102 protein-coding genes, 3 tRNA genes, 1 pseudogene and 1 riboswitch are annotated in these 108767 nt (G+C 50.3%); of the genes and pseudogenes, 3 read left to right on the top strand and 103 right to left on the bottom strand.

Annotated elements, in window-relative coordinates:
- Positions 1-117 precede the first annotated feature (117 nt).
- The 38 genes from BM181_RS03565 to lepA form a co-directional block, all read right to left on the bottom strand.
- Positions 118-933 (bottom strand): M15 family metallopeptidase, encoded by an 816-nt coding sequence (locus BM181_RS03565; protein ID WP_256211275.1) that lies wholly within the window; start codon positions 931-933, stop codon positions 118-120.
- A gap of 125 nt (positions 934-1058) precedes the next feature.
- On the bottom strand, positions 1059-2342 hold the full coding sequence (locus tag BM181_RS03560; RefSeq protein WP_075442442.1) for an ArsB/NhaD family transporter: 1284 nt from the start codon (positions 2340-2342) through the stop codon (positions 1059-1061).
- Positions 2343-2377: 35 nt separating this feature from the next.
- The gene (locus BM181_RS03555) at positions 2378-2689 is read right to left on the bottom strand and encodes a hypothetical protein (RefSeq protein ID WP_075442441.1); all 312 of its coding nucleotides are present in this window, start codon (positions 2687-2689) and stop codon (positions 2378-2380) included.
- A 1-nt stretch (position 2690) separates the two neighbouring features.
- Positions 2691-4367 (bottom strand): glutamine--tRNA ligase/YqeY domain fusion protein, encoded by a 1677-nt coding sequence (locus BM181_RS03550; protein ID WP_075442440.1) that lies wholly within the window; start codon positions 4365-4367, stop codon positions 2691-2693.
- A gap of 13 nt (positions 4368-4380) precedes the next feature.
- Positions 4381-5181, bottom strand: coding sequence for an HD domain-containing protein (locus BM181_RS03545; protein WP_075442439.1), 801 nt, complete (start codon positions 5179-5181; stop codon positions 4381-4383).
- A gap of 82 nt (positions 5182-5263) precedes the next feature.
- On the bottom strand, positions 5264-5797 hold the full coding sequence (locus BM181_RS03540; RefSeq protein WP_075442438.1) for a transcription repressor NadR: 534 nt from the start codon (positions 5795-5797) through the stop codon (positions 5264-5266).
- A gap of 72 nt (positions 5798-5869) precedes the next feature.
- Positions 5870-5945, bottom strand: a tRNA-Val gene (locus tag BM181_RS03535).
- Between the two features lie 5 nt (positions 5946-5950).
- Positions 5951-6025: transfer RNA gene (locus BM181_RS03530), tRNA-Glu, on the bottom strand.
- A gap of 3 nt (positions 6026-6028) precedes the next feature.
- A tRNA-Asn gene (locus tag BM181_RS03525) sits at positions 6029-6104 on the bottom strand.
- A gap of 94 nt (positions 6105-6198) precedes the next feature.
- Complete coding sequence (locus BM181_RS03520; protein WP_075442437.1) at positions 6199-6696, bottom strand: 2-thiouracil desulfurase family protein; 498 nt, start codon at positions 6694-6696, stop codon at positions 6199-6201.
- Entirely contained in the window at positions 6693-7268 is a 576-nt protein-coding gene (locus BM181_RS03515; RefSeq protein ID WP_075442436.1) for a 3'-5' exonuclease, read from the bottom strand. Before BM181_RS03515 ends, BM181_RS03520 begins: the two co-directional genes overlap by 4 nt.
- Before the next feature lie 101 nt (positions 7269-7369).
- Positions 7370-8776, bottom strand: a complete 1407-nt coding sequence (gene gltA / locus BM181_RS03510) for an NADPH-dependent glutamate synthase (RefSeq protein WP_075442435.1) — start codon at positions 8774-8776, stop codon at positions 7370-7372.
- A 3-nt stretch (positions 8777-8779) separates the two neighbouring features.
- Entirely contained in the window at positions 8780-9622 is an 843-nt protein-coding gene (locus tag BM181_RS03505) for a sulfide/dihydroorotate dehydrogenase-like FAD/NAD-binding protein (protein WP_075442434.1), read from the bottom strand.
- A gap of 71 nt (positions 9623-9693) precedes the next feature.
- A complete protein-coding gene (locus tag BM181_RS03500) occupies positions 9694-10437 on the bottom strand; it encodes a methylenetetrahydrofolate reductase (protein ID WP_075442433.1) in 744 nt (247 codons plus the stop codon).
- A 186-nt stretch (positions 10438-10623) separates the two neighbouring features.
- On the bottom strand, positions 10624-12291 hold the full coding sequence (locus tag BM181_RS03495) for a formate--tetrahydrofolate ligase (RefSeq protein ID WP_075442432.1): 1668 nt from the start codon (positions 12289-12291) through the stop codon (positions 10624-10626).
- A 45-nt stretch (positions 12292-12336) separates the two neighbouring features.
- A complete protein-coding gene (gene folD, locus BM181_RS03490; protein WP_075442431.1) occupies positions 12337-13200 on the bottom strand; it encodes a bifunctional methylenetetrahydrofolate dehydrogenase/methenyltetrahydrofolate cyclohydrolase FolD in 864 nt (287 codons plus the stop codon).
- Between the two features lie 23 nt (positions 13201-13223).
- Positions 13224-14072, bottom strand: a complete 849-nt coding sequence (locus BM181_RS03485) for a 4-hydroxybenzoate octaprenyltransferase (protein WP_082336143.1) — start codon at positions 14070-14072, stop codon at positions 13224-13226.
- Positions 14069-15529, bottom strand: coding sequence for a menaquinone biosynthesis decarboxylase (locus BM181_RS03480; RefSeq protein WP_075442429.1), 1461 nt, complete (start codon positions 15527-15529; stop codon positions 14069-14071). The genes BM181_RS03485 and BM181_RS03480 overlap by 4 nt, the downstream gene beginning before the upstream one ends.
- 25 nt (positions 15530-15554) lie before the next feature.
- Complete coding sequence (gene tatC / locus BM181_RS03475; protein WP_075442428.1) at positions 15555-16334, bottom strand: twin-arginine translocase subunit TatC; 780 nt, start codon at positions 16332-16334, stop codon at positions 15555-15557.
- A gap of 15 nt (positions 16335-16349) precedes the next feature.
- The gene (locus BM181_RS03470) at positions 16350-16568 is read right to left on the bottom strand and encodes a Sec-independent protein translocase subunit TatA/TatB (RefSeq protein WP_075442427.1); all 219 of its coding nucleotides are present in this window, start codon (positions 16566-16568) and stop codon (positions 16350-16352) included.
- A 184-nt stretch (positions 16569-16752) separates the two neighbouring features.
- Entirely contained in the window at positions 16753-17193 is a 441-nt protein-coding gene (gene tatA / locus BM181_RS03465; protein ID WP_075442426.1) for a twin-arginine translocase TatA/TatE family subunit, read from the bottom strand.
- 56 nt (positions 17194-17249) lie between these two features.
- Complete coding sequence (locus BM181_RS03460) at positions 17250-18209, bottom strand: polyprenyl synthetase family protein (protein ID WP_173371569.1); 960 nt, start codon at positions 18207-18209, stop codon at positions 17250-17252.
- 110 nt (positions 18210-18319) lie between these two features.
- Entirely contained in the window at positions 18320-18838 is a 519-nt protein-coding gene (locus BM181_RS03455; protein WP_075442425.1) for a hypothetical protein, read from the bottom strand.
- Positions 18839-18848: 10 nt separating this feature from the next.
- Positions 18849-19850 (bottom strand): flotillin-like protein FloA, encoded by a 1002-nt coding sequence (floA, locus tag BM181_RS03450; protein ID WP_075442424.1) that lies wholly within the window; start codon positions 19848-19850, stop codon positions 18849-18851.
- Between the two features lie 34 nt (positions 19851-19884).
- On the bottom strand, positions 19885-20514 hold the full coding sequence (locus tag BM181_RS03445; protein WP_075442423.1) for an NfeD family protein: 630 nt from the start codon (positions 20512-20514) through the stop codon (positions 19885-19887).
- Between the two features lie 116 nt (positions 20515-20630).
- Positions 20631-21077: a GatB/YqeY domain-containing protein gene (locus BM181_RS03440; protein WP_075442422.1), complete on the bottom strand. Its 447-nt coding sequence runs from the start codon at positions 21075-21077 to the stop codon at positions 20631-20633.
- A 75-nt stretch (positions 21078-21152) separates the two neighbouring features.
- Complete coding sequence (gene rpsU / locus BM181_RS03435; protein ID WP_033170151.1) at positions 21153-21335, bottom strand: 30S ribosomal protein S21; 183 nt, start codon at positions 21333-21335, stop codon at positions 21153-21155.
- A gap of 109 nt (positions 21336-21444) precedes the next feature.
- Positions 21445-21792, bottom strand: a complete 348-nt coding sequence (locus BM181_RS03430; RefSeq protein WP_075442421.1) for a histidine triad nucleotide-binding protein — start codon at positions 21790-21792, stop codon at positions 21445-21447.
- Between the two features lie 122 nt (positions 21793-21914).
- A complete protein-coding gene (gene mtaB, locus BM181_RS03425) occupies positions 21915-23219 on the bottom strand; it encodes a tRNA (N(6)-L-threonylcarbamoyladenosine(37)-C(2))-methylthiotransferase MtaB (RefSeq protein ID WP_075442420.1) in 1305 nt (434 codons plus the stop codon).
- Positions 23220-23238: 19 nt separating this feature from the next.
- Complete coding sequence (locus BM181_RS03420; protein ID WP_075442419.1) at positions 23239-23979, bottom strand: 16S rRNA (uracil(1498)-N(3))-methyltransferase; 741 nt, start codon at positions 23977-23979, stop codon at positions 23239-23241.
- Complete coding sequence (gene prmA, locus BM181_RS03415) at positions 23976-24926, bottom strand: 50S ribosomal protein L11 methyltransferase (RefSeq protein WP_075442418.1); 951 nt, start codon at positions 24924-24926, stop codon at positions 23976-23978. Before prmA ends, BM181_RS03420 begins: the two co-directional genes overlap by 4 nt.
- 72 nt (positions 24927-24998) lie before the next feature.
- Positions 24999-25697, bottom strand: coding sequence for an HI0074 family nucleotidyltransferase substrate-binding subunit (locus BM181_RS15385; protein ID WP_218150090.1), 699 nt, complete (start codon positions 25695-25697; stop codon positions 24999-25001).
- A gap of 211 nt (positions 25698-25908) precedes the next feature.
- On the bottom strand, positions 25909-27063 hold the full coding sequence (gene dnaJ, locus BM181_RS03400; RefSeq protein ID WP_075442417.1) for a molecular chaperone DnaJ: 1155 nt from the start codon (positions 27061-27063) through the stop codon (positions 25909-25911).
- Between the two features lie 71 nt (positions 27064-27134).
- The gene (dnaK, locus tag BM181_RS03395) at positions 27135-28991 is read right to left on the bottom strand and encodes a molecular chaperone DnaK (RefSeq protein WP_075430457.1); all 1857 of its coding nucleotides are present in this window, start codon (positions 28989-28991) and stop codon (positions 27135-27137) included.
- Positions 28992-29049: 58 nt separating this feature from the next.
- Positions 29050-29652 (bottom strand): nucleotide exchange factor GrpE, encoded by a 603-nt coding sequence (gene grpE, locus BM181_RS03390; protein ID WP_075442416.1) that lies wholly within the window; start codon positions 29650-29652, stop codon positions 29050-29052.
- A 65-nt stretch (positions 29653-29717) separates the two neighbouring features.
- Entirely contained in the window at positions 29718-30752 is a 1035-nt protein-coding gene (gene hrcA / locus BM181_RS03385; RefSeq protein ID WP_075442415.1) for a heat-inducible transcriptional repressor HrcA, read from the bottom strand.
- A gap of 140 nt (positions 30753-30892) precedes the next feature.
- Positions 30893-32056, bottom strand: coding sequence for a radical SAM family heme chaperone HemW (hemW, locus tag BM181_RS03380; RefSeq protein ID WP_075442414.1), 1164 nt, complete (start codon positions 32054-32056; stop codon positions 30893-30895).
- Between the two features lie 12 nt (positions 32057-32068).
- Entirely contained in the window at positions 32069-33865 is a 1797-nt protein-coding gene (gene lepA / locus BM181_RS03375; RefSeq protein ID WP_075442413.1) for a translation elongation factor 4, read from the bottom strand.
- Positions 33866-34027: 162 nt separating this feature from the next.
- Between lepA and rpsT the strand changes: the two genes are divergently transcribed.
- On the top strand, positions 34028-34294 hold the full coding sequence (rpsT, locus tag BM181_RS03370; RefSeq protein ID WP_075430466.1) for a 30S ribosomal protein S20: 267 nt from the start codon (positions 34028-34030) through the stop codon (positions 34292-34294).
- A 91-nt stretch (positions 34295-34385) separates the two neighbouring features.
- On the opposite strand, the gene BM181_RS03365 is transcribed toward rpsT, so the two are convergent.
- The 13 genes from BM181_RS03365 to BM181_RS03305 all read right to left on the bottom strand — a co-directional run bounded on the left by BM181_RS03365 (position 34386) and on the right by BM181_RS03305 (position 47618).
- On the bottom strand, positions 34386-35135 hold the full coding sequence (locus BM181_RS03365) for an energy transducer TonB (protein WP_143092094.1): 750 nt from the start codon (positions 35133-35135) through the stop codon (positions 34386-34388).
- A 1-nt stretch (position 35136) separates the two neighbouring features.
- Positions 35137-35553: an ExbD/TolR family protein gene (locus tag BM181_RS03360; protein ID WP_075442411.1), complete on the bottom strand. Its 417-nt coding sequence runs from the start codon at positions 35551-35553 to the stop codon at positions 35137-35139.
- Positions 35540-36181 carry a MotA/TolQ/ExbB proton channel family protein gene (locus BM181_RS03355; protein ID WP_075442450.1) on the bottom strand — a complete coding sequence of 214 codons (642 nt, stop codon included), beginning with the start codon at positions 36179-36181 and terminating at the stop codon, positions 35540-35542. Before BM181_RS03355 ends, BM181_RS03360 begins: the two co-directional genes overlap by 14 nt.
- Before the next feature lie 7 nt (positions 36182-36188).
- Complete coding sequence (locus BM181_RS03350) at positions 36189-37160, bottom strand: FecCD family ABC transporter permease (RefSeq protein WP_075442449.1); 972 nt, start codon at positions 37158-37160, stop codon at positions 36189-36191.
- A 53-nt stretch (positions 37161-37213) separates the two neighbouring features.
- Complete coding sequence (locus BM181_RS03345; protein WP_256211277.1) at positions 37214-38023, bottom strand: ABC transporter ATP-binding protein; 810 nt, start codon at positions 38021-38023, stop codon at positions 37214-37216.
- A gap of 17 nt (positions 38024-38040) precedes the next feature.
- The gene (locus BM181_RS03340; RefSeq protein WP_082336141.1) at positions 38041-39882 is read right to left on the bottom strand and encodes a TonB-dependent receptor plug domain-containing protein; all 1842 of its coding nucleotides are present in this window, start codon (positions 39880-39882) and stop codon (positions 38041-38043) included.
- A 16-nt stretch (positions 39883-39898) separates the two neighbouring features.
- The gene (locus BM181_RS03335; RefSeq protein WP_371263004.1) at positions 39899-40888 is read right to left on the bottom strand and encodes an ABC transporter substrate-binding protein; all 990 of its coding nucleotides are present in this window, start codon (positions 40886-40888) and stop codon (positions 39899-39901) included.
- 128 nt (positions 40889-41016) lie between these two features.
- A riboswitch (cobalamin riboswitch) is annotated at positions 41017-41195 on the bottom strand.
- Positions 41196-41270: 75 nt separating this feature from the next.
- Positions 41271-42614 carry an MATE family efflux transporter gene (locus BM181_RS03330; RefSeq protein ID WP_075442407.1) on the bottom strand — a complete coding sequence of 448 codons (1344 nt, stop codon included), beginning with the start codon at positions 42612-42614 and terminating at the stop codon, positions 41271-41273.
- Complete coding sequence (locus tag BM181_RS03325) at positions 42614-43813, bottom strand: YecA family protein (protein ID WP_075442406.1); 1200 nt, start codon at positions 43811-43813, stop codon at positions 42614-42616. Before BM181_RS03325 ends, BM181_RS03330 begins: the two co-directional genes overlap by 1 nt.
- Before the next feature lie 58 nt (positions 43814-43871).
- Entirely contained in the window at positions 43872-45065 is a 1194-nt protein-coding gene (locus BM181_RS03320; protein ID WP_075442448.1) for an N-acetylmuramoyl-L-alanine amidase, read from the bottom strand.
- A 222-nt stretch (positions 45066-45287) separates the two neighbouring features.
- Positions 45288-46070 carry an amino acid ABC transporter ATP-binding protein gene (locus BM181_RS03315; RefSeq protein WP_075442405.1) on the bottom strand — a complete coding sequence of 261 codons (783 nt, stop codon included), beginning with the start codon at positions 46068-46070 and terminating at the stop codon, positions 45288-45290.
- Positions 46051-46695, bottom strand: a complete 645-nt coding sequence (locus tag BM181_RS03310) for an amino acid ABC transporter permease (protein WP_075442404.1) — start codon at positions 46693-46695, stop codon at positions 46051-46053. Before BM181_RS03310 ends, BM181_RS03315 begins: the two co-directional genes overlap by 20 nt.
- A gap of 113 nt (positions 46696-46808) precedes the next feature.
- Entirely contained in the window at positions 46809-47618 is an 810-nt protein-coding gene (locus tag BM181_RS03305) for an amino acid ABC transporter substrate-binding protein (protein WP_075442403.1), read from the bottom strand.
- Between the two features lie 238 nt (positions 47619-47856).
- Between BM181_RS03305 and BM181_RS03300 the strand changes: the two are divergent.
- Positions 47857-48885 (top strand): annotated as a pseudogene (locus BM181_RS03300) (HD-GYP domain-containing protein).
- Between the two features lie 168 nt (positions 48886-49053).
- Here BM181_RS03300 and BM181_RS03295 read toward each other — a convergent pair.
- The 4 genes from BM181_RS03295 to BM181_RS03280 are packed head-to-tail and all read right to left on the bottom strand — an operon-like array spanning position 49054 to position 53582.
- Positions 49054-50271 carry an ABC transporter permease gene (locus BM181_RS03295; protein WP_075442402.1) on the bottom strand — a complete coding sequence of 406 codons (1218 nt, stop codon included), beginning with the start codon at positions 50269-50271 and terminating at the stop codon, positions 49054-49056.
- Positions 50261-50983, bottom strand: a complete 723-nt coding sequence (locus BM181_RS03290) for an ABC transporter ATP-binding protein (RefSeq protein ID WP_075442401.1) — start codon at positions 50981-50983, stop codon at positions 50261-50263. Before BM181_RS03290 ends, BM181_RS03295 begins: the two co-directional genes overlap by 11 nt.
- 23 nt (positions 50984-51006) lie before the next feature.
- Positions 51007-52137, bottom strand: a complete 1131-nt coding sequence (locus BM181_RS03285) for an efflux RND transporter periplasmic adaptor subunit (protein ID WP_075442400.1) — start codon at positions 52135-52137, stop codon at positions 51007-51009.
- Positions 52134-53582, bottom strand: coding sequence for a TolC family protein (locus tag BM181_RS03280; protein ID WP_082336140.1), 1449 nt, complete (start codon positions 53580-53582; stop codon positions 52134-52136). Before BM181_RS03280 ends, BM181_RS03285 begins: the two co-directional genes overlap by 4 nt.
- A 169-nt stretch (positions 53583-53751) precedes the next feature.
- Here BM181_RS03280 and recQ point away from each other — a divergent pair, with 169 nt between their 5' ends.
- Positions 53752-55533 (top strand): DNA helicase RecQ, encoded by a 1782-nt coding sequence (recQ, locus tag BM181_RS03275; protein WP_075442399.1) that lies wholly within the window; start codon positions 53752-53754, stop codon positions 55531-55533.
- A gap of 73 nt (positions 55534-55606) precedes the next feature.
- On the opposite strand, the gene BM181_RS03270 is transcribed toward recQ, so the two are convergent.
- The 48 genes from BM181_RS03270 to BM181_RS03030 form a co-directional block, all read right to left on the bottom strand.
- Positions 55607-57487 carry a clostripain-related cysteine peptidase gene (locus BM181_RS03270; protein ID WP_075442398.1) on the bottom strand — a complete coding sequence of 627 codons (1881 nt, stop codon included), beginning with the start codon at positions 57485-57487 and terminating at the stop codon, positions 55607-55609.
- A 174-nt stretch (positions 57488-57661) separates the two neighbouring features.
- Positions 57662-58807, bottom strand: coding sequence for a S41 family peptidase (locus BM181_RS03265; protein WP_177207153.1), 1146 nt, complete (start codon positions 58805-58807; stop codon positions 57662-57664).
- Between the two features lie 20 nt (positions 58808-58827).
- On the bottom strand, positions 58828-59949 hold the full coding sequence (locus BM181_RS03260) for a murein hydrolase activator EnvC family protein (RefSeq protein WP_075442396.1): 1122 nt from the start codon (positions 59947-59949) through the stop codon (positions 58828-58830).
- Positions 59950-59965: 16 nt separating this feature from the next.
- Positions 59966-60853, bottom strand: a complete 888-nt coding sequence (ftsX, locus tag BM181_RS03255; RefSeq protein WP_075442395.1) for a permease-like cell division protein FtsX — start codon at positions 60851-60853, stop codon at positions 59966-59968.
- Complete coding sequence (ftsE, locus tag BM181_RS03250) at positions 60843-61529, bottom strand: cell division ATP-binding protein FtsE (RefSeq protein ID WP_075442394.1); 687 nt, start codon at positions 61527-61529, stop codon at positions 60843-60845. Before ftsE ends, ftsX begins: the two co-directional genes overlap by 11 nt.
- A gap of 103 nt (positions 61530-61632) precedes the next feature.
- The gene (gene csaB / locus BM181_RS03245; protein ID WP_075442393.1) at positions 61633-62724 is read right to left on the bottom strand and encodes a polysaccharide pyruvyl transferase CsaB; all 1092 of its coding nucleotides are present in this window, start codon (positions 62722-62724) and stop codon (positions 61633-61635) included.
- Positions 62721-64781 carry a DUF5693 family protein gene (locus tag BM181_RS03240; RefSeq protein WP_075442392.1) on the bottom strand — a complete coding sequence of 687 codons (2061 nt, stop codon included), beginning with the start codon at positions 64779-64781 and terminating at the stop codon, positions 62721-62723. Before BM181_RS03240 ends, csaB begins: the two co-directional genes overlap by 4 nt.
- A 15-nt stretch (positions 64782-64796) precedes the next feature.
- Positions 64797-65444 carry an LmeA family phospholipid-binding protein gene (locus BM181_RS03235; RefSeq protein WP_218150089.1) on the bottom strand — a complete coding sequence of 216 codons (648 nt, stop codon included), beginning with the start codon at positions 65442-65444 and terminating at the stop codon, positions 64797-64799.
- A 111-nt stretch (positions 65445-65555) separates the two neighbouring features.
- The gene (gene prfB / locus BM181_RS03230; RefSeq protein WP_075442391.1) at positions 65556-66662 is read right to left on the bottom strand and encodes a peptide chain release factor 2; all 1107 of its coding nucleotides are present in this window, start codon (positions 66660-66662) and stop codon (positions 65556-65558) included.
- Between the two features lie 38 nt (positions 66663-66700).
- Entirely contained in the window at positions 66701-69319 is a 2619-nt protein-coding gene (gene secA / locus BM181_RS03225; RefSeq protein WP_075442390.1) for a preprotein translocase subunit SecA, read from the bottom strand.
- A 182-nt stretch (positions 69320-69501) separates the two neighbouring features.
- Positions 69502-70050, bottom strand: a complete 549-nt coding sequence (gene hpf, locus BM181_RS03220) for a ribosome hibernation-promoting factor, HPF/YfiA family (protein ID WP_075442389.1) — start codon at positions 70048-70050, stop codon at positions 69502-69504.
- Between the two features lie 214 nt (positions 70051-70264).
- Entirely contained in the window at positions 70265-70465 is a 201-nt protein-coding gene (locus BM181_RS03215) for a cold shock domain-containing protein (RefSeq protein WP_075428998.1), read from the bottom strand.
- Positions 70466-70596: 131 nt separating this feature from the next.
- Positions 70597-71316 (bottom strand): amino acid ABC transporter ATP-binding protein, encoded by a 720-nt coding sequence (locus BM181_RS03210; protein WP_075442388.1) that lies wholly within the window; start codon positions 71314-71316, stop codon positions 70597-70599.
- Positions 71303-71968 carry an amino acid ABC transporter permease gene (locus BM181_RS03205; RefSeq protein ID WP_075442387.1) on the bottom strand — a complete coding sequence of 222 codons (666 nt, stop codon included), beginning with the start codon at positions 71966-71968 and terminating at the stop codon, positions 71303-71305. Before BM181_RS03205 ends, BM181_RS03210 begins: the two co-directional genes overlap by 14 nt.
- Positions 71969-72147: 179 nt before the next feature.
- Positions 72148-72933 (bottom strand): basic amino acid ABC transporter substrate-binding protein, encoded by a 786-nt coding sequence (locus BM181_RS03200; RefSeq protein ID WP_075442386.1) that lies wholly within the window; start codon positions 72931-72933, stop codon positions 72148-72150.
- A gap of 129 nt (positions 72934-73062) precedes the next feature.
- A complete protein-coding gene (locus BM181_RS03195; protein ID WP_075442385.1) occupies positions 73063-73353 on the bottom strand; it encodes a zinc-ribbon domain containing protein in 291 nt (96 codons plus the stop codon).
- Positions 73354-73494: 141 nt separating this feature from the next.
- Positions 73495-75213 carry an O-linked N-acetylglucosamine transferase, SPINDLY family protein gene (locus BM181_RS03190; protein ID WP_075442384.1) on the bottom strand — a complete coding sequence of 573 codons (1719 nt, stop codon included), beginning with the start codon at positions 75211-75213 and terminating at the stop codon, positions 73495-73497.
- Positions 75214-75313: 100 nt separating this feature from the next.
- Positions 75314-76018: a glycosyltransferase family protein gene (locus BM181_RS03185; RefSeq protein WP_075442383.1), complete on the bottom strand. Its 705-nt coding sequence runs from the start codon at positions 76016-76018 to the stop codon at positions 75314-75316.
- Positions 76019-76028: 10 nt separating this feature from the next.
- Entirely contained in the window at positions 76029-76973 is a 945-nt protein-coding gene (locus BM181_RS03180; protein WP_075442382.1) for a class I SAM-dependent methyltransferase, read from the bottom strand.
- Between the two features lie 29 nt (positions 76974-77002).
- Entirely contained in the window at positions 77003-77272 is a 270-nt protein-coding gene (locus BM181_RS03175) for a type II toxin-antitoxin system RelE family toxin (RefSeq protein WP_075442381.1), read from the bottom strand.
- Positions 77269-77490: a type II toxin-antitoxin system RelB family antitoxin gene (gene relB, locus BM181_RS03170; protein WP_075442380.1), complete on the bottom strand. Its 222-nt coding sequence runs from the start codon at positions 77488-77490 to the stop codon at positions 77269-77271. The genes BM181_RS03175 and relB overlap by 4 nt, the downstream gene beginning before the upstream one ends.
- A 61-nt stretch (positions 77491-77551) precedes the next feature.
- A complete protein-coding gene (glf, locus tag BM181_RS03165; RefSeq protein WP_256211270.1) occupies positions 77552-78673 on the bottom strand; it encodes a UDP-galactopyranose mutase in 1122 nt (373 codons plus the stop codon).
- Between the two features lie 32 nt (positions 78674-78705).
- Positions 78706-80283: an O-linked N-acetylglucosamine transferase, SPINDLY family protein gene (locus BM181_RS03160; protein ID WP_075442378.1), complete on the bottom strand. Its 1578-nt coding sequence runs from the start codon at positions 80281-80283 to the stop codon at positions 78706-78708.
- Between the two features lie 16 nt (positions 80284-80299).
- Positions 80300-81169: a nucleotidyl transferase AbiEii/AbiGii toxin family protein gene (locus tag BM181_RS03155; protein WP_218150088.1), complete on the bottom strand. Its 870-nt coding sequence runs from the start codon at positions 81167-81169 to the stop codon at positions 80300-80302.
- A gap of 4 nt (positions 81170-81173) precedes the next feature.
- The gene (locus BM181_RS03150) at positions 81174-81758 is read right to left on the bottom strand and encodes a type IV toxin-antitoxin system AbiEi family antitoxin domain-containing protein (protein WP_075442377.1); all 585 of its coding nucleotides are present in this window, start codon (positions 81756-81758) and stop codon (positions 81174-81176) included.
- Positions 81759-81885: 127 nt separating this feature from the next.
- The gene (locus BM181_RS03145) at positions 81886-82914 is read right to left on the bottom strand and encodes a galactitol-1-phosphate 5-dehydrogenase (RefSeq protein WP_075442376.1); all 1029 of its coding nucleotides are present in this window, start codon (positions 82912-82914) and stop codon (positions 81886-81888) included.
- Positions 82911-83615 (bottom strand): IspD/TarI family cytidylyltransferase, encoded by a 705-nt coding sequence (locus tag BM181_RS03140; protein WP_075442375.1) that lies wholly within the window; start codon positions 83613-83615, stop codon positions 82911-82913. Before BM181_RS03140 ends, BM181_RS03145 begins: the two co-directional genes overlap by 4 nt.
- Positions 83615-84277 (bottom strand): ribulose-phosphate 3-epimerase, encoded by a 663-nt coding sequence (locus BM181_RS03135; protein ID WP_075442374.1) that lies wholly within the window; start codon positions 84275-84277, stop codon positions 83615-83617. The genes BM181_RS03140 and BM181_RS03135 overlap by 1 nt, the downstream gene beginning before the upstream one ends.
- Positions 84278-84363: 86 nt before the next feature.
- Positions 84364-86403 (bottom strand): hypothetical protein, encoded by a 2040-nt coding sequence (locus BM181_RS03130; protein WP_075442373.1) that lies wholly within the window; start codon positions 86401-86403, stop codon positions 84364-84366.
- Between the two features lie 19 nt (positions 86404-86422).
- A complete protein-coding gene (locus tag BM181_RS03125; protein WP_075442372.1) occupies positions 86423-87826 on the bottom strand; it encodes a glycosyltransferase family 4 protein in 1404 nt (467 codons plus the stop codon).
- Between the two features lie 3 nt (positions 87827-87829).
- On the bottom strand, positions 87830-89455 hold the full coding sequence (locus tag BM181_RS03120; RefSeq protein WP_075442371.1) for an adenylyltransferase/cytidyltransferase family protein: 1626 nt from the start codon (positions 89453-89455) through the stop codon (positions 87830-87832).
- Between the two features lie 14 nt (positions 89456-89469).
- On the bottom strand, positions 89470-91005 hold the full coding sequence (locus BM181_RS03115; RefSeq protein ID WP_075442370.1) for a CDP-glycerol glycerophosphotransferase family protein: 1536 nt from the start codon (positions 91003-91005) through the stop codon (positions 89470-89472).
- A gap of 25 nt (positions 91006-91030) precedes the next feature.
- Positions 91031-92089, bottom strand: coding sequence for an NAD-dependent epimerase/dehydratase family protein (locus BM181_RS03110; RefSeq protein WP_075442369.1), 1059 nt, complete (start codon positions 92087-92089; stop codon positions 91031-91033).
- A 1-nt stretch (position 92090) separates the two neighbouring features.
- A complete protein-coding gene (locus tag BM181_RS03105) occupies positions 92091-92807 on the bottom strand; it encodes an IspD/TarI family cytidylyltransferase (protein ID WP_075442368.1) in 717 nt (238 codons plus the stop codon).
- 33 nt (positions 92808-92840) lie between these two features.
- Positions 92841-94418 carry a glycosyltransferase family 9 protein gene (locus BM181_RS03100; protein ID WP_075442367.1) on the bottom strand — a complete coding sequence of 526 codons (1578 nt, stop codon included), beginning with the start codon at positions 94416-94418 and terminating at the stop codon, positions 92841-92843.
- Between the two features lie 178 nt (positions 94419-94596).
- Positions 94597-95907 carry a lipopolysaccharide biosynthesis protein RfbH gene (gene rfbH / locus BM181_RS03095; RefSeq protein ID WP_075442366.1) on the bottom strand — a complete coding sequence of 437 codons (1311 nt, stop codon included), beginning with the start codon at positions 95905-95907 and terminating at the stop codon, positions 94597-94599.
- Between the two features lie 17 nt (positions 95908-95924).
- Complete coding sequence (locus BM181_RS03090) at positions 95925-97166, bottom strand: UDP-glucose dehydrogenase family protein (RefSeq protein WP_075442365.1); 1242 nt, start codon at positions 97164-97166, stop codon at positions 95925-95927.
- Positions 97160-98254 carry an NAD-dependent epimerase/dehydratase family protein gene (locus tag BM181_RS03085; protein WP_075442364.1) on the bottom strand — a complete coding sequence of 365 codons (1095 nt, stop codon included), beginning with the start codon at positions 98252-98254 and terminating at the stop codon, positions 97160-97162. Before BM181_RS03085 ends, BM181_RS03090 begins: the two co-directional genes overlap by 7 nt.
- Positions 98255-98334: 80 nt before the next feature.
- On the bottom strand, positions 98335-99525 hold the full coding sequence (locus BM181_RS03080; protein WP_075442363.1) for a glycosyltransferase family A protein: 1191 nt from the start codon (positions 99523-99525) through the stop codon (positions 98335-98337).
- Positions 99518-100747 carry a glycosyltransferase gene (locus BM181_RS03075; RefSeq protein ID WP_075442362.1) on the bottom strand — a complete coding sequence of 410 codons (1230 nt, stop codon included), beginning with the start codon at positions 100745-100747 and terminating at the stop codon, positions 99518-99520. Before BM181_RS03075 ends, BM181_RS03080 begins: the two co-directional genes overlap by 8 nt.
- 12 nt (positions 100748-100759) lie before the next feature.
- Positions 100760-101656, bottom strand: coding sequence for an NAD-dependent epimerase/dehydratase family protein (locus BM181_RS03070; protein WP_075442361.1), 897 nt, complete (start codon positions 101654-101656; stop codon positions 100760-100762).
- Positions 101657-101715: 59 nt separating this feature from the next.
- Entirely contained in the window at positions 101716-102369 is a 654-nt protein-coding gene (locus BM181_RS14915; RefSeq protein WP_082336135.1) for an LbetaH domain-containing protein, read from the bottom strand.
- A gap of 108 nt (positions 102370-102477) precedes the next feature.
- On the bottom strand, positions 102478-103530 hold the full coding sequence (locus BM181_RS03055; protein WP_075442358.1) for a nucleotidyltransferase family protein: 1053 nt from the start codon (positions 103528-103530) through the stop codon (positions 102478-102480).
- Positions 103531-103545: 15 nt separating this feature from the next.
- A complete protein-coding gene (gene neuB / locus BM181_RS03050; RefSeq protein WP_075442357.1) occupies positions 103546-104631 on the bottom strand; it encodes an N-acetylneuraminate synthase in 1086 nt (361 codons plus the stop codon).
- Positions 104628-105806, bottom strand: coding sequence for a UDP-N-acetylglucosamine 2-epimerase (neuC, locus tag BM181_RS03045; protein ID WP_082336134.1), 1179 nt, complete (start codon positions 105804-105806; stop codon positions 104628-104630). Before neuC ends, neuB begins: the two co-directional genes overlap by 4 nt.
- 38 nt (positions 105807-105844) lie before the next feature.
- Positions 105845-106474, bottom strand: coding sequence for an acetyltransferase (locus BM181_RS03040; RefSeq protein WP_075442355.1), 630 nt, complete (start codon positions 106472-106474; stop codon positions 105845-105847).
- A gap of 4 nt (positions 106475-106478) precedes the next feature.
- Complete coding sequence (locus BM181_RS03035; RefSeq protein ID WP_075442354.1) at positions 106479-107651, bottom strand: LegC family aminotransferase; 1173 nt, start codon at positions 107649-107651, stop codon at positions 106479-106481.
- A gap of 18 nt (positions 107652-107669) precedes the next feature.
- A complete protein-coding gene (locus tag BM181_RS03030) occupies positions 107670-108746 on the bottom strand; it encodes a radical SAM/SPASM domain-containing protein (RefSeq protein ID WP_075442353.1) in 1077 nt (358 codons plus the stop codon).
- Positions 108747-108767 lie beyond the last annotated feature (21 nt).

The following is a 108767-nucleotide window of genomic DNA, read 5'->3' as shown; positions in this document are numbered from 1 at the left end:
CGGTAGCAGCAAATAATTGCTACTACCGGTAAGGTCTAACTTTATGGGGTCACTACATATAAGCGCCGGACGGATTTTTTTTACGATATTTTCAGCAGCGATCCACTGGAATCCTATTTACTTCATATGCGGCTTGAAGTTGAAATACGTATCTGGATACGGTTCATTTTTCAGCGTGAAATGCCACCATTCCGTAGCCAGCGGCTTGAACCCGTGACGAAGCATCGCCTGGCGCAGGAGCATGCGGTTCTTGAACTGGACCTCATTGATCTTTCCATCTTTAGGCTGCATGTTCCCTTTGTATTGGCCCGTATATTTGCCGGTCTCTGCATCTCCGCACCAATCGGGATGGCTCTCGATACCAAAGTGGTCAAAAACACCGCCCATATCGACATCTTTGCCAGTGTTCATATCAAACAAAGTCAAATCGAGCGTCGAGCCGCGGCTATGCCCGGACTTGGCATCGATGTAACCATCAGCGAACAACCGCGTCTTATCCACCTGCGGATAAAAATAAGGCTTCATACGCGTATCATCCAGTTTCTCAGCCCAAGCTACGAAATTATCGACAGCCATCTGCGGGCGGTACGCATCATAGATTTTCAAGCGATAGCCCTGTTTCTTCATATCTGCCGCCACTTCTTTGAGGGCTGCTGCCGCTTCTTTCGTCAGCATGACACAAGGCTGCTCATAACCAGCGATGCGGTCACCGACAAAATTATAAGTCGAGTAATAACGCACCTCAAGGATCACATCAGGCACAGCCTCGGATAATACCACAAAGTCACGGGAATCCTCTGGCGATACCTTTCCCGCCTGCTGCACAGCTGCAGTTTCTGCTGCTGCCATCTCTGCCTGCGCCGGAAACAGCGAACATCCTGCCAGCAGCATACCACCTAATATTCCCAGCCATTTTTTTCTCATCATTTTCATCCACTTTCCTCCTGTTGACTTGAAAAATTTCATACAAGTTAGGATTCAACAAGAATAGAAAAAATCCTGCTTCAAAAAAATGTCCTCCCGTTAATCCGGAAGGACATGACACGTCTGCAACGCTATCAGAGATAACGCAGCCATACATATATATTTGCCATGATAATCGTCAGCACCATGACCGGGAATGCCACTTTCATAAAGCCCAGGAATGAAATCTGGCGGCCACGCTGTGTAGCCATCGAAGCCACGACAACGTTAGCGCTCGCACCGATCAATGTACCATTGCCGCCGAGGCAGGCACCAAGTGCCAGCGACCACCAGAGCGGATCAAGGTTCGTAAGTCCCATCTGGCCCATATCCTGGATCAGCGGAATCAGCGTTGCCACAAACGGGATGTTGTCGATGAAAGCCGAAGCGATAGCGCTCATCCAGAGAATCAGCACTGCCGTGGCCGTGACATCGCCATGGGTGAGTTTGATGGCCTCAGCAGCCAGCATCTCGATGACGCCCGTCTCCACTAAAGCGCCAACGAGCACGAACAGGCCCGCGAAGAAGAAGATGGCCAGCCACTCGACTTTCGAGAGCACCTTGGCAATCATGGGCTCATTGCGCGTGAACGTGATGAGCAGCAGGAGGCCTGCGCCCGTGAGCGCTGCCGTTGCCGTCTCCAGCCCCAAGGCACCGTGCATGACAAACAGCGAGATCGTGACGAAAATGACAAACAAGCATTTCTTGAGCAGCTTGACGTCGGAAATCTGGCTCTTCGCGTTGAGGCGCATGACCTTCTCCTGCAGCTCCGGCTGAGTCTTGAGCTCCTTGCCATAAAGCAGGATCAAGAGTGCCTGGACGACCAAGAAAATCACGATGGACACGCCGGTTAGGTTGGCGATAAAATCCATGAAGTTCAGGCCGACGGCACTGCCGATCATGATGTTCGGCGGGTCACCGATCAGCGTCGCCGTGCCGCCGATGTTCGACGACAGGATCTGAGCGATAAGATACGGCTTCACATCCACCTTGAGCTGCGCTGTGATGCTGAAAGTAATTGGAACCGTCAGCAGTACCGTCGTAACGTTATCGAGCAGCGCCGAGCAAATCATCGTAAGCGCTGACAATGCCACGAGCAGCGCAATCGGACGTGCCTTTACCTTCTTAGCCGCCCAAATAGCCAGGAAGTTGAACAGGCCAGTCTCACTTGTGATGTTAACGATAATCATCATGCCCATCAACAGGCCCAACGTATTGAAATCAATATGATGAATAGCAGTTTCCTGACTGATGATACCACAGAGAATCATCAGCATAGCACCGAAAATTCCCACGATGGTGCGATGCACCTTCTCCGAAATAATCAGCGCATAGGCAGCCACAAAGATGATGACCGCCAGGGTTGTGCTGCTTAACAATGCAATCCACTTCTTTCCATAGTCTTTGAATTCGCTTATTTCTCTTTTTTATACTTCGGGGTCAGCACGATATTTTCACCATCGCGCTTGATCTTGAACGTATAATGCTGGATACCCTCGCGGAAAAGTTCCATCTTGAGCACCATCAGAGCCTTGCCAAGATCCTCAGTAAGCGCCGGTGTAAACCCAGCCCGGCTAAGCTCAGCGGGCGGCTCTGCTGCCGCCTGCTCCCGGCGTTTTTTGTCCGCGAGCTTCTCAGCCTTGACAAAGGCATCCTCAAGGGATTCCTCCTCCACGTAATTCTGGAACATATCCTTATCAGTAAGTCCCTTTGGAATCTTGCTCATGTTATCCCTTCTTTACTTTAGCCCAGCTGTCACGCAGGCCAACCACACGGTTGAAGACCAGCTTATCCGGCGTCGTGTCCGGATCGACAACGAAATAGCCCTCGCGCAGGAACTGGTAGTGCGTACCAGCAGCCGTGAGCTTGACGCTCGGCTCGATCCAGGCGTTCTCGATGACTTCCAGCGACGTCTTGTTGAGCGCAGCGATGAAGTCATCCGGCAGGTTGCCGTTCTCATCGGTTTCGAGCAGGTAGTCATAGAGGCGTACCTCGGCCGGCAGTGCTGTCTTGGCAGCTACCCAGTGGATCGTGCCCTTGATCTTGCGGCCAGCCGTAGCACCGCCCGTCTTGGATTCAAGATCCGCGGTGCAGCGAAGCTCGACAACATTGCCGTCTGCATCCTTCACGACTTCCTCGCACTTGATGATGTACGCATGCTTGAGGCGGACCTCCCCGCCCGGCTTGAGGCGGAAATACTTCTTCGGCGGCTCCTCCATGAAGTCTTCCTGCTCGATATAGATCTCGCGGGAGAACGGCACGAAGCGGCTGCCACCATGCATCGGATTGTTGTCAGCCAGCAGGTACTCCTCTTTATCCTCCGGATAGTTCGTGATGACGACCTTCAGCGGACGCAGCACTGCCATGACGCGGTCCGCATGCTCATTGAGGTCATCGCGTACGCAGTGCTCAAGCATGCTGACATCGACCAGGCTGTTGCCCTTGGCGACGCCGATCTCCTCACAGAAGTTGCGCAGCGATGCCGGCGTATAACCGCGGCGGCGCAGGCCCGAAATGGTCGGCATGCGCGGATCGTCCCAGCCGCGTACATAGCCCTCTTCGACAAGCTGGCGCAGCTTGCGCTTGCTCGTGACCGTGTTCGTGAGATTGAGACGTGCAAACTCAATCTGACGCGGGCGCGTATTGACGTCAAAGCCCAGTGACTCCAGGAGCCAGTCGTAGAACGGACGGTGCTCCTCAAACTCGAGCGTGCAGACCGAATGCGTGATGCCCTCGATGGCATCCGACAGCGGATGGGCAAAGTCGTACATCGGATAGATGCACCAGGCATCTCCCGTACGATGATGATGGGCGTGGGCGATGCGGTAGATGACCGTATCGCGCATGACCATATTCGGCGAAGCCATGTCGATCTTCGCGCGCAGTACCTTCTCTCCATCGGCGAATTCGCCAGCCTTCATACGGGCAAACAAGTCAAGGTTCTCCTCGACGCTGCGGTTGCGGTACGGACTTTCCTTGCCCGGCTCCGTCAGCGTGCCGCGGTACTGCTTGATCTCCTCAGCCGTGAGGTCATCCACATAAGCCAGGCCCTTCTTGATGAGCTCGACCGCATAGTCATAGAGCTTATCGAAGTAGTCCGAGGCATAATACATGCGGTTCTGCCACGAGAAGCCGAGCCAATGGATGTCCTCCTGGATGGAGTCGACGTACTCCGTATCCTCCTTCGTCGGATTCGTATCGTCGAAGCGCAGGTTGCAAAGGCCATGATTGTACTCAGCCAGGCCGAAGTTCAGGCAAATGGACTTTGCGTGACCAATATGGAGATAGCCATTCGGCTCAGGTGGGAAGCGCGTATGAATGCCCTCCGTATATTTGCCATTTTTCAGGTCATCCTCAATCGCATTCTGAACAAAATTCGTAGCGATTGTCGTATTCTCTGCCATGTGATTCTCTCCTTTATACATCCACACGGTCTTTGACCGCGCATTTTTCTTCTATATATTGGCGCAAGCGGCGGATGCCGACATCAAGCCCCTCCTGCTCAGGAAGATACTTGATGATGAGGTCGATATAGCCGCGCTCGACCATCTTGCGCAGCGTCCAGCTGAAGTTGACATCGTAGACCCACATGAGCCGCACCAGCTTGCGGTCGCCATGGGTGCGCAGACGATGATAGTCGGCCTGCTTGCCCTCGGCAAAGTCGCGGACAAAGTCCGGACTCACGAGCTGGCTCGCATCAGCCTTGATGAATTTCGGCGCCTTATCGACACCATCCGGTGTCAGATAGGGCGAGAGCACGCGGTAGATATCGAGCTTGTCTGCATCGCGCAGGAGACGGGCAAACAGCAGCTTGCGCTTGTCTTCCGTCGGCTCGATTTCCTTCTTGTTGTGATTGCGGATGGCAAAGCGCACCAGCTCTGCCTCCTCTGCCGCCAACGCCTCAAGATACGGCATCTCTTCGGCCAGCACCTTTAGCCCGAGATCGGCATGATCCTCTGACTGCGCATCGTTGAAGGTCTTGTAGATGCTGTACTGGCGGAACCGTCCCACATCATGGAACAGCCCCATGATCTCAGCCAGCTGTACGTCATGCTGGCAAAGCGCCAATTCCTGCGCCAGCTCACGGGCAATGGCCGTGACATAGCCGGTATGGATCATCTTGATGCGTATGCCCTGCATGACTTCTTCGTCATCGGTGACAAAACGCTTCATATAGGCGTCCATCCATGTGTGCATTTTCTTCAGTAATTCTTCCACGAATCGTCTTCCTTACTATAAATACCTTTGTCACTGCATGAAAACATTATAATTATACTACGAAGGGAATTGCCACGCAATATCAGCCCCGGGCCACGCCATCCTCCACGAGGATGTGCAGGCCCCGCAGATCTGCACGGATAGCCTGCAGGGTTTCCTCATCGGGAACCCGCACCGTATGCATATGGATGCCCCCCGTCACGACGAGCAAGGGATTGGCCTGGCATTTCTGCATCTTGGACAGGAAGGCGCGGACATCCCGGCGGTTCTCCAGCAGCAGGTCGCCGCGGATGGGGCCATAGAGCGGATGCTCAACGATGACATCGAGCACCGCCCCGCCATTGTCGACGATGGCCAAGAGCTCCTGCTCCATGCCAGCTGCGTCGTGCTGGCAGACCAGCGTCACCATGCGGCTGGCCTCAGGCTGCTCCTGCGGCAGGATATACCCGCGGGGCGTTGCAAAGATCTGCACGCCCTGAGCCCGCAGGATGCTGATATCGCCGACGATGATCTGCCGGCTCACGGCAAATTCCCGCGACAGCTTGGTTCCCGTGAGCGGCTGCTCTGCCTCACGCAGGCGTTTGAGTAAATGTTCCCGGCGTTCTTCCGTATTCATGCACAAACCTCCTGTTCCTCTGACACTGCCGATAACAAAAAAGGCCGCCCTTCGGCAGCCTATATTTTTGAATGGTGGGCGATAACAGGATCGAACTGCTGACATCTTGCTTGTAAGGCAAGCGCTCTCCCAGCTGAGCTAATCGCCCGGAAATGGTGACGCGTATGGGATTCGAACCCATGAAGCCGCCGTGAAAGGGCGGTGTCTTAACCACTTGACCAACGCGCCATATGGCTCCTCGAGCAGGATTCGAACCTGCGACAGCCTGATTAACAGTCAGGTGCTCTACCGGCTGAGCTATCGAGGAATAACTCTTGTGACACTCTCGTGTCAACAAAAGATATTATACGGGATTTCTTCGCATAATGCAACCCCTTTTTTTCATATCATGAAAAAATTTTTCAGATGCGGTCGCGGCGCATATCCTCAGCGATGAGTTCCTCCAAGCGGCCCACCGTCATATCCTTGTCCGAATAGACCGTGATGCCATGCTTCTGCAGCAGGGCCGTCGTCACGCCCTGACCCTTGATCTTCTTGTCTTCGAAATTGCCATTGTAGATTTTCTTGACGCCGCAGGATGGGCTGCCTTCCTTGAGGATCGCCACCTTCGCATGATAGGCTTCGGCTATCTTGAGCACCTTGTCGGCACCGGTCAGGAAATACTGCGTCATATCCCGCCCATTCTCATCCATGGCCTTAGCCTTGCCCGACAAAACCTTCTTGCCTGTACCGCCCTGGAGCTCTACGCAAGGACGCGGCACGGGCAGCATCGCAAAGCATTCGGGACAGACCGCGATGAACCGGCCCCGCTCGTTATACTTGAGCAGCAGTTCGTGAGTATTGGCCCCGCCACTGTATTTCACCTTATGTCCCAGCAGACATGCACTTACTAAAATCATCGTCTACTCCCCTTTCTCACACCAAATGGCTGCACCCGTATCCCCAGCTGAGCCGTCAGTCCCTGCAGGCTGTCCACTGCCATCTCCTTGGCAGCCGCCACGGGGATATACGCGCAGGTGCGCGCATCATCCAATGCATTGTGATGATTGAACTCGATATGCAGGAAACTGCCCACCGTATCAAGCTTATGATTGGCAAGCTCCGGCCAGGCCTTGCGCGAAATAGCGACCGTGTCGCAGTATGCAAAGTCCGGCGTTGCCAGGCCTTCCCTCGCTAGGCAGGCTCCCAGCACGCCCATATCGAAGCGGGCATTGTGTGCCACGACGATCCGCCCCTCGAGATGCTGCCGCAGTTCCGGCCATATAGCTGCAAAGCACGGCGCCGCAGCCGTATCCTCACGCGTGATGCCATGGATGCGCGTATTGAACCAGTTATAACGGTTCCCCGGCGGCTGGATCAGCGTGTAATACGAATCATAAAGTTTTCCTTCCTTGACCTCGACGACAGCTACGCTGCAGGCAGAATCCCTGGCCGACGTTGCCGTCTCGAAGTCAATGGCAGCAAAATTCATTTCCTGTTTCCCTCTCCCTTGAACCAACGATAAATCCGCCCCAGCTTCTGATACTGCCGGGACGGACTACCTGCGGTCACCCTTGACCGAATATGGTTCTATCAGTTGTTCTTCTTTTTCTGCAAATACTCGTCAATAGCAGCTGCTGCCTTGCGGCCTGCCCCCATGGCGAGGATTACCGTGGCAGCACCCGTTACGATATCGCCACCAGCGAATACGCCCGGCTTGGACGTGGCGCAGGACTCTTCATCGGCCTCGATGTTGCCGCGTTTGGTCGTCGCAAGGCCCGGTGTCGTATGCGCGATGATCGGATTCGGCCCCGTACCGATGGAGACAATGACCGTATCGACAGCCAGCTCAAACTCTGAGCCCGCAACAGCCACCGGCCGGCGGCGCCCCGACTCATCGGGTTCACCGAGTTCCATGCGGATGCAGGTCATGCCCTTGACCCAGCCATTCTCATCACCAAGAATCTCGACCGGATTATTGAGCAGCTTGAAGTCGATGCCCTCTTCTTTGGCATGCTCGACTTCCTCCTTGCGGGCCGGCAGCTCAGCCTCGCTGCGGCGATAGACGATATAGACATGCTCCGCGCCCAGGCGCAGGGCCGTGCGGGCTGCATCCATAGCAACATTGCCGCCGCCGATGATAGCGACATTCTTGCCGACCTTGATTGGCGTCGCATATTCAGGGAACTTATAGGCCTTCATCAGATTGCAGCGCGTCAGGAACTCATTGGCCGAGTAAACACCGTTGAGCCCCTCGCCCGGGATGCCCTGGAAACGCGGCAGGCCAGCCCCCGTACCGATGAATACAGCATCAAAGCCCTCTTCTTCCATAAGCTCATCCACTGTGAACAGACGGCCAGCCACCGAATCAAGCTCGAATCGGACACCGAGCTTCTCGATGTTCTCGATTTCCTTCTTGACGACTTTATCCTTCGGCAGGCGGAATTCCGGGATGCCGTAGGACAGGACGCCGCCAGCCTTATGCAGCGCCTCGAAGACCGTGACCTTGTAGCCCTTCTTGGCCAGGTCACCAGCACAGGAAAGGCCGGAGGGGCCAGAGCCCAGTACGGCTACCTTCTGCGCATCTTCGGCAAAGGCGATCGGTTTCACTTCCTCATTCTTGGCCATATGGCGGTCAGCAACAAAACGCTCGAGACGGCCGATGCCAACCGACTCGCCCTTCTTGGCCAGCACGCAGTATTTCTCGCACTGGTTCTCCTGGGGGCAGACACGGCCGCAGACAGCTGGCAGCGCATTGGCTTCCTTGATTTTCTCGATAGCGCCGTCAAAATCGCGCTCTTTGATCTTGCCGATGAACTCCGGGATGTCGACCGACACCGGGCAGCCCTTGCGGCACTGCGGGATCTTGCAGTGCAGGCAGCGCTCAGCCTCAGCGACAGCCGTTTCTTCATCGTAGCCCAAGGCTACTTCGTCAAAATTATGGGCACGGACTTTCGGGTCCTGTACCGGCATTTCGTGTTTCTTCAAAGACAGAGCCATTGCTTACTTCCTCCCCAGTCCGATGTTGCAGATATGGTCTTTTTCCTCGGCCTCGAGGTCGCGGTACATACGCTGGCGGCTCATGAGGGCGTTGAAATCGACAAGGTGTCCATCGAACTCCGGGCCATCAACGCAGGCGAACTTCGTCTCCTCGCCGACCTGGACGCGGCAGCCGCCGCACATGCCCGTACCGTCAACCATGATCGGATTGAGGCTGACCACCGTCGGGATGCCGAGCTCGCGCGTGCAGTCAGCAACGCTCTTCATCATGATGACCGGGCCGATAGCCGTGATCTGCGCGATCTTCTCCCCGCGCTGGGCCAGCTCCTGTACGGCATAGGTAACGAAGCCCTTGATGCCGCGTGAACCATCATCGGTCGTGATGAGGATCTCATCGGTCACTGCCTTCATCTCATCTTCCATGATCAGGATGTCCTTCGTCTTGGCACCCATGATGGCGATGACCTTGTTGCCAGCCTCTTTCATGGCACGGGCAATCGGGAACGTCGGTGCGACACCGATACCACCACCGACGACGACAACCGTACCATCAAATTTCTTGATTTCCGACGGCTGCCCCAGCGGACCGACAAAATCGATGATCGACTCGCCCGGCTCCACAGCTGCCAGCGCCATCGTCGAAGCGCCGATGACCTGGAAGACGATATTGACGACACCCGTCTCACGGTTGAAGTTGGCAATCGTCAGCGGGATGCGCTCGCCTTTCTCATCCACGCGCAGGACGATGAACTGTCCTGCCTGGGCCTTTTTAGCCACGCGCGGCGCATCGATATCCATCGAGAAGACATTCGGGGAAAGCTCCTCTTTCTTCAGGATCTTAAACATGGTTCACTCTCCTAATACATATACAACAGTATCCGCAATTGCCTGCGGTCTCATTTGCTCACTTGCCGTTGTCAGCGGAATACCCCGGCCAGATATTCCTCGAGATTCGTGCGGATCGGCATCAGATAGAGGCTCGCATCCATCTTGTCAGCCAGCTCCATGACCTCGCGCGAGAACTGTACGCTCCACTCCAGGCTAGGCTCGAAAGCCTGCGGGAAGACGACATTGTTCTTGCGCTCCCAGTAACTCTGCGAACCGGCATTCATGACCGGCGATACGCCCCAGTATACCTCAAGGCCAGACAGCATATCAGCATATATCTCGAGCAGCCGCCTGTCATAGAACGGCTGGGTGAAAAAGCCCTTGGCACCAGCCTGGACCTTGCGGTGGATGCGGTAAAGCTCATGGCGCATCGAGCTGCGGTACTGGTCAATACCCGCATAGACCGTGACCTCTGGCATCTCCTCGCGGAACTTGCGGATGACATCGGTGCTCTCCGTCGGATAGACCGCATGGGTCATGCGCTGGGGAGGATCACCCTCGATGACGAGTACCTCGCGGATATCATGCGCACGCAGATAGTCCTTCATCGGCAGTTCTTCCTCAAGATTGATGTCCATCGCGCGGATATGCGGCATGGCATCGGGGAAATACTCCTTAGCCATCGCCGCCCCCTGCCAGCTGCGCGTCTCAAAGCGCAGCAGGTCGGGGATATTGATGACGTCGATCTTGTCCTGATACTGCTGCAAGAGCGCGAGTTCAGCGCGCAGCGTTTCTTCGTCACGCGGCACGAGCTCAACGGATACACGTTTCATAGGCTGCCCTCCGACTTTTTCTCATGGTTATGAATTACATAAATCATATTGTAAGGGTTTTTTATGTATTTTGCAAGTAGCTGGAAAATCACACAGATAAATACCGCTAATGATAAAATAAAGCGCATGAGGAGGTCTCTCCCCATGCGCTTTAACGCAGATAAACCAGCAGATCCGGCCTTCCTGTCAGAAAAGCCCCGTGATCTTGCCGCTTTCATCGATATCCATATTTTCAGCCGCCGGTTTCTTCGGCAGGCCTGGCATCGTAAGGATGTTGCCCGTCAAGGCGACGATGAAGCCGGCACCAGCAGCTACGCGCAGCTCGCGCACCGTGATGCGGAACCCTTCCGGGCGTCCGAGCTTGGCCGCATCATCCGACAGGGAATACTGCGTCTTGGCCATGCAGACCGGCATCTTGTCAAAGCCCAGCGCCTCGATTTCCTGCAGCTGCTTTTTCGCTGCTGCCGTGAAATCAACACCATCCGCACCATAGATCTCACGCGCGATGGCCGTGATCTTTTCTGGAATGGACTGCTCCGTCTCATACAGGAAATGGAAGTCGTTCTTCTTGGCAAAAGCTTCTTCAACTTTCTCCGCCAGTTTCAGGCCGCCCGCACCGCCTTTGGCCCATACCTCTGACAAAGCGACTTCTGCACCGAGCTCGTTGCATTTCTTCTCCACAAAGCTGAGTTCTTCCTTCGTATCCGTCGGGAAGGCATTGATGGCCACAACGGCTGGCAAGCCAAACTTCTGGATGTTCTCGATATGCTTCGTGAGATTGGCCAAGCCCTTTTCAAGCGCTGCCATATCGACATGGTCAAGCTCCTTCTTATCAAGGCCGCCATGCATCTTGAGCGCACGTACCGTGGCCACGATGACGACAGCATCGGGATGGATACCGGCGAAACGGCACTTGATGTCAAGGAATTTCTCAGCCCCGAGGTCAGCACCGAAGCCGGCCTCCGTGACGACATAGTCCGCAAACTTCAGCGCGAACTTCGTGGCCATGACGCTGTTGCAGCCATGGGCGATATTGGCGAAGGGGCCGCCGTGGATAAAGGCCGGCGTCCCCTCCAGCGTCTGCACGAGGTTCGGCTTGATGGCATCCTTGAACAGCAGCGTCAATGCCCCCGTGACATTGAGTTCCTTGGCACGGACCGCACGGCCATCCCGGGTATAAGCGACCACGATTTCGCCGAGACGCTTTTTCATATCCTCAAGGCCCGACGCCAGACACAGGATAGCCATCATCTCCGAGGCCACTGTGATATCAAAACCGGTCTCCCGCGGCACGCCGTGAGCCTTGCCCCCCATGCCGATGACGACATGGCGCAGCGCGCGGTCATTGAGATCCAGCACGCGTTTCCAGACGACACGGCGCACATCGATATCCAATGCATTCCCCTGCTGGATATGGTTATCAAGGACAGCGGCCAGCAGATTATGGGCCGTCGTGATTGCATGGAAGTCACCGGTGAAATGCAGGTTGATATCCTCCATCGGCACTACCTGGGCATAGCCGCCACCAGCAGCGCCGCCCTTGAGACCAAAGCACGGCCCCAGCGACGGTTCGCGCAAAGCCACAGCTACCTTCTTGCCCTGCTTATGGAAGGCATCGGCAAGCCCTACACTTGTCGTTGTCTTGCCTTCGCCAGCCGGCGTCGGGTTGATGGCCGTCACGAGAACGAGCTTGCCGTTCGGACGATCCTTGACCTGCTGCCAGGCATCCAGGGTAACCTTGGCCTTATACTTACCATAGAGTTCCAGTTCATCTTCCGAGATTTCCAGTTTCTCGGCGATTTTCCGGATGTCCTGCATCTCTGCTTCCTGAGCAATCTCCACATCAGTTTTCATTAGGCTTTCTTCTCCTCTGTTTGTTTCCGTGAAAGATATTCGGTTTTATTTGCAGGCTGCCGTTTCGGCGGCCTTGACAACATTCTGCATGAGCATGGCCACCGTCAGGAGTCCTACACCTCCCGGCACTGGCGTGATTGCCCCGGCCACTTCCTTGACGGCCGCAAAATCCACATCGCCCACAAGCTTCTTCGGGGCAATGCGGTTGATGCCGACATCGATGACCGTTGCTCCCGGCTTGACCATATCCGCCGTGACAAAGTTCGGCTTGCCGATGGCAGCCACGAGGACATCAGCCTCACGCGTGATCTCAGCAAGATTTTCCGTATGCGAATGGCAGATAGTCACGGTCGCATTCTTGCCCAGCAGCAGATGAAGCATCGGCTTGCCGACGATATTGCTGCGGCCGATGACAACGGCCCGTTTCCCATCCAGGGGAATGTCCGCCAGCTCCAGCATGCGGATGCAGCCTGCCGGCGTACACGGGACGAGCCCATCCTCACCGGTCACGAGCCGCCCCACATTGACCGGATGGAAGCCATCCACGTCCTTGGCCGGGTCGATGCGGTTGAGGATCTCAGCCTCATCCTTGGCTATCTGTGCCGGCAGCGGCAGCTGTACAAGGATGCCGTGGATGCGCCTATCGAGATTGAGTTCATCGATCTTGGCGATAAGCTCCTGCTTCGTTGTCGTCTCCGGCATCTCCACGACCTCTGAATAAATCCCGAGCTCTTCACAAGCTTTGTTCTTATTGCAGACATAGACCTGCGATGCCGGATTGCTGCCGACGATGATGACGGCCAGTCCCGGATCCACACCGTATTTCTCCCGCAGGGCTTCCGCCCTGCGGCCTGCATCCTCCTTGAACTGCTGTGCAAAGACTTTTCCTTCCAAAATTCTTGCTGACATAAAGTCCCCCCTAGGTATACGGCTCAGAACAGAAAGCTGAGCCAGGTGCATACGCAGATGGCTACCGATACGATGCCATTGCGCATGAAATAGCGTTGGGTCACCCGCGAAAAATCCGTCGGGCTGACGATTTTATGCTGATATACCAGCGTTCCGGCAGCAATGCCGACGCCGATATAGTAAAGCCAATGCAATTGCAGCATCACGCCGACAGCAAAGAAGCATGCAACACAGACGATATGCAGGGCCACAGCAATCTTGAAGGCCCCTTCAGCACCGTACTCGGTCGCCAGCGAATGCAAGCCCTGGCTCTTGTCGAAGGCTTCGTCCTGCGCCCCGTACATGGCATCGAATGCGCCGATCCAGAGCGCCACGGCGATGCACAGTAGCACCATCGGTGCCGTTATCTGGCCGCTGACACCTACCCAGCCGCCAGCCGGCGCCATGCCGATGGCAAGGCCCAGGAACAGATGGCACCAACCCGTGAAACGCTTCGTGAACGGATAGATCATGAACGGGATCGCGGCAATCGGCAGCAGGTAGATGCAGATGGGATGCAGCTGCGTGACCGAAGCCACCATCAATCCCAGGCATATGACAATGAAGATCTTTGCCTCCCGCTTGGAAATATCGCCCTTCACCATGGCGCGGTACTGCATGCGCGGCTGCTGGCTGTCGTATTTGACATCGGCCAGATTATCCATCGCCAGCGCCGCAGCCCGGCCTGTCGTGATGGCCAGCGCAATCCAGAAAAGATCATGCAGGGATGGCTGGCCGCCAGCGGCCAGCAGCGCCGCCATGAACGCAAAGGGCAGGTCGAAGATCGTATGATGCAGCGCAACGTTATTGATATGTGCTTTGATATTAATCAATCGAGACCAAGCTCCTTCCACTTGGCATCGACCTTCTGGCGGATTTCCTCAGACATGCTGATCTCTTCCGGCCACTCACGGGTATGCCCCTCTTCCGGCCAGGTCTTCGTGGCATCAATGCCGAGCTTGGCGCCCCACTTCGCCATCGGCGAGGAGTGATCAAGCACATCGAGCGGCCCCTCGACGATCTCGAGGTCATGCTTGGCATCGATGTTATTGTAGACGCGCCACCAGACCTCCTTCAGATCCTGGACATTGACATGGGCATCGACGACGATGATCATCTTAACGTTCATCATCTGGCCCATGCCCCAGAGTGCATGCATGACCTTACGGGCCTGCATCGGATAGGACTTCTTGATGGATACGATGCAGCAGTCATGGAACACGCCCTCCAGCGGCATGTTGATATCGAGGATCTCCGGCTGCATCTGCTGCAAAAGCGGCAGGAAGATGCGCTCCGTGGCCTTGGCCAGATAGCAGTCCTCCATCGGCGGCTTGCCGACCACCGTAGACGAGTAGATGGCGTCCTTGCGGTGGGTGATGGCCGTGATATGGAATACCGGATAATCGTCAGCCAGCGAATAATAGCCCGTATGATCGCCAAAAGGGCCCTCGCGGCGGACTTCATCCGTCATGACATAGCCCTCGAGGATGATTTCCGCATTGGCCGGCACTTCGATATCGACCGTCTTGCATTTGACCATCTCGACGGATTTATGACGCAGGAAACCAGCGAAGACCATCTCGTCGATATCCCGCGGCAGCGGTGCCGTCGCCGCGTAGGTCACCACCGGATCGGTACCGATAGCCACAGCCGCCTCGATGCGGTCACCGCCCTGTGCCTTCGTGTCGCGGAAGTTCTCGGCGCCGTTCTTGTGGATATGCCAATGCATGCCCGTCGTGCGGCTGTCGTACTTCTGCAAGCGGTACATGCCCACATTGCGCTTGCCCGTCTTGGGGTTCTTCGTGAACACCAGCGGCAGCGTGACGAACGGGCCGCCATCATCCGGCCAGCACTTGAGGATAGGAATCTCGTCAAGGTTCGGATTCTCCGTCTCCACCACTTCCTGGCACGGTGCATTCTTCACATATTTCGGGAAATTGATGGCGCGCTTGATCATCGGGATCATCGTGACCACGCTCATCTTGTTCTGCAATGAAACATACGGCAGCTTCATCATCTCACGCAGTTCATCGGCGACATCGTCGAGCTTCTCTACCCCCAGTGCCAGTGCCATGCGTTCATAGCTGCCGAAGGCATTCATGAGTACCGGCATCTTGGACCCCTTGACATTCTCAAACAGCAGGGCCACATTCTTGTCGCCTTCCATCTTGGACACACGGTCCGTGATTTCCGTGATTTCCAGCTCAGGGTCTACCTCCGTCTGGATACGCTTGAGCAGGCCGCGTTTCTCGAGCTCCGCGATGAATTCCCGTAAATCCTTAAAAGCCAAATTATTTCCTCCCTAAAGCCCTGCTTCAGCGTCGCAGGACATAACGAACGATAAAATAGCCGACCTCGTAAAGCACAATGATCGGCAGCGCAATCATCGACTGCGTGAACACATCCGGCGTCGGCGTGATCAGGGCTCCGGCCACGAACGACAGGAAAATGATGATGCGCTGGTACTTCTTCAGAAATTCCGAAGTTATGATGCCCATCTTGCCCATGATCGTGATGACGAGCGGCAGCTCAAAGATGAAGCCAAAGGGCATCACGAACATGATGACAAAATCGAAGTACTTGTTGACCGAAAACATCGCCTCGAGCTCAGCACTGTTGAAGCCCATGAAGAAGCGGATGCCAGCCGGCAGTACCAGGAAAAACGAAAAGGCCAAGCCTGCAAAGAACAGGATGACCGAAGTCGGCACGACAATGCCGAGGACTGCCCGCTCCTTATGGGTAAGAGCCGGCAGGAAAAAGCGCCAGATATGCCAGAATACGATTGGCAAAGCCAGCAGGAATCCCGCCACACAGGCAACCTTCAGATACGTGAAAAATGCCTCGGATGGCTGCATATAGTAGAGCTTGCCGGCTGGCAGGGTGATGTAATGCATGATTTCTTCGATGAAATAATACCCTACACAGCTGCCAAGCGCTACTGCCACCAGGCATTTGATCAGCCGGCTGCGGAGTTCGGTCAGGTGCGCGACCAGCGACATGCTGCCATCATCCTGGACATACTCCACCGAGCCCGGCTCTATGACTCCCCGTGGTTTGGGAGCCGCTATCTCTTCATATTGTTTCTCTTCTGCCATGTAACTCCACCTGGCTTACTGCTTCGTCGTATCCGATTTCGGCGGCAGTTCCTTCGGCTGCTCCGTTACATTGGTCATCAGCTTCTCTTCCGGCTTCGCTTCTTCGCCAGTAGCACTCGATTTGAACTCACGGATGCCCTTTCCAAGAGCCTTGCCGATTTCCGGCAGACGGCTGGGTCCAAAGATAACGAGCGCAATCAATACTACAATTCCGGCTTGCCATGGACTAAACATAGAAATATCCTCCTAAAAACAATTCATTAACGCGACGGTATTTATTCGTTTCTATTATAACGAAAAACCATAAAAATCTCAATGAATCTTGTTACAGGCTGCATATGAAATCCTTATGATGCATATAACAAAAACCATCACTGCCGCTGGCAGTGATGGCCTTCCTTCCCGCTTGCGGGATACTTTATTCTGCTTTCTTGGCCTGCTCCTGGATCTGCTGGCGTACCGAATCCTGCGTCGGGGCCTGATAGGACGGAGCAACGGGAGCGGCAGGCGCCGGCTGGGATGCCGCAGCCTGCGGAGCTGTCGGTGCCTGCTCATTCGCCGGATACGGCTGTGCAGCTACGGGATTCACCGGCGCAGAGGGCTGCGTTTCCGCTGGTGCAGCAGCAGGTGTTGGCTGTTGCTGTGCCTGCACCGGCTGCTGCGGCTGTGCGGCAGCCTGCTGCTGGACAGGTGCCTGCTCCGGTGCGTTGATAGCCTGCGACAGCACATTCGTCGCTTTCTTGAACTCCCGGATGCCTTTGCCTAACGAGCGCGCAACCTCAGGCAGCTTGCCAGGGCCAAAAACAATCAAGCCAACCACTAAAATCAGGATAAGCTCGGGAACACCGATTCCAAACATAACTAATTCCTCCACGCTTCATGCTCAACGAGCACTGAATCTTTCTAACGATATCATCAAAAATCACGATCACCGATAAAGTCAGCCACCATGACAAAGGCCTCACGGATCTCCGGTGCCAGGCTATCCGGCAGCACACTGCGTGCCCGGTCAAGATATTCGTCGACCTTGGCCATAGCCACATCGACGCCGTCGGTCGCCTTGACGATAGCCAGCGCCCGCGCAACCATCTCATCCGTCATAGCCGAATCGGTCACGATGCCCTCGAGCTCGGCAGCATCCGGGCTGACACTGAGCGCATGGATGACCGGCAGCGTCACGATACCCTGGCGGATATCGTTGCCAGCCGGCTTGCCGATCTTCTCCGACGTCTGCTGGATGTCCAGCAGGTCATCGGTGATCTGGAAAGCCATGCCGATGCAATGACCGTATTCTGCCAGCTTCTGGACATCTTCCTTGCTCATGCCGCCGACAAAGGCACCGAGCTCACAGCAGATTTCCAGGAAATCCGCCGTCTTCTTCTGGATGCGGTTGTAGTAGTTGTCGAGATCCTTGACCGCTTGATAGACCGTATGATCCTGGATGATCTCACCGACACTCAGATTGCAGACCAGCTCGGCCAGACGCTTCGATACATAGTTGCCATAATCGCCCTCGGCAATGAGGCCAAACGCCCGGGCAAAGATATAATCGCCACTGAGGATCGCTATCTGGTTGTCCCATTTCGCATTGGCGGTGATGCAGCCACGGCGCGTATCGGCCTCATCGATGACATCATCGTGGACCAGCGATGCCGTGTGGATAAGCTCCAAGGCCTCCGCCAAAGGCAAAAGGCGTTCCAAGCTGTATGCAGGGCCGCCATGGGCTGCCAACAGGCAAAGTGCCGGACGGATGCGCTTGCCGCCCGCCGTCACCAAATGTGTTCCTATTTCCGTCACGAGATCTACCGGAGAGGTAACTGCCCCGATCAGTCCCTCATTGAGCTCCTTCAGATCCGCTTCGATTACATCAAACATGGGGTTTGACACATTCATCACCTACAAAATCTCTCGTTCTTGTTTTGTCACATATATTATAGTATTGTACTACATTTCGCGATTTTTGTCATCGTCATACTAGATAAAATTTATCGTCGTGGCCGGTTGCGATAAGCCTTGGGCCGCCCTAGTATCTCCGCCAGGATGACGGCCTGCTGTGCCTTCGCTGGCGTCAGCGCCGGGATACGCAGTCTGCGGCGCGCCGGGTCTGGTGACGGCAGCTTCACCTTGGCCTGCTGTTCATACGCAGCGAGTTCAGCCGCGCGTATGCGGGCCTCTTCCTCTGCCCGCTGGCGCTCATAGGCCAGCGCACGCTGCCGGTCAGCCTCTCTTGCCCGCGCTTCCTGCTCCTGCTGCCAGACCGTATCCGGAGCAGCCGTTTCCGTCTCGCGTGGCGCCGACGGATCATTGCGCAGTTCGGGGATCTCGAAGCCGAGCCTGCCCGTCTGCTTCGGTGCCGGTGCCTTGCGCGGCCAGGGCGCAGGGGCCGGCGGTGGCAGCTGGCTGCCTTCCTCCCGCGGCCGTCTTGGCACCTTGGGCTTCTGCCCGATCTTGTCCGACAATACGGCAAACAAAGCAAACAAGACAATCATCAGGATAGTATCCATGATGTCCTCCTTATTTTACCGGTGCAATCGGTGCCTGATTCTTCACCTGTCCATCGGCATTGCTTATCGCGTTGCGCATATCGGTATCAGCCTGGACATTGTTGAGGTTGTAGTAATCCATGACCCCGAGCTTGCCCTCGCGCAGAGCCTGCGCCATGGCATGAGGGACTTCGGCCTGTGCCTCGACGACCTTAGCCTCCATCTCCTGCGTATAAGCCTTCATCTCCTGCTCTTTCGCCACAGCCATAGCCCGGCGCTCCTCAGCCTTCGCCTGGGCGATGCGCTTGTCGGCCTCAGCCTGGTCCGTCTGGAGCTCGGCACCGATGTTGCGTCCGACATCGACATCGGCGATATCGATGGACAGGATCTCAAAAGCCGTACCAGCATCAAGGCCCTTGCCCAGGACCGTCTTCGAGATATCATCCGGATTGGCCAGTACGTCGTTATGGCTGTCGGAGGAGCCGACCGTCGTGACGATGCCCTCGCCAACACGCGCGATGATTGTCGGCTCGCCAGCACCACCGACCAGACGGTCGATATTGGCACGTACCGTGACCCGCGCCTTGATCTTGAGCTCAATGCCATTCTTGGCCACTGCCGAAACCACCGGCGTCTCGATGACCTTCGGATTTACGCTCATCTGCACAGCTTCCAGCACATCGCGGCCAGCCAGGTCGATAGCTGCCGAGCGTTCGAATGGCAGAGGGATCTGCGCCCGATGTGCCGCGATAAGGGCATCCACGACCTTATCGACATTACCGCCAGCCAGATAATGCGCCTCCAGCTGGTTGACTACCACATCCAGCCCCGCCTTATTGGCCTTTATGAGCGGCAGGATGATCTTTGCCGGCGGCACGCGGCGCATGCGCATACCAACCAGCGTGATGATACCGACCCGCACATCAGCTGCCAATGCCGAGATCCAAAGGCCCAGCGGCACAAAATGCAGGAAGATCATGATAAACGCAATCAGCAATACCAAAAAGAATCCAGAACCAATCAATCCAACCATACGAACCTCCTATAAAACCTTGTTACCTGAAAACTCACGACTTGCGCACGACCACCCGGCTGCCTTCAACAGCAACGACGCGGACAGCCGTACCTTTCGCTACGAATACGCCCTCAGACACCACATCCACCGGCACACCATCGATGAGTGCCGAGCCAGCTGGCCGCAGCTCGCTGAGCACCTCGCCGGTCTTGCCGAGCAGATTGTCTTTCGGCGTTGAGCTCACATAGCCGCGATTCGTCCGCGACTGATCCTTGAGCACCACATGGGACCACAGCCTGCTCGATGGCAGCCGCTTCACGATAAGGGCAAAGAGCACGATAGCAGCTGTGAATGCGATCAGCATGGCATAGAGCGCATTGATGTCGCCCCCCAATGCCAGCACGACACTATAGAGCATCGCCGCCACACCTACACCAGCCAGCAGGCCTACCGTCGGCAGCAGCATCTCCACGATGATGCAGAGTATCCCCGCGAGAAAGATGGCTATCTGATAAAGATCCACGAGCCCTTTGACGTACTGGCTGCCCCAGAATACGCCAGCAGCAACCAGCCCCAGCAGTATGCCTGCACCCATCCCGCCCGTCTTTATCTCCACAAAGACGGCCAGGAACATGATCGCCAGCAACAACGTCTGCAGCACTGGAATACTCACGAAATCCATGATATATCACCTCCATCATCTATTATATTCGCTAATCATTAAAAATAACCTTCTTTGCTGCCTGCAAACAAAAAAGCCTCCCCCGTTCGCAAACGGAAGAAGCTTCCTGAAGGCTATCAGCCCTGCAGCATGCTGCGGACAAGCGTATTGACGAGCTTGCCATCGGCACGGCCCTTGACCTTCGGCATCAGTGCCCCCATGACCTTGCCCATATCCTTCGGCGTCGCCGCGCCGGTCTCGGCGACAGCTGCCTTGACGAGCTCACGTACCTCGTCCTCAGAGAGCTGCGCCGGCATATACGGCATCAGCACATCGATCTCTGCCTGCGTCTTGGCGATGAGATCCTCACGTCCACCCTTCTTGAACTCTTCGATGGAATCCTTGCGCATCTTGATTTCCTTGCTCATGACGGCAATGACATCTTCATCGCTGAGTTCCTTCTGCCCATCGATTTCCTGCTGGCGGATGGCGCCACGGACCATGCGGATAACGGCCAGACGATCCTTGTCATGGGATTTCATGGCCTCTTTCATATCAGTCGTCAGCTGTTCTTTCAGTGACATATTGCTTCCTTCTTTCTATAAGTAAATGAGGCGCCTGCCACCAAGGGCAGGCGCCTCACGCAAATCATCCAAGGATTAACCGCGGAACTTGCGTTTACGAGCTGCCTCAGATTTCTTCTTGCGGCGAACGCTCGGTTTCTCGTAATGTTCACGTTTTCTCACTTCAGCCAGCGTACCAGCTTTCTGGGACATACGCTTGAAGCGGCGGAGAGCACTATCGATCGATTCGTTTTTACCAACTTTGATTTCGTTTGCCATCTATCATTTCCCCCCCTCCACTTAACTTGGGAGTTTGTGTTTTCATAACTACACCACACAATTATACATCAGCCAAGCAAGTCATGTCAACACATAATCGCAAGACTTATCAGCCCGGCGGCCACTGCATGGAACGGCCGCCCAAGAGGTGGAAATGCAGATGCTTGACGCTCTGGCCACCTTCTGCCCCCGTATTCGTGACGACACGGAAGCCTTTCTCGTCTACACCGAGTTCACGGGCCAGCTGCGGCACGACATCCACCAGGATATGCGACACCATCGCTTTATCCTCAGCCGTGAGTGCCAGAACACTTTCCACATGCTTCTTCGGAATGACCAGCACATGGACCGGAGCCTGCGGCTCAAGGTCTTTGAATGCTACAACCTGCTCATCCTCATAGACAAGACTGGAAGGGATCTCCTTCTGCGCAATCTTGCAAAAAATACAATCTGCCATCGATAACACCTCCTTTGCTGGATTTGCTCTTTGCGTGAGTGCCTGCCAGAAAAATGGCCGCAAACACGATACTTTTATAGTAATTCGCTAAGAATCGCGAATTCCCTGCTAAACCGTGAAAATTATTTTACCTTCTCTGTGACCTTGCCCCAGACGCCATCGCGGTAAAGGCGTTCGAGCTCGACCTCATAAAGATCGCCACAGACGACGGCATCATCGGTGTAGACGCGGATATAATTGTCCGTCAGGCCGTCCGTGATACCGTCCGTATCCGTCTCAAACAATACGCGCAGCGTCTTGCCGAGGAACTGCTGATGGAATTCCTGCGTCTTACGTACAGCCAGTTCCTGCATGCGATGGGCCCGCTCCTTCTTGACCGGGTCGGGGATCTGGTCCTTGCGCTCAGCTGCCGGAGTACCGCTGCGGCGCGAATAGGGGAATACGTGCATGCGCGAGAAATTCATCGCAGCGACGAACGCGAGCCCCTGCTGGAACTGTTCCTCCGTCTCGCCAGGGAAACCCACAATGATATCCGTCGACACAGCCACTCCCGGTACTTCACGTTCGACATGCTCAATCAGGCGGGCAAACTCAGCCGTATCGTAATGGCGGTTCATATCCTTGAGCACGGAATCCGAACCGGCCTGCAGCGGCAGATGCAGATGCGCACAGAAGCGTTCATCGCTGCGGATAAGCTCAAAGAGATCCGGCGACAGCTCGATGGACTCCAGCGAGCCCAGACGCAGCCGCTTGAGCCCCTCGACCTTCAAGACCTCACGGCAGGCATCGGCCAGCGTGACCTCGCCCGCAAGATCGCGGCCATAAGCACCAAGATGGATGCCCGTCAGCACGATTTCCTTGAAGCCTGCGGCAACGAGTTTCTTTGCCTCGGCATGGATCTTGTCGAGATGCCGGGACTTGACCGGGCCGCGCGCATAAGGGATGATGCAGTACGAGCAGAAATTCTGGCAGCCATCCTCGATCTTGAGGAATGCGCGCGTGCGCTGCGGCATATCGTAAAGCGGAATGTCCTCAAAATCACGGGCTTCCATGATATTGCCAACCTCATCGATGATGCCATCCTCGCGGGCCGCCTGCTCGACCAGCTCGACGATCTGACTGCGCTCCTTCGTGCCCAGCACGACGCGCACTCCTTCGATTGCCTTGATTTCCTCAGGATGCACCTGCGAATAGCAGCCACAGACCGCGATGATCGCCTGCTCATTCTGGCGCTGTGCCCGGCGGATGATCTGCCGCGACTTGCGGTCGCCGAGACTCGTGACCGAGCAGGTATTTATGACATAGAAGTCTGCCGTTTCCTCAAAGGGCACGATCTCATACCCTTTCTGCTTGAACAGACCTTCCATTGTTTCGGTTTCAAACTGGTTGACCTTGCAGCCCAGTGTCGTTAATGCCACCTTTGGCAATGTATTCCTTCCTCTCCTATCAACTTCCTAAATCACCTTTTTCATACTGCACGACAGTCAGCGCAGCCAGTGCCGCCGTCTCTGCGCGCAGGATGCGCGGCCCCAGCGTCACACTGCGGCCGCCAGCCGCCGCGACAGCCTGTGCCTCAGCAAGCGAGAAGCCGCCCTCCGGGCCTACCAGCAGCACGATGCGCTTGGCCTTTACTGCCCGCAGGTATTCCTTGACCGTCTGCTCGCTCTCATTCTCGTAGAAAAAGACCAGCACGCTGTCCTCTGCCTTCTGCTCCGCAGCCAGCAGCTCGCCGATAGCCGTGACAGGCGCAACCTCCAGAAGCGCCGTGCGTCCGCACTGCTTGGCTGCCTCGTCGGCAATCTTCTGCCAGCGCTGCTGCCGCGCCGCTGCCTTCTTGTCGTCATAGCGCACGACGCAGTTCTGGCTGCGCACGGGAATCACCCCGACAGCCCCCAGCTCCACCGCCTTCTGGACGACCATATCCATCTTGTCGGCCTTCAGCAGGCATTGAGCGAGCACGAGCTCGACCGGCGACTCCGTGTCAGCCTCCAAACGCTCCTTGAGCGCCAGCGTCACCGCATCTTCGCGGAAAGCCGTCATCTCCATGCGTGCCACCTGATTCTCATCATCGACGACGAGGATTTCCTGGCCGGCCTTGGCGCGCATCACATGCATGAGATGATGGGCATCGCTGCCCGTGATCTCGATCGTATCGGCCAGCAGCCCCTTGTAGAAGAGCCGCCTCATTTTTCATCACCACGGCTGATGACCATAGCTGCCCAGCCCTTTTCCTCGATGACCTTATCGACCACGAAGCCATGCGCCAGGCAAGCCTCGGTCACATCGGCTACACGCTCCGTGATGATGCCTGAAGCCAGCAGCTTGCCGCCCTCTGCCAGATGCTCATCCAATTCTTCGAACAGACGGATGATGATATCGGCGATGATATTGGCGACAATGAGATCCGCCTTGCCTGCAAAAGACTTCAAGATATCGCTGATTCCCGTCTGCACGGTATCTTCCACATGGTTGGCACGGATATTCTCAGCCGCCACATTGACCGCCGTGCGGTCATAGTCCATCGCCGTGACATCCGTAGCCCCGAGCTTGGCCGCCGCAATCGACAGGACACCCGACCCTGTGCCGACATCAAATACCCGCATGCCGCCGCGCACGAGCTTCTCAAGCTCGCGGATGCACATGGCCGTCGTCGGATGGGTGCCCGTACCAAAGGCCGCACCAGGATCGAGCTCGATGACGATATCGTCAGGGCTTGCCGTATAGTCCTCCCAGGTCGGCTTGATGACGATCATGCCACCGACCTTTTCGGGATGGAAATACTTCTTCCAGTTATCGGACCAATCCTCATCCTGGACGGATTTCCAGGAAATCTCACAGGACCCCTTCGTGATGCCATCGCCTTCGATCTCGCGGAATGCCTTGATACGCTGCTCGAAATCACGAAGTCTGCTATCGAGGTCTTCATCCATGGGCAGATATGCCTTGACCGTGACAATCTCCGTATTCTCGGCACGCTGGATATCAGAAAAATCCCACATCCCCGAATCGATATAGCTGTTCAGGAGTTCCGGATCCTCGATGACAACGCCCTGCGCACCGATATCATGATAGATTTCAGCCACCACATCCGTGGCTTCATGCGTGGTCAGGATACTTACTTCTGCCCATTTCAAAATACATCGCTCCTTTTCCTTTAGCAATTATCTAATTATATAGGCATTGCCTGTAAAACACAAGGAAATATATCACCCGATACCCTCCAACCGTTTTTGCAATTCTTCCCGCAAAGCCTGTAATGCCGTTATATAACTAGTAAAGATTGCTTCCATTACGAGTAACGCTCTATCTTCATCGTAAACATGAATGGCAATATTGCGTTTTTTCAGCATATCCAACCAGATTTTCTCATCGGATAGCCAGCCTAATTTATACGCTGCCTTGAATATCTCCCGCGGCGAACCAGTAGCTGCCTCTGCTACACCATATAGTTCCAGCACTTCTTTCAAGGATTTCCATGCCAGTTCAAACGTCAAGTTAAACTGACCAATGATTCCCATCCGATAAATTTCATTTTTCTTTGCCATCATATGATCCGCTCGTTCCAATACCGTCAAGCAGTTTGCAAAGGATTCATATTTCTTCATTTCAGCACATCCCAATCGATACAAATCAATCCCATCGCGCTTGATTTCTTGCCGCAAATTCTCCGTTATCAACTCATTCATATCTACTACATCAAACGACAATAATGTATTAGTCTTTTCCTCAACATCTAGCGAAAACCCCAAGGTATCGCCACCAGCAATGGCCAAATCGATATCGCTATGCGCTTTATTATCACCGCGTGCCCGAGAACCAAAAAGCAATACTTTTTCTATCTTGTGTGCCTTAGCTATGTTGACAATCTCGACAATCAAGTCACGATCAAGCTGGTAATTACTCATAACAGTTTCTCCATAATTTTCCGCTGAATGATGCCTTCAACCTCTTCAGCGGCACTACGACGTTTTCTGCTATTTGCATAACGTCCCCCAGACTACTGATTTCTCTTGCTAGTATACCATATATCTTACCTGCATATAAAAGAAATCCTTTTGCGCAAAAATAAAAACTGGAAGCAGCTAAAGAATAATCTAGCTACTTCCAATTTCGTTATCATTTAAAGAGATTCTTTATATTATCCAGGAAGCTCTTCTGCTCCGGATTGACTTTATCACCGCTGATTTCACCGAACTCTTTCAGCAGTTCCTTCTGACGCTGATTGAGGTTCTGTGGGGTCAGCACCTTGATGACTACATGCTCGTCACCACGGCCCGTACCGCGCAGATGCGGGATGCCTTTCTCACGCAGGCGCAGGATCTTGCCCGACTGCGTGCCGGCCGGCACCTTGATCTCAACCGTGCCATCGATGGTCGGCACCTGGATCTTATCGCCCAGTGCAGCCTGCACGAAGGATACCGGCACCTCGACAACAACATCATTGCCCTGGCGCTGGAAGATCTTATGCGGCTTGATGAACACATAGACGTAAAGATCGCCCTTGCCGCCACCGAGGGTACCCGCCTCGCCACCGCCGCGCACGCGCACGCGCTGGCCGTTGTCGATTCCCTTCGGGATGCTGACTTCGATCTTGCTCGTCACCTTCTTGCGGCCTGTACCATGGCACTCCCCACAAGGATTCTTGACGATCTTGCCCGTGCCGTGGCAGCGGCCGCAAGTCGTCTGATTGACCATGCGGCCAAACGGTGTGTTCTGCACCGTCTGGCGCGTACCCGTACCACCGCAGTCCGGGCAGGTCTCCGGGCTGGTGCCCGGTGCTGCGCCCGTGCCATGGCAGGCACTGCACTCATCCGTACGCGGGATGTTGAGCTCGACCTTCTTGCCGAAGGCCGCTTCCTCAAAGGTGATCTCGAGATCATAGCGCAGATCGCTGCCGCGCTGTGGCTGCGGGCCGCGCGACTGGCGGCGTCCGCCACCGCCGAAGAACATATCGAATATGTCATCCATACCGCCGCCACCGAAGCCGCCAAAGCCACCCTGGCCGAAACCGCCAAAGCCGCCGCCACCACCCATGCCGCCTTCAAAGGCCGCATGACCGAACTGGTCGTACTGGGCTTTCTTCTGGGGGTCCTTGAGGACATCGTAGGCCTCGTTGACTTCCTTGAATTTCTCCTCGGCAGTCTTCGGGTCGTCGCGGTTGAGGTCCGGATGATATTTGCGGGCCATTTTCTTATAGGCCTTCTTGATCTCCGCTGCCGACGCGCCCTTCTCGACGCCCAGCACCTCATAATAATCGCGTTTATCGCTCACGTTGCACCATCCTTAAATATAATTGTTGGGAGCCCGCAGGCTCCCAACAATCCATCCATCAAAATCGCCGATTATTTCTTATCGTCTTTGACTTCCGTATACTCTGCATCGACTACATCGTCGTCGTTCTTGGCATCCTGCTGTGCACCAGCCTGCTGAGCACCCTCAGCGCCCTGAGCTGCACCGGCAGCCTGTGCCTGCTGATAAGCAGCTGCGCTCATCTCATAGAGCGGCTTCTGCGCCTCTTCCATAGCCTTCTTGATCGTCTCGGTATCGTTGCTCTTCAGAGCCTCTTTTACCTTGTCGACACCTTCCTGTACCTTGGCAACCTGAGCCTTGTCAGCCTTGTCGCCGAGATCCTTGATGGTCTTTTCAGCCTGGTAGACGAAGCTGTCAGCCTGGTTCTTGACATCGATGGCTTCTTTCTGCTTCTTGTCCTCAGCTGCATGTGCCTCAGCCTCTTTGACCATGCGGTCGATATCTTCCTTGGTCATGCCGCCGTCCGACTGAATCGTGATCTTCTGTTCTTTGCCCGTGCCGAGATCCTTAGCGGATACATGCACGATACCGTTGGCATCGATATCGAAGGAAACCTCGATCTTCGGAACCCCACGCGGAGCTGGCGGGATATCGGAGAGCTCGAAGCGACCCAGCGTCTTGTTGCCGGCAGCCATCTCGCGCTCGCCCTGCAGGACATGGATATCAACGGACGGCTGGTTGTCGGCAGCCGTGGAGAATACCTGGCTCTTGTGCGTCGGGATCGTCGTGTTGCGCTCGATGATCTTCGTGCAGACACCACCAAGCGTCTCGATACCGAGAGACAGCGGCGTTACATCGAGAAGCAGGACATCCTTGACCTCACCAACAAGGACACCGCCCTGGATAGCAGCACCAACCGATACGCACTCATCCGGGTTGACACCCTTCGACGGCTCTTTGGCCAGGAACTTGCGGATAGCTTCCTGGACAGCCGGGATACGGGAGGAACCACCGACGAGGATGATCTTGTTGATATCGCTGCCGGAGAGGTCAGCATCAGCCATAGCCTTGCGGGTCGGCTCCATCGTGCGCTCAACGAGGCTGCTCGTGAGCTCATCGAACTTCGCACGCGACAGCGTGAGGTCGAGATGTTTCGGGCCCGTAGCATCAGCCGTGATGAACGGCAGGTTGATGTTCGTCTGGGTCATGCTGGAAAGCTCGATCTTAGCTTTCTCTGCAGCCTCTTTGAGGCGCTGCGCAGCCATCTTGTCCTGAGAGAGATCGATGTTGTTCTCTTTCTTGAACTCCTCAACCATCCAGTCCATGACAGCCTGGTCGAAGTCATCGCCGCCGAGGTGCGTATCGCCGTTCGTCGCGAGAACTTCGAAGGTGCCGCTGGAGAGCTCGAGGATCGAGACATCGAACGTACCGCCACCAAGGTCGAATACGAGGATCGTCTCGTCATCATCCTTGTCAAGGCCATAAGCCAGCGCAGCGGCCGTCGGCTCGTTGATGATACGCAGGACTTCTAGGCCGGCGATCTTACCAGCGTCTTTCGTAGCCTGGCGCTGGCTGTCGTTGAAGTAAGCCGGAACCGTGATGACAGCCTGGCTGACCGTCTCACCGAGGTATGCCTCTGCATCAGCCTTGAGCTTCTGCAGGACCATAGCCGAGATCTCCTGCGGCGTATAGCTCTTGTCGTCAACCGTTACTTTGTAGTCGGACTCGCCCATGTGGCGTTTGATCGACGCGATCGTGCGATCCGGGTTCGAAACAGCCTGGCGCTTTGCCAGCTGGCCGACGAGACGCTGTCCGTCTTTCGTGAAGCCGACAACGGACGGGGTGATACGGCTGCCTTCCGGGTTCGTGATGACCGTCGGCTCGCCGCCTTCCATAACAGATACAACGGAGTTCGTCGTACCTAAGTCAATACCAATAACTTTAGACATCTTGAAATCCTCCTAAAAACATCTTGCAATCTATGGGAAATAAAACTTTGTTGACCTTTTAGTTGGCTACGACCTGCACCATGCTCGGGCGGATCACCCGGCCCTTGACCATGTAGCCCTTCTGGAGCTCCTGGGCGATATCATCGTCCTCAAGCTCTTCGTTCTGGACACGCATGACGGCCTGATGGAAATTCGGGTCGAATTTCTGCCCCTCGGTCTCGATCTTCTCAAGACCGTTCTTCTTGAGCACCTCACCAAACTGCGTGAAGATCATCTCCACGCCCTTCTGGAAAGCCTCGCCGTCCTTGGCCTCAGCGGCCATAGCACGCTCGAAGTTATCGAGGAGCGGCAGCATATCCTTGAGGATGCCCTGGGTCACCACAGCGGCAAGTTCTTCTTTCTCCTTGCTCGTGCGGCGGCGGAAGTTCTCAAAGTCAGCCTGCAGCCGCAACGACCGATCGGTCTGCTCCTTGAGCTCCGCCGTGAGTTTCTCCACCTGCTGCTGCGCATCGTCAGCGGCTGGCTCCTCAGCGCCCGCTTCGGCATTCTCTGCCGCCTCAGGTGCCTCTTCCTCAGCTTCCTCAGTCATTGCTGCCTGATCGATTTCCTGCTGCATCTCGTCAAGTTTCTGCTCATCTTTCTTTTTCAATTCATCTTTCATGAATGATGGCAATTTCTTCACCTCTTTCAAAGGGGATATATTATCTTGCTAAGCACCAGCAGGTTCTACCAGTGAAAGCGTTTGATGACATTGGTAAGGTTTGTGTTCATGTACTCCAGCAGGCTCATCGCCTTGGCGTACTCCATACGGGTCGGCCCCAGCACAGCAATCGTGCCCAGCAGCTCGCCATCGAGATGATAGGTCGCCGTGATAATGCTGCTGTCCTTGAAGTGCTGGTTCTCATTCTCCTGCCCGATCGTGACCTCCAGGCCATCGCCCATATGCGCGTGCAGGATATCTTTCATGAGCTCCTCTTCTTCCAGCATCAGGAGCATTTCCTTGACCTTCTCCACATCGTGGAACTCGGGCTGGCTCAAAAGCTGTGTCGTCCCGCCGAGATACAGGCGCTCATGCTTGCCTGAGTCCAGCGCGCGCTGGATGATTTCCAGCGCCGACTCATACAGCAGCTGATCCTGTATCTCGTCCTGTATCTGTGCCAGCGAATGATGCTCGATTGTCTGCAGCGAATGGCCTGCCAGGTTCGCATTAATGACCTTGGCCATGCGCTGGAAATCCTCGAAGACCGAGCCATCCGGCATCTCGAGGATCTTGTTCTCGATGAACCCGGCATCGGTCATGAGCACCGTGATGACGCGGCGGTCATCGAGCGGCAGGAATTGCAGGCAGCGGAACTTAGCCTGCGTGACCTGTGGGGCCAGCACAAGGGAAACATTCTTCGTCACCTGCGAAATGATATGCGCGGTTTCCTGGAATACTTCCTCGATGCGCTTGACCCGCGACTGGTACCAGCGGTCGATGCGCGCCTTCTCTTCGGCGCTGACCGGCTGCGGCGGGATCAGGCCATCCACGTAGAAGCGGTATCCCTTCGACGACGGCACCCGTCCAGAGGAAGTGTGCAGATGCTCAAGATAACCAAGCATCTCAAGATCCGCCATCTCGTTGCGGATTGTCGCCGGACTGACACCAAGGTCATGCTTCCTGGCCAAGGTTCGCGAGCCGACAGGCTCAGCTGTCTCGATATAGTCATCGATGATCGCTTTCAACACCCGCTGCTTGCGCTCGTCAATCTGCTCGGGCATCTGCATCCCTCCTCCCTTATTCACTTTCGCTGTTAGCACTCAACAGCAATGAGTGCTAACTTCGAATCTATTAAGATAATAACGCGAATAAGGCAAAAAGTCAACAGTAAAAAGGCAAAAAGTCAAAAGAACAAACTTCTTTATTCCTCTTCCGTCAGCAAGAATTCCTCAAAAGCCCAGTTGCCATACTTCATGCCGAGCTTAGTAAGGCGGACCGCATCGCCATCATCGATGAGAAACCCTTTGGCACTGAGCCGCTGCACGGCCTTTTGATAGACCGAATCCAGCGAGCAGCCGAACTTCTGCTGGAATTGCTGGCGGCTGATGCCCGCCGCTGTGCGCAGGGCCAGGAAGGCAAATTCCTCCATGGCAATCGCCCGCGTCGCCGGCTCTTCAGGCTCGCAGGGGCGCCTGCCCGCCTGTATCAAAGCGATATAGTCAGGAATCCCTGCAACAGCTTCCCAGCGCTGCCCCTCCAGATAAGAATGCGCAGCTGCGCCCAGCCCCAGATACGGCACATCCTGCCAGTAGCTGAGGTTATGACGGCTGGCCAGACCGTCCCGGGCAAAGTTAGAGATCTCATAGCGCTCATAGCCCTTTGCCGGCAGGGCTTCCGTCATATAATCATACATTTCCTCGACAGCTTCATCATCTGGCAGCTCCAGTTTCCCCATTTCCTGCATGCGGGCAAAGGCCGTGCCCTCCTCCAGCTGCAGGCCATAGATCGAGATATGTGCTGGCTCCAAGGCCAGGGCCTGTCCCACACTGGCTTTGAGCTGCGCCAGCGTCTGCCCTGGCAGGCCATACATGAGATCGATGCTGATATTGGAAAAACCCGCTGCCTTGGCCATCGTCACCGCCTGCACAGCCTGCTGCCCATCATGGATGCGGCCGATGCGCCGCAAGAGTCCATCATCGAAGCTCTGCACGCCAAACGACAGGCGGTTGGCACCGTGTATCCGCATCATGGCCAGATAGGCCGCATCAACAGTCCCCGGATTGCACTCCACGGTGAATTCGGCCTGGGCGTCCGCCGGACGGAAAACCGTGCCGATGGCCAGCAGCAGCTGCTCCATCAGCGCAGCCGGCAGAGCCGATGGCGTGCCGCCGCCGATGTAGATAGTCGCAGGATTGCCCCAACGCCGCGCATACGAAGAGCCCCGCACCGCGATTTCCTGGCACAGGGCTCGTACATATTCTTCCATATAGCGCTCCCGCCCGGCAAAGGACGGGAAATCGCAATAGAAGCATTTCTGGCGGCAGAAGGGAATGTGGACATAAACGCCCCATTGCTTCTGTTTCATAGATTTCTCCTATCAGTCAATCTTGAGGATAGCCATGAATGCCTCCTGCGGCACCTCGACGCTGCCGACAGCCTTCATGCGCTTCTTGCCTTCCTTCTGCTTCTCGAGCAGCTTGCGCTTGCGCGAGATATCGCCGCCATAGCATTTGGCCAGGACATCCTTGCGGCGGGCGCGCACATTCTCACGCGCGATGACCTTGCTGCCGATGGCTGCCTGGATGGGAATCTCGAACATCTGCTGCGGGATGATTTCCTTGAGCTTCGCCGCCAGCTGACGGCCACGGCCAGCGGCCCGGTCCTTGTGGACGATAGTCGACAGCGCATCGACCGGGTCACCATTGAGCAGGATATCGACCTTGACGAGTTTCGATTCCTTGTAGTCAGCCAGCTCATAGTCGAGCGACGCATAGCCGCGCGTCGCCGATTTCAGGCGGTCGAAATAATCGAAGATGATCTCATTGAGCGGGATATGATAGGTGATCATGACGCGGTTCGTATCGAGATAATCCATGTTCTTGAACTCGCCGCGCTTGTCCTGCGAGATCTCCATGACCGCACCGACGAAATCATTCGGCACGATGACCGTTGCCTTGACATACGGCTCTTCGATATGCTCGATTTCCGTCTGGGGCGGCAGGTCGGACGGATTGCTGACATTGACTACCGAACCATCCGTCTTATAGACATGGTAGATGACCGAGGGAGCTGTCGTGATGAGCTTGAGGTTATACTCGCGCTCCAGGCGCTCCTGGATGACATCCATATGCAGGAGCCCCAGGAAACCGCAGCGGAAGCCGAATCCCAAGGCAACAGAAGTCTCAGCCTCGAACACGAGAGCCGCATCGTTGATCTGCATCTTCTCGAGGGCATCCTTGAGGTTATCGTAGTCCGAGCTTTCCACCGGATACAGGCCGCAGTAAACCATCGGCGTGACGCCGCGGTAGCCTGGCAGCGGCTCAGCCGCCGGATTGTCGGCAAAGGTGATGGTATCGCCGACGCGCACATCGCGCACATCCTTGAGCGAGCCAGCCACGAAACCGACCTCGCCGACATCGAGATAGCCGACATCCATAGGCTGCGGCTTGAAGCAGCCGACATCGGTGACCTCGAACGTCTTGCCCGTAGCCATCATCTTGAGCTTCATGCCCTTCTTGATGCGGCCCTGCTTGACGCGCACATGCGCAATGACGCCCTTGTACGAGTCAAAATACGAATCGAAGATCAACGCCTGCAGCGGTGCTTCTTCATCACCGCCCGGTGCCGGGATGTACTCCACGATCGCATCGAGGATCTCCTCGATGCCGATGCCCGTCTTGGCCGAGGCCAGCACGGCATTTCCGGTATCGAGGCCGATGCTGTTCTCGATCTCCTCCTTGACGCGATCAGGGTCGGCACTCGGCAGGTCGATCTTGTTGATGACCGGCACGATCTCCAGATCGTTCTCCAGTGCCATATAGACATTGGCCAGCGTCTGGGCCTCGACACCCTGCGCTGCATCGACGACAAGCAAGGCGCCCTCGCAGGCAGCCAGGCTGCGCGATACCTCATAAGTGAAGTCGACATGGCCCGGCGTATCGATGAGGTTCAGCTGGTACATCTCCCCATCCTTGCCCTTGTAGTCGATGCGCACCGTCTGCGCCTTGATCGTGATGCCGCGCTCGCGCTCCAGATCCATATTGTCGAGCACCTGCGCCTCCATCTCGCGCTGCGACAGGGTTCCCGTATATTCGATCAACCGATCCGCAATCGTCGACTTGCCATGGTCGATATGGGCAATGATCGAGAAATTGCGGATATTCTTGTTCTGCATGGTCATTTTCCTTTCAAATAATAATCCATATCCCTGTTATTATATCATCGAACGCCGCCCCCCTGCAAGAAATCCGCAGGAAATACGAATAAAACTGTTGCTTTTTAGAGATTCACATGCTATGATAACAAGGTAACGAATTTGTTAAGGGGGGTGAATTACTTGCCGAATATCAAAGCATCTATTCTTAGTGTAAAATCTGACGCTAAGCGCCATGCAAAGAACGCTGCTGAGAAGTCCCGTGTACGCACTGCTTCCCGTCGTGTTCTCGACGCTGTTGAGGCTGGAAACGCTGACGAAGCGAAATCCCTCCTTACGGTTGCTTGCAAGACGATCGACCAGGCTGCTGCTAACCATGTTTATCATAAGAACGCTGCTGCCCGCAAGAAGTCCCGTCTGGCTCGCAAGGTCAACGCACTCGCTAAGTAATTTTCTCAGATGAGATATAAAGAGGCGGTCGCCTGAGTTGTCATCAACTCAAGCGACCGCCTCTTTTTTTACACAGCCTGTTTTCTTCTTCTCACCAATCATCGGCAGCATCCAGCCGGAAAGCATATGTCGTAGTATAACGTCCCCGGCTGCCATTCATCTTAAAGCGGCAGCCATAGGTAGCTGACACCGCAGCAGCATCCATTGCTGGATAGCCCGAAGATTTTATTACCTCCACCTGCTCGACGGAATCATCGGCTGCCACGAGTATCTGTACCCGTACCGACCCCTCCACACCTTGCCGGCGAAGCTCCTCAGGATAGGCAGGTACTGGCTGATAAACACAGCGGGCCGCTACGCGTCCGCTGCCTGCCGGCGCAGCACCGCTCCCTCCACCAGTACCCGCGCCATTGTCAGTACCATTCCCGCGCCCATGGCCTGAGCCAGTCCCGCCAACGCTATCCTTTTTCCCGCTACCTTGACTAGGCCCCACACTCCCGGCCGCAACAGCATCTGTACCAGCAGCGGTATCTGCCGCTGTTGGTTGCTGCTGCTGTTGCGACGTTTTGGTATAATCTTCACGTATTGCCGGCAACTGCGCAGGCAACGCGATCTCCCAAGACTGTGAAGCTCCTGCGGCAGCCGGCGTTTCGCCAGCATCACCAGGCTGCACAGCATCGCCTGCCGGCAAATCTGCAATCGTCACATCCACTGGCTCACGTTCCTGTACGTCCGGCCGTATCAGCACAAACACCCCGCTTACTGCCAGCAGAAAAAAAAGGCACAAATGCACGAATACCGATATCAGCCAGGCACGACAAGCCACATGATCTTTTTGCATGTCACCTGCTACCTCCAGCCGCATCTGCTGCCAAGCCCACCTTGCTGACGCCAGCGCCCTTGAGCTTATCCAGCAGTCCCAGCACCATACCATAGTCCAACGTCTGATCTGCCCGGACTACCACTGTAAACTGCGGATTCTTCCGCTGCTCGCCAGCAGCCCGCTGCAGAAGATCTGCCTCTGTGATGCTTTTATCCTCCAGCCAAAGGCTACCATCCTTTTTCATGGTTACCACATACGTGACTTTCAGCTTTGTATCTGCATGAGCAGCCTGCGGCATATTGACATCCACAGTCTTGAGGTTGACCATGTACAAGGTACTCATCATAAAAAACACCAATAGGAAAAACATGATGTCAATCATAGGAATGATGATGATTGCCGGTTTTTCCACCTCATGCCGGTTACGAAGCCTCATGCACCGCACCTGCTTTCCCCCAATCAGATTTCCCCGCTTCCACAAGCGAAAAACTCTGTTCCATGTCAGTCACGATGTTTTCCAGCCACTGCGTAAAGAATGCATGAATGGCCAGCGCCATGATAGCGACACAAAGACCAAAGGCCGTGGCAACCAGTGCCTCGCCTACGCCGCCTGTGATAGCCGCCGCTTGTGCAGACTGCACATTGAAAACATTGAAAGCTGATATCATGCCACTGATTGTCCCCAGCAGCCCCAAAAGCGGTGCCATTGTCACAATGACATTCAAATAGTACAGGCGCTGGCGGAACCGCGCCAATGATACCCCCGACTGTATTTCCATAAAGGCCTCAGCCTCCTGCCCGTCCGCCACACGGGCAATAGCCTCGGCAACGATTGCTGCCACACTCCCTTTGCTTTCCTGTGCACATATAACTGCTGCCTTATAGTCTTTCGCCATGACCAAAGCTTGAAAGTTTCGCGCAAACTTCCGGCCCGAATCCATCTGCCGGAAATAATGCCAGCGCTCGATTCCCACAGCCAGTACAAACAGGGAACAACCAAGCAGCAGGTACATGATCAATCCGCCTTTTTGGAACAATGCCCAACCCGCCACGATATTTTCCATCATACGCTTACTCCATTCGCTGCTGCCGATGCAGCAGATACAAGAAATATGGGGTACCGACAAATGCCGTCATGATCCCTACACGGATTTCCGTCCCCGTCAACAACACTCGCCCTGCGGTATCACATAGCAGCAAGAAAGCCCCGCCAGCTATCACACTGGCTGGCAACAGCCGCCGATGGTCCGGGCCGATAAGCATGCGCATCATATGGGGGACCACCAGGCCGACAAAGCCGATATTCCCACTGATGCTCACAGCCGCCGCTGTTGCCGTGGCAGCCAGCAGCAAGAACAGCAGGCGGATGCGCATGACCGGCAAGCCCACGGCTTTGGCCTCTGTTTCCCCCAGCGCCAGGATATTCAGCTGGCGTGCCAGCAGGCACAGGATGACAATGCTGACGCTGATTGGGCCCAATGCCAGGAAAACGTGTTCCCAGCGGCGATAGTCTAGACCACCGATTGTCCAGAAAAGATACTCCTGCATCTTGCTCTCATTGACAGCTGTCAAGATCAGCGCCGTTGTTGCAGCCAAAAACATCCCTACCACAACACCAGCCAGCAGCAGCGTCAATACGGGAATACGGCCGCGCCGCCAAGCCAGTGCCACCGTAAGGCTCACAGCCAGCAGCGCTCCTGCCAGCGCACAAAGCGGCAAGGCAAACAGACTGACTGCCGTCAAGCCGCTGGCAATGGCAGCAATCGCCCCCACAGAAGCTCCGCTGGATACCCCGATGATACCAGGATCTACCAGTGGATTGGCGAACAGGCCCTGCAAAGCAACGCCTGCTGCTGCCAGGCCAGCACCAGTCAAGAATCCCACTAGCGTGCGTGGCAAGCGGATATGCCAGATGACTGCGTCTTCATTGGGAAGTACCTGCCCAGCCGTTCCCAGCCCCATCCCAGCCTGCAGGCTGTCGGTCACGTGGGAAAACGGGATTGCCATCTGTCCCCAGCTCAACGATAATACCATCATCAGCATCAGCCAAATCGACAAGCCAGCCAATACCAATGGGAAATGCAACTTTGCCGATCTCACTGCGTCTCTGCCTCCCCTTGCCCCGGCAGTATTCCCTGCCTTCTTCCTTTTCTTTCGGTGTAGATATCCGCATGTCCTGTAACCGGATGGAAACCGACCTGCACTGGCACACCATAGGCCTCGCTCAGCCGCTCTGCCGTCAACACCTCCGCCGGGACGCCATCAGCCAGCAACTGCCCCTTTCCCAATAGCAGCAGCCGCGAGCAGAAGCGGGCTGCCAAGGACAGATCATGTACCACCAGCAGAACTGACCTGCCCGCCGCACATATGTCACGGCAAAACCGGAACAGCTCCTCCTGATAGAAGAGATCCAGTCCGCTGGCCGGTTCGTCCAGCAACAGAAGCGGTGTCTGCTGCGCCAAAACTTTAGCCAGCAACACCCGCTGGCGCTGGCCGCCAGACAAGGAATTCAAGGGCATGGCAGCCAAGCCGCGTACGGCCATATAGTCCATGCAAGCGGCAGCGATCTGCCGGTCCCTCCCGCTTTCCCGCTGCCACCAGCGAAGATACGGGGACCGTCCCATAAGCACCACCTGCTCCACGGTAAAGGCAAATGGCACCTTGCTTTGCTGCGGAAGATATGCCATTGTCCTGGCAAGTTCCTGTGGTCCATAATCCCCCAGCTGCCGGCCAGCGATACAAACTTCCCCTTCCGCAGGCATCAAGCCGCGGATTGCCTTCAGCAAAGTGCTTTTCCCCGCTCCGTTAGGGCCGATGAGCCCCACCAATTCCCCACTGCCCATGGCAAAGGAAATATCCTGCAAGACCTGCCGCCGATCATACCCCGCCTGCAGCTTCCGTACCATCAACAAGCACTGTTCCATCAGAACGATACCGTTACACCCAGCTGGAAGGAACGCCCCTGCAGCGGATAATATGCCCCCGTATAAGCCGATTTCGGGTAAAGGTAATAAACCTGATTCGTCAAGTTATTGACCTTGAAATACACGCGGATATTCTTGGCCGCAGCATAAGTCGTGTTGAAATCCCAGATTGCATAATGCTTGCAGCCATAAAGCCCCTCATCGAGGCCACTGCCCATCCGCCCCAGCAGATTAGCCTGCCAGCGATTGCAATGATAATGCAGTCCCAGGCGATAGCCATTCGGCTGGTAATACAGTACCTTGGCATCATCGATCTTGCTGTCGATATACGAATAGCCCAGATCATACGACCATTTATCCGACGGCCGGCCTGTGAACGAAATCTGGATTCCCTGTTTTTCCTCCTTCGATACATTGGTCGCATTCGTCAGCATGGTTGCTGGATCATACACCCATTTGATAGCATCGTGAAGTTCACTCCAGAAATAGCTGACGTCCACACTGGCTTTCTTGCCGAAATCATGGCTTACCCCCAGCGTCTCTACATGACCAGCCTCTGGTTTCAAATTCGGATTTCCGCGCATCCATGCATCCGTATAGAACATATCATCAGCCGTCGGCGCCTTGAATACCCGGCCCCAAGAACCATAGATTTTCGTATGCTTATCGGCCCGATAGTTTAATGCGGCTTTAGGTGTCCAATGCGTGCCAAAGGAATCATGATGGTCGACGCGCACCCCTGGTACGAAGAACCATTTATTATCTAAACGGATTGTATCTTGCAAATACATAGCCTGTGTCGTGATTTGCTTATCCACATATCCCGACTGCAGATTGCTGGAATTACTCTGATGCCATTCCGCACCTACGATCAACTTATTGTTCTTCCCCAATTTCCAACCATTCTGATAATCGATACCTTGCATGCGCGTATCGAACTTGCCCTGATAATCCGTTCCCTTGTAGTTGTTGAAATACCGCAGGAATCCCGGTGTTGCCTGCTGCTCCTTGAAATGCCAGGTCACTGCTACGTTATTGTAATTGTGCTCCTGGCGCATCGTCTTGCGGATGATGCCGCTATCGCTGAGCCGATGCTCAAAATTAAGCTGCAGCGAATCATCCTTCGACAGCTGCTTATCCAGCCGCAAGGAGAAACTGCTCTTGCGATAATCGCTGTTTTCCATGCGCTTACTGTCATCGCCATCCCCTTTGTAGTTGAAATAGCTGCGCCTCTGCAAGCCAGCCGTGACAAACCACGACCAGGAATCCTGCGCGCCTTGGTTGGTCAGTTCATACTCATGCGTCCGCCCTGTCCCTGTACTGATATCCACCGTAGTCTCGGCTTTGTTGCCACGGCGCGTAATGATGTTGACCACACCCCCCACGGCATCACTGCCATAAAGCGCCGAGCCAGCGCCTTTGACCACCTCGATGCGCTGGATATTCTTCATCGAAGGCAGCATTCCCAGATTGACGCTGGCCCGGGTCATGGAGCCTTGGTCATTGTTCAGCCGCTGACCGTCCAGCAGGACAACGACACGCTCATCGCCGTTGATGACCACTACAGAATCACCATTGGAATTGCCATTGGTGACCACTACGCCACTGACTTGTGCCAGCGCCTCGCCGACGTTCTGATAGTGATTGGCCGCGATCTGCTCCTCAGTGATCACCGTCACATCTGCCGGTGTGCTCATCCGCGAGGACGGAATCCTCTCCGCCGTGACCACCACATCGCCGAGATCCCCGGTCACTTCCCCGGCCGCACATACCTCCGTACCAAAGCACAACGTACTCATGGCTAAGGCAGCCAATACCTGACACGTCAATCTTTCCTTCATGCTCTGACTCCTCCTGTCATTCATCTACAGCTGATAAATGTTCCTGCGTTCCCTGCGCAAAAGCATCACCATACACACGATAAGCGATTTCCTGCACACCCAGCACGAAATCCTGTGAACAATTATATATATATCCTTCAAACGGTTCGCGCAGGTTTCCCTGTTGGACCGCCTTCAGTCCCTGCAAAGACGGATCGCTAAGATACTCCATCCGGAATTTGCCGATGTCATATTGCCCATGATCGTTATACGTGGGCAGGAACAGGACATCGGGATTGATAGCTACCAGTTTTTCCTTGCTCATCGCCTGCCCATCTTCGATGCCAGCAGCCGCCATGCCATTGACCACTCCCGCATAGTGGCAGGCCTCATCAAAACTGCAGCCACGGCCGCCATAGGTCTTCATCAGCGAAATCAGCACCACGGAGGGACGCTGCTGCTCTGGCAGCTGCGGCAGGCGCTGCTCGATCCAGGCCAGCTTTTCGTCCATTTTCTGCAGCAATATCGTTCCGCGCTGCGGCTCGCCGACGGCCGCAGCGATGAGCTCCACCGTCTCCCGTATCTCCTGCAGATTCTTGGCACCCTTGCAGACCACCACAGGGATTCCCAGATCTCGCAGGGATTGCACACGGGAAATATCGCCCCAATCCGGTACGATGACCAGATCCGGCTGCATCGCAGCGATTTCCTCCACGGACGGATTGCGGACCTTCGTCGCGACCTGCCGCCCAAGCTCCACCACATTAGAACTCACAGGATCATCAAGCATCGCATTGACACCGGCCATCCGCTCGGGTTTCACCAACCCCAGCACAACCTCATCCGTGCTCATCGACAACGTGAGTATCCGCTGCGGTTTATGGGGAATGCTCACCTGCGTTCCCTGTATATCCGTGACCACATAGCCACCCGCTGCCTGTTGTCCAGTCTTGGGCCCACAGCCGGTAAGTGACAGCAAGATGGCCAGCAAGCCAGCCAGGCACCATATCTTCCAACACTTGCGCACACATTCCACTCCTTTTCCTGCACACAAAAAGCCTTCTCCCAAAGGAGAAGGCCGCTAAAAACTGTATACCAAAACTACACTGCAACAGAATCCCACTGCTAATCCCCTCCCCATCGCTCGCAGGTCTAACGGTGATTGTCAATCAGGCAGTTCTCCTGGCTCCAGTTCCTCGCCATCCCGCGCCTTCCCAAGGCTTTCGCCTTAGTGACATACTTGCAGGACAGCTCCCTGTTACAGTGGCGTGACCGCACCGGCATCTACCGGTTTCTCTATTAAGTCTCCCGACACCTGATCCTTGATTTGAAATTGGCTATATCATCATCGGCTGACAACAATAATACTTTGTCATCATAGCATTATAGATATTTATTGTCAACACCCATCAGCCCAGCCGCGCCTGTACCTGCCGGAGCCGCAGTACCAGCAATACCGCACCGGCAAGGATACCTCCAATCAGTCCCAGCCAATAACCATAAGGACCCCAGGACGTATAGTTGGCCAGCCCCCAGCCCAGCGGCAGGCCGATAACCCAAAAGGAGAGCACCGCAAGCAAAAACGTCACATGCACATCCTTATAGCCGCGCAAGGCCCCCTGCAGCGGTGCATTGATACTGTCTGAAACCTGCATGAACACCGCATAGACAAGAAAGCCAGCCAGGATGGGCTGCACCTCGGCACTCGATGTGTAGAGCGATGCGATCTCACTTTTGAACTGGGTCAGGACAAGGGCCAGCGTTCCCACGAAGAGCATCGTCAGCACGCGGCTCAGGCGGATATACTGCTGTGCATCTGCGTAGCGCTTAGCCCCGACCTCATAGCCAACGAGAATCGTCAGCGTCATGCTGACTGCCAGCGGAATCATGTAGACGATAGTCGTGAAATTCATTGCTGCCTGATGAGCGGCAACGATGACCGTGCCATAGGCCGTCATAAATAGGCCCACCGCACCAAAGATGCTCTGCTCACAGAACATGGTGCTGCCAATCGGTATGCCCACACCGAGCTGCTTGCGCCACTCGGCAAAGTCCGGCCGTGGCAATGAACGGAAGACATGATAGCTTTGGAAGGGCTCGCAGTGCGTGACCGCCAGGACATTCAGCAGCAGGTTCAGCGTAAAGGCAATAGCGGAGCCGACGCCCGCGCCAATGCCACCAAAGGCTGGCAGACCAAAATGACCGTACATGAATACATAGTTGAGCGCGATATTCACGGGCACTGTCGTCATCGTGATAAGCATCGTAAGCCGCGTGCGCCCATGGGCATCGATGAAGTTGCGCAACACCGCCGCCAGGAAAATCGGTACAATGCCTGCCGATACCGCCATCAGATAATGCTGCGTGATGTATTCCACCCGCGGCTCCAACGCCAGCAGCGGCAAGATATACGGCACCAAGAGCCAGCCTGCGCCAATAAATAACACCGCAAGTGTCAGTGCCCAATAAAACCCCTGTTTTACGATAAAGCCAATCTTCTCCCGCTTGCCCGCTCCATAGAGCTGCGAAATGGTCGGCGTCAATCCCGAAATGATTCCGAGAAACGCTCCGAAAAATGGCAGGAACAGATTGACGCCCACAGCGACACCTGCCAAATCCTGCTGGCTGATGTGCCCAGCCATGACCGTATTGAAAAACCCAGTTGCCATAAGCGACAGCTGGGTGATGAAGATTGGCAGCAGCACGGCAAAGAACTGCCGTGCTTTTTGTTTATAGCCAATAGTCTTTTTCATTAATTCTCATCCTTATGCAGGCAGCAATTCTTGTACTTCTTGCCACTGCCACAAGGGCATGGCTCATTGCGCCCGACCTTGCGGCGGCGGACCTCCTCGAAGGGGATGATCTTGCCCTGTCCGGCAGCTGCCATGAGCTGTTCCGGCGTATGGCCCTTGAGCGGCCAGAGATGCGTCGAATTGTTATAGGCGATCAAGAGCGGCACGATGGCTTCGGCCTTGCGGTCATCCTTCATGAATCCCAGCTCCGTCAGATAGTCCACAGCTTCTTCCATATTGCCGCCGTTCTGCAGCAGGATGAGGATCTCGCCGACAATATCGGCCGCCTTGAGCACATCACAGCCATGCTCACGCATGAAGAACTGCGCCAGATCCTTATACGCGATGGTCGCATCGATATAGCTTTCCGTACCAGCATCATAGACCTGGCTGTAGCTCAGCGTGGCAAACGGCAGGCTGCCATGCTTGCGCTGCTCGTCTTCGAGCTTGTTCTCATCGATCAGCGTGTAGTATTTGGCGCCCTGCGGCAGTGCCACGAGCGTATTCTGCCAGCACGAAGCATTGAGCATGACACCGACAAAGTCCATGAACGACAGCTGCTCGCGCTGTGCCTCCTCCAGATACGCCGAAACCTGGGCATAGAGCTGGTCGTAGTTCATATAGCCATAGTAGAACAAGCAGCCCGAAGCCAGACGCGTGACTTCCGTATTGAGTTCTGCCAGACTGCGAAAGGCCCCCGAGTCGAGCTTCTTGAACTCAGCCTGTACTTCCTTCGGCATATACCAAGCCAATTTGTCCTCCTGCTTGCCGCAGGAAACGAGACCCAGTCCGCGCAGATAATCCAGCCGCACATCGTCAGCGCGGAATTCCGTCGTCAGGCCATCATGGGCGATAAGATGCTGGAAGCACTCATACTCCTCTTCGAGGATCGAGGGTAACCAGCGCTGGGCAAACTTCAAAATCTCGCCTGCCAGCCGCTCAGCAAGCTCAGCCTTCTTGAGCGAGCTCACCCCCGTCACATTGAGGTTGTAGCGGATGTCGTCCAGCTCTGCCTTCGTCATAGCTTCGAGCATCGGCAAAAGCTCCAGCTTGGCCGGCAGCTTGTGGCGGAACAGAGCCTTGCGGCGCTCTTCCATATCCGCCTTCACCATTTCTTCCAGCGTCTCGTTATTCTGCTCGATTTCCGTTTTCTCTTCCATTATATAATGTCAAATCCTCTCTTTCCCTACTGTCATCCAATGAATCTGTGCAACCTCCTCAACCGAAGAAGTCAGCGATGCCATCGGCGATTCCCTGCGCTGCCTTCTTGATGCCCTCTTCACTGTTCATCAGCTGCTCTTCGCTCTTGTTGGAGATGAAGGCCACCTCAACGAGTGTTGCCGGCATGTCCGTATGCTTCACGACATAGAAATTGCAGCTCTGCGTGCCACGGCTCTGGGTACCGATCTGATCGATGACCCCCGACCGGATCTTATCGGCCAGCTCACGGGAACGCTTCGAACCCAGCGAGTAATAATACCCCGTTGTTCCCTTGGCAGCACCATTCGAGAACGAGTCCATATGGATGGACACGAAGATATCCGAGCCGTTCTTGTTCGGTATATCGCAGCGCGCCTGCAGCTCCTCGATATCCGTAGCCTTAGAGCCTTTCGGTGATACTTCCGTATCGCGGTCACGCGTCATATAGACCGTTGCCCCCTCCGCTACGAGCAGCCGCTTGAGCTCCTGGGCCACGCGCAGGGTCACGCTCTTCTCCATGACCCCCGTCGGGCCGATAGCCCCCGAGTCACTGCCACCATGGCCAGGATCGATGGTGATCTTGCGCCCCTTGAGCCCCGTGATGCCCGCCAGTTCATCGTCTTTGTCCTCAGCCGGCTTTTCCGGGGCTTTCTCCTCTTCCTTCGGCTGCGGTGCCGGTTTCACTTCAGGAGCAGGCTTGGCCGGCTGTTCCGCTGGCTGCGGTTTCGGCTTCGTCGTTCCCGGCAGGTCGATCTTCGCCTGCAAGGAATCCGGGCTCAGATTGCCAAAATCCATGACCACCCGTCCGGGCACTGTCCCCCCCTTGAGGGTGAACACCTTGTAATTGTTCTTCCCCACCTTGGTCTCGACTACGATGCGTACCGTCTGCTTATCGAACTGGGCCAAGCGTACCTTGCCGACAAAGCGGCTGCCGATGTTGTTATCCTTCTTTACCTTCGGCGAAAGCCAGGCCTTGGGGATATCCACCACCACGCGATCCGGATTGGAAAGGACCATCTTCTTGACACTGACGGCTTTGTCCGCATCGACCACGATGCGCGTCCGGTCCGAATCGGTGCTGACCCGCACGGCCTTCACCTCAGCCAGCCCATTCACCCGCTGGCCAAAATCCGAATCGGCCGCCGCAGCCGGCAGCGCAGATACCATCATATATAATGCAATAAAACACAAACGAATAAGCATTCGTCTCATATCCATAGGCTCCTCCCATCCAGGCACATATACTTCATTATCGTATTTCTCTTGACAAAAATCAAGAAACTTATGTACGAAAAACAGCAGACTGCCAGTATCTACCTATCTATCGTACTACGGCTTGGCAAGAGAATCCTAAGACTTGCGTGGCGATTGGATTAGAAATTCCATAAAAAAAGAACTGCGGTCCCCCACAGTTCTCTGACGATTGCTGCCCAATCAAAGCATATTCTGCAGAAATGCCTGCGTGCGCTCCTCGCGCGGCTGGCTGAAAAAGGTTTCTGGCTCGCCCTGCTCGACGATATTGCCATCAGCCATGAAAATGACCTGACTGGCAGCCTCACGGGCAAAGGCCATCTCATGGGTGACGACTACCATCGTCATATGCTCCTCTGCCAGTTCACGCATCGTCTTGAGCACCTCACCGGTAAGCTCCGGGTCGAGAGCCGAAGTCGGCTCATCAAACAGCATGATATCCGGCTTCATGCAGAGCGCACGCGCAATGGCCACACGCTGCTGCTGACCGCCCGACAGCTGCGATGGATAGTAATCAGCCCGGTCCGACAGGCCGACCTTGGCCAGCAGCTGGCGGGCATACGGCTCAACCTCCTCACGCTTGAGGCCCTTGACCTGCATCGGCGCCTCAAGGAGATTCTCCATGACCGTCATATGCGGGAACAGATTGAACTGCTGGAACACCATGCCCGTGCTCGCCAGCAGCTGACGCTCTTTCTTCGTCTCCACATACTCGGCTTTGCCATCGCCATCAGTGACGGCGAGGAACTCGCCCTTGATCTCGATCGAGCCGCTGTCGATCGTCTCCAGCTTGTTGATGCAGCGCAGGAGCGTGCTCTTTCCCGAGCCCGATGGTCCGATGATGGCGAGCACCTCGCCGCGGCATACCTCGATGTCGATGCCCTTGAGCACTTCATTATCGCCAAAGGCCTTATGGATGTCATGCATGCGCAGCATGACTTCCTGCTTATCTGTCATATTTGCCATAATATGCCTCCAGTCTCTTGAAGCCCCAAGTCAGAACAAACGTCATCGCCAGATAGAAAACCGCTGCGATCAAGAACGGCGTCATATCGAACTCACGCTGCACGATCGTGCGCGCTACGCGCAGCAGATCATTCATGGCCAGGATATACACCAGCGACGTATCCTTGACGAGATTGATGGTCTCGTTGCTGACCGGCGGCAATACCATGCGGAAGACCTGTGGCAGGATGATGCGCCGCATCGTCTGCGGATAGCTCATGCCCAGCGTGCGGGCTGCCTCATACTGCCCCTTCGGCACCGACTGGATGCCCGCACGGAAGATCTCAGCAAAGTACGCGGCATAGTTGAGAGTGAATGCCAGGAGTGCCGCCGCAATATCCGGCAGGCGTACGCCGACCATCGGCAGGGCGAAATAGACAAACAGCAGCTGCAGCATCAGCGGCGTACCACGCATGATCCAGATATAGAATTCGATGAAACGGCTGAGCAGCCTGAGGCTTGAGAGCCGTCCCAAAGCCGCCAGCATACCGAGCGGCAAGGCAATGATCAATGTGATGAAGAAAATTTCCAGCGTAATCTCTGAACCTTCGAGCATGAGCAGGAAAGTATCGAACAGCTTATCCATGCAAGCGTCTCCTTTAGTGTAGCAAAGTGTTAATACGCTATATTATACACGAAAGCTGTCACCCTGTAAAGCAAAGAGACAGGCCGAAGGGCCTGCCTCAAAACTGTTCCTGTTTATTTTTTCGTGATGTCCTTGCCGAACCATTTCTCGGAGATCTTGGCCATCGTACCATCGGCCTTCATCTCGTCGAGAACCTTCTGTACTTCGTCACGCAGCTGCTGGTTATCCTTGGCAAAACCGATGCCGAAGGTGCTGATCTCACCGACCGGCGAATCGATAGCCTCAAGGCTATCAGCATGCTTGCTCATATAATAGCGGCCCGTGATCTCGTCTCCGACCACAGCATCGATGCGGCCATTTTCCAGATCCATGAAGGCCGAGACATAGTCGGAATACTTCTTGACCTCTTTGACATTCTTCTTGAAGAAATCCGATTTATCCATATACTCTTCCGCCGTGCCCGCACTCTGCGTGCCTACAACCTTGCCAGCCAGGCTCTTCTCATCCGTGATGCCCGTCGTGCCCTTCTTGACGAAGATGATCTGGCGGTTATCCATATACGGATCCGAGAACAGCATGTTCTCCTTGCGCTTCTCCGTGATGTCGAGACCGTTCCAGAGGACATCGACACGACCGCTCTTGAGCTCAGCCTCCTTGCTCGACCAGTCGATCGCCTTGAACTCGACCTCGCGGCCCAGGCGTTTCGTCGCCTCCTTGGCCAAGTCGATATCAAAACCGACGATCTCATTGTTCTCATCCTTGAAGCCCATCGGCGGGAAGTTGTCATCAAGGCCGACAACGATTTTCTTGCCCGCGGAGGACGAGCCGCCGGCATCTTTGGCATTATTGCTGCCGCAGCCGCTGACAAATGCCGCCGTCATCACAGCGGTCATCCCGATTGCTAAGAGTTTCTTCCATTTCATATGCAAACGCCCCTTTTCACTTCTTTATCTCATTAAAGGATTAATATGATGCTATTATACTGTAAACCTGTAAAGGCTGTCAAGCATTTTTTCCTTCTGGTACTTTATTTCGCTTTATTTCCTTTTTTTGCAGGTATTTTCCCCAACAGTGCGAATTATATATATTAGATTCGTATTTCCGAACTACAAGGAGGAGATTACTTTGCGAGCCGTTTCCGTAGAGGATTTAAAAACTGGCATGATCTTAGCCCGCACCATCGTCAATCCCGACATGGTTGTGGTCTTGTCTGAAAATACATTGCTGACCAAGGCACATATCACGCGCCTGACTTTCCTGAACATCCCTGTCGTCTACATCAAGGACGAATACTAACTCAGTCAAAACTATCAGGCCGTATCCACGATCTTCAACCGTGGCAACGCCTTCATCAAAGACTATGACAGCGTAGTCCAGGAAGCGCGCTCCATCTTCAGCAACGTAAACAACACCGGTACGATTCCGGTGCAGAAAACCGAAGACATGGTGCAGACGCGCATTGCACCGATGGCTGCCAACAGTGGTGCCATCGACTATCTGTATGAGCTCAACCATCTAGCCAGCGATATATACAACCACTCGCTGCGCGTTTCCATTCTCGCCGGCGTCATCGCCAAATGGATGCATTTCGACCGCGAAAAACGCAAAGATATCATGCTTGCCGGCTTCCTGCACGACATCGGCAAGACAAAGTTCCCGCAGCGCTTGCTCGACAAGAACATCAACACCTTGAAAGGCGAAGATTATGAAGCCTATATCCAGCATACCGTCGATGGTCATCATATCCTGAACACGGAGCCGTCGCTTTCCGAAGGGGTAAAACTCGCTGCCATGCAGCATCACGAGCGCATGGACGGCACGGGATTCCCGTTCAATTGCATGGGTGCCGATATCCACGAATACGCGCGCATCATCGCAATTGCTGATATTTATGACAATATCACCACCGAGCGCGAAGGCTATGTCAAGCAGACGCCATTTACGGCCATTGCCTACCTGACCGAGAACATGTTCACTTCGCTCGACCCGACGGTCTGCGTCCCTGTGCTCACGCATATCAAAGATGCCTTCCTCGGTTCGCGCGTCACGCTCAACAACGGCGAAAAAGGAACCATTGCGGCTTACCCGAACGACTTCGCCGCTCACCCGGTAGTGAGCATCTCCCCCGATGAGATCCTGAACCTCAACGAACATCCGGAGCTCACGATCACCGAATACAATCCAAAATAAACCAGGCCACAGAAAACCAAACGCCCCCACGGGTCAGAAGCAAAGCTTCAACCCATGGGGGCGTTTTATTCCCCTGTTCGCCTCCTACGAGGCGTATCAACAATCCAGCCTAAACCGTTGCTCCCGTAACAAACACATCAAGGCCTTGAAAGCCTGACACACTGCATCTTACTCGTACCGCAGTGCTTCAATCGGGTCGAGTTTCGCAGCTTTGCGGGCCGGATAGATGCCGAAGAACAGTCCGATGCCCACGGAAAAGACGAACGAAACGACAATCGGCAGCATCGTGATGACCGTCGTGAATGCGCCGATCTTGGCAATGAGCTGCGACACGGCGCAGCCGACGATGATGCCGATGATGCCGCCGATGATACCAATGACCATCGACTCGATCAAGAACTGCGTCATGATGTTCATGAACGTCGCGCCCAAGGCCTTGCGGATGCCGATCTCCCGCGTGCGCTCTGTGACCGACACCATCATGATGTTCATGATGCCGATGCCGCCGACCAGCAGCGAGATGCCGGCAATCGCACCCAAAAGCATCGTCAGCATCGCTGTTGACTGGCTCATCGTCTCCATCAGGCTCGTGAGATTGCGGACGTTGAAGTCATCCTCCTTGCCGCCGATAATATGATGGCGCATCCGCAGCAAATTCTCGACTTCGGCCTGCACCTGGTCCATCTTATTTTGATCAGCGACCTGGATGTTGATGGACTGGACATAGGTAATGCCAAGCATGCGCTCCTGCGCTGTCGTTATCGGCACATAGACCATATCATCCTGATCCTGTCCCATCGATGACTGCCCCTTGGATTCGAGCAGGCCGATGACTTTGTACGGCTGGTTGTTGATACGGATATTCTTGCCGACCGGATTATCCTTGGCAAACAGATTGGCTGCCACCGTTGTGCCGATAACCGCTACGCGCGAACGCTTATTCATATCATTTGCCGAAATGAACGAACCATTGCTAACCGCCAGCGAACGGATGGACATGAACTCCGGCGTCACACCCTGCACCGAGGTTTTCCAGTTGTTATTGCCATAGACAATCAGATATGACCCCGACACCGACGGAGAGACGTATTCGATATTCTTGATCTTGTTCTTGATAGCCTCCGCATCATCGTATTTCAGCGTCTGCATCGAGCCAGCCGCGCCGCGTACACCGCCGCGGTTCGATGACCCCGGCGAGACGATCAGCATATTGGAGCCGAGACTTGCAATGGAATTGGTGACATTGCTGCGCACGCCCATGCCGACCGATACGAGTGCGATAACAGCCGCGACACCAATGATGATCCCAAGCATCGTCAGCAGGCTGCGCATTTTGTTCGCGTAAAGGGAGGTAAGCGCCATCTGGAAGCTTTCACTAAACAACATCCATGACCACTCCCTTCCCTTCGTCGCGCGTGATCTTGCCGTCACGCACCAGCAGCTGGCGGCTTGCGCAAGCAGCGATCTCCGGCTCATGGGTGACGAGGATTATCGTGCGTCCCTTCTCATGCATGGTCTCGAAGATTTCCATGATTTCCTTCGTCGATTTCGTATCGAGGTTGCCTGTCGGCTCATCGGCCATGATGATATGCGGATCGTTGACGAGCGCGCGAGCAATTGCCACGCGCTGCCGCTGGCCGCCCGAAAGCTCATTGGGCTGATGGTCCGCACGGTCGCCAAGACCGACGGCTTCCAGATAATGCATCGCGCGCTCCAGCCGTTCCCTGCGTCCTACGCCCGCATAGACAAGCGGCAGAGCCACATTCTCCAGCGCCGAGATGCGCGATAGCAGATTGAAGTTCTGGAACACAAAGCCGATTTTCCGATTCCGTGTGATAGCCAGCTTATCATCGCTAAGGCCAGCTACCTCCTCGCCATCGAGCTTATAGGACCCTTCCGACGGCCGGTCAAGGCATCCCAGGATATTCATGAGTGTCGACTTGCCCGAGCCTGACGGCCCCATCAATGCAGCAAACTCCCCTTGATAGATATTGGTCGTGATACCATCAAGCGCGGCGAGTTCCTCGCCGCCGATATGATAGATTTTCCGGATACCGGAAAGCTGTATGGTCGGATAACGATTTTCCTTTTTTTCCATCGGATTCCCTGCTTTCCCTCTCATTACATTGGCGGCGGGCCGCCTCTGCTTTTCTTACTGCTCGTTGTCGTTGTTGATGCTTTAGCGATATAGGTGCTCACGACCTGCTCCCCCTCGGACAGCCCTGCAAGGATTTCCACATACTCATCACTGTAAATGCCCGTTTCGACATAGCGGTTCTCCTGCGTGCCATCGGGATTCTTGACAATGACATAGGAGCCATTCGCATCGGTCTTGAGTGTCGAGATGGGGACCGCCAGCGCCCCTGCCTTCTCAGCCGTATTGATTTCCACGCGCGCCGTCATCGCTGGCAGTAGTTCATTGCCGGGATCATCGACATCCAATGTCACATAGTAGTAAATGACGCTGGAGGACGAAGTGCTCGACGAACTACTTGAGGAAGAAGACGTGTCCCAGCTATTGCCCGTATCCGTCTGCGAGATATTCGTGACGCGCGCCGTAAAGGTCCGGCCCGTGAAGCTGTCCACTGTGAAGGTCGCCGTCTGGCCAATCTTGACACTGCCGATATCCGTCTCATCGACTTTGGCCTGGATCTGCTTGCTCGAAAGATCGGCGATGCGCATGATGACCGTCGGGCTGCTAGTCCCCTGCACGGCCATCGTGCCCGGCGTCTTCGGCTCGCCGACAACCACGCCCGACATCGGTGCCGTGATTGTCATCTCATTCATATCCGACTGCGCTTCCGACAGTGCTGATACCGCTGTCTCATAATTCATCTGCGCATCCTCCAGATCAGCCTGGGTCTTGGCGCCAATGCTATAGAGATAACTGGTGCGCTCATATTTGGCCTTGGTATTCGTGACTTTTATCTGTGCCTGGTCACGCTTGGCTTCATAATCTTTGCCATCAAGTGTCGCAATGGTCTGCCCGGCCGTGACTGTATCGTTCTCCTTGACGAGCACGTTCTTGATCCGCGCCGTGACCTTCGAGCTGACCTCGACCGAGTGCACAGGACGGATGGTTCCCGTCGCTGAGACCGTCGATTTCATATCCATGCGTATGACTTCCGTCGTCTCCACGGCCGCTGCCTGCTTGGCCTGCTGCTGGCCCTGATAATATTTCCAGCCGCCAAACGCACAGGCCGCTACGAGCACTGCCGCGATACCGGCCTTTACTTTCCAGTTGATGTTCATTTCGTCTCCTCATTTCCTGCCAATTCATCCGCTACAGCCGCCGGTGTTGCTGCCGGCTGCGTATCTGCCCCTGCTGCCACTCCGGCCTGCTCGATGGGAGAGCTTGCCAGCGTCGCGGCAACGTCGGTTGAGAGTTTTGCCGCAGCCTCTTTTTCCGCAGGACTCAAGCTGATGCCCATGGCATTTTCCACCGATGCCTTGTCGCGGGCATAATCATACTGCGCACTGATATAGTTGAGCTGCGCCGTCGAAAGCGCCTCCTGCGCATCGATGATATCGAGCATCAGGCCCTCGCCGGCACGATATTTCTCGCGGGCAATGTACGCATCTTCCTCAGCCTGATGCACCGCATCCTGCGTCGAATTGAGCCGTTTCTCAGCCTCCCGCATATTGTAATAGGCCTGCCGCACAGCCAGGTCAACATCCTCCTTGTCCTTGAGCAGATTGAGCTTCGCCACGTCGTATTCCGTCTGCGCCGTTTTAACGGCTGCATCGGTGACGCCGCCATCGAAGATGCTCCACTTGAGGCCGACGCTGGCCGATGCCCCCTGGCTCGACGAGCTCGACGGTTGGAACACATTCGTATTATCTAGGCCCAGCGATAGTGATACCGATGGCAGATACCCAGCCTTTGCAGCCTTTACGGCCTGCTCCTGCTGCTCGACCTTATACTGATCGACACGCAGGTCCTTACGATTGGTATAGGCATAGGCAATGCAGTCATCGAGCGCGATCCCGAAAGCATCGTAGCTGAAATCCGTCGTGAGATTCAGCGGCTCCGTACGGTTTATATTGAGATAGTTACGCAATGTCGCCAGATCTACCTCATAGCTGTTCTGCGCTTTGATGAGATTCTGCCGCGCATTGCTAAGCTCGACCGACGAGCGGATCACATCGATGCGCGCCTTGGCTCCCGCCGAGTAAAGCTGGCTGACATTCGTGTAGTGCTCCTGGTATTTATCCACGGTTTCCTGCCGCACAGCCACCGTCTTCTTGGCCTCCAAGGCGTCATAATACGCCTTGATGACACTAAGTTTCAGATTTTCGCGGCTGCGATCTGTTAGCAGCCGGGCCGAATCAGCAGCAAGCTCTGCCTTTTTGATATTGGCCTGATTCTGGCCACCTGTATAGAGCGGCAGCGAAGCTGACACACCGGCTCCATTTCTCGCCTGGCGGTCACTGTCACTGCTCTTGCTCGTGCTAAGGGTATCCGAAGCCGTTACCGACACGCCATTGCTGCCTCGGGCTTTCTTGAGCGCCGCATCAGCCGTATCCTCACCTTTTTGCGTGACCTTCAGGCTCGTGTTCTGCGTGAGGGCCATGTTCACGGCCTCCTGCAGCGACAAATCAGCCGCCAAGGCTGCTGGCATCAGGCCCAGCATGACACTGGCCAACGCCAATGCTATTTTCTGCTGCCGTTTTTTTATCTGACGACTTATCTTCACAATTTTTCCTCCCCGAAAAACTACTTCATCCTGAAATTCGAATCCTGTTTTCTATTTTAACATAATTCCCCACAACTACATGGGTTTATTGGTTAGATTATGATAAAATAGGGTTGTTGTAAGAACATAAATTTTCTCTGAGAAATTCATTAAAAATAAGGAGCCATCCATGGACAATCCATACTTTGAACAAGCCTTGGCGCTGCTGCGACGCTTCTATGGCTACCGCAGTTTCCGCCCAGCCCAAACGCCGGTTATAAAAAGCCTGCTCTCGGGCCAGGACACGGTTGCCATCATGCCGACCGGCGCCGGCAAAAGCATCTGCTTCCAGATACCCGCTATGATATTTCCCGGCATCACGCTCGTCATCTCACCACTGATTTCCTTGATGAAAGACCAGGTTGACGCCCTCGCCGAGCAGGGCATTGCGGCCACGTATATCAATAGCACGCTCTCGCTTACCGAATCCGATCTCCGCTTAAACGCCATTGCAGCCGGCCAATTCAAGCTCGTCTACGTCGCTCCCGAGCGGCTTGAGACAAGTTATTTCCAATACATCATCGAACATCAGCCTATCTCGATGGTCGCCGTCGATGAGGCGCACTGTCTCTCACAATGGGGCCATGACTTCCGTCCCAGCTATCGTCAGATTGCGCCCTTCATCGCCAGCCTGCCACGCCGCCCGCTTGTCGCAGCTTTCACAGCCACGGCTACCCCCGAGGTCAAGGAGGATATCATCAGCTTGCTCGGGCTGCACGCGCCCCAGGTGCATGTCACGGGTTTTGACCGTCCGAATCTTTATTTCGAAGTACGCCGCGGCGAAGACAAGAAAAAATTCATCGTAAACTACGTCCGCAACCATCCCGACGAAACCGGCATCATTTATACCGCTACGCGCAAGGAAACCGACAAGGTCTACGAACTGCTGTCCAAGAAGAAGCTCGCCGTTGGCCGCTATCATGCCGGTATGACGGAAAAGCAGCGCACCAAGGCCCAGGATGACTTTCTCTACGATAACATCCAGGTCATCGTCGCCACTAATGCTTTTGGTATGGGCATTGACAAGAGCAACGTACGCTACGTCATCCATTACAACATGCCCAAGAACATCGAAGCCTACTATCAGGAAGCAGGACGCGCCGGCCGCGATGGCGAACCAGGCACCTGCATCCTGCTCTACTCGCCGCAGGATACCATGACGCAGAAATACCTCATCGATGTCTCCATCGATGACGAGCAGCGCAAAGCCCATAACCTCGGGCGCCTGCAGAAGATGGTCGACTACTGCCATACACCAGAATGCCTGCGCCACTTCATCATCCATTACTTCGGGGACAGCTCAGCCCCCGAAACCTGCGCGAACTGTGGCAACTGCAAGGCAGGACTTGAACGCGTCGACATCACGCTTGATGCGCAGAAAGTCTTTTCCTGTGTCTATCGCATGCGCGAGCGCTTTGGCCTGACGCTTGTCGCCCAGGTGCTCAAAGGCTCAAACGATAAACGTGTCCGCGAACTCCATTTCAACGAGCTATCAACCTACGGCCTGATGAAGGAACGCAGTCTTGCCGACATCAAGCTGCTGATCCAGCGCTTTGTCGCCACCGACTATTTAGCAATGACCGAAAGCCAGTATCCGGTACTGACGCTTGAGCCCCGTGCCTACGCCGTACTCAAAGGGCAGGAAAAAGTCTATCAGGCTATGCCCAAGCCCGAACAGGAAAAAGAACCCGCTGCCCCAGAGCTTTTCGGCTACCTGCGCGGCCTACGCAAAGAAATCGCCGCCCGCGATCATATTCCGCCCTATGTCGTCTTCTCCGACGCCACCCTGCGGGATATGTGTGTCGTCCAGCCAGCGACCCTCGACGAAATGCTTGATGTCAAAGGCGTCGGCGAACTAAAACTCGAAAAATACGGTGCAGCCTTCCTGCAATGCATCCAGGAACACCGCTAAAAACAGCAAACACAAAGCTCCCCTAAACCAACCTTGGCCGTCTAGGGGAGCTTTGCTATATTCTGCATATTTCCTACAGATTGCCTACCTCTATAAGCTTGCCGCCTTCGAGGACAAAATACCCGCAGGCAGAATCCACCGCATCATTGCGCGGCATACGGAAGTTGAACGCAAATGTGTATTTGCCATCAGCGAGTGGCTCATTTTGCAGAGCCGGTTCCTTATCGAGAACAAAGCTCTCGCCATTTATCATCTTGCCATTTTCAAGCAGGAACAGCGGCGTGATCTTATCCCCTGCATGGAGTTGCAGGACTTCACGATCCAACTGCTCACCTTCAATCAGTCTCTGCACACTCAGGATCTTCCAGGCAGCTTTTTCCTTGTTATAGGCAGCGCGCAGATAGCATTTCTTGTCATTCAGCAGGATGTAGGAATGGAACATATTATAGTCCGGCTGGTGTTCGTCAAGATCCAGCAGGATAGTATGTCCATTGAGTGCCGGCCACGTACAATCAAAATCATCCTGGAAAACGCCTTTTTCCCAATCCACCGTCAAGCTGTCACTGCTGCCCAGAAAAACGAATTGACCGTTCTTATCGTTATAGCCGAGCCAAAACGCTGCGTCACTGATAGCATGGACATCCTCCGGCGGCAGCGTAACTACAGCCGTGTTATCCGGGCCGATAACCAGCGGGCTCTGGGCAATCCTTTCCGTATCGAAATGATACCATGGTTCCCCACCGCCACTGCCGCTTAGCATATTCCGGTAGAACTCAATAAACACCGGACTGGCTCCAGGTTGCGGCGTATATTTTGCCAGCGACAATACGCTGCCATCTAAGCAATAGTAACCAGCCAGTCCCCAGCCATGCTGGCGGTAAGGACCAGCCACCCGGTAAACCACTACATCCTTGATGGCTTTTTGCAGCGCCTCAGCGCTTTCTATGCCATGCAGATGCTCTGCCAGATTCCCCAAATCAATCATGTTCGTCCAATTATCTTCCACATTGATGCCATATCGTTCCACCCCATTAGCCACCCGGTCATATGCGGTATAGACTTCACGCGGATTCGCATTGGCTGCGTCTTGTATTTCCTGCCCCATCGCTTCATAGGCATCATTGAGCGCTGGCACTTTCTGCATATCGAGCAAGGACAGCGTTGCACTATCTTCCGATTGATATTTCGCACAATAAGGCAGATAGGTCTCGCAGATAATCTTTCCCAAAGCGCGTCCATCCATCGACGGTTTCTTGGTCAAAGCACCAACCCAGCCGGCATAATCCGACCCCGTTCCCGGCATGATTTCCTCTGATGCCGTTATGTAACGGGTATACCCATACAAGGTATTCGCTGTCTCGATGTTAGCCATCAAGCACATGTCAAACAACACCAAATCGAAAAATGGTGCATCTTTATCCGCCTTGGCCACTGCTGCCATTGCCTGCTGCACATCATTCAGGCTAAGTGATTCTTCATATTTTTCATCGTAGCACAAGCCGTTCAGACTGCCGCCGCCATGATCCCAGAATATCAGCATCCGATGTTCAGCAGGATAATTGTCTTTGGCATAACGCAGGAAATCCTCAAAAGTCTTCTCTTCGGCCATGCTTGCCTGCTCCAACTCGGCCAGCTTGTGGAATCCCTTGCTGTCATAGACAAAACGCCCCAAGGCTTCGCTAGGAATCCCCTCGGTATGCCATGCATGCGCACCACCTGTCTGGATAAAGAAACGCACGTTATCCGGCAGCGGGACGGATTGCAGGCTGGCAAGGTTCTTCGAAGCCATCCCCTGTTCCGACTCCAGATCAGAACCGCACATATAGATATAGACAGCCCAGCTATCCTGCGCCAAAGTCTTTGACGTACAGCCAAACAGCAACACTCCAGCAGCCAAGCAAAAAACCAGCAGCAGCCGGCACAGCCAGCGCCTGGAATTCTGTCCTGTATCCATTTTCATCGCTCCTTCTCTATACGCATCACCTATACAGCCCGCAGGAATTCTCTCCGTTGAGCCTTTCATCTGTACTGCTATTTCTATTATTTCGACAAAATAAATTCCAGTCCTGTAAACAAGCAAAATAAAAAACGGAAAATCTGCCGCAAAACAGCAGACCTTCCGTTTTCTTTATTGCATTTTCTGTTGCAGGATTTCTCTCGCCTTGGCAAGTTGCACATCGGTGGTATCGCCTTCTGCAAAGTCCACCGTAACGTCCGGCTCAATGCCAACGCCATCGATACAGCGCCCATTCGGCGTATAGTATCTGGCGATCGTGAGTTTTAATCCATCATCCTCAAAGAGTGGTACGACCACCTGCACCGATCCTTTGCCATACGATTTCGTCCCTACAAGAGTACCGGCACCGGTATCCTGCAAAGCTCCCGCCAGGATTTCCGATGCGCTCGCGCTGTTGCCGTCAATGAGTACCACCACCGGATACTTAGGTGACTCAAGCGAAGAATCATGCTCCTCTTTCGAGCCATCACGCTGGACGACGGAAACGATTGGCCCCTTCGGCACCAGCAGATTGGCAACCTCCACGCAGCTCTTGACGAGACCGCCAGGATTCTGGCGCAGATCGATGATAAGCCCCTGCATGCCCTCCTGGCCAAGTTTTTCAAACTCTTCCTTGAATTCCTCGCCTGTGTTCTCGCCAAACGAGGCGATGCGGATGTAGCCCATCTGGCTGCCCTCCAGCATCATGCCCTTTGCCGTGCGCAGCTTTATCGTATCGCGCTTTATCGTGTAGTCTCTGTCCTCAGTTCCCGCGCGGCGGATAGTCAAGGTCACATCCGTACCAATGTCGCCGCGAATATGCATCGAAACTTCTTCGGGCTGATATTCTGTGACCGGCGTGCCATCGACAGCTACGATTTCATCGTTGGCCTTGAGGCCTGCCGCCTCACCTGGCGTGCCCTCAAGCACCGACACGATGGTGACCTTGTTGTCCTTGAACCCCATCGTCACACCGATGCCACCGAAGGTGCCCGCCGTATGCTCCTTGAGCGTCTTGTACATATCCTCTTTCAGATAGATCGAATGCGGATCGCCCAATGATTTTACCATGCCATCAATGGCCCCATTCATCAGATCATGCGGGTTGACATCGCGCACATAGCGCGCCTCAATCATACGCTTGACGCCGAGAAAGCGAACGATATCTAGCGTTTTGGCCCCATCAAGCCCCAATACAGCCGCCAGCCCCATCAATGTCAGCAGGCTCGACACCAGGGCCGTGGCTGCAAGGCCAAGTATTATCTTTTTTTTGCTCACATACTGCATGTCTTTCTCCGTTATAAGTAACTATACGGGCTGACCGGCTCACCGCCGCTGCGTACCTCAAAGTGGCAATGCGGCCCGGTGCTGTTGCCCGTCGAGCCGCAATACGCGATGGTTTCGCCCTGGCTGACCGACTGCCCAACCGAAACGGCCAGCGATTGATTGTGTCCATAAAGTGTCGTGATACCGCCACCATGATTGATGATGACCGTATTGCCATACCCTGAAATCCAGCCGGCATACTCGACAGTACCGGCCTGTGCAGCACAAATGGCATCGCCATAGTCGGCACCGATATCAATGCCGCTATGGTATTTCTGCGTCCCCGTGATTGGATGCACACGCCAGCCAAAATCCGAAGTAATCGTACCACCTACCGGCCAGATCATCGAGCCATTGCCAGCCGCCGGCATATTCGCCATGCTGCTGCGCTGCAGCATCGCCGCAATCTGCTTCGATGCGGCCATGAGTTCATCATACTGGCGGTCAACGGTCGCCTTATCGCTCTTCATCTTATCGATGATTTCCTTGCGGCGGCGTACTTTCTCCTCCATGACCTCGCGGGCCTGCCGCGCTTTTAGCTCCTGCTCAGCTCGCGCTTCTTTGTCCTTGGCCAGGCTCGCCTGCGTCGTCTCGATTTCATTTTTCTCAGACAGTACGCTCTGTACAAGGTCGTAATCCTGACGGATGACTTTTTTCAGCAAATCCATACGCGTCATGAAATCGGCAAAATCTTTCGCACCGAACAGCACATCCAGATACGACACCTGCCCGTTTATATAGATATCACGCACACGCTTGCCAAGATGTCCGCTCTTTTCGGCGTAGTCCTTACGGACCACTTTGAGCCGGGCCTCGTTCTCATCCATGCGGGCGATGGTCGCATCGAGCGCTGCCTTGAGCTCCTTATGCGCGGAAATCGCCACCTCTGCCTCTTCATCGACCTGCCGCTTTTCCTCAGACAGCGACTCGATTTTCTGCTGCAGGGCCTCGCTTTCCTTGCGTTTCTCCTCAGCCTGGCGTTCGTAGCTGGCCTTGTCATCCTCACGCGAGGCCTGTACCGTCTCGACGCCAAGTGTCGTGAGGAACCCCGCCGCAAGCACAACCGCCAGAGCCTGTTCTGCTTTTCTCTTCATGCCTCTGCTTCCTTCCTCAGACCTTCAGGAACCGCTTGAGTGAAATCGCCGAGCCCAAAGCACCGATAGCCATGCCCGAGAGAATAATCGCCACCGTGACATAGTTCATAAACGGATACTGCGGCATCAATGGGAAAAAAGCCAGCGTATTGTAGATCTTGGCGGCCATCGCCGCATAGAAGCTGCGCAGGGCAATAGCCGCAAGCGTACCACCGACAAAGCCCATGACAACACCTTCGAGCACAAACGGCCAGCGGATGAACCAGTCCGTCGCCCCGACGTATTTCATGATGGCTACCTCTTTGCGCCGCGCAAATACCGTCAAGCGGATCGTATTTGAAATGATGAAAAGAGTCGCTGCCGCCAGCAGCACCATAAGCGCAAGACCAAACACGCGAATCAGCCGCGTGATGTCAAAAAGATGTTTGACGACGTCCTGTCCATACTTGGCCGCCTCGACACCATCCATCTTCTCGATGGCCTTGGCCGCCGTCTCAACCATATCCGGCTGGGCTACCGTGAGCTCAAAGGACTCTGGCAGCGGGTTCTGGTCGCCGAGCGCATCGAGCAAATACTTCTGGTCGCCGAGACGCTCAGTCAGACGCTCCTTAGCCTCCTCGCGGCTCACATACTTGACACTCTCGATGCCTTGCATATTCTCAAGGTCCTTCTGCAAATCCTTGCGTGCCGAAGTCTTTATGCTATCCTCCAGATACACGCTGATCTGCACCTCCGACTCCAGCGAGGAAGCCAACCGGTTCATATTGAGCACCAACGTCAAAAAAACGCCGAGCACAAACAGCGATACAGCCACCGTACCGACCGAGGCAAACGACATCCAGTTATTGCGCCGGAGCGAGTGAAATACCTCCGTAATGAAATATTCACTGGTCCTAAGCTTCATAACCATAGCCTCCTCTTAATTCATCGCGCACGATATGGCCATCTTCGATGGCAATGACGCGCCGCTTCATCGTATCGACAATCGTGCGGTCATGCGTTGCCATGACGATTGTCGTGCCTGCCTTGTTGATGCGCTTGAAGATATCCATGATATCCCAGCTCGTATCCGGGTCAAGATTGCCCGTCGGCTCATCGGCAATGACGATAGCCGGATCGTTGACGATGGCGCGTGCAATTGCCACGCGCTGCTGCTCACCGCCGGAAAGCTGTGCCGGGAAGCATTTATACTTCTCCCTAAGGCCAACGACATCGAGAACGGCATTGACACTGCGCTGCATCAAGCGGCGCGGCGCTTCGATGACCTGCATCGCAAAGGCCACATTCTCAAACACCGTCTTATCGGGCAGCAGGCGGTAATCCTGGAAGATAACGCCAAGCCCGCGGCGCAGGTATGGCACCTCCTTATGGCTCATATTGACCACATCATGACCATTGACCGTAAGGATACCGCTCGTCGGCAGCTCCTCACGGAACAGCATCTTGATGAACGTTGACTTGCCGGCACCGCTGGCACCGACGATAAAGACAAACTCGCCCTTTTCGATATCGACATTGACACCGTCGAGAGCCACCGCACCATTTTCATATATCTTGGAAACGTTGCTCATATGTATCATAGGATACTCATCCTCCGCATTCAAATTGCAAAACTATCTTTTATTGTACCATATCCAAGGTAAAAATATAAGCCTTCCCCCTACAGGGAAGGCCTGTGTCTATTCACTTATGGGCCAGATTCAGCGCCAGCTCTGCATTGCTGGCGGCCTGATCGCGCAGTGCCGCCAAAAGCTCAGCATTCTGCTGGCGGAACGTCTGCTTATCGTTCCACTTGCGGCGGATTTCCGCCATGAGCTCATCTGCCGTGACATCCCGCAGATTGCCGACTGGCTGCTCGCCAATGGACTGCAGGAAACGGTCGATTTTCGGATCGTAGGAAATGCCAAGCATCGGCACACCCATGACCCCGGCAAAAATCAAGGCATGCAGGCGGATGCCCAGCATCAGATCCATGTTGCCGACGAGCGATAGGAACTCGCTGGTCGTATACTCATCTTTGAGCACCGTACATGGCTCCTTGGTACGCGCAGCGATATCGCGCGCAGCCCGCACATCGTCGGGAAACTGCATCGGCAGGAACACGACGCGGGCACCGAGCTCACGGACCACGCGGTCGGAAACCTCGGCCAGCACCTCTTTGTAATGCGTCCAGCCCTGCCACTCGCGCACCGAAATGCCAACAACCGGCTTGGCTCCATCTGCCTGATAGGCCTTGAAGATGGCACGGCCAGCCGCACGGTCCACCGGATGGATAGCCAGCACCGGATCGGCCGTACATTGAATTTCCGGCCGGCGAATGCCCAGACGGTCAAGCTCCTTCAGCGAGCCCTCATCGCGTACCGTGATAAGATCCACGCGATTGCCCAGCCAGCACATCGCCCGCTCAGCCACACGGCCAAGAATCGGGCCAATGCCCTGGGCATAGAGCATGACCTTCGTGCCCAGCAAACGGGCGAGCAGGATGATAGCCAGATAGTAGTAAAGACTGCGGCGGCTCGTGACATTCTGCAGCAGGCTGCCGCCGCCGCTTATCAAAAGATCCGCCTGGCGCAGTTCACGGATGATGGCCGGCAGGCCAAGCCAGGAAACCGCGTCGACACCATGACGCTTGCGCGTATCTTCAGGGTCAGCAGAAATCACCGTGATATGAAGTTTTGGGTCGAGATCTCCAAGGACCTCCAGCATTGCTGCCAGCATCGCTTCATCGCCGGCATTTTTCGAGCCGTAATATCCCGATACGACGATCCTGCTCATGAATCTGCCTTACTCCCCTTTGCTTTCGAAATAATGACCTGCCAAAGCTCCACAAGAACCATGGCAATGGCGCCAATCCCTGCGCCCAGCACAATGCCGCCGATGCCACGCATGAACGACATATAGACCGGCGTGCGCATATGCGCAAACGTCTCTACCATCGACCCCTGGCCAATCGTGGCCACGAGCACCAAGGCGAAAAATACCATCGTCGGCCACTTGCGCCAGAACGCCATTGCGGCGAGCATGAAAGCCGGATGACCAATCATAAGCTCTTTGGTGCGTGGTCTGGCATAGAAGGCCTGCTCGAGGAATGCGCGGAACTTGAGCTCTGACTGCGAAACCGGCATACCCGACGTATGGCCGCTGCGGGCCACGAAGACGATACCAGCTATGAGCACAAGTCCCATCAGGAAAAGTGTCTTGACGCGAACCGGCATATCGAGGATTTTCTTGAGCTGATTGACAACGCCTTCGGTATCATCCATCTTGCCATCGAAAATGTCAAAACGCTGCAGGAAGGCTGCGCCCACCAGGATAATCGGCAATATAAATGTCAGCTTGATGCCACGGAAAATCTGGAATTCAAGCAGATATTCCGTATCGGCAAGCGAACCCGAAAGATAAGCCGCACCGATATAAGCAAGTGCGCCAGTGACAAACAGCGCCAGAGCTGCCGTCACGATAAGGCGCGGCAGGGCGATTTTGGCCTTCTCCTTGAACGCGCGCACGCGGTCAAGCTGGAAGATGACCGCCAGTGCCGGGAATACATTTGCGCTGGCCAGTGCTGCCAGGATGCGGATCTTCGAGCCATTGCCCATAAGCACCGGTACCGCAGCCGCCAAAGCGAACAATACAAACAAAAGATACTGCGTTTTAGGACGCGCGTTGAGCGCCGGAATCACCAGCGAAAGATAGAGCACGACAGCCGCCGCTACGCCCATCATAACGAGTGCACGCAGCCCCTTGGACGGCAAGAGCTCCGGGAACGTGCCCGCTGGGCCGATCGTATAGCCATGCGCCACGAGTTTATCATGCGTGTCCTGGAAATATTTCAGATTCGTCTCCAAAAGGCTCATATTCGGCGACGGCTTATCGTAGATGCGCATGAGGTCGATGCGGATATTGCGCTCCTCGTCCGTATTTGACCAACGCTCGACAGCCGTATCGATCTTGAGTTTCGGCTGCTCATCCTTCGGCACCGAGTAGAGACGGGCCACATGGTCATAGCCAACACCTTTGGCCACCTCGTTCATGCCATCCTGATGATAGAACTGCAGCTGTGTCGTCGCCTCGATAAGGCCCAGGGTCAGATTGCGTTCCTTCATCTCATCAATGGTCGTCTGCAGCGCCTTTGTTGCGCCGAGCACCTGGCTGCCCGAGAATACGACCTCCGAAATGCGGAAGCCATCCATGCGGCCAAATACAGCTTTGACATCATCAGGCGTGCAGGCCGCATAATTGCTTGGACGGGCCAGCACATAGAAGCCCGCATCGTTTACAGCCTGCATCTCATCCGTCGGCATGCCGATATCCATCTTGACGAAGGACTCATAATGCGCCTTTACGGCCATGACCTCTTCCGAACCGACCGTAAAGAGTCTGACGCGGTCTTTCCCGAGACGGCGCGGCAGGTCTTCCTTGAGTTCCTTCCACGTCTGGGCATGATGGCCGACGATATAGACCTCCGTACCGATGATTTTGCCCTCAGCGGCAAGCTTCTGCCAAAGCGGGTCCGTCAAACGGCCACTGTGATAGTCGGCCAGCAGCTGGCTGCCTGCAATGGCCGTCGCCTTGCCATTGGCATTGAGTTTCTTGAACGTCGTATCATAGACAGCCAGCGAAGTGATGCCGGCCTCCTTGGCCTGCTGCAACACCTCGTCCACCGGCTTGCCCTCTCGCTCTGCCAGCTCGATAAGCCCCTCATAGTCGATAGCCATATCGACCTGCCGGTTCACCTGCTCGGCAGCATGGCGCTGAAAGCTTATCGCCAGCGCTGCAGCCAGACCGATGGCGATAAGCAGCAGCAGCCAACGGTTATACTTAAATACCTTCATTGCTTCACATTCACCTTATTCCTTATTATCCCGTGCCGCCGTGATGATGACCGCGCCATCGGTCTGCTCGACCTGACGGATCTTCATGCCCAGCGGCAGTTTATCGGCAGCCGCCAGCTGGATATTGCCGAAAAGATCGCCCAGCTTGGCCGTACCGATAAGGGTATTTCTCATTTCCAGTCTCGTCATCAAGAAGAACAAGGCCCCGCTGTTCTCGGTAATCTGCCCTTCCATCTCGATATCTGCCACACGGCCGAATATCTTGGCATTGGCCGTGACCAAAACGCGGTCACGGTTGATGTTGACCTGGATATTTTCAATTTTATCTATGCGGCGCTGCAAGACTTCCCGCAGGTTCTCCTCGTCGACCGTTCCCATAAGCGTCAGTTCATCGGCCTTCTTTACCTGTATGCCCTGCTCGCTCAAGAGTGCTGGCATATCCAGCTGCACATTGCGCCCCTTGAGCGTAAGTTCCCGCAAGAACACTTGGCCAACCTTCGCCTGATGCAGTACTGCATCGAGCTGCTGGATGCGCCCGATAGCCAGCAGTGCCGTAGGCGTGGAATCCACCGTAACCACAACATCATCCGTCGCAGCCCTCTGCGCCAGTTTCGTCTTGATTGTCGACTGTGCCAGCCAGGGCAGCACCGTCGCGCTTGACACGATTAATATTATGAATAACAAGCCCAGAATAGTCAAGCCTTTTCGCAAATCAATCACCTCGCAAAGTAACAAGGAGCCAGGAACATTCGCGTACTCCTGACTCCTTAAAGATTAAAATTCGTGATTTGCCTTAGCATTCAAGAAGGCACGGATGAACGGATCGATTTCACCATCCATGACCGCCTGAACATTGCCCGTCTCATGGTTCGTGCGATGATCCTTGACCATCGTATATGGCTGGAATACATAGGAACGGATCTGGCTGCCCCATTCGATGTTCTGCTGGTCACCCTCGAGCTTGGCAAGCTCCGCCTCTTTCTTCTCCATCTCGAGTTCAAAGAGTTTGGCGCGCAGCATCTTGAGGCACTGCTCACGGTTCTGCAGCTGCGAGCGCTCATTCTGGCACTGGACGACGATACCCGTCGGCTCATGCGTCATGCGGACAGCCGAAGACGTCTTATTGATGTGCTGGCCACCGGCGCCCGAAGCACGGTATGTATCAACGCGGACATCGGACATATTGATATCGACCTCAACGGCATCGTCGATTTCCGGCATGATATCGCAGGCCGAGAACGACGTATGGCGGCGCGCATTGGCATCGAACGGCGAAATGCGCACGAGACGATGGACGCCCTTCTCCGACTTGAGGAAGCCATAGGCATTGTGCCCCTTGATAAAGAGCGTTGCCGACTTGACGCCAGCCTCATCGCCCGGCAGCAGGTCAGCCGTCTCGACCGTAAAGCCGTGACGCTCCGCCCAGCGGCCGTACATGCGCAAAAGCATCTGCGTCCAGTCCTGTGCCTCCGTTCCGCCTGCACCAGCATGCAGCGTCAGGATGGCATTATTGGCATCGTATGGACCTGAGAGCAGTACTTCAAGCTGCAGAGCCTCAAGTCCCTCGGCGACGGCGTCAAGTTCAGCCTTGACGTCCTCTTCCATGCTCGCGTCATCTTCTTCCATGCCCATCTCGAACAGCGTTTCTGCATCCTCAAACTTGTTGAGCAGTGCCTTGTATTTGTCGACGCTGATCTTGACATCGTTGAGCTCCTGGTTGATTTTCTGTGCCTGCTCGGCATCATCCCAGAAGGTCGGCTCGCCCATCTTGTATTCGAGCTCGGCGATTTTTTCCTCTTTTGCCGGAACCTCGAGGGACGTTTCCATCTGGGCGAGCTTTTCACGCAGCTCGCCCAGCTGTGGTTTCAAATCTTCTAGCATTGTTCCACCTTTACTTATGTAAAACCTAATGATCTATCTTACTCGTCCTTGCCGCAGCAATTCTTATACTTCTTGCCGCTGCCGCAGGGACATGGGTCGTTGCGGCCGACCTTTTTGCCATCATTCGTGACCGGTTTCTTCTTCGCCTCAGCCGCGCTGACTTCATCGCCATGGGAGGCCTGCGCATTTTTCAGATGGTCGGAAAGCTGCGAGCGCTGCTCCTTGATAGCCTGCTCGAGTTTCTGCTTCTGCGCGGAGCTCGGTTCCTCGCCAGCCTCCTGCTGCGCAGCAGCTGCCTGCTGCTCCGGCGTAATGATGCTGACATGGTACATCAGCGAAGCGATCTGATCCTGGATAGCTCCTTCCATTTCCTCGAACATATCCAGCGCCTCGATCTTGTACTCGACGAGCGGATTGCGCTGGCCATAGGCACGCAGGTTGATACCCTCGCGCAGCATGTCCATATGGTCGAGATGCTCCATCCACTTGCTGTCGACAACACGCAGCATGACGACCTTCTCGAGCTCGCGCATGTTCTCTTCGCCAAACAGCAGCTCACGCTGATGATAGCCTTCCTCAGCGAGTTTCTCGAGCTCTTCTTTGAGCTCATCGCGGCTGAGCTCTACGAGCTCTTCCTTCTTGAGGCGGCCAGCCGGCGCGTAGATCTTCTCGGCATCTTCGATAAGACCGTCCAGCTGCCATTCCTCCGGATAGAGCTGCTCATTGGCATACTGGTTCATCTCATCTTTGATGATGTGCTTGACCATGCCCATGATATTCTCACGCAGGTTATCGCCCATGAGGATCTTGCGGCGCTCACCATACATGACCTCACGCTGCTGGTTCATGACATCATCATACTCGAGGACATGCTTGCGGATATCGAAGTTGCGTGCCTCGACCTTCTTCTGCGCATGCTCGATGGAGTTCGTGATGAGCTTATGCTCGATCGGCTCATCCTCTTCCATACCCAGTTTGTCCATCATGCCCGCAATGCGGTCCGAAGCAAACAGGCGCAGCAGGTCATCCTCAAGCGACAGGAAGAAGCGGGATGCACCCGGATCGCCCTGACGGCCCGAACGGCCGCGCAGCTGATTATCGATGCGGCGGGACTCATGACGCTCCGTGCCGACGATGAACAGACCGCCAAGCTCTGGCACACCTTCGCCGAGCTTGATATCCGTACCACGGCCAGCCATGTTCGTCGCAATCGTGACAGCGCCCTTCTGGCCGGCATCGGCGATGATTTCTGCCTCTTTCTCGTGGAACTTCGCATTGAGCACATTATGCGGGATGCCATTTTTACGCAGCACAGCACTGAGTTCCTCCGACTGCGTGATGGACGTCGTACCGATAAGCACCGGCTGCCCTTTGGCATGCAGCTCCTTGACCACCTTGCCGACCGCTCTGTACTTAGCCTTCTTGGTCTTGTAGATGAGATCCGGATAATCAACGCGCTGTACCGGCTTATTCGTCGGCACGACAATGACCGGCAGATTGTAGATCTTCAGGAACTCATCTTCCTCCGTCTTCGCCGTACCAGTCATGCCAGCCAGCTTGTCGTACATGCGGAAGTAGTTCTGGAACGTAATCGTGGCCAGCGTCTGCGACTCGCGCTGAATCTTGACGCCCTCTTTAGCCTCGATGGCCTGATGCAGGCCATCGGAATAGCGGCGGCCTTCCATCAGTCGGCCCGTGAATTCATCGACGATGATGACCTCATCGCCACGCACGACATAATCGCGGTCACGCTTCATAAGAGCCTTAGCACGCAATGCCGCCGTAAAGCAATGCGAGAGCTCGATATTCTCCGGTGCGTAGAGGTTCGTGATGCCGAGCATCTTCTCGATTTTCGGCACCGTACTGTCGGCTGCAGCTACGGTCTTCTGTTTCTCATCGACCGTATAATCAGTACCTTCCTTGAGTCCTGCTACCGCCTTGGCCATGACTGCATACATATCCGTCGATTTTGCGCCCGGGCCCGAAATGATCAGCGGCGTACGTGCCTCATCGATAAGGATCGAGTCCACCTCATCGACGATCGCATAATGCAGCTCACGCTGAACCATCTGGTCCTGCGAGATGACCATGTTATCGCGCAGATAGTCAAAACCGAACTCATTATTCGTACCAAACGTGACATCGCAGCCATACGCGTATTTACGCTCCGGGAAATCCATATCATGGACAACAAGGCCGACCGTCAGTCCAAGGTAACGATAGAGCTTACCCATTTCCTCGCTGTCACGGCGGGCCAGGTAGTCATTGACCGTAATCACATGAACGCCCTTGCCCGTAAGCGCATTGAGGTAAACCGGCAGCGTCGCCACGAGCGTCTTACCTTCACCGGTACGCATCTCAGCAATGCGTCCCTCATGCAGGCACATACCACCGATCATCTGGACATCGAAGTGACGCATGCCGAGCACACGGCGCGAACCCTCGCGGACTACAGCGAAAGCCTCCGGCAGGATATCATCGAGCGTCTCGCCATTTTCGAGACGCTCACGGAACTTATTCGTATAGCCCGTCAGCTTATCATCCGTCAGATTCTGCATCTGCGGTTCGAGGGCATTGATTTTCTCGACGACCTCGCGATAACGTGCTATCTCTTTATCGTTATTGTCACCCAAGAATCTTTTAAGAAATCCCAGCAAACAAAATCACTCCTATTACAATTATAACTTCTACAAGTAGTCTTACCTTACAATATTAACAAACTGCCTTAGATAAGTCAATTCATGCAACTCTTTTCCTATTATATTTATAGCTTTACTGCATCATAAAAGCCTTCCCTGCCGGGAAGGCTCTTTTTTCGCTATTTATTTGTCCTGGACGGTCAGTTGCCCGACTCGATCAGTCCATAGTTGCCATCGGTGCGCTTATAGACCACATTGACTTCCTCCGTCTCCGAATCGCGGAACACGAAGAAGTTGTGATTCAGCAGGTTCATCTGCATGATGGCTTCCTGCGTATCCATCGGTTTGACGATAAAGCGTTTCGTCTTGACTACCTTGTACTCCTCGTCCGTCTCATCCTGCTTTTCGGGAACAGCCGGCACATTTAACGCCTCAGCCTTGAATCCGCCACCGCGGAAACGACGAGCCAGTTTCGTTTTCTGTTTGTGGATCTGACGCTCCAGCTTTTCTACGACCAGATCAATCGACGTGTACATGTCCATCGTGGCTTCCTCGCCGCGAAGCAGGATGCCACCTTGCACCGGTACCGTGACCTCAACGATGTGACGGCCCTTCGATACCGTGAGCAATACGGAAATCTCGCCGACATTGTCAAAGTACTTCGTCACTTTGCCGACGCGTTTCTCCACGTACTCACGCAGGGAAGGAGTGATCTCGATGTTCTTGCCTCTTACAGTGAATGTTGCCATACGACACATCCCCTTTCTTATGATGGACCATGGCAGATGCCACGGCTCTTTTCGTATAATCCTGCCTCCCGGTAGGTTTATACCCTTAGTATTCGCCAACAAGCAGCAAAACCCTTCTTTTCGGGCAAAGAAAAAATCTGAAATTTCAATGAAAGTGATTCTGCCCATCAAAAAACCCGGCTCAAATGAGCCGGGGTGACATTTTACCTTTGTCTTACGCCGTCTTTACGACATTCGACGCCTGCGGGCCGCGTGCACCCTCGACGATGTCAAACTCTACAGCCTGACCCTCGTTCAGAGTCTTGAACCCTTCGTCCTTGATTGCCGAAAAATGTACGAATACATCATCGCCATCCTCGCGAGCAATGAAGCCATAGCCTTTTTCCGCACTGAACCATTTTACTTTGCCAACCATTGAGATTCCTCCTAGTGAAAAAATACCACACCACAACAATAGTGGTCAATCCTAATTATAATTGTTGGCAATCCCACTGTCAATATTTCTATTTTTTTCTGACAAATTATTTTTATCTTGCAAATCCGCGATTACAGTACTTTGGATAAAAACAGCTTCGTACGCTCCTGCTGTGGATGCTCGAACACCGCTTTAGGCGTCCCCTGCTCAAGGATCTTGCCCTGATCGACAAACAGCAGCCGGTCGCCGACTTCACGGGCAAAGCCCATCTCATGCGTGACGATGACCATCGTCATGCCCTCCTTCGCCAGGCTGCGCATGACATCGAGTACCTCGCCGACCATCTCGGGGTCAAGTGCTGATGTCGGTTCGTCAAACAGCATGACCTTCGGCTTCATCGCCAGCGCCCTGGCAATCGCCACACGCTGCTGCTGGCCGCCCGAAAGCTGGGTCGGATAGTTATCAGCCTTATCTGCCAGTCCCACGCGCGTCAGCAGCCGGACAGCCTCGCTTTTCGCTTCGTCCGCTGCCATATGGCGAACCTTCATCGGTGCCAGCATGATATTCTGCAGCACCGTCATATGCGGGAACAGATTGAACCGCTGGAACACCATGCCAACTTCCTCACGCACCTTATTGATATTGGCTTCGCCATCCAGCACGATGCCGTCGACACAGACCGTTCCCTTCGTCGGCTCCTCCAGATAGTTCATGCAGCGCAGCAGCGTGCTCTTGCCCGAGCCCGACGGCCCGATGATGACGACAACTTCTTTTTCCTTGATATCGAGGTCGATGCCCTTCAAGACATCCACCTTGCCATACGATTTATAAAGATCCTTAATGTTTATCATCAGTCTTGAACCTCCACTCCAGATAAGCCACGAAACGCGAAATGGAAAGCGTCATGATCAGATAGATAATCGCAACGCAAGTCCAGATTTCCACCGACGCATACGTCTTGGCGATAATGAGCTGGCCGCGGCGCGTAAGCTCCTCAAAGCCGATAACCGAAACGAGCGAGGAATCCTTGAGCAGAGCGATAAACTCATTGCCAAGCTGCGGGATAACACGCTTGAACGCCTGCGGAACGATGATGTAGCGCATCGTCTGTGCCCAGGTCATGCCCAGCGAACGTCCAGCCTCCATCTGTCCCTTGTCGATGGACTGTATGCCCGAGCGGAAAATCTCCGTGACATAAGCCCCCGAGTTCAGCCCGCAGGCACTGATGGCCGCGACATACGGATCGCTGCGCTGCCCCGTCAGTAGCGGCAAAGCAAAGTATACCAGGAAAATCTGCACCAGAAGCGGCGTACCGCGGAAAAAATCAACATAAACAGCCGCGATGATGCGGAAAATGCGGATATTCACGATGCGGGCAATGCCCATGAACAAACCGATGATGATACCGACGATAACCGACAACGCAGTGATCTTGACGGTAATAGCCGCCCCCATCAACAAGAGCGGCAGCGAGTCCTGCACCAGCTGGAAATTGAAATCCATAAACCTTCACCTGTTTCCTTTGCCATTTTGTTTAATATTTATACATCCATAAATAATTCTATAGTTTATTATATTTCAATGTCCATTCGGTGTCAACACTGAATCATAAGCTATAATTCCAGTAAACAAAAAACACCGGTCGCCTAGCTGACCGGTGTTTTTTTATGCAATTTCAGTGATTATTTTTTCTCACCAAACCATTTGGCGAAAATCTTGTCATACTCGCCGTTTTCTTTGATTTTCTTGAATGCAGCATTGATCTTTTCCTGCAGTTCTTTGTTGTCCTTGCCGACAGCGATGCCGTAATCCTCAGCCGTCAGTTTCTCCTCGAGAGCCTTGACGCCCGTAGCACCGCTCTTCGTGATGTAGTAGTCATTGACCGGACGGTCATTCACAACAGCATCGACACCGCCAGCCTTGAGCTCCATGAAGCAGTCTGCCGGCGTGTTGAGCGTCTTGACCTCAACCCCATCGATCTTGCTGACCTCAGCTGCACTCGTCGTGCCCATCTGGACGGCAACCTTCTTGCCTTTGAGATCCTGGAAGGTCTTGATACCCTGCTCATCGCTGCGGACTACCATCGTCAGACCAGACTGATAATACGGCTCCGAGAACAGCACATTCTGTTTGCGCTCATCATTGATCGTCATACCCGAAATGATGACATCGATGTTCTTGCCCTGCAGCGCCGGAATCAAGCCGTCGAAGCCGAGATTCTGGATCTCGACCTCATAGCCCATCTCCTTGCCGATTGCACGGATCAGATCCATATCAAAGCCCTGGTATTCCTTCTGTCCCTCATCCTGGAACTCGAACGGTGCAAAGTCGATGGACGAACCGACCTTGAGCACCTTTGCCCCCGAGCCGCTGCCCGAAGAAGCATTCTGGCTGCCGCCGCAGCCAGCCAGAGCGAACACAGCAAAGGCACAAACTGCCAGAAGTGCCAATACTTTTCTCATTTTCATGAAAATCCCTACCTTCTCAAATAGTTTTGTCATTTACAGTGAAACAAAATGGAGCCCAAGCGTAAAGCTTGAGCTCCATTGCTCACGCACATTTATTATTATAGCACACGCTGAGCAAACTGCAAGAGATTAGTCTCTCTCAACTCTTTTTTTATTGAAGCAGTCACGGCAGTAAACCGGACGGTCATTTTTCGGCTCGAACGGAACTTCCGTCTCCTTGCCGCACTCAGCGCAAGTTACCTTGAACATCTGACGCTGCTCACCGCCCTCACGCGTACGACGGCGCTTGTCACGGCAGTCACGGCAACGTGCCGGCTCGTTCTCGAAACCTTTCTCAGCGTAGAACTCCTGCTCACCAGCGGTGAACGTGAACTCCTTGCCACAATCTTTGCATACCAGTGTCTTGTCTTCGAAAGCCATAAGATAATCCCCTTACTAGAAAAAAAATAAATGTTACTTTTGGTCCCCCACTTCTCTTTATGTAAAAAACACGAAGAAAAGAACGTCCCAAAGGTTATTATACTAAATTACTGTCAAAAATGCAAGTTTTTTTGTTATTGTTTAATTTGTGCAAAAATTCTCCCATATTTGACAATAACCAGTTTCCAACTCATTCATATAGTTTTTGCGATCCATGAGCGGCGATTTGAGCAGATTCGCCCTAAGCCCCGAATGGTACGCCCCCACGAGCTCCGGTGCATTGCCAAGCTGCACAGCCCGGCGCACATAGTTGATGTCATTTTCAACTACCAGCTCCTTGACTCCGGCATTCGTGAGGATTGACGCCCCAAAGCGTGCCCCGTGACTGCGCCCGCGAATACTCACGACTGGCACGCCCATGTAGAGCGCCTCACAGGTCGTAAGGCCGCCATTATACGGCATCGTATCAAGCGCAATATCGATGTCGCGGTACTGCTCGAGGTAATCAGGACTGTACGGCCGCAGCTCCACACGTCCCAGGCTGATACCCAGCCGTGTCAGGCGGTCTTTCACGATTGCCTGTCCCGATGGGATGCTGCAAATCTTGCCCTTGATGACAAGCCGCGAGTCTTTGACCTGATCGAGGATACCCCGCCACAAAAGCAGCGTCTCATCGGTCACCTTGGCAAAATTGTTGAAACTGCCAAAGGTCATATAGCCATTGCGCATGCACGGAGCCTCCATACCAGCTGCTGGTATCTCGCGCACAAAGCCTGGCGCATAGCAGAGATGCGAGTGAGGCAGGCGCAGGATCTTTTCTGTAAACCCAGCGGCCGTAGCCTCCCCTGTCGGCAGACAGACCTCATCGGAAAGAAAATAATCAACAGCCGATAGACCTGTCGTATTCATATAGCCAATGCCTGCCATCTGCACGGGTGCCGGACGATAAGCCATGATTGGCAGACAGCTCCCCTGCGTATGCCCCGACAAATCGACAAGGATATCGATCTTGTCCTCAGCAATCAGCCGGGCCGCCGTCCGCGGACTGCGGCCGCGCAGCTCCCGCCAATGTACATGGCAGGCACGCAGCTTACGCGTTACCTCATCGGTGCGCCCTGTCGAATAGCAATAGATAGAAAACCGCTTGTCATCGTAATACTTGAGCAGCGGCTCCAGAAAAGAGGCTACGGCATGTTCGCGGAAATCCGGCGACAGATACCCGATGCGCAGCTTCTTGCCCGGCAATTTCTTCACATCATCGTGCGCATAAGCCGTGATGCCAAGCAGCGGTTCATATTGCTCAGCGGCCTGCCGGCTCTCCTGCAGCGACTGATTACGGTAATTGCGCATGAATAGGTACTTGCTGTACGAATCCGCCTTAGCCAGCGGCTCATCCATAAGCTCACTGCGCGCCAGAAGTTCCGCCGCCGCCTTGTCAGGTGCTGCTGCCAGATATTCCCCATCGGCAAGCCATCCACGCGCTTTGTCAAGGATATGCTGCAGCACACCGTAATACGCATCATCGGGGTCAAGTGCCTGCCGCTTGCGCTCCGTCTCTGCGACGATTTCATGCAAGAGCGGCAATTCCTCATCGAGACGGAACTCGACAGCCGCCAGGCCTGCCTTTACGAGCCGCCCGCGCAAATGCTTGGGCTTCCTTGCCAGGATCTCCTCCACCAATGTCTGTGCCTCTTCGCGTTCTCCCGAATACAAGGCAGCTTCGGCCATGACAGCTGCGCCGTCCATGCTTTCCGCATCGAGCTCCCAAAGCTCCCGCGCACAAGCGCGCATCCCCTTGGGATCGCCATCCGCTGCAAATTTATCTGCTAAACTCAGCCAATTCAGTACATCGTGGTTCATGAACAAGGACTCCTACTCCGTCTCGTAATCTCGCATATTTTCTTACATTCGACAAAAAACCTGAAACTCCTGCTAAACTACAGGAATTTCAGGTTTTCACTCACACCTCTGGATGCAGCTCGCTTCCATATTCCTTTACGAATATCTTCTGATACCCCTTATATTCCACAGCCAGCGGTTTTTCCTTCGGGCAATGGATGCACCAGAAATCTTTTTCCTGATTAGGAACTACTACCTTGAGCCCGCGCCGCTGCATCTCCTTGCAAAGCGACGTATCGTAAAGATGAAAGCCCGTGAACAGGTCTTCACGCCACGGGATATCATACTGCGTCGCGATGAACAGGCCATCGACAGCCTCGACCTCCTGGCATTCTCCCTCGGGCTCCCGGCAATGGGAATCGACAACGCTTTCGGGCTCACAAGCATGCAGCACGCGGCCATACGTCCGCAGCCCATCCCACCAGACACCGCTCTTTGGCAGGCTGCGGCAGCCAATCACACCAACTGCACCTACTGTTTCATCGGCAAACAGTTTTTGCAGATCACGCACCAGATGCTTATTGACTACCAGCGTATCCTGATGCAGATAGACCTTATACTTGGCATCCGACTGCTGCATGCCAGTATTGTAGCCCGCACACATCGAAGCTGCGCCATGCACGGGGATAAATTCAGCCGTCATCCCAGCAGGCAGCTCCAAATGCTCCAGATAAAGGCGGCACTCACTATACCAATCTTCACTATTGACGCAGGTAATAAAGGCTACCTTACTATCGTCAAGCGCTTTGTTTATCGTCAAATCCATCAAATATCCCTCATCTTCCCGGCTGCGCCTGCAATTCCTGCTCCAGCTCCTCGATCCAGCGCATTTCCTGCACCGAAGTCACATTTTCCCGCGCACTCTCCAGCATCGCCACGATTTCATCGAGTTCCCGCCCCGAATAGCGGATAAGATTCCGATAGAACCTTTCTGGATGGAACACCGCCTGTTTCACGAAATTTGCCGTATAATCGGCAAACAATCCCGTCTCTTCATAAAAAGCCCAAAACAAGCGGCATTGCCCCTCTAAATCCACACCATATTCGATGCGATGAAGATAATCCGACAGCTGTTTGCGCTGCTCCTTCGTATACATAGACTTTAACAGCGCCATCTCGGGCATCGAACGGTCAGCCTTCACCAGCCAGAACTCCGTATCGATATCCGCATGGATATTCTCAAAGCCCGCCGCCACGAGCTTGTCCACGATATCGCTATCGGCCTCGCGCCGCTGCGGCCGCACGGTCACATTCTTGTAATACGAAGCATAGAGCAGCCGCTCAAACTCTGACTTCGCATAAAGCCGCGCCACCACATGATAATAATGGCCATCCATCAGCTCTTCAAGCACCGACCAATGACGGATATTGCGGAAACTCGTAAGGAAAGACCCCGTCTGCTTCAAAAACGTCGAAAACCCCGCCGCAATATCCTGCGGATTGCCCGCCTGCTCCAACGTCAGGTCCGAAATGATGTAATCGAGGCTCTCCGCAGCAAACGGCAGCCGTTCATTGAGATAATCCACGCAGGAAAACTTCACATCCAGCCCCTCATAGCCATCCATCGCATCAGATTCAGCCGCCACCGCCAGGATTTCCGCCTGCGGCATCATCTGCCTAAGCGCCGGCAAATAATAGAGACTCTCCACCACCAGAATCCGCAGCGGCAAATCCCCCGCCTGCAAAAATCCCAAAAGCTCCGGCTTTATCTTCTCCGCCATTACAATCCCCCATCAATCCGTCCTAGCCTTTATTTCTGATAGATTTCCCGCCTGTGCCCAACCGTCAAGGCAAGAATTACAAGTTTTTCATCCTGAATATCACAAATCATACGGTAATCCCCTATCCGATACCGCCACAATCCACTTAAATTCGCGGTCAAGCCTTTGCCATGTACACGGGGATTTTCACAAGCTACCAAATTATTTTCAATCCAAGCCTTTAAGATTCGTTGGGTATATTTATCCAGCTTCTTGAACTCCTTATCAAAGCGTACTGTAGTTGCTACTTGATAAGTCATACATCCAGTTCCTTCCACAATTCCCCGATGGGACGACTCTTGCATCCATCTGACACATACTCATCATAAGCCTCTTTTGCCACAGTTACGTCATATTCATCCTGTATTTTCTCAAACAGCGCTCGCTTAAAAGCTTCCCCTAAAGAAATTGCCTGTAATTTAGCATAACTTTCTGCCAACATACGTTCTTCATCAGTCAATCGAATAGAAAATGCCATGATCATCGCCCCCTTTAGTACATTGTACTATGTAGAAAAAACAACGTCAACATTTTGCGTATTACAATTCACCACTGACAACTTCGCTTTTTACTGCCGCCAATGCCGTCTCAATGACTTTATCCATATCATAATACTTATACATTGCCAGCCTGCCACCGAGAATCAGATTATCTTCCTTCGCCGCCAGCTCTGCATACTTTGCATAAAGCTGCTGATTCCGTTCATCGTTGACCGGATAATAGGCTTCCTCGCCGGGCTTCCATTCCTGCGGATATTCGCGCGTCACATAGGTCATCGGCTGCGTGCCGAATTCAAAATGCTTGTGTTCGATAATGCGCGTATACGGTACCTCGGCCGCCGTATAGTTCATAACCGCCACGCCCTGATAATTCGCCTGCTCCAATCGCTCCGTCTCAAATTTCAGGCCACGATACTCCAGCCGCCCAAGCTTATAGGCAAAATATTCATCAAGTGCTCCTGTATAGACCACCTTACAGGCCACGCCTTCATACTCAGCACGCGAAGCATTATAATCTACACCCGTCCGCACCTCGACACCTTCCAGTAAACCAGCAACAATCTTGTTATAGCCGCCGATAGGAATGCCCTGATAGAGCGCATTGAAATAGTTATTATCATACGTATAGCGAACCGGCAGACGCTTAATGATAAATGCCGGCAATTCCGTACATTTGCGTCCCCACTGCTTTTCCGTATAGCCCTGAATGAGCTTCTCATAGATATCACGCCCCACCAGCGAAATCGCCTGCTCCTCAAGATTCTGCGGCTCGCCTTTTATCTCTGCCCGCTGCGCGGCAATCTTCTCTGCCGCTTCCTGCGGAGTCACTACGCCCCACATCGCATGGAACGTATTCATATTGAACGGCAGATTGTAAAGCTCCCCACGGAAATTGGCCACCGGCGAATTCACATACTGATTGAAGTCCGCAAACTGATTCACATACTGCCAGACCTCTTTGTTATTCGTATGGAAAATATGCGCGCCATACACATGCACATTGATGCCCTCGCGTTCCTCGCAGCGGATATTACCACCAACTGCCTCACGCTTCTCCAGCACCAGACACTTCTTGCCCCGCTTCGTCATCTCATGCGCAAATACTGCGCCAAACAATCCCGAGCCGACAATCAAATAATCCAATCCATCCTGTCGCATCATGCTCTACTCCTGATTTCTTATCTATCCTAATGTTAAACCGATTCTTCATAAAGCCGCCCATATAGGGATTCCATTGCCCGCATATACGCGTCACCATCCATAAGCGGCGACGCCTGCATCATACGGCGAAGATTTGCCCGCAACAAAGCAAGCAGCTCCCAATCGCCCGCAATCTTCACAGCAATGTCCACATAGCCTTCCGCATCCTCAGCCACCAGTTCCTGCAAGCCCAAGTTTGCTAGGAAACTATAGCCGAATCTTGCCCCATGACGATTGCCCTTGAGCGTCACCACTGGTACGCCCATATACAGAGCCTCACAAGTCGTAAGACCGCCTGGATACGGACTGGTATCCAGTGCAATGTCCATATCGTTATATTGTTCGAGATAATCCTTCGATAATCCTCTAAACTCGATGCGCTCCATCGGCATCCCGAGCCGCTCAAAACGCTGCCGTGTATAGGAAATTCCCTCCTCAATCCCCAGAAGCGAGTGTTTGAGCAGCAAACGCGAATCTGGCACACGCTGCAGGATTTCCTTCCAAACCAATAGCATGCCATCATTGACCTTCGCAAAATTATTAAAGCAGCCAAACGTCACATAGCCCTTTGCCAGACACGGCGCCTGCCCCACCGGTGGGAATGCTGAAAACGGCTGATAACAAAAATGGCTCTGCGGCAGACGCAGTAATTTTTCCGTAAAATAAGGCGAGTGTTCCTCCGGCGAACAGTAACGATCGGACAGAAATCCCTGCATTTCCTGCATCCCAGTGCTATTGAAATAACCAATCCCGGAAATTTGTACCAGCGCCGGCCGATACGCAAACACCGGCAAAGCATTCTCTGCCGAATGCCCCGCCAAGTCGATCAGAATATCGATTTCATCGGCGCGTATCTGTTGCGCCATTTCCACCCACGAACAGTCGGAAACATCCCGCCAGGTATCGCATCCCTGCTGCAAAACAGCCGTCACATTATCAGGCTGCCGCACCAGCGAATACCCATAAACACGAAAACGATTCCTGTCATATTGACAAAACAGCGGCCGCACGAACTGTGCCACCGCATGCTCCCGTAAATCAGCCGAAAGATACCCCACACGTATCTTCTCATGCTGCCAGTCCGGTGCTGGATATGGCTCTATCGCTAAATCCGCTAAGAGCCTCCGATACAGCGCATAAAGCGACTGCATATATTCCGCCGTAACGCCATCGATGGCATTGGCGGAAAACAGTGCATTGCTGCACTCCACCAGCTTCTGTTCCTTATCCGGCTCAAGCTCCACAGATTTTTTAAACGCTTCTACCGAAAGCTCGCTCTCCCCAAGCCGCCGCAACACCGAGCCCAACATACTCCAGGCATCAGCCAAAAGTTTTGCCTCACTCGAATCCGCAAAACGCTCCAATAGCTCCTCCAGCACCTTGACTTCGGACACATACTTCTGCCGGTCACGCAGGATATACGCCATAAGCAGCATCCCACGCAAAGACTTCATGCCACTTTGCTGCCAAAACTCATCCAGCAACTTTTCCGCCTCAATCAAACGCCTTTGTTGCCATAAGCGGAACGCACTCCGATAGGCCTCGATTAACCGCTGACGCCCATTTTCCATATCCCAACCACCTTAACTATATCGCCTCTACTTGGCTTGATAAAGCTCTAAAAAAATCTGTTCCCCAAAGCTGCAATTTTTCTTCCTCTTTGATAAAACTCCTCACATCCTGCTTTGCCTGTTCATAATCGATCGAATCAAATCTCTCAGCCAACATATTCCTCAAATCCTGAATGGTCAAAGTATCTTCTTTATTCCAGTGCCCAGTCTGCTCCAAGCGCTTTTGTAAATGGAACAGATTGACCTTTGTCCTATTCGTAATATACCAGACAAAGTCATAAATGTCTCGCCCTTTTACCCTGTTTCGCCAATTTCGACAAAGCACAGCGTGTAATTTACCGGCAAACAACGACGGTTCATCATACAATCGAACCATGTAAGGAACAGGGCGCAGCCCGTACTTGATATCATACAAAGCGCCCGCAGGAGGATTCGTATCAATCTTCATCTTGATTTTTATTACCTCATGTGGTGCAATCCCTGGAAATCCACGCTCCTCTTTATCCCATATCGTAATCAATTGGATTATGTTTTCGCCCTTGATAAATGCCGACTGAACGTCGGTTTGATTGGCCTTGATCTTTTTAGAAACCGACATTTCCAGGCCATGACTTGCCAAAGCTTCCTCCACATAGGAAAAATATTTCTCCAACGAAAAGTCCGCATTCGGCTCAGCTAGGGAAAAATCCATATCTTCAGAAAAACGATCCAGCCCGTAAAAGATCCGCAATGACGTCCCACCATAAAAAGCCGCTTTTTGAAAAAAATCACTGTGGCTCAATCCATATAACGCAATCTCCTGGACAATCTCTTTCAACGCATTCCTATAGTCATCCGCCGTCTGTGGCGCATAGAACTTCATATAGTCATTCAATAACGTATCCACCAGCTCACCGCCCCTTGTCCAATAATTCCCCTAGCAAATTCAAAGTGCGCCGTCTATAGCGTGGCATCAGCTGCTGTAGCTCTTGTCGATTTAGCTGCGCAAAAGCTTCCTCATCAATACGCAAATCAGCAAACAACAATTCCCTCAATGCCTTTTGACTATATACGGGTTTCTGAACATACAGCATATCGCATAATGCCTTTTCTGGCGATGCAATTGCATAAAACATATCATTCTCCCTCTCACACTTAACCCCAAGCGGAAAAGCAGCCGCAGGAATATCACGATATGTAAAAACGCCCAAATCATTTTTATATATCTTGGAACGATTCTTCCGAAAAGTAGCTGAGGTACAAGCATAAACACGCTCCGGAATCAAACCATATCTTGAAAGCGCAGTTTCAAACGAGATATACGACGGCCCATATATAACACCTGCTACTAGATATGAGGAAATTTTAGCGGTTGTTACATATAATCCTCTTCGCAAACGAAAAAGATTCCCCTCCTGAACCATTCGCTTGATTTTCATATCAGGATTGGCATAACCAGAAAAAGAATCTAATAAATCATATGTCGTTCTAATCATATCACTTTCCTCCACTAACTATAATTATATGATAGTTAGTGGAGGAAATCAAGATATCTTCAAATACTCTAAACGTGTTAACCAGAAATCCACGTAGCAAAATACTAGCAAAACTTACCAAGAAAATTCACACTAAGAACATCACCTTACAATACATCTCCCTACGCTCATGCATAAGAGAAAATGCTTCCTTATATTCTGCCAAGGAAAATCTATGGGTAATAAGGCTCTTCAAATTCAGCCGCTTATCTTGCATAGCCTTGACAGCCTCCTGCCAGTCATTCTCCCGGCTGCCGAAACTACTATTCCAGGTACCTGTCAAAGTCAGTTCCTTACGAAGGATTTTCCAATAATCATTCTGAGACAAATCCATGCCCCCCAGAGGATTTCCCATGCAAACCACCTGGCCGCCAGCTTTGACTAGGTCAAGACACGCTGCCCATGGTTCTGGCGCCCCCGTACCTTCGATGCAGGCATCCGCACCTCGCCCGTCAGTGACTTTCTCCACCAGCTCTTTCAGACTTTCCTTCTTAGCATTAACAGCTAAATCAAAACCCAGTTTCCTGGCAAATTCTACCTTGGCATCTGTTCGCGCCGCAAGCAGGATGTTCTTCACTCCCGCTGCCCTTGCCCATTGTGCGAGGATTAAACCAATGGTACCTATTCCATAGATAAATAGCGTGTCACCGTTCCCCACACCGCTTTTCTTAAACGCATGAAGAGCCACTGCCGCAGGTTCGCTCATAGCTGCTTCCTCATAGCTCACGCCCTCGGGCAGCAAGCAAAGATTTTCACACTTCACCGCCAGATACTCAGCCATAGCACCATCACGGCGCGATCCATAGTAATCATAGCTCGAACACCTTGCATACTGCTCTTGTCTGCAGGCCTCACAATGTCCACAAGGTATCAATGGAAACACAGCAGCTCCTCGCCCCAGCAAACTTTCCTCTTCTGCCTCCACGATTTCACCAGCAAATTCATGACCGATAATGGTAGGGAAATGATATGTGCCCTTGGTAAATACCCGAGGAATATCACTACCGCAAATGCCAACAGCCTTGATTTTCAGCAACACCTCACCAGCCCCCGGGGCTGGCCGCGGCACTTCCTCATATCGCAAATCTCCCACACCATGCAGATTCAAAACCTTCATTTCAGCCAATCATCCCTTTCCGTTGCCAGCATAGCCTTAAACATATCGATATCTTCCGTACGCGTCAATTTTATATTTCTCTCGCTCCCTTTAGCAAAGAAAATATTCCAACCTAATGCTACCTGCAAGGCAGAAATCGAATCAATCTCCACGCCCTGCTCAGCTGCCCGTACATACATTTCCCGCATCCTGCGCCCTGATACACACTCAGGCGTTTGCCCCCTAACCAATCCAGCGCGTTCCACCACTTGGCTAGTAGAATCCGGCGATTTACGCAGATACATGGTATCAACACAGTCAAGCACAGTCATTGCATTATCGTGCTCTCGACATACCCGTATCATATCTGAAATCGACTCTGGTGCCACCAAGGGACGAACAGCATCATGGACAATTAGAACATCATCATCATTAACTTCGCCCAAAGCCATCATCCCCGCCTTTGTAGACAGGAATCTCGTGGCCCCTCCAGGGACAATTCCCCGCAATTTAGTTATATTGAACTGTTTCGCATACCCCAAAAGCACCTGTTCCCAGCCTTCAATGCAAACAGCCTCAACGGCATCAATTTCAGGATGCCGTTCCAAGGCCAATAGCGTATAGATAATAACCGGTATATTATTCACGTGTATAAACTGCTTTGGTATGTCTTGTCCCATACGACTGCCCATACCACCAGCTAACAGAACTACAATATTCATTAAAAATCCAACTCCCGTATAGAATCCAATATATCTGCATACGGTCTACCCTTACCAAACAACAAGGTTGTTCCTAGCACAAACCCCTTTACCCCCATCGGAGCGAACTTCTGTATCTTATCTGCTCCACAAGCACCATCCCAGTATAACTCAAATCCCATCTCATCCTTCACAGACAACAGCCTTTCGATTTTACTTCCTACATACGGCAAATACATTTGACCAGCATTACCAGGATTCACTGCCATGACTAAGACACTCTTCACTATCCTCAGCATCTCATGCACAGTCTCAAAACTAGTACCTGGATTGATTGCAATACCTGGCACTAAGCCAGCATTGATAATTTTCTGTAACGTTGTCGATGGATGATATTCTGCCTCAGGATGTATATAGATAGTATCTCCAGGCTTTAAATTATCGATAAAAAGCTCAATTGTATTGTTCGGATGCTCCACCATCAAGTGAACATCCAACGGCTTACTAGTAAGCGAACGTATGCATTTCATATCATTAAGCGACATAGCATAATTAGGCACATACCGTCCATCCATAATATCTATGTGAAAGGAATCTATACCGCCTTCATCAAGATTCATTACTTCCTGCTGCAGATTCCGATAATCCGCACACATCATTGAAGCCATCAGTTGAAAATTCATATCTATCACATCCTTATGCTTAAAGACTACTATAGAAAATAAATATTCGTTTATCGCCCCCTAAAATCCTTCTAAATAAAAACATATCATGATCCCAAAACATCATTGATATCTGTCATCCTGCCAAAGAACGGATCTTCCACCTTCAAAGATAGAAACGCCTTACTACCTATCCTCACACGATTAATCAACGCCAAGAGGCCTTCGCCTAGATTTTTATTAACCGTCTCAGCATCACCAGGCAATATATCAAGATAATCATCAAAAAATTCTACAATGCCATTTTGAACTTCAGATATACAATTAATGTTCTCAGCACTTCTAGTTTCATCAGCAAATACAGGATTTCCCATCTTATCAAACTCTAATACCTGTGGATAAGGAGATGTAATTATTGTCTCTAAAATATAATAGTTATCAAACATTACACTTTTATCTTTTTCTGCATCATCATAAAACGGCTCGACTTTAACTCCTTTGTTCTTCATAGAGCTAGGTTCCAATTGTATAAAATAAAAACCTTTAAAATTCATCCCTAATATTCGTTGCAGATATAATTGGACGGTTCCCTTTGCCACAAAGTCAAATAATGCCGTCTTTGTATTTTTCAATCCAGATTTATCTGCATAACGACAATAGTTTATTCTTTGTTGCTTTGCTTTATTAACTATAGTTTCTACACGATTTTTCTCAGATATATTTGCGTTAGATAATCCAAAACGAACGAACATCTCTTTATCTTTATTACCGAAAAAATTCATTCTGTCTACACTGGCTATATCCGTTTCACCTTCGATTCCAGCACGAATTGCTGCTATTCTTGAAGTCAAAAAATATATCGACTTCGTAACATCATCTATACGTCTATACAACTTTCCAATCAAATACCCATCACGTGAGCAGAAAAGAATTTGTGTATAATCTTCATTCTTTATCTTATTTTTTATCCAAAAAACAAATTCTGAAATAATCGGAGCGAAGAACGCATATCCTATATCCCTATCATTATCGACAGAAAAAGAATTATATCCAAACTGAAATGGATTATTGAATAACCTAGCTATAAACAAGCCTGCGATAACATGATCTGATATATCATCATTAAAACATACATTATCGTTACATAGTAAATCAAAAAGATCACTACCACTGTATATCCGAAATGTCGTTATTCCAAACTTAGAAGGCTCTACCACATCGGCAATTTCATCATCACCGACATGAAGCACTTGCTTACCTTCAACTTTTGATTTCAATTTTTCATACAAACCAGTTGTCTTTGATTTATGCTCCTCACATGAAACCAGCAGATACGAATAGCCTTGTAATTTATATCTATTTAACAGTTTTTCTATTTTTTCCTTTGAATAGTATGTATCCGTTACAATCGCAACATTTTTCCCTTGGCTAACAATATCACAAAACTTCGCGCACATACTTTTTCTAGGAATCATTGTTTGGAAATCAATCTGCCACTCTAGCTCAGCTAATTCTTCGGCAGAAATAAAGCTCCCGCCAACCAGGCTCAACACTCTACCATATATTTCTTCCAATGTAGGCGCATTATTTCTTGATAGTTCTTTTTCAGCGAACAATCTCAATCTGATAAAATCAGGAATAATAATGCCGCGCTTTCTTAACTTTATATCAAGTAACGGAAAAACATCTGTATAACTATACACTTTGCGCATCACAAGTGTATCAAACAAATCAAAACTAACGACGTCACATTTTTCGATTTTTTCATCCAAAGCAGCTGATGTTTTGGCATAATCGTACCCGATGACACAATGATTCTTATTCGAAGATAATAAATCATTGCCTCTGATGTCGAACAGCTTAATATGATTAGCGATGCAACTAGCAGAAATTCGTTTAGCAATAGCTTTGCATGATCCCGGTCTAGCAATGACTAATATCATTGGTACATTACCATCTATTACATCCTGCATAGTAATTATCGGATAACCGAACATTTCTCCATCTTCTAGATATCCATCTAATAGTCCAACAATGGATATTTTATTTTTCCATTCAGATATGAATTTAGATGTTTCATCCCCCAAACCGTAAATAACTATTGGTGATTTTAAACAATCATATATATTAGCTGGAATTCCCCCCATAGATATCCTCCCATGCATTTCAACCACTAATCATCTCTTCAACCATCTTTAACAATCTATCAGAAAAAACTTTTTTTGAAAAAAACTTTTCATAAATTTCTCTACTTCTACCTCCCACTTCTAATACCTCATCCCTATTTTCTATGGCATAAATCATCTTATCTTTTAATTCATCAACATTCTCTGATGTAAATATCCAGCCATCCAAGCCATCAGTAATATACTCCGCGACACCAGCTGAACTAGAAACTATACTTGGTATGTCACGAATCATAGCCTCTATGACTACAATTGACAAACTTTCTATTCGTGATGGACATACAACCACATCAATGTTTTTATACATATCATTCAATTTCTCCGGACTCATTTCTCCCAGAAAATGAACTTTACTATTCTCTGCCACCTTCAATTTCTGTGCAAAACACGAACTATTATCACCAATAATCAAAAACTCTACATCATCATAGAAATCCTGAATTTCCTGTATTGCTTCGATAAAAAGATCTTGTCCCTTCCACGGTCGAACATATCCGATTGTAGCAAAAGTAAATTTCCCTCTCAGTTTACGATTAACTTGTTCCACATCATCAACATAAACAGGAAAGATATTAATCGTAATCTTTGGATTATATCGCAAGCATGCACGTTTAGCAACTTCACTAACAGCCAAAATAATCATATTGTCCTGAGAAATATTTTTTAGAATATCTATATCCAGACCTTCGTAAAAAAAAGCTGGTTCATGTAGCCACCATATAGTAGGAATATCACCACAACGCTTCGCCAAGAACCGATAAAAATGGATTGTATTACAAATTATTAATCTTGCCCCTGATAACCACTCTATTTGCTCCATCGATAAGACAGAAATATTCTCATCAATAATAACATCTATACCCCTATCGTTTAGTATTTGCCTGCAATAACCATCCTCACTAGTCGCTACAATTACATCGTAAGTAGCTGCCAAAACACTAGCCACATTAACTACAGCCATACTAGCACCGTTAATATATAGATCATTAGAAAATATCACCATTTTACCAGCCGCATTATAATCAACGTCCCTGCTATCATGTAATTCTACATGATTTTTCTTATAAATCCTGACAGGTTTTACATCCAAATCACGTTGAAATAGATATAAATCGTTTTGATTATATATCTGTTTGGGATTGACGCCAAGTGATACCAGCTGTTCACGCATTTCCTTATCATGAATACTTAAGATAACAATAAATTCGTATTTAAGACAAATAGCAGATTGGGGGCTCATCACTGGATAGCCATCTAACAATGTCCCCTGTTTATGACTATCATTATCTATCAAGGCAATAATCTGATAATGATTTAACCATTTACAATACCTTTGATAATAGTCACCTGTACCAAATATTAAAATCCGTTTTGAACATTGCATATCTTAATCCCTCAATAATCTATGCTTCTTCAAGTACTCATAACTAGCATCTGGCAGTAATTCTTTCAAGGTGACTATATCACCATTCTTTATAGCAGAACGTACCGTCGTTGCGGATATCGGATTGTTTTCATTTTGCAATCTGTCAATTTCTATCAATTCGATGCCAAAATCAGCTAAATGCATCTTCATTGTTTCATTATATTGACGAGTCACATTATCCAATGGTTCTGTGCCAACAAAGCGCTTCTTAATCCTAAAGAATGGCGCAATATAAGCACCGAAAATATTCACATCACTAATTGGCGATATTTTTTCATCTTGAATGTCATCTTTGTTGAAATATTCCGCAAACGTGTAGCTAGAAATCATCAGCATTCCCGAGGGAAGGACTTTAACATTATTGAATTTTTTGCAATTCTCGATAGCAATTGCCACCCTATCTTTAAATGAAAAAAAAGACTTATCTTCCTCCACAACAAAAACATATAAAAATTCAACTTGTTTCCTTGCCTGTTCCACCAAATATAAATGTCCTTTAGTAAACGGATTGCAATTCATCACAATCGCGCCTGTATTTTGAAATGGCATGCGTTCTTTGGCAACTCTTTCGATATAACTTTGTAAAGATTTGGCGATAAAATTCTCCTTAGAATCGATTACCTTATTGCAAACAGGAGGAATCATATCCTCCGCATTTTCCCGTTCATCAAAATCTATTATGTCAAGCAGAAATTTAGCAACCATACGATTTCCATCTTTATTTATATGATACCATTCATTATCTTTAAAGCACTTCACATTTTCATATTCAGCAAAAGCATCTTTTATATCAAACCGTCTATTTCTGTCTTTTAAATATGGTAATGATCTAGCTAAAGTACTGTCTTTATCAAAAAAAACTAATATGTCACCAGCTAAAGGCTTTATATTTAAAACCCGATGAAATGTGTTAATTGCGGAAACTATAACATCCGAATTACTTCCACAACTATAATTCAAAAAACGTATTCTTTTCCCTTGCTCATTTAATTTAGCTTGCATGATACTTTCTATCGTATCTTCATCCCTGGTATATGAACCTAACGTTATGCATGCTCCTAACATATAACATGTATTTATAAATTTTTGGGGTACATTACATGTTCTACGAATCCCCCCCACCACATGATAACCATCTATATCCCTATCAGATAAGTACCAACCTGGAATGCCATTTTGCATAATTACAGGATTTCTACCACGTTCATACATATAAAAATCATGCGCATCACCACGCATGTGTTCTGGAGAGTCTCCACCTTCAATATTAATATAATAGTAGCGAATATCATTCTCCTCTAGCCATTCAAATACCATTATGCTTAACCAAGCAAAATATAGCTCGAAGATATCCACCGCAATACAATCTCTCCCTACAATTGTATCGCTATCATATAATATTATGCTCTTTTCTCCTGTTTTTTTATCAATATATTCTTTATACGCATTTTTAAAATCAGACAACTGCTTTGATTCCCCATGTATAACGGGCGTCCATTCTAAAAAAAATCCTTCGACATATGATTTAGGAAATATATCCCAGAGCAAGCGAACCCCCAGCCTATACTTCTCCCTTCTATTTGACATCAATCTCACCTCTTTCATAAATGGAGGTCAAATGCCTGTAATACTCTTTCAGCACTTTTATCATCGCGAAATTTATGGAACACATGATATAAATCACTGCGAAGTTTTGCACCAGAATCAATATTTGAAGCGACCTCTTTAATATATTGCTTCATATCATCTACATTATATAATTTCAAACCTGGTAGCCAATTTTCAATATCACCCCAATGAAATGTGCGGCTTTCTGCAAAAGCTTCACAATCATCCATCAAAAATGCAATAGGACGATTCAATACTAAATAATCAATCGCTACCGACGAAAAATCACTGATTAAAGCATCAGCATTTCCCAACAGTGATGAAATCTGTATATCTTTTTCCGCCAAAAAATCATTATCCAGAACTACAAAATTTGTCAAATCTTTTATTGCTTCATTATCTTGCACATTTTTCTCCGAAGGATGCAGCTTTAATACCATAACCATATCAAGAGTAGTTAAAAGATCATTCAATTCTTTCAGCTGTTCGTTTTTAGTAAAAAAAGGCAACCCCGTTTCGTTAGCCAGCTTGACATCAGTTACAATCTCTGACGCTCTCCACGTAGGAAGCCAAAAAATATATTTTTGGGCAACAGGCACCGACAGAATTTTTCTCCACGCTTGCAATGGATGAAATGATTCGTCATTTTTCGGTTGCCCAGTTACCACCATCTGATCTTTGCGAAGTCCATAAAGCTTAGCATGTATAGAAGCATACGTTTCACTAGTTACCGTCATGTAATCATAACGTTTCTCATCAACAATCTTCGCCCTATCCCCCTTGAACCCACTGCCATGCCATAACTGAACTCTTACTTGGTCTGGACGTGCATTGCGCATAAATATTGGTGTCTGCGCAATAAAAAAAAATTTTGCCAAACATATATAATAATAATATAATGAACGTTTTACTTCATCTTCCGTATCTGCCCACAAATACGAAATAAATTTTACATTCGGTACATCTCTATATTTTTCCTGATACTTTTCTGGATCACATACCAGCCACACAAGCTCATATTTCTTATTATAGCCGTTACAGAGCATATACTCAAACAAAGCACGCGGATTGTCTGAAAATTCCCATCCAGCCATGTAATGCGATGCTGGCCCAGCACTGCGAAACACTACAATATCATGCAATGCATTCTTTTTATATTTATGACGATAATATAAATCATACGAAATTTCACGATCAGCATAAAAATATATTTCCTTAAATTTTTGCTTCAATATTTCAATATTTTTTAACTTATCAAATATTTCTTTATAATAACCGCTTAAAATTAAGCAAATCGCATCATCTGGTAATTCTTTCAACTCATCATAAGAGTGAATAACAACTTCATGCCCATTGAACAACCTCTTCCCTTGTTGCAAGGGACGATCATCATATATCCCACGTACTCTGTTCAGAATATTTCGTTCTTTTATAAGTTCATTCAAATAAAAATTTGAAAAATTTATAATAAATACACCAGACTTCGTTATTTTTTTATAAATCTCATCATGTATTTGAATTAATCGCATAATGTCATTCACCTTTATCACGAATCTACTGATACAAATTTCTCAATATTTCTACTGTGTGTAACAACCCACGTTTTGCATCGAAAAGCCCTCTCCATCCCAGCGCGTAAAGCGCACTCGCATCTAACGATGAATTCTGCATAGGATTAAATCCTTTTTTCTCTGCAACATCAGCCATTTCTCGTCGCAAAGAACATCTTCCAACCTCTGCCAAAATTCTCGCTAATTCTTTAATGCTGATAACAGATTGTTTGTTTGAAACATTATATGCTTGCATTGGAGTTCCCCAAAGCAATACCTTTAATATAGCTGTCACGCAGTCCAAGACATAACAATAACTTCTGATCTGTTCGCCATCGCTTTTCATAATGATATTTTCTCCCCTTGCAGCTGCATAAGCCCACATGGAAGAAACCCTATTATCCGACGCCTGTGCCGTAGGGCCATATATGTGTCCAGGTCTAACAATTACAGAATCGATGCCCCATTCTGCCCCATAGGAAACACATAAAGTCTCAGTCGCACGTTTTCCTAGCGCATACGAGCTGCGTGGCTGCAAGATATCTACGTATCCATAATCATCGATATCAAATGGACTATTGTGGCTTGCACGTCCATAAACTTCTGAGCTGGATATATAAAGAACTCGTTTTACATGGTGCTGTTTGGCATACTCTAACAAACAGTAAGTTCCCATAAAGTTGCCCACCATTGTTTCCACCGGCTCGGTCATAATCTTATTTGGAGAGGCATTTCCAGCACCATGAATAATGTAATCACAAACAACATCTTCCTGCAACCCTTCAGACACCGCATCATAACTTACTATTTCAAACCATTTTCTATCTATCAGTGAAGCAAATCTTGCTTCGCTAGATGCTTGATTCCTACCAGCTGCCAAGATGTTGATTTTTTTTTCATGTGTATCATTCCAACGTGCCAAAGCTTCAATCAAGGCGGAGCATATGAGTCCCGTACTCCCTGTAACCAACACGCTAGATCCCGCTAAGTCCGTAAGTTCTGGCATTATATCCAGGACTTCATCGATATCCTCTAGCCATTGTTCATTATTGTAAAGTTCCATATTATCCCTTCAACCAATCAGACCGCTTAGCCATCAAAAGTGCTTTGAAAATATCAATATCCTCTATCGTCGTCAACTTGATATTTTTCTCAGAACCTCGCGAGAAATAAACTCGTTCTCCCATCTCTACCTTCAATGTACAAGAAGCCACCGAATTAGTAATCCCCGCCTCTAAAGCCCTTCGATGCAAATCACAAATTTCACCAAGCTTAAAAGCCTGTGGGGTTTGAGTACGTTTCAGATTATCACGAGGATATAATGAGGATGAATCAACTCCATCTTCTGTACAAAGCATGGCTTCCGCGCATGGAATAACCGTTATCGCATTACCATATTCCCTGCATACTCGGATATTATCCGATATTATTTCCGATGAAACCATAGGTCTTATTGCATCATGAATCAACACTATATCCTCTTTATCACAGTGTTTTTCTAATTCAAATAGACCATTACGAATAGAGTCCTGCCCTTTCTCTCCCCCTTTCACTACATACTTCAGCTTATTTATATTAAACTGTTTAGCATATGCCCACAGAACATGGTCCCATCCATTCAAACATACCACTGCGATCGCATCGATCTCCGGATGTTTCTCAAAAACCTCCAATGTATAAACAATGACCGGCCGCTCATTAACCGTAAGAAATTGTTTAGGTATATCTTGTTTCATACGATTCCCAGAACCGCCAGCAATAAGCAGCGCTATATTTGCCATAACATTCACCTTATATCCTATCAAACGAAATTATCAATTCTTTATCAATCCTTCGTCTACAGCAGCTAAAACATCGGAAACTGAAATTTGATTTATGCAGTGAGCTCTACGCTTGTAACATGTCGCGCCACACCCCGGAAGAGCCTTTTTCGGCCTTACAACAAATGATTTATTCCCCCAAGCTCTATACCGGTCAGGAGAGGAATATTCTAAAGGATCACCCTCCTGCGCATGACAAATAATTTCCACAGTAGACAACCCCACAGCAGCAGCAATATGTTTCAACCCAGTATCCGCGCCTATGTAAAGTCGACAACGTCGTAATATTTCTGTAACCTCACACAAGCTTGTCGCACCACATATGTTCAACAAATTGTTGCAATTTACCATATCGGTTATTTTATCACATACACTCCTCGCTTCTGTTCCTCCCAACAATACGAAAAACAGATTATCATATTTCTCATTAAGCCTTCTGATTAATTCAGCATATTTTTTCCAGTCCCACATTCTTGCACCATCTAAAGCATGTGCGACTACAGCGATTACAGAATATTTTTCCAGATGATTTTCTTCAAAGAATTGATTGGCGAATTTCTTGTCTTCATCTCTTGTCCATATCTCCAATTTTTTTGATTTCACATTACCACCTAAAGTAGTAATAATCGATAAGGCCCTTTCTACATCATGCATTATAGTTTTAGATTTTATGGGCATTGACAAAAAATAATCATATCCTCTATTGCAAAATTCTTTGTGCAACATATTATGCTCAGAAAAACCTATCCGTAAACCAGCATTAGAAAAAACAGCTAAAAACAACCCTTCTATGTCTATATTATGCCATCCTGTTAAAAAAACCACTTCGTATTTAATTGAGCGAAGATACTTATCTGCAAAACATTTACTTCTTATTATACTATCTTCAGTATCAACCCCTGCATATTCTTTTTTGTCACAAACAATTACGTTATTTATATACGGGCACAATTTCATAAATTGTGCAGATGATGGCTGGGCCACGATATCGATTCTCGTTTTCGCCCCCACATTATATCGCAATTCTCGTATAAAAGGAATATTTATGATAACATCACCTATTCTGTCCATACATACTATTAATATATTTTTCCATTTATGTATAGCATCATCCATATAGGATCTTTGGGCAAAGAAGTTTTTATACTTATCAATACATTGGGGCAACAACTGGTGATTACACCAATACATATGTCCATATTCGTATGCATCAAAAGAGACGATTCCATCATGAATATCTTTTAGTTTTTGTAATATAAATTTGTGATGCTCTACTCCCAACGCTAATATAATTCCTGCATTATTTCGATTTACATCTGTAATATCCAAAACATCTATATTACAGATTTTTTTTGGATTATTTTTCTTATCTGACACTAGAAATCCTGAAACGTATTTATCTAAACCTCCATGTCTTCTCAAAAAAACTAACACATTCTTGCCGATAAAGCCAGCCCCATAAATATAAATAAAATCATACGACCAAATAAGTTTTTTTATTTTTTCGACAATCATCTCTTCTAATTTGACATAGTCTTCCAACTCATATCGAATATAACCATTTCTTTTCACTATCACAGATCTCCTACAAGCTCAACAAGACAAGTCATTTTCATCTTCTAGCCAGTTTCCAAAAGTTATCATACTGATTCTGCGTCCTTGGAAATGTCTGAATTATAAAACAGCATATGAGGTTCATTTTTCGAAAGCGTTGCACATGGCTTGACAATCCATCCCATACTTTTCTCCCTTATAGTGCCGCAGTAATAACACTAATCATTTCACAGATCATTTCATCAGTCAAACCAGGATATACCCCTACCCAAAAACTATTATTCATAACATAATCAGTAACAGAAAGGCTACCTACAACTCTATAATCCTTGCCTTCAGACAAATTTTGAAAAGCTGGATGACGTATAATGTTCCCTGCGAAGAGATTTCTAGTTTGAATATTATGGTCTTCAATAAATCTCACTATTTCATTTCTTGATTTCTTACACTCTTGCCGGACAGTCATGATGAAACCAAACCAACATGGTTTTGAACCATCATCTTTCTCTGGAAGGATCAACACATCTGACATCTTTTCAAGTCCAGCGCGTAGCTTTTCCCAATTTTCTTGTCGCCGCTTGACAAAATCAGGCAACTTATCCAGCTGAGCACAGCCTATAGCCGCTTGCATATCCGTAACCTTCAAATTATAGCCAATATGCGAATATACGTACTTATGATCATACCCTTTGGGCAACGTACCAAACTGTCCATCAAAACGATGTCCACAAAGATTGTCCTGCCCGCCGCTGCAAACGCATTCACGTCCCCAGTCGCGCATAGAACGCACAATCTTGTTTAGCAAAGGATTGGAAGTATAGACTGCTCCCCCCTCACCCATAGTCATCTGATGTGCTGGATAGAAACTGCTGGTACCTATGTCACCTACAGTACCTGTCATGCGGAGCTCACCATCAATCTCAATAGTGCCTCCCAGCGCATCACAATTATCTTCCAACAACCAAAGGTCATTTTTCTTGCAAAAAGCTGATATAGCCTTGAGGTCAAAAATATTCCCCAGACTGTGGGCCAGAAATACAGCTTTGGTCTTTTCAGACAAAGCATTTTCCAAAAGCGACACATCCGCATTATATGAAGGTATCTCGATATCAATAAATACTGGTACTGCACCACATTGCAGTATAGGTGCTACTGTAGTGGGGAAGGCCGCCGCCACAGTTATTACTTCATCGCCTTTTTTCAGCCTGCGCTCCCCCAATAAGGGCGACGTCAGAGCTGCTACAGCCAGGAGATTTGCAGATGAGCCAGAATTCACCAGTGCGCAGAAAGGCACCCCCAGATAATCTGCCAGCCTTTTCTCGAACTCTCTGGTATATTTGCCAGCTGTCAGCCAGAACTCGAGTGATGAATCAACCAAATTGACCAACTCATGCTCATCGTACACCCTGCCTGCATAATTAATTCTATCACCAGATTTAAATTCCTTCTCCTGGTAATTCTCTCTGTAGTATTTCTTGACTGCGTCAAGAATTTTTTCTTTAGTCATTGCTCTCCTCCTCACAGTCAAAGCATATAGCGGCAATCTATGACAAGTTTATCTCCCCACTGAGGAATTTCCCTAAATTCTTCCCAAGCCGTCAAGATAGCCACTTTATCAGAAGCAGCATATACTGCCTGCGCCGACGGCAAAAAATCGATATCCAGCTCAGGATAGTACTTTGCAAACTCGTCCATGGCCACAGGATCATACGCCTTGATATTTTTATAGCCCATCTTGATAAGCTCGCGGATAATACGCGCAGCAGGAGTATCACGGACATCATCTGACTCAGGCTTGAATGAAAGCCCCATTATGCCAATGACAGCATCATGATAAGATTTTCCTGCTATATTTTGGGCCATAGCAGCTGGCCGGTTGTCATTAATTGCGATGACATTTTTCAAAATCTGCGGCTCAAACCCCTTTTCACGGGACTGCGCCAAAAGTGCATTGGTATCCTTAGGCAAACAGTAACCACCATAGCCGCATCCCGGATACACATATGATGCCATTGTACCACCGTTCCAACGCTTGTCCATGTGCAAGATATGAAAAGCGTCTGCTACGTCAATGCCGCCTATCGTCTCTGCCACCTGAGCCATTTCATTAGAATAGCTAATCATGGTGGCCAGGAGTGTATTAGAAAGATATTTTATAAACTCACCGGTGGAAGAAGATACGCATTTGATAGGCACCCCCATCGGTTTATAAAGCGCAATAAGCATAGCTTGAGCTTTCTTGTCTTCCGAGCCAAGCACGATGCGATCTGCTCCCAGAAAATCTTCCCAGCAATGCCCCTCCCTCAGGAATTCTGGATTATTGGCTACGCCAAAGCGCTCTGACGTACCTCCCTTACTTCGTACATAAGGCAAGATTTTCTCTGCGGTAGTAGAGGGGGGAATAGTTGATTTTGTAACCAGTACCCGATATTTCTCATCATGAACGGCCTGAAGAGTAGAATCCACTGCAGAAAAAAGATACTTCAAATCTGCGCTGCCGTCCCTACCATATGGAGTTCCCACACAATAGAAAACAAAATCACTGTCTTTCACTGCCGTTTCAACATCATCAGTCACAAAGAATCTGTTGCCTAAGTTATCTTTAAGCACATCTTCCATTTCTGGCTCCATAAAAGGAAGCTGCCCCTTCCTAAGGATACTTTTCCGCTCCGCATCAACATCAATACCATAAACCTTATAGCCAAGATGAGCGAATCCTAACGCCGTCGTAAGCCCCACAAACCCCAAACCAAATACTGTTACCATATAAGATTTTCCTCCGGACTTTCCTTGATAAATCTTAGGAACCTCTTTACACCTTCCTCCACATATATTGAAGGCTCATAGGAGAGTATGTTTCTTGCCTTTTCGATTACTGGGCAACGACGCTGGGGATTGTTGGTAAGATACTCAGCATCTTCAGACACCGCATACCTCACTTCTCCCTCATAACCGAATATCGCCCTTCCTGCTTCCTTGTAAATTCTGGCCAGTTCTGCCACAGAAATCTCAGGCTTGTCAATACCGATATTAAAATAATCATATTTTCCATGCAGAAGTATTTTCAGATATCCAGTTACCGAATCGGCAATATAGCAGAAAGTTCTGCTGGGCGCTCCATTGGAAAGGATAACTATATCCTTTCCCTCCCGCACATTCTTGGCAAAATCCGCAGGGACACGCTTATCATTCAGTTTCATACCAGGACCATAGTTATTGAAAGGACGTACAACACCTATAGGCATTTTGTATTCCTGAGCAAAGAGCCTACACATGGTTTCCCCAAAACGCTTAGACTCATCATAGCAAGCCCTAGGGCCAGTAGCACTTACATTACCATTATACTCCTCAGATGTAGGCACTGCCTCCGGCACTGGATCTCCATACAATTCGCTGGAAGAGAAAAAAAGAAAACCTGCTATATCTTTATCTTTATAGAAATCAAAAAGTCGGCGCAGCCCCCAGATATTTGCATCTATTGTTTCTATGGGATGCAGGCGATAAAAAGTAGGCGAAGCTATAGAAGCCATATGGATGATATAATTCGCTTCATTTGCTTCCGGTATATCTTCCAGCCTGTCCTTGATAATATCAAACTTCTTGATGATGAAATCCTGGTCGGCAGCTATTTCCCTCAGCCACTTCGGCTCTCCCAACATGAAATTATCCAAGCAAATCACTTTTTTTATTTTCAGTTCCTCTTTGAATTGATAAAAGAAATGGGTAAAATAATACCCTATAAATCCGGCACTACCAGTAATCAGCACCGTACCACCACTTAACCTCTCTTTTTCATTCTTTGATAAGCATCTAAAGGTATGATCCAAATCTTGTTTAAGCTGCTCTGTAAGCATGGAATCCCATCATCCTTTCTCCAACGTCATAACGCCTGCATGTATCATGGTAAATATATTGTCATCAAAAATCTTGACCCCTACAAAATAGCCTTCAAAGTTTTTATTCCCTCATATGTAATCGTAAATATATCACCCAAATATTTCGACCTAAGTTCATTCTTCATATCTGGGTATTTTATTAAATCCATAGCTAAAACGATTCCGTCATAATCGCTTAAATTAATTTCAGAATACTCTTTTACAACAAATCCATTCAAATCTGTAAACCTCTTTTGTCCATCAGATACAATAATACACTCTATTCTCTTTGCTAAGCCTTTGATAAACTTTGTAATTTCATCACCAAAATATCCTGCTCCATAGCATGCAACAAAATCATGTTTATTTAAGAAATCAATCAGCATATCAGATTCCTGATTAATGTCTATTTTATTCTCATCTCCAAGTATATCTATAACTTTATCTCTAACAAGTCGCAGATTAAGCTTTTTTGATCTATAATATATATTTTTTAAATATCTGTCATAGTATGAAACTCCAAACATGTCTAGATATGCTTTTTTATTTTTTTCCAACCAAGCAACTCGTCTCAGTAAATCATTTGTTGTATATAATACAATTTTAGACAAATCAATCGTATGTATATAATATAATTTATCCATACGAATGACATTTGCTTTATCAATCAAATTAAAGAACAACGACCAATCATCACGTACTGTACCATCAAAAGATTCTAAAAAATAATTCTTAGAAACAAGCAATCCAGAAAATATATGTGGATAGTATTCAAGTCGAGCCTTATGGTATGCAGATTGCTTTGAAAAATCAATCTGCATATGTTCAACTTTCGTATCTATCACTCCAGGGACATCCTTATTGATATATCCAATATACGCATCAGATATAATCACTGTATCTGATGCGTATTCCACACGTTTTATTTCTTCTAAATAACTCTCTAGTTTATCCATAACCCAACGATCATCAGAATCTATGAACGCTAGCCAATCACACTTTGCGTACTTTGCACCGATAAATCGAGAAGATGTATTATTTCCATTGGATTTTATAATAAAATTTATATTGGCTACTTCTCGGGATAAATTTCCTATCACCTTATTTATCGTTTTACTTTTTTTTTCCACAATCACAACAATATCATTTGGTAGTGTCGTCTGATTAAGGATAGATTGTATGCACCATTTAAGACTACCAGAATCAGTACCATCTTTTAATGTAGCAATTACCGATATCCCGTTATCCATGTACTTCACCATCTCTATTTCTTAAGTATGTATCAATCACAGATAAGACTGCTTTTGCATTATTCTCTGGAGTAAATTTATACTTAATGATATCAAAGGCTTTTCTCGCCATAACAGTACGTTTATTGTCATCATTCAATAAACATTCTACCATTTCAGGAACCCTGTAAACATTATTCCAGTTGAACAACTCAATCGCATTATATCTTTTAAATTCTTCATCTAAAAATGGACTATACTCGCTTACAACAGCTACACCACGAGATATTGCCTCTATATTTCTTCCGTGCGTTACGTTATTGAAACCCGCAAGGTCTGATACCAATATTTTGGCTCTCTTGTACAACTCCATTGTCTCCGCATGGTTAGTACCTAAAATTCTCATTTTCTTAGCATATTTATAATCTAGCCAAGATGCATCACACATTGTAATCGGCACTTCATTCTCGATCAAAACATCCACTAATTTTTGTCTTCGCCACCGAATAATATAGTTAAACATTACTTGGAAATATGTATATATCTTTTCCAATAATTCTTCTTCATGATAAACATCGGTTACTTTTTTAAACGCATGATAAACAGATACAGCTTGATTTTCTAAATAATCTGCCACTTCATTTAGTATGTTTCTAAGTTTCATAGGCATCGGTTCTGTATTCCAGCTACGTCGTAACGTATCAGTTGTGTACAACCGCCCCGTGTGCAACACGTCAATATCTCGTTCATAATTTAACGATTCTTCATCGACCTCATAATATGTAACATTATCAAAAAATGCACGAATCTTACTTTTGAAGTGAGCCATTTCCATACATTTTACTACCGAGTATCCATTATTGGTACCAATAATCAAATTATTACACCTTGCATTACGCAACCGCCCTATGTAAAAGCTTTCTGACCCTGCATATGGCTGATCTGCATTTAGAGAAATATGCGGTACATCATAACATTCGTACAAGCCTTTTCCATCTTCCATATAAAGATCCAAACCAGCAGCATTTATTCCAATCGAAAAAAATACATCATCTTTTCTGAAAAGATCTAATACTTTTCCTATATCTTCCCAATTACATGTATTACATAATATTACTGAATATCCTAGATTCTCAAATTTTTCTTTTTCAATAAGTGCAGATTGATAAATCACCTCAGCGTTATGTTTATCATTTGAATCCCAGTACTTTGCACCATCATAGTAGTACACAATTTTTTTCAAAGCAATATCACCCTACACCTTTTCAATATCACTAAGATATTTATTCGTCATAGCAATCCCTTTTTTGAATTCAATTTGAGCTCTCCATCCTGTGTCCTTATATATTTTATCTACTGAAACTTGTAAAGATGTAGCATTTACAACTTCTTCTCCATACAGAAGATTGCCATTTGGCGCGATGAGTTTCCTTATTTCCTCAGTAAAATATTTTAATGGATGAAAATCTCCATTAGCAACGTTATATATTTCGCCATCCTTCCCCTTCTCTCCCAAAGCGATCAATGCCTCAGCACCATCTGACGAATACAGATAATCCCAGTTCTGTGTTGCCGCAGATAAATGGAATTCATCATCCCTCTTTAAGGCTTTTATTAAATCAGGCAACATCCTCCCGTATGGTTCGTATTTCCCATACAAACTGAAAATACGCCCCCACACCCATTCTATCTCCAAATCATTAGCTAGCTGCCTAGTCAGCACACATGCAGCCAATTTAGATGCACCATATGCGGTAGTAGGATTTGGGCAAATATTTTCCGTTATTAGCCCCTTTTGCGGCCCATATTCTGCCTGCGTACCCGCACCTATAAATCTTTTACAACCAATACGTTTTGCCGCCTTAAGCGCCTCTATGGAAAAAGCTATGCATTGTTTTTGTTCCTTAAACCCTCCCGCTTGCCAAGCGAGGTGATATAATGCATCACAAGGCCCTTCGATATATCGATGCAATTCATTATAATCCTGCATACGACATTCGATTATTTTTAAACGATTCGACTCCAATAAGCGAAAATTATGCGCCGAATCAGGACGTACCACTGCATAAACAAAGTAATCTTTTTTCATCAACATTTCTACAAGATTACAACCGGCAAAACCGGCGGCTCCTGTTACAATTACACTTTTCAATTAAACCACCTTACAACGATACATACAACAGTTCGCTTTATTATCGACTTGTTATAAAGTTATATAAAAATTTTTTTTGCAACACATTTGTCACTTTTTTGAATATAATTTATTCCATCTTTACAATAGACAATATGGCCTGATGGAACCGCGCTACGTCTCAGGACAACACCAGCCCCAATGGAACATTCGTCTTCTATTTCACAATTTTTTATTAAAGTAGCTCCTGAAAATAAAGCGACATATTCTCCAATTTTACTCCCGCCTGTTTCTATTGTTACGTTCTGTGAAATATATAAATAATTGGAATATTCTATGTTTCCAAGTACAGTTCCAACAGGATGATCCAAACAAAACACATCTGGCAACTTACATTTATATGAGAACCAGCATCCTAATAAACTACGATTAAGAAGAATCAACTTATCACTCATCCAGTTATTTTCTCCAATTACTTTGTAGATGCTATTTGATAAATAATACAAAAAAGTTCCATATTGATCCATATGTAAATGATTGAAATATGCCACGCCATCTTTTCGATAACCTCTAACAGCAATATGCGAAAAACATTTTTCTGTTCTTTCCATAGCCATATCAAATCCTTTTTTGAAATAGCTATCTGTCCTACAAGACTGTCCATCAGGAAAAAAATGACTCATTTGTGCAGACACGTAATCTTTCAACTCTTCAGGAAGCATTGTACATCTCATCAGTTTACCATATCCTTTTTATATCTAATATCAATTATTTTCAATTTGAAGCACAACTAAATTCATAAATCAGTATGAAAGTGTACTACTTCAGTTTTATTGTTCTCCTTATAAAAAATCCTCTCTTGCCCTCTCAAAGTCTTCCATTCTCCCTACATCCATCCAATACTCACGAATAGGAAATGCCATGTTTTTTCTATTTTTTTCTATATTTAACGCGAATACATCTGTCATATCGAAATATGTATCCTTCGGTATATCCTTTATCACTTCCGGATTGAGCATATATATTCCCGCATTCACAAACGCTGAATGCACTGGCTTTTCCGTCAATCCAGTAATTACCCATTCTTTTTCATCAGCTATATCAACTACGCCATATGGCACTTGATATCTATATTCACGTACGCACATTGTAGCATCAGCATGACGATAATTATGGCAGTCTAGCAACTGACCAAAATCCACCTTGGTTAATAGGTCTCCATTCATTACCAACACTGGCTCCTCAATGTTATCTGGCAACAAACTAAGTGCCCCCGCCGTCCCCAACCGTTTCTTTTCTCTAATATAGTTAATACTTATTCCATATCTGTTCCCATCCCCAAAGTAATCTTCTATCATATCAGCTTTGTAATTCACAGATATATAAAAGTTAGAGAAACCTTGTTGTATAAAGCTCTCTAAAATTATTTCCATAATCGGTTTGTCACCTATACGAAGTAGTGGCTTTGGACATTTATCCGTAAGTGGTCGAAGCCGTGTCCCCAATCCTCCAGCCATCAAAATAACAGGATTACTATGCTTTAGGCGACTTATATCAAATTCGCTCAAAATTCTGAGTCCACAAAGACATCCTTTAGAATCCACCAATGGCAATTGTCGAACATTCTTATTCAACATCGTTTGGTGAATCAATATGTTCGATGCACTGGATTCTATAACTTTTGGATTCGCATTCATTATCGATAAAGCCTTATTCTCTAACAAATCCATCCCGCAAAGTACAGCCTTACGTACATCATAATCAGTAATACATCCCAACAATTTTCGATCTTTATCCACTACCAAAGCAATTTTAGCAATACTTGCATCAATCACTCTTGCTGCATCCACTACACGTGCAGATGAATCTAGCAAACATATTTCCCAGTTATTCATAAGACCGAACCCTCATCATCTTATTACAATCTTCTCATCTTTTTGGTAAGAACGCTCTGCTTTCTTCCCCAACACATCCCATATATCCATAGGACTAATACCTGTCCCATCTCGTTTTGCAGCAAGATTTCTTAACGAAAATGTATCGCCTTTCGCAATATTATCCTTTGCTACCAAGCTCTTTCTCACAATATCAATGTTGAACTGTTCTTCTAAGGCAGGTATTTTCCCCCCACTGCCAATGGCCTGCTCCACATTTCTTATAGACTTTACCATTTTTCTCAATTCATTTATGTCTAAAGACGCCTTATGATCAGGACCAGCTAATGACTTATCCAACGTAAAATGTTTTTCAATAATGACTGCCCCTCTAGCCGCCGCCGCCACAGGAACAGCTATTCCTTCTGTGTGATCAGAATACCCCACCGACAATCCGAATGCACTCTTCAATGTTTCCATTGCCTTTAAATTTACTTGATTGACAGATGCCGGATATTGAGTAGTACAATGCAAGAGTTGTACTTTGTCTCGTAGAATATTTTGACCTTCTTGTGACACATATACCCTCTGTACCTCCTGATAACTAGATGGAAACTCCACCTGCAGATATCCGTAAGATAATACCGCTAATGCTTTTTCAACTTCCCCCAACGTTGCCATACCAGTAGACAATACTACTGGCTTTCCCGTTCTCGCAATCTCAAAAAGGAATGGCGCATTACTTATCTCTCCCGAAGACACTTTTATAAAAGGCATATCGCACTGTGTAATCAAGAAATGTAAGCTATCACTATCAAATGGGGTTGATATAAACTCCACACCACATTCCTTGCATAAGTGTTGCAACTCCAAATAGTCATCATCTTGTAATGTCAGCTTCCGAAGCATGTCTAGCTGACTTTCCTGTATTCCTGTAGTCTCCTTTTGATATGCTGCTTTCTCTGCCGTTTGTGTTACCAGATTTTCCGGACGGAACGTTTGAAACTTTACCGCATTAACGCCTGCCTCAGCCCCTTCCCTAATAAGCTTCCTGGCCATATCCATACTCCCATTATGATTCACGCCTGCTTCAGCAATTATGTATATCTGCTTTTTTTTCAAAGCATCCCACCTCCTGACAAATCAAAAAATTTTTTCTTTAAATCTATGTCTCCCTGTAAAACTTCAATAACCTTTTGGGCGATCTTTGGTGCCGCATGTCCATCACCATAAGGACTAGTTATATGTCTGCACTTTTCCTTATGCTCGTGACTCATAGCTATCTCTATCCCCTGTGCAATTTCTGCAACAGACTCTCCACTGTTTATAATACTCTCTGCCTGTAATCGTCCCCGCTGACGATCCCCAATGTTAACAGTAGGCACATGCAAAGCAGGTGCCTCAATAATGCCACTAGAAGAATTTCCCAATACAAGTTCTGCATATTTCATTAATGATAGATACCGCCTTACCCCCAATGACGCATATACATGCAGATTGGGCAATGCCGCCTTATCCAGCAACTCATTAATTTTCGCGCCCCCTTGATCGGCATTCGACTTAGTTACAATGAACTGCATATCAGAAAAAGCCTTTATTGCCTCAATAAAGGCCTCTATTTGCTCCTCAACTTTACCTTCATCTATTGTCACTGGATGATAGGTACATAAGATATAATGACACAAATCTAAGCCAATGCTCTTCAGCGCATCCTCCTTGCCCATATCTGCCACAGCTAAAATGTTGTCCATACTTGTAGAGCCATAGTTAAATACCCTGGCCGGATTTTCTCCTAATTGAATAACCCTTTTCCTACTCTCCTCATTGGTAACCATATGAAGATAACTCATCTTTGTTATGGAGTGACGTATCCACTCATCCATAGCACCTTCTGTAGTATCTCCACCATTTATATGAACAATTGGTGTATTAGTGTTACCTGCAGCTATAGCTACCGCTAACATCTCGTATCTGTCACCTAATAATACGACCCCACTATACTGCTTTTTAAAAAAAAGCTCTGTAAACTTGATTAAAGTTTCTGCCTGATTGCATGAAATATCCATCGCTGTATCTGATCTAACAGGAATTTCTACCTGCAGGTCTATCCTCTGTCCAGAATCTTTTATCTCCTGTACTGTCAGGCCATATAATTGACTCAAATGCGTACCTGTGACAATCAGGTCTACCTTTAGATTCTTGTTTTCATACTTACGCAGTTCCCTTACCACTGGAGCAAGCAACCCATATTCAGCCCTTGTGGCCGTAACAACGCATACTTTCCGCAAATCTGCCATACTCCTTCATTATATACGCTAATACTATGTTATTAAAGCTATATTACTTTTGCCGGTACTCCCGCAACTTTCATGTCTGCCAATACATCTTTCAGTACTACAGCACCGGCTCCTACCAAAACATTGCGCCCAATGTCTACCCCTTGAATAACAGTAGCGCCCACACCAAGATGAGCACCATCGCCAACATTCACCCCGCCAGATATTGTACATCCCGGTGCAATATGTACATGCCTACCAATGAAACAATCATGATCAACTATTGCACCAGTATTTATGATAGAATCAGCAGAAATTTTCACCCCTGTGTTCACCACAACACCAGCCATAACTTGAACTCCCTCACTCAAATCACAATCTCTTGCCATTGTCGCCGCTGGATGAACTACCGTGCGAAAACTGTAGCCTAACTTCTTAAATTTGTTATAAATAGCAGCACGCAAACTCGTATCTCCTACAGACCCAATCCCATTGACAAGCTCCACCGCATCAGTGGCGTAAGCATGAATCGTGCTATCATTCCCAAGGATAGGTATCCTCGATGTTCTATCCCCTTTTGGGTAACATTTATCCAATGCACCTAAAACTTCCACCCCAAGCAAGCACAGGCAATCATACAGCACTCTGGCATGCCCTCCGGCGCCAATGATGATTACAGGTTTATCCATAAATTCAATCTCCTAAAACCACACTAGATGGTATATTGATCAGTCGCCTGCCAATATCCTTAGCAACACTGCAATCCATACGTGGACAGTTCTGGTACATTTCAAGCGTATACATAAGATTCCAAATTGGACGACTCATGATATTATTGTCATTCAGCAAAGCTAGCATGTCGTCCCGCAAATATTTCATTGCCGGCTTTAGTATAAGCGCATTAAACCAATAGTTACTCTTGGCAAATTCGGGTTCTACAAAGAAATCTACCACATCACTCTTCGCAAAAACTTGCCTGTACTTCTCTGCTAAAGAACGTTTTTTCTCCAGGAACTCTGGTAATTGTTCCAGCTGAGCGCATCCTAATGCAGCATTGATGTTCGGCATACGATAGTTGTACCCTACCATATCATGGCGGAATTCCCATTTATGCGGAATTTTGGCCTGCGTAGTCAAATGCTTTGCAAATCTGCCAAGTTCCTCATCATTGGTAAGCACAGCCCCACCACCACCTGTAGTGATAGTTTTATTGCCATTGAAACTCATAGCACTCACAAGACCGAAATTACCAGTATGTTTTCCCTTATAGAAGGAACCAATAGACTCAGCACAGTCCTCCACCACAACCAGATTATATTCCTCTGCCACTGCAATGATTTTATCCATATCTACCGGGTGACCAAAAGTATGCATAGGAACTACTGCCGAAATACGTCTACCTGTTTGCTTGTTGTAACATACACCATTCTTGACTTCCGCAATATCAGACAAATAGACTGCTAACTTATCCGGATCTACCCCTAAGGTTTCATAGCAACTATCCACAAAATGTGGAACAGCCTGACAGTAAACTACTGCATTAGCAGTAGCAACAAAAGTCAGTGCAGGTACCAACACCTCATCACCTGCCTTTACCCCTGCTAAAACAAGACAAATATGCAAAGCCGACGTACCATTCGCTACTGCTACAGCTCTTTTTACACCAGTATAAGCAGCCAAATCTTCCTCAAACCGATCAACGAACTTTCCCAATGAGGAAACCCAGCCTGTATCAATACATTCCTTCACATATTTATTTTCATTTCCCCGAAATAACGGCTCATGCAAAGGTACCAAATGATTCGTAGGTAAAAAATCTTGTAACGTTTTCAATACACTATCGATTTTTCCTTGTTTATTTAACATATCCAACTCACATCCGATTTAAATAAAAGGATCTTCTTCACATGGCAAATGACCTACCATATCCTGTATTCGAAGATTGTACGAAATAGCCCGACAATTCTTACACAAGCCAGATTGCCATTGCCTATCAGATATATCTTTCACATGTTTATGTTTTTCGCTATTCCATATTTTTTCAAAAGACTGCTCATACAAGTTTCCTATTTTAAATTCACTATGTCCTATTTCCGATATATTAGGATAAACATCCCCTTCTGGAGTAATTGCAGCTAGCAGTCCCATTCGGTTAATATGACAAATTCCATCCGGATTATAGGGGTTACGATAAGCAAAAATTCTTTCAAGATTAGTAAATCTTGAATCAAGGTCTCCATTTTCCTTCAAATTCTGAACTTCTATTTTTAATTTATCTATCATCTCTTCCGAAACGCCCAGTCCCCGGTCCTCATAATCCCGGACAATCTTGAATAATGCATAATCAAAATTGCGTTTTTTCAATGTAGTAAGAATACATGGAACCTCTTCTGCTATAAGATTTGTTATAACCACACGAGCCCCCAAAATCGGCGCGCGTCCCCCCCAACGCTTTTTTATTTTATCCGGCAATGAAAGAACTTCTTCCATTAGTTTCCTGCCAGTAATTTTCTCATATATATCCTCCGTACAGCTTGGGACAGAAAAAGCTATATAGTTTATGCAATCAGCCACTTCCATAAGTCCCATTCTCTCAAATAAAGTTCCGTTTGTCACTAGTGCTACTTCTACACCGTTTTCTTTCAAATTTTGAATACCATCTGAAAGGCCCTCATAAGTGCAAGGTTCCCCACCACCTGAAAAATATACACCATGCACCTTCATCTGAATCAACGATTCCAACAGGTTCCAAAACATTTCTTTCGGCATCTCCACACGACTTTCATTACGCTCTTGGTAGGAGCAATGTATACACCTATGATTACATTTTGCTGTAGGATGTATCTCCACTGACCACGGTGCATAATCTTTCGTTCCGTCTAAATAAGAAGAAAGATATTTTACCATCGGATACACTATTTTTTTTGCATTAAGAAAATCATCGCATAATGAATATTTCATCTTAACTCTCCCGCAATATTA

This window comes from Pseudoselenomonas ruminantium, from assembly GCF_900113715.1.
Taxonomy (GTDB): Bacteria; Bacillota; Negativicutes; order Selenomonadales; family Selenomonadaceae; genus Selenomonas_A; species Selenomonas_A caprae.
The sequence above is the reverse complement of the archived record's forward strand: the minus strand, read 5'-3'. Positions and strand labels throughout refer to the sequence as shown.

Coding starts and splice junctions, on each gene's coding strand:
- BM181_RS03565 (WP_256211275.1), bottom strand. CDS start 933: ATGAAAATGATGAGAAAAAAATGGCTGGGAATATTAGGTGGTATGCTG.
- BM181_RS03555 (WP_075442441.1), bottom strand. CDS start 2,689: ATGAGCAAGATTCCAAAGGGACTTACTGATAAGGATATGTTCCAGAAT.
- BM181_RS03550 (WP_075442440.1), bottom strand. CDS start 4,367: ATGGCAGAGAATACGACAATCGCTACGAATTTTGTTCAGAATGCGATT.
- BM181_RS03540 (WP_075442438.1), bottom strand. CDS start 5,797: ATGAATACGGAAGAACGCCGGGAACATTTACTCAAACGCCTGCGTGAG.
- BM181_RS03520 (WP_075442437.1), bottom strand. CDS start 6,696: ATGATTTTAGTAAGTGCATGTCTGCTGGGACATAAGGTGAAATACAGT.
- BM181_RS03515 (WP_075442436.1), bottom strand. CDS start 7,268: ATGAATTTTGCTGCCATTGACTTCGAGACGGCAACGTCGGCCAGGGAT.
- gltA (WP_075442435.1), bottom strand. CDS start 8,776: ATGGCTCTGTCTTTGAAGAAACACGAAATGCCGGTACAGGACCCGAAA.
- BM181_RS03505 (WP_075442434.1), bottom strand. CDS start 9,622: ATGTTTAAGATCCTGAAGAAAGAGGAGCTTTCCCCGAATGTCTTCTCG.
- BM181_RS03500 (WP_075442433.1), bottom strand. CDS start 10,437: ATGAAACGTGTATCCGTTGAGCTCGTGCCGCGTGACGAAGAAACGCTG.
- BM181_RS03495 (WP_075442432.1), bottom strand. CDS start 12,291: ATGAAAACTGATGTGGAGATTGCTCAGGAAGCAGAGATGCAGGACATC.
- folD (WP_075442431.1), bottom strand. CDS start 13,200: ATGTCAGCAAGAATTTTGGAAGGAAAAGTCTTTGCACAGCAGTTCAAG.
- tatC (WP_075442428.1), bottom strand. CDS start 16,334: ATGGCAGAAGAGAAACAATATGAAGAGATAGCGGCTCCCAAACCACGG.
- BM181_RS03470 (WP_075442427.1), bottom strand. CDS start 16,568: ATGTTTAGTCCATGGCAAGCCGGAATTGTAGTATTGATTGCGCTCGTT.
- tatA (WP_075442426.1), bottom strand. CDS start 17,193: ATGTTTGGAATCGGTGTTCCCGAGCTTATCCTGATTTTAGTGGTTGGC.
- BM181_RS03460 (WP_173371569.1), bottom strand. CDS start 18,209: ATGTTTGATGTAATCGAAGCGGATCTGAAGGAGCTCAATGAGGGACTG.
- BM181_RS03455 (WP_075442425.1), bottom strand. CDS start 18,838: ATGGATACTATCCTGATGATTGTCTTGTTTGCTTTGTTTGCCGTATTG.
- floA (WP_075442424.1), bottom strand. CDS start 19,850: ATGGTTGGATTGATTGGTTCTGGATTCTTTTTGGTATTGCTGATTGCG.
- BM181_RS03445 (WP_075442423.1), bottom strand. CDS start 20,514: ATGGATTTCGTGAGTATTCCAGTGCTGCAGACGTTGTTGCTGGCGATC.
- BM181_RS03440 (WP_075442422.1), bottom strand. CDS start 21,077: ATGTCACTGAAAGAACAGCTGACGACTGATATGAAAGAGGCCATGAAA.
- rpsU (WP_033170151.1), bottom strand. CDS start 21,335: ATGGCAAACGAAATCAAAGTTGGTAAAAACGAATCGATCGATAGTGCT.
- BM181_RS03430 (WP_075442421.1), bottom strand. CDS start 21,792: ATGGCAGATTGTATTTTTTGCAAGATTGCGCAGAAGGAGATCCCTTCC.
- BM181_RS03420 (WP_075442419.1), bottom strand. CDS start 23,979: ATGAGGCGGCTCTTCTACAAGGGGCTGCTGGCCGATACGATCGAGATC.
- BM181_RS15385 (WP_218150090.1), bottom strand. CDS start 25,697: ATGAGTAATTACCAGCTTGATCGTGACTTGATTGTCGAGATTGTCAAC.
- dnaK (WP_075430457.1), bottom strand. CDS start 28,991: ATGTCTAAAGTTATTGGTATTGACTTAGGTACGACGAACTCCGTTGTA.
- grpE (WP_075442416.1), bottom strand. CDS start 29,652: ATGAAAGATGAATTGAAAAAGAAAGATGAGCAGAAACTTGACGAGATG.
- hrcA (WP_075442415.1), bottom strand. CDS start 30,752: ATGCCCGAGCAGATTGACGAGCGCAAGCAGCGGGTGTTGAAAGCGATC.
- hemW (WP_075442414.1), bottom strand. CDS start 32,056: ATGAAACAGAAGCAATGGGGCGTTTATGTCCACATTCCCTTCTGCCGC.
- lepA (WP_075442413.1), bottom strand. CDS start 33,865: ATGCAGAACAAGAATATCCGCAATTTCTCGATCATTGCCCATATCGAC.
- BM181_RS03365 (WP_143092094.1), bottom strand. CDS start 35,135: ATGCAAAAAGATCATGTGGCTTGTCGTGCCTGGCTGATATCGGTATTC.
- BM181_RS03360 (WP_075442411.1), bottom strand. CDS start 35,553: ATGAGGCTTCGTAACCGGCATGAGGTGGAAAAACCGGCAATCATCATC.
- BM181_RS03355 (WP_075442450.1), bottom strand. CDS start 36,181: ATGGAAAATATCGTGGCGGGTTGGGCATTGTTCCAAAAAGGCGGATTG.
- BM181_RS03350 (WP_075442449.1), bottom strand. CDS start 37,160: ATGCTGATGATGGTATTATCGTTGAGCTGGGGACAGATGGCAATCCCG.
- BM181_RS03345 (WP_256211277.1), bottom strand. CDS start 38,023: ATGGTACGGAAGCTGCAGGCGGGGTATGATCGGCGGCAGGTCTTGCAG.
- BM181_RS03340 (WP_082336141.1), bottom strand. CDS start 39,882: ATGAAGGAAAGATTGACGTGTCAGGTATTGGCTGCCTTAGCCATGAGT.
- BM181_RS03330 (WP_075442407.1), bottom strand. CDS start 42,614: ATGAAAAAGACTATTGGCTATAAACAAAAAGCACGGCAGTTCTTTGCC.
- BM181_RS03325 (WP_075442406.1), bottom strand. CDS start 43,813: ATGGAAGAGAAAACGGAAATCGAGCAGAATAACGAGACGCTGGAAGAA.
- BM181_RS03320 (WP_075442448.1), bottom strand. CDS start 45,065: ATGAGACGAATGCTTATTCGTTTGTGTTTTATTGCATTATATATGATG.
- BM181_RS03315 (WP_075442405.1), bottom strand. CDS start 46,070: ATGGCAAATATGACAGATAAGCAGGAAGTCATGCTGCGCATGCATGAC.
- BM181_RS03310 (WP_075442404.1), bottom strand. CDS start 46,695: ATGGATAAGCTGTTCGATACTTTCCTGCTCATGCTCGAAGGTTCAGAG.
- BM181_RS03305 (WP_075442403.1), bottom strand. CDS start 47,618: ATGAAATGGAAGAAACTCTTAGCAATCGGGATGACCGCTGTGATGACG.
- BM181_RS03295 (WP_075442402.1), bottom strand. CDS start 50,271: ATGTTGTTTAGTGAAAGCTTCCAGATGGCGCTTACCTCCCTTTACGCG.
- BM181_RS03290 (WP_075442401.1), bottom strand. CDS start 50,983: ATGGAAAAAAAGGAAAATCGTTATCCGACCATACAGCTTTCCGGTATC.
- BM181_RS03285 (WP_075442400.1), bottom strand. CDS start 52,137: ATGAACATCAACTGGAAAGTAAAGGCCGGTATCGCGGCAGTGCTCGTA.
- recQ (WP_075442399.1), top strand. CDS start 53,752: ATGGACAATCCATACTTTGAACAAGCCTTGGCGCTGCTGCGACGCTTC.
- BM181_RS03270 (WP_075442398.1), bottom strand. CDS start 57,487: ATGGATACAGGACAGAATTCCAGGCGCTGGCTGTGCCGGCTGCTGCTG.
- BM181_RS03260 (WP_075442396.1), bottom strand. CDS start 59,949: ATGAAGAGAAAAGCAGAACAGGCTCTGGCGGTTGTGCTTGCGGCGGGG.
- ftsX (WP_075442395.1), bottom strand. CDS start 60,853: ATGAAGCTTAGGACCAGTGAATATTTCATTACGGAGGTATTTCACTCG.
- ftsE (WP_075442394.1), bottom strand. CDS start 61,529: ATGATACATATGAGCAACGTTTCCAAGATATATGAAAATGGTGCGGTG.
- csaB (WP_075442393.1), bottom strand. CDS start 62,724: ATGAGCAGGATCGTCGTATCGGGATATTACGGCTCGAAAAATGCCGGC.
- BM181_RS03240 (WP_075442392.1), bottom strand. CDS start 64,781: ATGAAGGTATTTAAGTATAACCGTTGGCTGCTGCTGCTTATCGCCATC.
- prfB (WP_075442391.1), bottom strand. CDS start 66,662: ATGCTAGAAGATTTGAAACCACAGCTGGGCGAGCTGCGTGAAAAGCTC.
- hpf (WP_075442389.1), bottom strand. CDS start 70,050: ATGGCAACATTCACTGTAAGAGGCAAGAACATCGAGATCACTCCTTCC.
- BM181_RS03215 (WP_075428998.1), bottom strand. CDS start 70,465: ATGGTTGGCAAAGTAAAATGGTTCAGTGCGGAAAAAGGCTATGGCTTC.
- BM181_RS03210 (WP_075442388.1), bottom strand. CDS start 71,316: ATGATAAACATTAAGGATCTTTATAAATCGTATGGCAAGGTGGATGTC.
- BM181_RS03205 (WP_075442387.1), bottom strand. CDS start 71,968: ATGGATTTCAATTTCCAGCTGGTGCAGGACTCGCTGCCGCTCTTGTTG.
- BM181_RS03200 (WP_075442386.1), bottom strand. CDS start 72,933: ATGAAAATGAGAAAAGTATTGGCACTTCTGGCAGTTTGTGCCTTTGCT.
- BM181_RS03195 (WP_075442385.1), bottom strand. CDS start 73,353: ATGGCTTTCGAAGACAAGACACTGGTATGCAAAGATTGTGGCAAGGAG.
- BM181_RS03190 (WP_075442384.1), bottom strand. CDS start 75,213: ATGAACCACGATGTACTGAATTGGCTGAGTTTAGCAGATAAATTTGCA.
- BM181_RS03185 (WP_075442383.1), bottom strand. CDS start 76,018: ATGGATTTGACGATAAACAAAGCGCTTGACGATAGTAAGGTAGCCTTT.
- BM181_RS03180 (WP_075442382.1), bottom strand. CDS start 76,973: ATGGCGGAGAAGATAAAGCCGGAGCTTTTGGGATTTTTGCAGGCGGGG.
- BM181_RS03175 (WP_075442381.1), bottom strand. CDS start 77,272: ATGACTTATCAAGTAGCAACTACAGTACGCTTTGATAAGGAGTTCAAG.
- relB (WP_075442380.1), bottom strand. CDS start 77,490: ATGGCATTTTCTATTCGATTGACTGATGAAGAACGTATGTTGGCAGAA.
- glf (WP_256211270.1), bottom strand. CDS start 78,673: ATGATGCGACAGGATGGATTGGATTATTTGATTGTCGGCTCGGGATTG.
- BM181_RS03160 (WP_075442378.1), bottom strand. CDS start 80,283: ATGGAAAATGGGCGTCAGCGGTTAATCGAGGCCTATCGGAGTGCGTTC.
- BM181_RS03150 (WP_075442377.1), bottom strand. CDS start 81,758: ATGATTAGAACGACATATGATTTATTAGATTCTTTTTCTGGTTATGCC.
- BM181_RS03145 (WP_075442376.1), bottom strand. CDS start 82,914: ATGAAGGTTTTGAATCTGCATGGTGTGGGAGATTTGCGATATGAGGAA.
- BM181_RS03140 (WP_075442375.1), bottom strand. CDS start 83,615: ATGAATATTGTAGTTCTGTTAGCTGGTGGTATGGGCAGTCGTATGGGA.
- BM181_RS03135 (WP_075442374.1), bottom strand. CDS start 84,277: ATGAATTTTCAACTGATGGCTTCAATGATGTGTGCGGATTATCGGAAT.
- BM181_RS03130 (WP_075442373.1), bottom strand. CDS start 86,403: ATGGGGGGAATTCCAGCTAATATATATGATTGTTTAAAATCACCAATA.
- BM181_RS03125 (WP_075442372.1), bottom strand. CDS start 87,826: ATGCAATGTTCAAAACGGATTTTAATATTTGGTACAGGTGACTATTAT.
- BM181_RS03120 (WP_075442371.1), bottom strand. CDS start 89,455: ATGTCAAATAGAAGGGAGAAGTATAGGCTGGGGGTTCGCTTGCTCTGG.
- BM181_RS03115 (WP_075442370.1), bottom strand. CDS start 91,005: ATGCGATTAATTCAAATACATGATGAGATTTATAAAAAAATAACGAAG.
- BM181_RS03110 (WP_075442369.1), bottom strand. CDS start 92,089: ATGGAACTTTACAATAATGAACAATGGCTAGAGGATATCGATGAAGTC.
- BM181_RS03105 (WP_075442368.1), bottom strand. CDS start 92,807: ATGGCAAATATAGCGCTGCTTATTGCTGGCGGTTCTGGGAATCGTATG.
- rfbH (WP_075442366.1), bottom strand. CDS start 95,907: ATGACTAAAGAAAAAATTCTTGACGCAGTCAAGAAATACTACAGAGAG.
- BM181_RS03090 (WP_075442365.1), bottom strand. CDS start 97,166: ATGGTAACAGTATTTGGTTTGGGGTTTGTGGGGCTTACGACGGCGTTA.
- BM181_RS03085 (WP_075442364.1), bottom strand. CDS start 98,254: ATGCTTACAGAGCAGCTTAAACAAGATTTGGATCATACCTTTAGATGC.
- BM181_RS03080 (WP_075442363.1), bottom strand. CDS start 99,525: ATGGATAACGGGATATCGGTAATTGCTACATTAAAAGATGGTACTGAT.
- BM181_RS14915 (WP_082336135.1), bottom strand. CDS start 102,369: ATGAGATGTACAATGCTTCCTGAAGAGTTGAAAGATTACGTGTCTGCA.
- BM181_RS03055 (WP_075442358.1), bottom strand. CDS start 103,530: ATGAATAACTGGGAAATATGTTTGCTAGATTCATCTGCACGTGTAGTG.
- neuC (WP_082336134.1), bottom strand. CDS start 105,806: ATGGCAGATTTGCGGAAAGTATGCGTTGTTACGGCCACAAGGGCTGAA.
- BM181_RS03040 (WP_075442355.1), bottom strand. CDS start 106,474: ATGGATAAACCTGTAATCATCATTGGCGCCGGAGGGCATGCCAGAGTG.
- BM181_RS03035 (WP_075442354.1), bottom strand. CDS start 107,651: ATGTTAAATAAACAAGGAAAAATCGATAGTGTATTGAAAACGTTACAA.
- BM181_RS03030 (WP_075442353.1), bottom strand. CDS start 108,746: ATGAAATATTCATTATGCGATGATTTTCTTAATGCAAAAAAAATAGTG.